The following is a 115343-nucleotide window of genomic DNA, read 5'->3' on the forward strand; positions in this document are numbered from 1 at the left end:
CCGCGAAAGCACCAGCCCGACACCGTCTTCCGATGCCCTTGGCCGTCCTTGTCGCCTTCGAAGCCTTCCAGCAGGTCATACGCCTTCGTGAAACCGGCCTGCGTGGCGGCGATCGCGGCGAGCTTCGAGCGCGCGGCGCTGCGGCACAGGAACAGCACGGGCGTATCCGGCGTGGCGACCTGCTTCAACTGCGCGAGAAATTCCTGATTCGGCACCGCGCCCGGATAGCGCGTCCATTCCACGTGCGCGTATTGTCCGTCGCCGATCACCGGCCGGCCGACCCAATCGAGTTCGGCGCGGGTGCGCACATCCACGAGACGCGTGCGCGGATCGAGCTGCAGCAGTTCGAACGCTTCGGCGGGCGATATCGCGCCCGCGTACGGCAACTGATTCTCGGTGCGGCGTTTGTCCGCGCTGGCGTACAACTGTTCGAGCGTGCTCATGAGCGCAAATCTCCTTCGGACCAAATGATCATTCTAGCGCGCGGCGCGAGGCGTGCACGTGTGGCGCGAGCGGCCGCGAACGGGCGTGCGCCGCGATCCGGCGAATGCGCAAACATGGTGCAAGTTTCGTGAAATGCACCAAAATAGAAATGTTGGCCGTTGCCGATTTGGCGAATGCACGTATTTGGTGCGACGTATCGTCCAAAGATTTCGGGGCTGCATGCCGTTCGGTGCGCCCATTCCCCGCAAACGCGCGCGCACTGTGGTTCTGCTCCGGGTTGGCGCATACGTGGCACAGAAGCTGCTTTATTGGTGCCGATCGATTTGTCCAGGCAGACTTTTATGTTCCTCCTCAACGATTGAGGGTGGACGCGCCGGGACGGGTCAGCTAGATTGGGCGGCGGCTGAATCCGCCGAATTCGTTAATCAGGAGAAAAGGTTATGAGTAAATCCGTGGCCGACGTCGTGCAACTCGTCAAAGACGAAGACGTCAAGTTTGTCGACTTTCGTTTCACCGACACGCGCGGCAAAGAGCAACACGTTTCGGTGCCGGTGTCGGCATTCGATGAAGACAAGTTCGAAAGCGGCCATGCGTTTGACGGTTCTTCGATTGCCGGCTGGAAGGGCATCGAAGCCTCGGACATGTTGCTGGTCCCGGATGCGAACACGGCCTTCATCGACCCGTTCTACGAAGAATCCACCCTCGTGCTGACCTGCGACGTCGTCGAACCGGCGGACGGCAAGGGCTACGAGCGCGACCCGCGCTCGCTGGCAAAGCGCGCTGAAGCCTACCTGAAGAGCACGGGCCTCGGCGACACGGCATTCTTCGGTCCGGAACCGGAATTCTTCATTTTCGATTCGGTCCAGTGGAACACGGATCAATCGGGCTGCTTCATCAAGATCGGTTCGGAAGAAGCACCGTGGTCGTCGGCGAAGGAATTCGAAGGCGGCAACACCGGCCACCGTCCGGGCACGAAGGGCGGCTATTTCCCGGTCGCACCGGTCGACACGTTCCAGGACATCCGTTCGGAAATGTGTCTGTTGCTCGAACAGATCGGCATTCCGGTCGAAGTGCACCACCACGAAGTCGCGGGCCAAGGCCAGAACGAGATCGGCACCAAGTTCTCGACGCTGGTGCAACGCGCCGACTGGCTGCAGCAAATGAAGTACATCATCCACAACGTCGCGCACACGTACGGCAAGACGGCAACGTTCATGCCGAAGCCGGTGGTCGGCGATAACGGTTCGGGCATGCACGTTCACCAGTCGATCTGGAAAGACGGCACGAACCTGTTCGCAGGCAACGGTTACGCAGGTCTGTCGGAATTCGCGCTGTTCTACATCGGCGGCATCATCAAGCATGCTCGCGCGCTGAACGCGATCACGAACCCGTCGACGAACTCGTACAAGCGCCTCGTGCCGCACTTCGAAGCACCGGTCAAGCTGGCTTACTCGGCTCGCAACCGTTCGGCATCGATCCGTATTCCGCACGTGTCGAACCCGAAGGGCCGCCGTATCGAAACGCGCTTCCCGGATCCGATGGCGAATCCGTACCTGTGCTTCTCCGCGCTGATGATGGCGGGTCTGGACGGCGTGCAGAACAAGATTCACCCGGGCGAAGCTGCCGACAAGAACCTGTACGACCTGCCGCCGGAAGAGGATGCAAAGATCCCGACCGTGTGCGCCGGCCTCGACCAGGCGCTGGACGCGCTGGACGCTGACCGCGAATTCCTGACGCGCGGTGGCGTGTTCACGGATTCGATGCTCGACGCGTACATCGAACTGAAGACGGGCGAGCTGCAACGCTATCGTCAGTCGGTGCACCCGATCGAATTCGAAATGTACTACTCGCTGTAAGCGGCAATGGCGCTTCGCCCTTCACACGGCGAAGTGCTTTGCCCGACGCTCGCGATCGGTCACGAAGGGACGGCGGCGCCGTCCCTTTTTCGTTAGACCGCGCACAACGTTTGCGGCTCGCGGGCAATGGGCAAAGAGCAACACAAAAAAGCGCATCACCGGTTTATCACCATCTCCTATCGGCCAGACTGCAAGATGGTTCTCAAGAATCTGATCAAGGCAAGGAAAGGGCACGAGCAGGCGCTCTCGGACGACGCTCAGCTCGTCAGTTCCGGTTTACTGCCGGGCTTCGAGGCGTTGCCGACGGTCGTGCTGGTGCTCGAAAAGCGCACGCTGCGCGTCGCCTTTGCGAACCCGTCGGCGGAGTCGATGCTGGACCTCTCGCGCCGGCAACTGACGCAGATGGCATGGCCGGACATCTTCTCGAATGCCGACGAACTGGTCGCGACCATTTCCGCGATCGCCGCCCACCGTTTTCACGCGACTCATCTGGACGCCGTGCTCGAACGTCCGGGCCACGAGCCGCTGCATGTGCATGCGATCGTCGGTTTCCTGGAAGGCGCGCAAGACTACGTGCTGCTCGAACTGTTCGAAAACGAGCGGCATTTACGCACCGACCGCGAGGAGCGCATCAACGACCTCACGGCGGTCAACAAGCAACTGATCCGCAATCTCGCGCACGAGATCAAGAATCCGCTCGGCGGGATTCGCGGCGCGGCGCAACTGCTCGAGTTCGAACTCGGCGAGCGTCAGCGCGACGAGTTGCGCGAGTACACGCAGGTCATCATCAAGGAATCGGACCGGCTGCAAACGCTGGTCGACCGGCTGCTCGAGCCGCACCGCCATCCGCATATCGTCGGCGACGTGAATATCCACGAAGTGTGCGAGCGCGTGCGCCAGGTGATTCTCGCGGAGTTTCCGCGCGGCCTCACCATCGAACGCGATTACGACGTGAGCGTGCCGGACCTGCGCGGCGACAAGGAGCAGTTGATTCAGGCGCTCCTGAACATCGTGCGCAACGCGGCTGAAGCGTTGCGCGAACGTATTTCTCAAGGCGATGCGCGGATCGAATTGCGCACTCGCATCGCGCGCAAGATTACGGTGTCGAAACGCTTATGTAAGCTGGCACTGGACTTGCATATCACTGACAACGGCCCAGGCATTCCCGAAGAAATCCGTGACCGCATTTTCTATCCGCTCGTGTCGGGGCGCGAGGACGGTAGTGGTCTCGGACTGACGCTCGCGCAGACTTTCGTGCAACAGCACGACGGTTTGATCGAAGTGGATAGCCGCCCGGGCCACACCGAGTTTCAGATTCTGCTGCCGCTCGACTGCTAACACCAATGCCTCGTGAGAAAACGCCGGGCCGCCCACGTTTTCTCACTCCCCTTCGGGGGGCCTGCCGCGAAGCGACAGGTTTGGGGGCACTCTTGAGACTTCTGACCGACCCATATGAAGCCGATCTGGATAGTAGACGACGATCAATCGATTCGCTGGGTGCTCGAAAAAGCACTGGCCCGCGAAAACTTCGCGACCCGCAGCTTCGCGAACGTGCGCGAGGCGTCGGCCGCGCTCGACCACGACAGCCCGCAGGTGCTGGTGTCCGACATCAGGATGCCCGGCGGCTCCGGCCTCGAACTGCTGCAAACCGTACGTGACAAGGTGCCGGGCTTGCCCGTCATCATCATGACGGCGTTCTCGGATCTGGATAGCGCGGTCGCCGCATTCCAGGGCGGCGCGTTCGAATACCTCGCCAAGCCGTTCGACGTCGACAAGGCGGTCGAACTGATTCGCCGTGCCGTGGACGAAAGCATGCGCGGCGAACAGACGTGGGACGAACGCGTTACCGAAGCACCGGAAATGCTCGGCCAGGCGCCGGCGATGCAGGACATGTTCCGCGCGATCGGCCGCTTGTCCCATTCCGCGGCAACCGTGCTCATTACCGGCGAATCAGGCACCGGGAAGGAACTGGTCGCGCGTGCGTTGCACCGACATAGCCCACGCGCGAACGGTCCCTTCATCGCGCTGAACACCGCGGCGATTCCGAAGGATCTGTTGGAATCCGAATTGTTCGGCCACGAGCGGGGTGCGTTTACCGGCGCGCAGGCCATGCGCCAGGGCCGCTTCGAACAGGCCGAGAACGGCACGCTGTTTCTCGACGAAATCGGCGACATGCCGTTCGATTTGCAGACGCGTCTGTTGCGCGTGCTGTCGGACGGGCAGTTCTATCGCGTCGGTGGCCACAATCCGTTGCGCGCCAATGTGCGCGTGATCGCGGCGACGCACCAGAATCTCGAATCGCGCGTGCGTCAGGGTCTGTTCCGCGAGGACTTGTATCACCGGCTCAATGTGATCCGCCTGCGCTTGCCGGCCTTGCGCGAGCGCAGTGAGGACATTCCGCTGCTCACGCGGCACTTCCTGCAAAAGAGTGCGCGCGACCTCGGTGTCGAGCCGAAGCGCGTGTCTGAAGAAGCGCTGGCTTATCTCGCGTCGTTGCCGTTTCCGGGCAATGTGCGTCAGTTGGAGAACCTCGCCAACTGGCTCACGGTGATGGCGCCGGCGCAGACCATCGAGATCAAGGACTTGCCGCCTGATCTCGGCCCCGCGCAAGCCGGCGTGACCGATCTGGCCGGCGGTGGCGGTGCGATCGGAACGGGAGATGCGGGCCTCGCAGGTGGCGCGCCGGTCAACGGCACGAGCGCCGCGGCGCATCCGGCCGCGGCGGGCGGCATGCCGGTCGCGAACACCGTCAGCGCCTGGGAAGGCGGCTTGCGCACCGAAGTCGCGCGGATGTTGCGCGAGAATGCGGCGGACGTCATGGACGAACTCGCGCGCCGGTTCGAAGCCGCCGTGATTCGCGAAGCGCTCGACTTCACGCGTGGACGCAAGGTCGAAGCAGCGGAGCGTCTCGGCATTGGCCGTAATACGATTACGCGCAAGATTCAGGAACTCAACCTCGAGCCTTGAGTATCGCGTTGTAGAGCGGGGCGGCGCGCGCGTCGCTCCGCTCATTCGCCTGTAAAACGAGTCACGGGCTCCCACAAGGCATAATCGACGCTGTTTTCATTCGACAGCTGACGATGCCCGCTTCTCCCGCTCCTTTCTCCTGGCCGCTTTCTCCCGATCCCTTCCTGTCGCTCGAAGCGCTCCACGACCCTGACGCGCTCGCGTGGGTCGAACAGCAGAACGCCCGCACGCGCGCCGCGTGGTGCAACAGCGCGGAATTCGAGTCGCTCAGGCAACGGCTTGCCGACGCCTATCTGCCGCGCGAGCGTCCGGTGATTCCCGATCGCTGGAAGGAGTGGGCTTACGACCTGTGGCAGGACGAGCGCAATCCCAAGGGCATCTGGCGGCGCACGACGTGGGCGGCATGGCGCGGCGGCAAACCGGAGTGGCAGAACCTGCTCGACTTCGACGCGCTCGGTGCTGCCGAGGGCACGCCTTGGGTCTGCGTCGAACTCGACATTCTCTATCCCGATGGCGACCGCGCGCTGATCACACTGTCGCCCGGTGGTTCGGATGCGCTCGTGGTGCGCGAATTCGACATCGACGCGCGACGTTTTGTCGACGACGGCTTCGTGATTGCGAAGGCCGGCAAGCACACGGCGTCTTGGATCGATCGGGACACGCTTTACGTCGGCTGGGATAACGGCCGCAAGACGTTGACGCGCTCCGGTTATCCCCGCGAAGTGCGGCGCTGGACGCGCGGCATCGCGCTCGCCGACGCGCCGGTGGTGTTCAAGGGCGCGTTCGGCGACATCGGCGTGGAAGGGCACTACGATCCGGTCGAGCAACGGCACACGGTGGTGAGCAGCGTCGATTTTTTTGATTCGCAGACGTATTACCTCGATGATGCCGATGGTGCCGTCGACGCATGGCGCCGCTACGAGGTGCCGTCGCATGTCGCGGTGAGCGGCTGGCAAGACTGGCTGTTGCTCGAACCGCGGCTCGATTGGGACTGCAATGGCGTGCACTTTCCGGGCGGCGCATTGCTGGCGATCCGCGAAGACGCGTTCCTGCGCGGCGAGCGCGACGTGCAGCCGCTATTCACTCCGACGCCGCAAACCTCGGCCTGCGAGTGGACGCATACGCGCAACCACCTGATCGTGTCGTACCTCGAAGACGTGCAGAACAAGACCTTGCTGTTGACGCCGTCGCAAGGCGACGATCAGGCGTGGCATTGGCAGCAACGCGTCTTTCCAACGCGCGAGGATGCGCAAGCCGACGTCTCGCCGGTGGAGCCGACGCTCGACGACGAAGTGTTCGTCGATACCGACGACTATCTGCAGCCGCCTGCGTACTGGCTCGCCGACCTCGCCCGTGACGATCTGAGCGAATGGGAGTTGCTTGACCGCTGGCCGACGCAATTCGACGCAACGCAGTTCGCCGTCACGCGTGGCTACGCAGTTTCCGCGGACGGCACGCGCGTGCCGTACACGGTGATCGGCCCGCGCGCCGAGCAACAACACGCGCGTCCATGCCTGCTCAACGGTTACGGCGGCTTTGCCATTCCGTTGCTGCCGAGCTATCTGACGGGGCAGGGCATCGGCTGGCTGGCGCGCGGCGGCGTGTACGTGGTCGCGCATATTCGCGGCGGCGGCGAGTTCGGCACGCGCTGGCATATGGCGGCACAGGGCGAGCATCGCCAGCGCGCGTTCGACGATTTCATCGCGGTGGCCGAGGCGCTCACCGAGACGGGCGTGACGAGCGCCGCGCAACTCGGTATTCAGGGTGGCAGCAATGGCGGTTTGCTGGTGGCGGCGTGCATGGTGCAGCGCCCCGAGCTGTTCGGCGCCGTGGTGTGCGAGGTGCCCTTGCTCGACATGAGCCGCTATCACTTGCTGCACGCGGGCGCGTCATGGATCGACGAATACGGCGATCCTGACGAACCCGATGAAGCGGGCATGCTGGCCGCTTACTCGCCGTATCACCGCGTGTCGGCGAACGTTGCGTATCCGCCTGTGCTGTTCACCACATCGACGGCCGACGACCGTGTGCATCCCGGCCACGCGCGCAAGATGGCCGCGCGCATGCAGGCGCTGGGTGCCGACCACGTCTGGTATCGGGAGAACACCGAAGGCGGGCACGGCGGCTCCGATGAGCTGGAGCAGGCCGAGCATGATGCGATGGTGTTCGAGTTCCTGTGGCGTACGCTGAACCGGTCGACGCAGGCCTGACGTCGTGAGGAAGGATCAGCCGAGCTGCGCGACGACCGGCGCGTGGTCCGACGGCTGGTCCCACTTGCGCGGCGCCTTGTCGACGTCGCACGACGAACATACGTCAGCCAGCGCCTTCGACAGCAGGATATGGTCGATGCGCAGCCCCGCGTTGCGACGGAACGCCATCATCCGGTAGTCCCACCACGAGTAGATCTTTTCCGGCTGCTCGAACTGGCGGAATGCATCGACGAGACCGAGTTCGACCAGCCGCACGAACTCCGCGCGTTCTTCGGGCGACACCAGATTCTGGCCTTCCCACGCTTTCGGATCGTGCACGTCGCGGTCTTCTGGCGCGATGTTGTAGTCGCCGAGCAGTGCAAGCTTCGGATGTACAGCCATCTCGCTCGCGATCCAGTCGTGCAGCGCAGCAAGCCAGCGCAGTTTGTACGCGAACTTGTCGGTGCCCGGCGCCTGGCCGTTGGGGAAATACGCGGAGATGATGCGCACGCCTTCGATGGTCGCGGCAATCACGCGTTGCTGCGGATCTTCAAAGCCCGGAATATTCCGCACGATGCTGCCTTCGTCGACCGTCAGGCCGCCGCGCACCAGAATGCCGACGCCGTTATAAGTCTTCTGGCCGGCGAACCAGCTGCGGTAGCCTTTCTCTTCGAGTTCGGCGCGCGGGAATTTTTCGTCCGGCAGCTTCAGTTCCTGGAGGCACAGTACATCGGTGCCGCTGGTTTCGAGCCAGTCGACCACATGCTGTTGGCGGACTTTGAGGGAGTTGACGTTCCAGGTGGCGATTTTCATGACATTCTCACAAGCTTGCGTGATTCCGATAGTCCCGCATCTTATCGCGCGGGCGAGCGGACGGTGAAAATGGCCCCGCCGCGGCACCGAAAATAAAAGCGCGAGCCGGTCATGTCGCGGCGTATAGTGAGATCACTCACACTCGCGCTTTTGCGCATCGGGGAGGCATCATGGCCGAACTTTACCCAGCCCTTTATAAGGACTTCGAAGTGCATCCGCTGGTATTTTCGCGGGCGTTCGACAAGTTCGACGGTCACAAGCGCCACTCCGAAGGCTACGACGTCGCGGTGCGCGTCTGCCGGCCGGGAGCAATCAGCGGCTCGAAGGCGAGCCGCGTATTTCGTCTCGTGCTGCCGCTCACGTTCTCCGATTTCGGCGTGGCCAAACGCAGTGCGAGCCAGTACGGCGCGGACATCATCGACGGTAAGGTGGAAGGCGCGACGGTCCAGGATCTGTGAGTCGCGTGTGCGTCATTTCACGAGCGTGAAATAATTCGCGCGATTGTTTGACGTCTTGCGAACATCTCTATACAATCCGTTTTCTCTGACGCGGGGTGGAGCAGTCTGGCAGCTCGTCGGGCTCATAACCCGAAGGTCGTAGGTTCAAATCCTACCCCCGCAACCAAGCATTGTTGAAAGCCCGCTGGCGCAAGCCACGCGGGCTTTTTAACTTCTGCGGCATCCGTGCGCATACGGGTTGAAGCGCGTGCGCGCACCCACCTTCACTCCGAATCAATCGCCCATTCCACCGCCGCTTGCGCATGCAATGCGGTCGTGTCGAACACGGGTAACGCGGAATCTTCTGGCTTGATCAGCAACGTGATCTCGGTGCAGCCGAGAATCACTGCCTGCGCGCCACGAGCGGCCAGCGCTTCGATCACACGCTGATACACCGCGCGCGAAGCGTCGTTCACTTTGCCGTGGCACAACTCATCGTAAATGATGCGGTGCACGTCCGCGCGTTCGGCTTCATCGGGAATCACTGTGTCGAGGCCGTAGCGCTCACGCAGGCGTCCCGTGTAGAAAGTTTGCTCCATCGTATAGCGCGTGCCCAGCAAGCCCACTCGCTCGATGCCTGCCGCGCGCAGTGCGCTGCCGGTCGGATCGGCGATATGCAGGAAGGGCACGTCGATCGCCGCTTCGATCGATTCATACACGCGATGCATCGTATTGGTCGCGAGCATCACCAGATCGGCGCCGCCCCGTTCGAGTTGGCGCGCGGCGTCGGCCATCTGCTGGCCGAGCGCGTTCCAGTCGCCCGCGCGCTGGTTCGCTTCGATCGGCGCGAAGTCGACGGTGAGCATCAGGCTGCGGGCGTTGTGGTGGCCGCCCAGGCGCGCTTTGGCGTGGCGGTTGAGCAGCTTGTAATACTCGGTGGACGATTCCCAGCTCATTCCGCCGATCACGCCGATGGTCTTCATGTGCTTGCTCCGTGAGTGGATGACGGCGCGGCATCGCATCGACCGTCTGTCTGGCGAGTATAGGCGGGCGGCGCGATGCACTGCCGGTACGGATCGCGCGCCGCTCGCCGGTACGGCCAGATGAAAAAAGCGTCGAACAAAAACGCCGCCACGCGCTTTCTGACGCCGATAGAATCGTAGTCAATCAGGACGGGGTCAAAGGGAGCGATAGATGGATCTGATCATCCGCCGCGCGATGCTGCCACCGGGCGCCGCGCCGCAATACAAAGAGCCGGTCGACATCGGCATCGAAGCGGGCCGCATCGTCGCCGTCGAGCCGAAGCTGGCCGCCAGCGCGCGCGAAGAAATCGATGCCGCGGGTTCACTCGTCACACCGCCGTTCGTCGATCCGCATTTCCATATGGACGCGACGCTCTCGTACGGTTTGCCGCGCGTGAACGCGTCGGGCACGCTGCTCGAAGGCATCGCGTTATGGGGCGAACTGAAGCCGGACCTGACGCAGGAGGCGCTGATCGAGCGGGCGCTGCAATATTGCGATTGGGCCGTCGCGCGCGGACTGCTTGCTATCCGCAGCCACGTGGATGTGTGCGATCCGCGTCTGCTCGCGGTCGAGGCGCTGGTCGAAGTGAAGCGCCGCGTCGCACCGTATCTCGATCTGCAACTGGTGGCCTTTCCGCAAGACGGCGTGTTGCGCAGCCCGGGCGCGTTCGAGAATCTCAAGCGCTCGATCGCGATGGGTGTGGACGTGGTCGGCGGCATTCCGCATTTCGAGCGCACCAAGGCCGACGGCGCGCAGTCGGTGCGCCTCTTGTGCGAGTACGCGGCGGAGCAGGGCTTGCGCGTCGACATGCATTGCGATGAATCGGACGATCCGATGTCGCGGCACATCGAGACGCTCGCGGCCGAAACGCACCGGCTCGGTTTGCACGGGCGTGTCACCGGCTCGCATCTGACCTCGATGCATTCCATGGACAACTACTACGTCAGCAAGCTCCTGCCGCTGATGCGCGAGTCGGGCGTCGCGGCGATCGCGAATCCGCTGATCAACATCACGCTGCAGGGGCGCAGCGACACGTATCCGAAACGCCGCGGCATGACGCGCGTGCCGGAGATGATGGCGGCCGGCATCAACGTCGCGTTCGGCCACGATTGCGTGATGGACCCGTGGTACAGCCTCGGCTCGGGCGACATGCTCGAAGTCGCGCACATGGGCTTGCATGTGGCGCAGATGACGGGCGTCGACGGCATGCGCGCCTGTTTCGACGCGGTGACGGTGAACGCCGCGCGCATTCTCGGTCTGGAAGGCTACGGCATCGCGCCGGGATGCACGGCCAATCTGGTGCTGCTCGACGCGCGCGATCCGGTGGAAGCGATCCGCTTGCGCGCCGCGCGCCTCGCGGTAGTGAGCCGCGGCAAGGTGGTGAGCCGCGCGCCGGCTGCGCGCGCGGCGCTGTCGCTCGTAGGCCGTCCAGCGCAAGTGGACTTCAAATTGCATCGCGATTGATTGCGGCTTGATGCTTCGCGCGAAACAAAAAAACCGGTGCCTGCTTACGCAGGTCACCGGTTTTCTATCGGCGCGAAGCAAAGCGCCGACGCTTGCCTCAACCCATCAATGCGCCGCGCCCGGCGACATGCCATTGTGGCGCAGCAATGCGTCGATATTCGGCTCGCGGCCGCGGAACGCCTTGAACGACTCCATTGCCGGACGGCTGCCGCCCACTTCCAGAATCTCCTTGCGATAGCGCATGCCGGTCGCCTGATCGAGCACGCTGCCGCTCGCCGCTTGCGCCGCTTCTTCGAATGCCGCGTAGGCATCCGCGGAGAGCACTTCAGCCCACTTGTAGCTGTAGTAGCCCGCCGCGTAACCGCCCGCGAAAATATGGCTGAACGTATTCGGCCAACGCGAGAACGGTGCCTGCGGCACGACATGGAAGCGCTCGTTGATTTCGCTCGCGAGTTCGGTGGCGTTCTTCGTGCCCGAAGCATCGAAGCCGGTATGCAGTTGCATGTCGAACATCGAGAACACGATCTGGCGCAGCGTGCCCAATCCGCTCTGGAAGTTCTTCGCGGCGAGCATCTTGTCGAACAGATCGCGCGGCAACGGCTTGGCCGTTTCGACGTGCGAGGTCATGTCGCTCAGCACGTCCCACTCCCAGCAGAAGTTCTCCATGAATTGCGACGGCAGTTCGACCGCGTCCCACTCGACGCCGTTGATGCCCGACACGCCCAGTTCATCGACACGCGTGAGCATGTGATGCAGACCGTGGCCGAACTCGTGGAACAGCGTGATGACTTCGTCGTGCGTGAAGCAGGCGGGCTTGCCGCCGACCGGCGCCGAGAAGTTGCAGGTCAGATACGCGACCGGCGTTTGCACGCTGCCGTGCGTGTGCTTGTGACGGCCGCGTGCATCGTCCATCCAGGCGCCGCCGCGTTTGCCTTCGCGCGCATACAGATCGAGGTAGAACTGCGCGACGAGGCCGCCGTCCTGATTCTCGACGCGGAAAAAGCGCACGTCCGGATGCCACACGGCCGCGTCGTCGCGACGGATACGCACGCCGAAGAGCGTTTCAGTGACCTTGAACAGACCCTTGAACACGGCGTCTTCCGGGAAGTACTGTTTGACTTCGTTCTCAGAGAACGAGTAGCGCTTCTGACGCAGACGCTCCGCGGCAAACGTCATGTCCCATGGTTGCAACTCGCTCATGCCGAGTTCGTTTGCGGCGAATTCGCGCAGTTCCTTCCAGTCCTGCTCGGCATGCGGACGCGCACGCGTGGCGAGGTCTTCGAGGAAGCTCATCACCTGAGCAGGAGACTCGGCCATTTTCGGCGCGAGCGAGACTTCGGCGAAGTTGTTGAAGCCGAGCATGTGCGCTTCTTCGGCGCGTAGTTTCAACTGGTCGGCGAGCACCGCGGTGTTGTCCCACTCGGGCCTGCCGTTGCCGTATTGCGAGCCGAGTTCCGAGGCACGCGTGACATACGCGCGATACATCGCTTCGCGCATCGGACGATTTTCCGAGTACTGCATCACCGGGAAATACGACGGGAAGTGCAGCGTGAACTTGTAGCCGGTTTTGCCTTCGCGTTCGGCCGCTTCCTTCGCGGCTTCGACAACATCTTCCGGCAGGCCGACCAATTGCGCTTCATCGCCGGCTTCGACGACATAGGCATAGGCGTTGGTCGCATCGAGCACGTGATCGGAAAACGCTTTCGAGAGCGCCGCCTGGCGTTCCTGCAATTCGGCGAAATGCGGCTTCTGGTCCTCCGGCAATTCCGCGCCGGACAGGCGGAAATCGCGCAGCGCGTTGCCGAGGATCTTCTTGCGCTCGTCGGTCAGCGAGGCGAAATCGCTGCTCGCGTTCAACGCCTTGTACTTCTCGTACAGCGCGAGATTCTGTCCGACGCTCGACCAGAATTCGGTGACGCGCGGCAGATTTTCGCCATACACGGCGCGCAACTCGGGCGTATCGGCGACGGCGTTCAGATGGCCGACCACGCTCCAGGCGCGCGACAGCGGTTCGGTGGCGCGCTCGACTGGTTCGACCACGTCGGCCCACGAAGCGGGGGTGATCGGCTGGGCAGCGCGTTCGACGGCGGCGGCCGCATCGGCGAGCAGCACATCGAGGGCTGGCGTGACGTGTTCGGGGCGGATTTCGCCAAAGCGCGGCAGGTCGGAGAAATCGAGGAGCGGATTGTCGTGATTCGAGGCGGTAGTGGACATGAGGCTTCCTGTCTGACGCGGGTGAACGGGTAATCGGTGCATCGACGGGCGTCCCACAAGGGGACTTCCTTCGGAGCGCGTGCAATGACGCCCCATAACGGCCGATACAGACATTATTGGGGCAGGGCGCGCCGATTCCAATCCGTCGGCAGACAAATTATCAGATGTCGCGGCCTTGTGCGCGTGCCGGATAGGCCGGGCGGCGCCGCGCGCGGCAATAACGCGCCGCTGTGCTTTGTGCGAAAGCGCACGGTCCCGATTGCTGCTATGCGGCAAGGTGGAGCGTCGCTACCGGTCAGCGGCGTTTTTTGCAAAGAGGTATCAATGAATCCGCTTTCGGACGCTCTATCGCACAAGGGCAACAATTTTGATCTCGTGCGACTGCTGGCCGCCATTGCCGTCGTGTATGGCCATTCGTACGTGCTCCAGGCTCCCGACGGCAGCACCGATTGGGTCCAGAACGCGCTGGGTTTCGACGGTTTCGGCGCGCTGGGCGTCTACGCCTTCTTCCTGCTGAGCGGCATGCTGGTGACCGCCAGTTTCGACCGGCAACGCTCGGTGCCGCGCTTCGCCGTGTTGCGCATCGCGCGCCTGTGGCCGGCGGTGGCGGCCGGGTCGCTGGTGACGGTGTTCATCGTCGGTCCGCTCTTTACGACGCTGACGCTGCGCGAGTATTTTGCCTCCGGCATGACTTGGGCCAACCTCGACAACTTCTCGACCATCGTGCGGTCGGCCGGCTGGGCGCTGCCCGGCGTGTTCGAGCACAACCGCTATCCCGTCGACATCTGTGGACCGCTCTGGACGCTGCCGGTCGAAGTGCGCTGCTATCTGCTCGTGCTCGTGACCGGCATGGTGGGTTTGCTGTCCAACTCGCGTGGCGTGGTGCTCGCGGCCGCGCTCGGCTGCGCCACATTCATGCTGAACGTGGATCACGCGCATTGGCAGATCGGCTTGCGCGATTTCAGCGAAACGCCCGACGGCTATTCGTTCTGGCCGCAGCCGTTTTTCATGCTGGGCATGCTGCTGTATGGCTGGCGTGAGCGGATCGACATCAACGGCTTGGCGGCGCTGGCGTTCGCGATGGTGTTCCTGGTGTTCCGCGACACCGCCGGCGCGCAGCCGCTGTTCTATCTGGCCTTCGTGTACGGCGTGCTGTGGGTGGGGACGACACCGCTTCTGCGGCGCTTCGTGCCGCGTCATGATTACTCGTACGGCATCTATCTGTACGGCTTCATGGTGCAGCAATGCGTCGCGAACATCGCGCCGCAGTTGAGCCATGTGGCGGCGGTGTCGATTGCCGCGCCGTTTATTCTTTTGTGCGCGGCGCTGTCGTGGCACTTCGTGGAACGGCCGGTGCTGAAGTGGTGCCGCGGGCGTCTCGCGCGGCCGTCGACGCAGGTAGCCGCGGGCATGCCGGCTGGCGATCAGGCGGTGCGCTGAGATGTGCTGAGTATGAGGTCCGCGGGCGGTGCCGATTGACTTGGAGAGTTTGGCAAGACGCCGCCAGGGCCGCTAGGTCCTGAAGCCGGCGAAGGTGCTTCGCCCGCGTTCAGGCGATCGAGCTGAGCGCTGAGAAGTGTGGCACGCGTTCGGCGCCGATGGATGTCGATGCCCCGGCGCGACGCCAGGGCCGTCAAGTCCCGAAGCCGGCGAAGATGCTCCGCTGGCTTTCTCCCGCCGTTTACGCGTTCGCTGCCGCTTCGCGCTCGGCGGCTTCGATCGTGTTGACGAGCAGCATGGTGATGGTCATCGGGCCGACGCCGCCCGGCACCGGCGTGATGTAGCCCGCCACTTCCTTGACGCCCGCAAAATCCACGTCGCCGCACAGCTTGCCGGCTTCGTCGCGATTCATGCCGACGTCGATCACCGCCGCGCCCGGTTTCACCATCTGCGCCGTGAGGATGTTGCGCAAGCCGGTGGCGGCGACCACCACGTCGGCGTTGCGCGTATGAGCGGCCAGGTCGCGCGTCTTGCTGTGGCAGATCGTGACGGTCGCGCCCGCTTCGAGCAGCAGCAGCGCCATCGGCTTGCCGACGATGTTCGAGCGGCCGATCACCACCGCGTTCGCGCCTTGCAGCGGAATCTCGTAGGCGGCGAGCATTTTCATGACGCCGTACGGCGTGCACGGGCGGAACAGCGGCCGGCCAGTCATCAGCGCGCCGGCGTTGGCAACGTGAAAGCCGTCGACGTCCTTTTCCGGCGCAATCGCTTCGATCACCTTGTGGCTGTCGATATGCGGCGGCAGCGGCAGTTGCACCAGAATGCCGTGAATGCGCGGGTCGCGGTTCAGTTCGTCGATGCGTGCGAGCAGCTCGGCTTCCGGCAGGTCGGCCGGATAACGGTCGAACGACGAGCCGAGGCCGTTGTCGTTACACGCCTTCACTTTGTTGCGCACGTAGACTTCGCTGGCCGGATTGTCGCCGACCAGCACCACCGCGAGGCCCGGCTGATGGCCGCGAGCGGTGAGGGCGGCGGCGCGCGCGGCGACGTCGGCGCGCAGGGTCTTGGAAAGGGCTAGGCCGTCGATCAGTTTGGCAGTCATGGTCGGGTCGAGATGGGCAGTTTGGAAAGCGGGGCAGGGCGCAGACGCTTGTGCGTGCCGCGCGCGATGGCGCTTTTCAACGGGAATGGGTCGGCACGTGAAAAGCGCGCGGCGCGAATCGGGGTTAAGCAGCGCTGCAAAGTGCGACATTATACCGGCCCTGCCAGGTGCGCCGCGTACGGATTCCAGGCTGTGCGGCAGCGCTACGGATGTCGGCCGCGCTTGCCTCACGTGGTGGGACGGATGCCCGGTTCGAACGGTGGCGGCAGCGGGTGCGCCGCCAGGCGCGTGTTCGGGGTCGCGCCTGCCACCTGGTGCGGCGGGCGGAGGCAAAGCTGTCAAACGCGACTTGCTATGGCTGGACCGCCTGCCAACCCGCGCCTGGCTCGAACGATGTGATCGCCGCCGCCGCGCGTGCGGTTCGCGGCCCGAGGTTCTTCTGATACACCTGTCCGTCCTGATTAACGATGAAACTCATCACGCCGGTCTTGCCATAGTCGGCCGGCGATGCGATCAGTCCGAACCCCTTGCTCAGCACGCCATTGTCGACGTAGTTCCGCGCGCCACCCTTCGCGTGAGCCCCTTGTGCCGTGAGAATGCGGAAGTGATAGCCGTGATACGCCTCTTCAGGCTGCGTGCCGTCGGGCATCGTGGCAGCGAGCGGCCCAAGCGGACTTTCCGCTTCGCCGGGCGCCGTCGTCCAGTACAGGCCGTCGTGCTGTCCCGGCGTACTGACGAAGCGCTGTGCATAGTGCTGGGTCAGGTTGCGATAGTCGTACTGCGCATCGAGGTAGGCGAGCGAGGTCAGGATCGCGGCGTGTTCATTGCGGCCGATGCGCCGTGTCAGCATCTCGTCGCGTCCCGCCGGCGGATCGAAACGCCAGCCGGTGCCCGACTGCACGAGCGGAATCGGCAGGGTCCAGCCACTGTAGCCGACCGTCAGATGCGCGGTGGCGCGCCCCTTGTCCATGACGGGGTCCTCGACGATCTGATGGTTTTTCGACCATTCGCCGAGGAACTGATAGATGTCATCCTCGCCGATGCCTTCGGTTGGAATGAAGCGATGAAAATCGCCGCCGAGCACGCGCTTGAGGGCATCGTCGTCGTTGCGGGCGAGGGCTTCGACGAAGGCATTGGCGGCGTCGTCCGCGCTGGGATAGATCGCCTGGGCATGAGCGGGGATCGCGCTGATTAGCAGCGCCGGCGCCAGCAGCAGTGCGCCGGTGCTGCCGAGCGCGATAGCAAGTATCAGGACCTGGGCACGCAGCCTGCCCCGAGAGAATGGACGCATCATCAGACTTCTCCTTTTTCTGTTCAACGGTTGCGGCCGAAGTGATGTTCACCTGCTCCGCCGCTGCCTAGGCCGCCACCGCCACCGCCCAAGCCGCCGCCCACACCGGCGGTACCGCCGTTACGCTGGACACCGCCGCTGTTCGCGCCGGGACTTCCGCTCATGTGTTGCTGGCCGCCGCCATTGGCGACGAGACCTTCGCTTGTGCGCTGCAGGCCGCTGGCATTTGCGCCGGTCGTGCCGCCCGCATGCTGCTGACCACCGCGTCCGGCGAGCGCATCACGGCTTGCCTGGCCGCGTTGCGTGTCCTGCCGCGCGGCTTTGCCGTCGCCGGCACCGCGCAGCGCGTTGTCGCGATTGACGTTCTGCGCGCGGTTCTGCAACTTGGGGTTCGCCGTGCCGCCGTGATGAATGCCTTGCACACGCTGGCTCGCGCTGCCACCCAGATTCTGGCCAGTGCGGTTTTGCAGCGTCTGCTGCGCCCGGGCGCGGGCGTCGTCGCGGCCGCGATACACATCGCGCTGCGCGCCGCCGCCGCCGTTATTGTTCAAGCCGCGATTGACATTCGTGTTGCCGACGTTGCGATTGACGTTGGTGTTGCGGTTCCAGTTCGTCGTGCTGCCATTCACGTTGATCCGGTTGTTCACATTGATAGTGTTGTACCGGTTCACGTTGATGTTGACGTCATGCGAATTCCAGTCGAAGCCGCCCCACAGCGCGTTCGCCACCGCGACGCCGGTGCCGAACGCGAGGCCCGCGACGAAACTGGTGCCGATCACATAACCAGGCGGCGGCGGTACATACACCGGCGGATACGCGGGATAAGGCCACACGCCGTAGACCACGGTCGGGTTGTAGGTCGGCACGTACACCACTTGCGGATTGGCGGGCACGATCTGAATCGTGCTCTGTTCGACCACGACCGTTTGCTGCGACGTCGTCTTCAGATTGCCCGCCGCCTGTGCCTGCCTGCGCAGACGCTGCACGGAGTCCATCACGTCGTTGGGCTGGGCGAGAAACGCGCTACCGAGTTGCGTCACCCAATCCGCTTTCGAGGCCATGGTGGCGAGCACCTGCGGGAAGGCAACGAGCGACTGCACGCTCGGATCCCACGGCTCGGACGCGACAGCCTTGACGGCGCTGTCGCCTTGCAGCGTCGAGTTGACTCTGGACCATATGGCCGCCGCCTGCACGTCTTGCGGAAACGTCGAGGCCATCAGCACCTGGGCGAGCAGGGCGTCCGGATAAAGGGCAATCGGCGCGGCCAGCGAATCGAGTTGCTGATTCGACATTTTCGCGGTGCCTTGCGCATGGACGAAGTCCGGCGCGGCAAGTCCGACGAATAGCGGCGCTCCCGCAAGAACGGCGCAAACAAGCATCACACGCGAGCGGTGTGCTCCGGATCGTTTCACGATGAATTCCTCCCGGTGGGGTTTATACGACGAGATGTCGGTGCGCAGCACGGGCTGCGTCGCTTCGCCGCGATGGAATACGGCGAGGAAATGGCGAGTCGGGCCGGTGTCCGGTGGGTGGTCGGACGGCTCGATCGGCACGGCACGATGCCGCGTAAAGGCGCTCGAACCGCTCCAATTGTTTCGCATCACCAGGCGATGCCGCATGCGGCGTTTCGCAGCAAGTCACTCCCGCGTCGATCGTCGCATCGGCGCTGTCTGCTAAGGAGTTCTGCGTAAATTAAGGGGCGCGTCCGAATCCGTCAATCTTGTCTGAGGAAAGAACCTGTTGCGGATTAGCGTAAGTAATTGCTGAGCAATGCATATTATTTTGCACGCGCGGGGTGCGTCGAAATCACGCGCTTCGTCGTGATTGCCGTGCGATAGAGGGGAGGGAAATGAGGAGGGAAAAAGAGGACGAAACAGGCCGGACTCTTCTATAGTCCGGCCGTTGGCACGCAGTCACTTCTGGTGTGGCGGCGCTTACCCCAAAGGGCCCTCCTTCGGGGTAAGCGCCGCCGTGCGAGGCTTATTGCGCCGGTTGCGGCTTGTTCGACAGCGCCAGTCGCAGCAGATCGGCGACCGTGTTGACGTTGAGCTTTTCCATGATGTTCGCGCGGTGCGCTTCGACCGTCTTGATGCTGATGCCGAGGTCGTCGGCGATCTGCTTGTTCAGGCGGCCGGCGATGATGCGCTCGAGCACCTGATGCTCACGCGCGGTCAGCTTGCCGAGACGTTCTGCCGCGGCGCGCTGCTGCTGCACGCTGGTGCTTTCGCTGCGCGCCTTGTCGAGCATGCGCTCGACCAGCTTGCGCAACTCGGCTTCGTCGAACGGCTTTTCGATGAAGTCCATCGCGCCTTTTTTCATCGTGGACACGGCCATCGGCACATCGCCGTGGCCCGTCACGAAAATGATCGGCAGCGATGCGTTGTCGGCGATCAGGCGTTCCTGCAACTCGAGCCCGCTCATGCCGGACATCCGCACATCGAGAATCAGGCACGCGATCTGGCCCGGATGCTGATGCGGCTGCCATGCGTCGATGAACTGCTCGGCGCTGGAGAAGCATTGCACGCGGTAGCCGTTCGCCTCCAGCAGCCAGCGCAGCGAATCTCGCACGGCCTCGTCGTCATCGACGACAAAGACAGTTTCCTGTGTGGTGACTGGGCTGTTCATAGCTCTCCCGTAACGGTTTGTGGTGTCGGCGCCTGTGTCCCGCCGTTGCTCGGGCCATCAGGCTCTCCAATAGGCAGACTGCAATGGAACGTGGCGCCTGTGATGTGGCCGTCAGATTCGACGTTGTTGACCACCCACAGACGGCCGCGGTGCGATTCGATAATCGAACGGCAAATGTTCAGCCCCATGCCCATACCATCGGACTTGGTGCTGTAAAACGGTTCGAACAGCCGCTCGGCTGTCGCTTCGTCGACGCCGGGTCCCTGGTCGACGACGCTGATGCAGACAAACCCGCTCTCCAGCCGCACGACCACGCGGATCACCGGATCGACCGCATTCGGACGGGCTTCGGCCATCGCTTCGGCGGCGTTCTTCAGCAGGTTGACCAGCACCTGCTCGATCAGCACCGGGTCGACGTAGATCACCGGCAGGCGCGAGCGCAGATCCGTGACGATGCGAATGCGGCGCTTGCGCGCCTCGATTTCGGCCAGACCCACGGCGTCGGCGACGATATCGGCCACGCGCGTGGCTTGCCGCTTCGGCTCGCTGCGCTTCACGAACTCGCGGATGCGCTTGATGATCATGCCCGCGCGCACCGCCTGCTGGGCGGTCTTTTCGAGCACTGGCAGCAGATTGTCAGGTGTCGTCCGACCGGATTTAACCAGTGCCACGGTTCCGGAGCAATAGTTATTGATCGCGGCGAGCGGTTGGTTCAGTTCGTGCGCGAGCGACGAGGCCATTTCGCCCATCGTCATCAGACGGCTGGTGAACTGCAGCTTCTCGTCTTGCTGGCGCGATAGTTCCTGGGCCTGCTTGCGAGTCGTGATGTCGGTTGCGATCTGCATCTGCGCGAGGTGGCCGTCCACCCACTGAATGTACTGGCGGCGCACTTCGAACCACTTCTGGATACTTTGCACGTAGATTTCCTGCGCATCGGCGGTGCTTTCGGTCAACGCGGCGGCGGGTAGGCCGGCGTAGGTATCCACCATATCGATCGAATCGGACGACGCCTGTGCGCTATCGAACCCGCCGCCCGCCAATTCCAGATGACCGTCCGGGCGAATGCCGAACAGATGCCGGTAATAGCGGTTGGCGAACAGGAGTTCGGCTTCGTCCGCGGCCAGCACGGAGACGGCGGCGTCGAGACTTTCGAGCACCGTGGTGAAGCGTTCGTGCGCGGCGGCGAGTTCTTCGCGCGCGCGCTTCGGCTCGGTGATGTCGGTCATCGACGACATCCAGCCGGTCTGGCGGCCCGAACTGTCGATCAGCGGCGACACGTACAGACGCGCATGGAACAGCGAGCCATCCTTGCGGCGTACCCGTAATTCGAAGCCGGAAGAGGGCGCCTTGCCGCGCAGCGTCATGTCGAGCTGGCGCTGCATTTCGGGGTAAGCGTCGCGCGGCCAGTAGGCGAACGGCGCGTTCTTGCCGACCAGATCGCTTTCGTCCCAGCCGGTCATGCGGCAAAACGCCGGATTGACGTGGGTGATGCGCCCATGCATGTCGAGCACGCGCATGCCGATCAGCACGGAGTTTTCCATCGCGCGACGGAAGAACGCTTCGGCGTACAGCGCCTGCTGCGCCTCGAAGCGTTGGCGCGTGTGTTTCCACAGGCTCCACAGGCTCCACAACACGAAACAGGAGAGACCCGCCACCAGCCATACCAGCGTGTTGTTGGTGAAGTTGGTCATCTGCGGGAACGCGTAGACGCGCACCGAGACACCTTGGCCCGGCGGGTCGAGCGGCAGATCGTAGAACATGTCGCGCGGCAGGCGCGGGCGGGTCGACGTGGTGGTCAACTCGCGGTTGTTCACGTCGATGATCGAGATTTTGTACTTGGCGGACAGCTCAGGCGGAATGTCGTGCTTGAGGATGCCTTCCACCGAGAAGACGGCGGCGATCGTGCCGAGGAAGTCGCGGTCGCGGAACACCGGCGTTTGCAGCGTGATGTAGCCGTTGCCGAGGTCGTCGTAGATGAGCGGCGAATACACCTGGCGGCGCGTGTTGCGCGCCTCGGCGAAGGCCGCTTTGACGGCTTCGTCCATCTGCGTGTCGTTCGGCTTGGCCAGACGCTGGCCGAACACCGGCAGCGCGGTATTGGGCCAGCGCGGCTGCTGCTGGCTCGTGTACCAGTTCATGTAGAGGATCTCGGGATGCCCCTGCATGATGTCCGTGGTGGACACCTGGAACGAATGCGGATCGGCGTGGCCGGCGACCAGATCGCGCGCGAGCGCCTGGATCTGCTCCTGCGCGCCGGTCATGGACAGGCGGATCTGCTGCTGCGCCCACGCGACATTACGGTAAAGCGTGTCTTCCTGCTGTTGCTGTTCGCGCCGGTTCAGGCTCCACAAAATCAGACTCATGACGACCAGGAAGACCAGGATCGACAGGAGCGGCGTGAGCAAATAGGAATTGGACCACCACGGTCCGTGGTGCCAGCGGGAGGACGGCGTCGAATCCGCGGGCGAACCGGCGGTGCGCGCCGAGCGTGCGAAAAGCCGTTCGGTCAACATGCGTGGCATTGTAGCGCAGCGTGAAGCTAGCAAATGGCGCAAAAAAGCGCGGAAAGGACCATTAATCGGCGCAAACTAGCCAACGTATCCGTCGATCGGCAGTCAAATCAGGTTGCGCCGCAACAATTTTTCGCATTATGAGATTCGATCTCGTAATTCGAAAATTTTGTTGCGTGGACGTCGGGACCCTTATTACAATCGGCCGAAGCTGCCGCGGCCGTGCTTCGTCCGCGTCGTCTGTTCAAAGAGCGTTCCTCTACATCCAGGAGACGAGCATGTCCGCTGTACCCGACGAAGTCATGAAATATGTCGCTGCTGAAAAAGACGACGATCCCCAGGAAACCGGCGAATGGCTTGAAGCGCTGGATGGCGTGATTTCTGCTGTGGGCCCAGATCGCGCTCACTACCTGATCGAGAAACAGATTGAATTCGCCCGCGTGCATGGCGAACATTTGCCGTTCTCGGCCAACACGCCTTACATCAATACGATCCCGGTTTCGCGTCAGGCGAAGATCCCCGGCGATCAGGACATCGAACACCGTATCCGCTCGTACACGCGCTGGAACGCCATCGCGATGGTGCTGCGCGCCGGCAAGGACACCAACGTCGGCGGCCACATCGCCTCGTTCGCTTCCGCCGCCACGTTGTACGACGTCGGCTACAACCACTTCTGGCATGCGCCGTCGGCCGAACATGGCGGCGATCTCGTGTTCGTGCAGGGCCACTCGTCGCCGGGCGTCTACTCGCGCGCGTTCCTGCTGGGCCGTCTGACCGAGAACCAGCTCGACAACTTCCGTCAGGAAGTGGGCGGCGAGGGCATCTCGTCGTACCCGCACCCGTGGCTGATGCCGGACTTCTGGCAATTCCCGACCGTCTCGATGGGCCTCGGCCCGATCATGGCGATCTATCAGGCGCGCTTCATGAAGTACATGCAGGCGCGCGGCATTGCGAAGACCGACGGCCGCAAGGTCTGGGCCTTCCTCGGCGACGGCGAAACGGATGAGCCGGAATCGCTCGGTGCGATCGGCATGGCCGGCCGCGAACGGCTCGACAACCTCGTGTTCGTGATCAACTGCAACCTGCAGCGCCTCGACGGTCCGGTGCGCGGTAACGGCAAGATCATCCAGGAACTGGAAAGCGAATTCCGCGGCGCCGGCTGGAACGTCATCAAGGTCATCTGGGGTAGCCGCTGGGACGCGCTGTTCCAACGCGACAAGTCGGGCGCGCTGATGCGCCGCATGATGGATGTGGTCGACGGCGAGTACCAGACGTACAAGTCGGAGTCGGGCGCGTATGTGCGCGAACACTTCTTCAACACGCCGGAACTGAAGGCGCTGGTCGCCGAATGGTCCGACGAGGAAATCTGGAATCTGAACCGCGGCGGCCACGATCCGCACAAGATCTACGCAGCGTTCCAGGAAGCGTCGAATTCGCAGGGCCAGCCGACCGTCATTCTCGCGAAGACGATCAAGGGCTACGGCATGGGCGAAGCCGGCCAGGCGATGAACATCACCCACCAGCAGAAGAAGCTGCACGTGGATCAGCTGAAGAAATTCCGCGACCAGTTCCGCCTGCCGATCGCCGACGAAGACCTCGTCAACGTGCCGTACCTCAAGTTCGAAGAAGGTTCGAAGGAACTGGAGTACATGCGTGCTCGCCGTCAGGACCTCGGCGGCTATCTGCCGGCGCGTCGCCAGAAGGCCGAGTCGCTGCCGGTGCCGGAACTGTCGGCATTCGAGCCGCTGTTGAAGGGCACGGGCGAAGGCCGCGAGATCTCCACGACCATGGCGTTCGTGCGGATCCTGAACATCCTGCTGAAAGACAAGGCGCTGGGCAAGCGCATCGTGCCGATCGTGCCGGACGAGTCGCGTACCTTCGGTATGGAAGGTTTGTTCCGCCAGATCGGTATCTGGAATCAGGAAGGCCAGAAGTACGTGCCGGAAGATTCCGACCAGTTGATGTTCTACCGTGAGTCGGAAACCGGTCAGATTCTGCAGGAGGGCATCAACGAAGCCGGTGGTATGGCCGACTGGATCGCAGCCGCGACGTCTTACTCGACGCACGGCGAGATCATGATTCCGTTCTACATCTTCTACTCGATGTTCGGCTTCCAGCGCATCGGCGATCTGGCATGGGCGGCGGGCGACATGCGTTCGCGCGGCTTCCTGCTGGGTGGCACGGCCGGCCGCACGACGCTGAACGGCGAAGGCCTGCAACACGAAGACGGCCACTCGCTGCTGTGGGCGGCTTCGGTGCCGAACTGCATCAGCTACGATCCGACGTTCGGTTACGAACTCGCGGTCATCATGCAGGACGGCCTGCGCCGCATGGTCGCGGATCAGGAAGACGTGTACTACTACGTCACGGTGATGAACGAGAACTACGAGCACCCGGCGATTCCGCAGGGCGAATCTGTAGCGGCCGACATCATCAAGGGCATGTACTCGTTCCGTAAGGCCGAAGCCGACAAGAAGGCGCCGCGCGTGCAACTGATGGGCGCGGGCACGATCTTCAACGAAGTGATCGCCGCCGCCGATCTGCTGAAGAACGACTGGGGTGTCGCCGCCGATCTGTGGAGCGTGCCGAGCTTCACCGAACTGGCTCGCGAAGGCCACGAAGTGCAGCGCTGGAACCTGCTGCACCCTACCGAAGAAAAGAAGCTCTCGCACGTCGAGAAGCTGCTCAAGGACGCACAAGGTCCGGTCATCGCCTCGACCGACTATGTGCGCGCGCTGACCGAACAGATCCGCGCGTTCGTGCCGCAGAAGTTCGTCGTGCTGGGCACGGATGGCTACGGCCGTTCGGACACGCGCGAAAAGCTGCGCCACTTCTTCGAAGTCGACCGCTACTGGGTCACGGTTGCCGCGTTGAATGCACTCGCAGATGAAGGCACGATCGAACGCAAGGTAGTCGCCGAGGCGCTCAAGAAGTACAACCTTGATCCCGCCAAACCCAACCCGATGACCGTCTAAGGCATCATTCCCCGTGTGCCATGGCGTGCGCGCCCGCCCCTGATCGCCAGGGGCAGGCCGCGTGCGCGGCCCAGGAGACACTAACAATGAGTCAAGCGATCGAAGTCAAGGTGCCGGACATCGGCGATTACAAGGACATTCCTGTGATCGAGGTGCTGGTGAAGGCGGGTGACACCGTCGAAAAAGAGCAATCGCTCGTTACGCTGGAATCCGACAAGGCGACCATGGACGTGCCGAGCTCGGCCGCCGGCGTCGTCAAGGAAGTGAAGGTCAAGGTCGGCGACAACGTGTCGGAAGGTTCGCTGATCGTCGTGCTGGAAGGTGCGGAAGGCGGCGCGGCCGCACCGGCTCCGGCGCCTGCCGCCGCACCGGCTCCGGCACCTTCGGCCGCACCCGCGGCCGCGCCGGCGCCTGCCGCCAGCGGTGGCGGTGGTCTGCAGGAAGTCAAAGTGCCGGATATCGGCGACTACAAAGACATTCCCGTGATCGAAGTCGCGGTGAAGGTCGGCGATCGCGTCGAGAAAGAGCAGTCGCTGGTGACGCTCGAATCCGATAAGGCGACCATGGACGTGCCGAGCTCGGCTGCCGGCATCGTCAAGGAACTGAAGGTCAAGGTCGGCGATACCGTGTCGGAAGGCTCGGTGATCGTGGTCGTGGAAGCGGAAGGCGGCGCGGCTGCGCCGGCTCCGGCTCCCAGGCAGGAGGTCGAGAAGCCGTCCGATGCGCCGGCTGCACCGTCGCCGGCTCCGGCGGCTCCGTCGGCGCTCGCTCAGGCACCGGTGATTCCGGCCGGCGAAGGCGGCGCGCGCCATGCGAGCCATGCATCGCCGTCCGTGCGCAAGTTCGCGCGCGAACTCGGCGTCGACGTGACGCAGGTGCAGGGCACGGGTCCGAAGGGCCGCATTACGCAAGCCGACGTGACTGCCTTCATCAAGGGCGTCATGACCGGCCAGCGTGCCGCGCCGGCTGGCGCTGCTGCACCGGCTGCCGCGGGTGGCGGCGAGTTGAATCTGCTGCCGTGGCCAAAGGTCGACTTCACGAAGTTCGGTCCGATCGATCCGAAACCGCTGTCGCGTATCAAGAAAATTTCGGGCGCGAATCTGCATCGCAACTGGGTCATGATTCCGCACGTCACGAACAACGACGAAGCGGATATCACCGATCTCGAAGCGCTGCGCGTGCAGTTGAACAAGGAAAACGAAAAGGCCGGTGTGAAGATCACCATGCTGGCTTTCGTGATCAAGGCCGTGGTTTCCGCCCTGAAGCAGTTCCCGACGTTCAACGCCAGCCTCGACGGCGATAACCTGGTGTTCAAGCAGTACTTCCATATCGGCTTTGCGGCTGATACGCCGAACGGTCTGGTCGTTCCTGTCATTCGCGATGCGGATAAGAAAGGTTTGATCGAGATCGCCAAGGAAATGGCGGATCTGTCGAAGGCAGCGCGCGATGGCAAGCTCAAGCCGGATCAGATGCAAGGTGGGTGCTTCTCGATTTCTTCTTTGGGTGGCATTGGTGGCACGAACTTCACGCCGATTATCAATGCGCCTGAAGTCGCCATTCTCGGGTTGTCGCGTGGTGCGATGAAGCCGGTTTGGGACGGCAAGCAGTTTGTGCCGCGTCTGATCTTGCCGCTTTCTTTGTCGTATGACCATCGTGTGATTGATGGTGCTGCAGCGGCGCGGTTCAATGCGTATCTTGGGGCGCTTCTTGCCGATTTCCGGCGTGTGATTCTTTGATGTGGTGGTTGCGCGGGGCGCGGGTTTCTTTTTGTTTGTGATCCGCGTCTCTCTGTAGAACCTGATTTCTTGTCGGTCTATTAGCGTCGCCCCTGTGCGGGGCGGCACCTACTTTTCTTTGTCTTCCAAAGAAAAGTAGGCAAAAGAAAGGCGCGTCCTTGGGCGGACTGCAAAGGATGATTCTGTTCGCCGCGCTGCCAGCTTTTGGGCTGCTTTTTTGAGGTTCTTCCTTCATCACGATCAATAAGAGAAGGGGACACTAATGAGTCTCGTCGAAGTAAAAGTGCCGGATATCGGTGACTTCAAGGATGTCGATGTCATCGAAGTCAATATCAAAGCGGGCGACGTCATCGAGAACGAACAGGCGCTGATGACGCTCGAGTCCGATAAGGCCTCCATCGAAGTGCCGAGCGATACCGCCGGCACGGTCAAGGAAGTCCGCGTCAAAGCCGGCGACAAAGTCTCGCAAGGCACGGTGATCGCGCTCGTCGAAACATCGGCGGACGCGGCTCCCGCGAAAGATGCACCGAAGGCTCCGGCCAAGGAACCTGAGAAAGCGCCCGCTCAAGCGGAAGCAAAACCGCAGGCGGCGGCTCCGGCCAAGGCGGCTGCGCCCGCTCCGCAAGCGGGCAGCTTCTCCGGCAACGCGGATATCGAGTGCGACATGCTCGTGCTCGGTTCGGGCCCCGGCGGCTATTCGGCGGCGTTCCGTTCTGCTGACCTGGGTATGAAGACGGTGTTGGTCGAACGTTACTCGACGCTCGGCGGCGTATGTCTGAACGTCGGCTGTATTCCGTCGAAGGCGCTGTTGCACACAGCGCTGGTGATGGACGAAGCCGAAGCGCTCGGCTCGCACGGCATCACGTTCGGCAAGCCGCAAATCGATCTCGACAAGCTGCGCGACTTCAAGTCGGGCGTCGTCAAGAAGCTCACCGGCGGTCTCGCCGGCATGGCGAAGATGCGCAAGGTCGAAGTCGTGACGGGCACGGGTTCGTTCGTCGATCCGCATCATATGGAAGTGCAGGTCGAGGGCGGCAAGAAGGTCGTCAAGTTCAAGCAGGCGATCATCGCCGCGGGCTCGGAAGCGGTGAAGCTGCCGTTCATTCCCGAAGATCCGCGTGTGGTCGATTCGACCGGTGCGCTCGAACTGCGGCAGATTCCGCAACGCATGCTGGTGGTCGGCGGTGGCATCATCGGGCTGGAAATGGCCACGGTGTACGCCACGCTCGGCGCGCAGATCGACGTGGTCGAAATGCTCGACGGCCTGATGGCCGGCGCGGACCGCGATCTGGTCAAGGTCTGGGAGAAGTACAACAGCAAGCGTTTCGCCAACGTCATGCTGAAGACCAAGACCACGGCGGCCGAAGCGAAAGACGACGGCATCTATGTGTCGTTCGAAGGCGAGAAGGCCCCGGCCGAAGCGCAACGTTACGACCTCGTACTGGTTGCCGTCGGTCGTTCGCCGAACGGCAAGAAGATCGGCGCGGACAAGGCCGGCGTTGCGGTGACGGATCGCGGCTTCATCGACGTGGACAAGCAGATGCGCACCAACGTGCAGCACATCTTCGCGATCGGCGATATCGTCGGTCAGCCGATGCTGGCGCACAAAGCCGTGCATGAAGCTCACGTCGCCGCCGAAGTCGCACACGGCGAAAAGGCATACTTCGACGCGCTGCAGATTCCGTCGGTGGCTTACACCGATCCGGAAGTGGCCTGGGCCGGCAAGACGGAAGACCAGTTGAAGGCCGAGGGCATCAAGTATGGCAAGGCGGTGTTCCCGTGGGCCGCTTCGGGCCGCGCAATCGCCAACGGCCGCGACGAAGGCTTCACCAAGCTGCTGTTCGACGAGGAAACGCATCGCGTGATCGGCGGAGGGATTGTCGGTCTGAACGCGGGCGACCTGATCAGCGAAGTCTGTCTCGCGGTCGAAATGGGTGCGGACGCAACGGATATCGGCAAGACGATTCACCCGCATCCGACGCTCGGCGAATCGATCGGCATGGCCGCCGAGTTGTACGAAGGCGTCTGTACCGACCTGCCGCCGCAGAAAAAGAAGTAAGGCGATTCGGTCCGTCTGCATTCGTGCAGGCGGATTCGATGATGCAAATAAAAACGGCGCGCCCCGCAAAGGGCGCGCCGTTTTTTTCTTTGGGCAGCAGAGTAGGGCGGTTGCCGCGCGACGACGGCGTCATCAATACATGCTGAACGACTCGGGCGACGGCGAAAAAGCGTCGGGTAAAAAAATCCCGGCCTTTCGCCGGGCAAACGATACGCCGTTCAACGTATCGGAGCGTTCGGCCAATTAACACCGTGTGAGCGGCAACGACACGACGCTGTTGCTTGCGGTAACGCCGGCACAGCGTTTGAGCTGTGCCGGCGTTGGGTGATGCCTGCAGAGTGATGCTTGAGACTGAAGCTTAGACTGCCTTCTTGGCCGAGCGCGATGCTTGTGCGGCGGCTTGCGAAGCTGCCTTCGATGCGGCCGTTGCAGCTGCATTGAAGTTGCTTTCAGCGATTTCGACAGCTTGCTTCGTTGCCTTGTGAACCGTTTCGTACGTGGTGTTAGCGGCGGTGATAGCCGACTTCATCACGGCGACAGCGGTTTCCGAACCAGCCGGTGCATTCTTGGCGACGTTTTCGACGAGCGATTGGACCTTGCGGTTTTGCTCTTCGAATTGCGCTTCCGCGACGCGGGTGAATTCACCTTGCGTTGCCGAAACGATCTCATACACGTGGCGACCGTACGACAACGCCTTTTCAGCCACCGGCTGTGCAAGGCTTGCTTGCAGAGCCAGCAATTCTTGCGCGTCCTTGACCGACAGGGCGCGTTGAGCATTTTCCTGACTTTCCGCGAGCGTCGATTTCACGACTTGCAGGTTCAGCTCAACCAGCTTTTCGACGCCTTCGAATGCTTTGGTCGTCAGGCCGAACAACGTTTCAAAGTTGGCTTTCTGGGCTGCGGCGAATTGCTCAGGGGTCAGCAGAGTCATGGTTTACGCTCCTGGATCGCGGTCTGTCTGTGCGGACCGCATTGGGTGAATGGTGAGACACATGGTGCGTCCCGCCGGACCGCGATGTATTGTGCATCGCAGCAATGGTTCCCATTTTAGGATGGTTACAAAGAATGTCAAGCGCTTTTTGTGCGTCGCACAATATTAAGAAACTACTGATAAAACATAGTGTTATGCGATCGGCATGACATCCTTATGACGCAGGTCGATTTAACCGCCGCACCGCGCCGGTGCCTAATCATGCTGTATTTATTACTGAATTGTAAGGTCAATTTGACCGACAAACGCGGGCTAAGTGGGGACGCTAACATCCGGCAATTGTTAAAAAAGTCTTCGGCGGTCGATTTGGTGTAAACCGGAAAGTGTCACGGAACGTTAATGTTTCATGCTGGTCGAATGCGCGTTGCAGTCTGCAGCAGGCGTTTAACAACCTCGCTGCAGCGACTGCTGCCGCGTGCTGTTGCACTGGCAGTTTGACCGCCCGTGCTCTGACCGTATTTCCCCTGATCAAGGTTGTCTCGAAATTGCCGTTATGCTGGAAGAATCACCTCGATTCCGGCGTATGGCGGCAGCGGCGAGGCGTAACGTGCCGGCGATCGTTTTTTTCGATCGATGCACGGCACTTATTCGTGTTTTTGCGATCGGAGCTTACAAGCCGGTTTAAGGAGCGCGTATAAGTGCTTCAAATTGCTAATTTTTCGTTGTTTTACTACACTTGCGGAAACCTCTCGCCGCTCCCTACCGAACACCCATGAAAACCGACATGTTTTCGTCGCTAAAAGTGATCCACGGCGCGGCCCGCAGCACCGCTCTGTCGGTGGCCGCCTCCATGGTCATCGCGGCGGCGTTCGCCACGCCCGTGAGCGCTTTTGCCGCCACGCCCGATGCACCTGCAAAAACCTCCAAACACGCCAAAGCGGCCAAGAAGCCGGCTGCCGCTCCTGAAAAGGTGTCGGGCAAGGCCTCGAAAGCGACCAAAGGCGCGGCCGCAAAAACCGTAGCCGCTGACGACGACGCGCCGCGCGCGGGCGTCAAGCGCAAGCGCGTGACGTACACGTCGAACGGCCGTCACCACTCGGTGGTGCGCCGCATCGCGTACGAACCGCGTCAGCCGAGCGTCGGCCAGGCTTTCGGTCTGCACGAAACGCCGGACGCGCTCATGCTGCGCTCGAGCGTCGCCTACGTGATCGATCAGAACTCGGGCGAGTCGCTGTTCGACAAGAACTCGCGCGCCGTGGTGCCGATCGCGTCGATCACCAAGCTGATGACCGCGATGGTGGTGCTCGACTCGAAAGAGCCGATGACCGACCAGATCGAAGTCACGGACGAAGACCGAGACTACGAAAAGAACACCGGCTCGCGTCTGTCGGTGGGCTCGGTGCTCTCGCGTGAAGACATGCTGCATATCGCGCTGATGGCATCGGAAAATCGCGCGGCCGCGGCGCTGTCGCGTTATTTCCCGGGCGGCCGTCCGGCGTTCCTCGCGGCCATGAACGCGAAGGCCAAGCAACTCGGCATGACCGACACGCACTTTGAAAACCCCACGGGTTTGACGAGCCAGAACGTGTCGAGCGCGCGCGACCTCGTGAAGATGGTCAACGCGGCGTATCAGTATCCGGTGATCCGCAGGTTCTCGACCGATCACAGCTACGAGGTGTACACCGGCAAGCGCTCGCTGGCGTACAACAGCACCAATGCGCTGGTGCGTAACCCGACGTGGGATATCGGTCTGCAAAAGACCGGCTTTATCAACGAAGCGGGTGAGTGCCTCGTGATGCAGGCGACCATTCACGGCCGTCCGATGATCATGGTGTTGCTCGACTCGTCGGGTAAGTACTCGCGGTTCGCGGACGCTACGCGTCTGCGCACGTGGCTGGATAACGGCGGCGGCGAGGCGCGGATTACTAGTGCGGACGCCAGCGGTCCGGGTACCTGAAGCGTTTGCTCGGTGGCCGGTTTCCGGACCGGCCGCATGAAAACAAAAAGCCTCGCAGTTGCGAGGCTTTTTTGTTTCTTGAGCGTAAGCCCAGCGCCGGGCTTACGCGTGATGGCTATGCGAATGGTCCTGCGCGGGTTGCGGCCGGTAGCCGAGCGACGCGGAGATCATCAGCGCCGTCTGGCTAAGCTGGCCGAGCCAGGAATCCTGCAACCGATCCGCCGGCGCCGACAGCGACAGACCGGCAACCAGTTTGCCGGTGTCGTCGTAAATGCCGGCGGCGATGCAGCGCACGCCGAGTTCCAGCTCTTCGTTATCGCGCGCGCAGGCTTGCTGGCGCACGTGCGAGAGTTCGCGCTCCAGTTTGGTCAGGTCGGTGATGCTGTTCTGCGTGTGGCCCGACAAGCCGGTGCGCGTGGCGTAGGCCCTCACGCGAGTGGATTCGTCGGCGGCGAGGAACAGCTTGCCTACCGAGGTCAGATGCAACGGCGCCCGTCCGCCGATCGCCCGCACCACCTGCATGCCGGAACGCTCGGAATAAGCACGTTCGATATAGACGATCTCGTCGCCCTGACGTACCGACAGATTCACCGTCTGGCCCGTCTGACGATGCAGTTCGCGCATCGGCGTGAGTGCCGCGTCGCGCACCGACAGGCGCGCCTTCACCAGATTGCCCAGTTCGAGCAGGCGCATGCCGAGACGGTAAGTGCCGGGATCCGACCGGTCGACCAGACGGCACATCACCATGTCGTTGAGGATGCGGTGCGCGGTGGACGGATGCAGCTCCGTGCGGATGGCGAGTTCTTTCAGGCTGACCGGGTCGCTATGCGCAGCGAGTGCGTCGAGCAAGCGCATCATGCGTTCGATCACCTGGATCGAAGTTTTGGGATCCGGGTTCGTATCGCTCATGGGAGGAATCGGTTGACGCGTCAAACAGCGGAAATTGATTGTATCCCGTATTGTGAAAAGAAGGAAAGCGATTGGAACGCCAATTCCAATTTCAGCGGCTTTCGTCCTATGCCTTCCGGCCGTTGGTATTGTGCGGCAAACAGCGGATAATCAGGGACGTTTTCCCGAAGGAGGGCTCATGCGAGTCGGATTGTTCGTTACCTGCCTGATCGACCTGATGCGTCCCGAGATCGGTTTTTCGGTCATCAAGCTGATCGAAGGCGCCGGATTCGAGGTGGTGGTGCCACCCGCCCAAACCTGTTGCGGTCAACCCGCGTACAACTCCGGGGAACGGCGCATCGCGCGCGATCTGGCCGAGAAAACCCTGCGCGAGTTCGAACAGTTCGATTACGTCGTGGTCCCGTCCGGTTCGTGCGGCGGCATGATCCGCGTGCATTACGGCGATCTTTTCGCCGATGATCCGGAACTGATGAACCGCTTCGGCCGGCTGCGCGCCAAGGTGTTCGAACTGACCGATTTCCTCGTGAACGTGGCCAAGGTGCAATTGCAGCCGGGCGAGTTCGCGGGTCAGGTCACGTACCACGATTCCTGCTCCGGGCTGCGTGAGCTCGGCGTGAAGGCGCAGCCGCGCGCTTTGCTGGCGCAGGTCGGCGTCACAGTGAACGAGATGAAGGACTGCGAGCATTGCTGCGGCTTCGGCGGCACGTTCGCGGTCAAGTACGGCGACATCTCCACGGCGATCGTCGACGAAAAGTGCGCGAATATCAGCGCAAGCGGCACCGGCACGGTGGTGCTCGGCGACCTCGGCTGCATGCTCAATATTGAAGGCCGTTTGCGACGTACCGGCGACGCCACCACGCGCGTGCTGCACATCGCGCAGGTGCTGGCCGGCGACGTGTAACGCTGATTTTCAGATACGCGCGCTTGACTCGTACTTCAGTCGCGCTTCGCCTGTTTTGCCCGCTTCGCTCGAATACGCATAAGGCCGCCATGCAAGTCCAATCGATGCAATTCAAGGCACGCGCCGGTCAGAAACTCGCCGACCAGCGTCTGCAGCAGAACCTCACCAAGCTGTCGACCAAGTTCGTGTCGGCCCGCGCCACGGCCATGACAGCGATTGATTTTCCCGCCACGCGCGCCGCGCTGAAGGAGCGCCGCAATCGCGCGCTGGAGAATCTCGACGTGTGGCTGGAAACCTTCGAGCGCGAAGCGGCCCGGCGCGGCGTGACGGTGCTGTTTGCCGAGACGACCCAGGAGGCCGCGCGGCTCGTCGGCGACATTGCGCGCCGGCACGAGGTGAAGAAGGTCATCAAAACCAAGTCGATGGTCACTGAAGAAATGCGCCTGAACGAAGTGCTCGGGCAAATGGGCGTCCAATCCATTGAAACCGATCTGGGCGAGTACATCCTGCAGATCAACGACAACGAGCCGCCGAGCCACATCATCGCCCCAGTCGTCCACAAGGATAAGGACGAGATCGCCGACCTGTTCGCGAAGACTCACAACCGGCCGCGCCTGACCGAAATTACCGACATGACGCGCGAAGCGCGCGAGATGCTGCGCCCGCATTTCATGACCGCGGACATGGGCGTGACCGGCGGCAATTTCGTGGTGGCGGAAACGGGCTCGGTCGTGCTGGTCACGAACGAGGGCAACGAAGGCATGTGCACCGTGATGCCGCGCGTGCATGTGGCGGTGACGGGCATCGAGAAGGTGCTGCCTACGCTCGAAGATCTGGCCACGGCGATGCGTCTTTTGCCGCGCTCAGCGACCGGGCAGACCACCTCGAACTATTTTTCCGTGTTGACGGGGCCGCGCGGCGAGGGCGACCAGGACGGTCCTGCGCATATGTATGTGGTGCTCGTCGACGGCGGGCGCACGGGGCTGATCGGCGGCGACTTCCAGGAAATGCTGAGGTGCATCCGCTGCGGCGCGTGCATGAACCATTGCCCGGTGTATCAGAAGGTGGGCGGCCACGCGTACGGCTGGGTCTATCCCGGCCCGATGGGTTCGGTGTTGACGCCGAGCTACGTCGGCATCGACAAGGCGCTGGATTTGCCGCAGGCCGCGACTTTGTGCGGCGAGTGCAACAGCGTGTGCCCGGTGGGCATTCCGCTATCCGATCTGTTGCGCAAGCTGCGCGAGAAGCAGGTGGAGCGCCATCTGCGGCCCTGGAAAGAGCGCGCCGGACTTGCCGTGTGGGGTTTTCTCGCGCTGCATCCGGATGCTTACGCGCTTTTCACGAAGCTGGCCGTGCGCGTGCTGGAACGCATGGGCGGAAGGAATCGGTCGATTGCCAAATTGCCGTTGGGCGGCGCGGGCTGGACCAATACGCGGGATATGCCCGCTCCGGTCGGTCGAACGTTCAGGGAGTTGTACGCGGCGCAGCGCAGTCATATCGGCTGAGCGGGCGTTCTGGGCGAAGCGCGCCGTCGTATTTTTAGAGGTTGGTGGCGTTGCGCGCGAGCCGGTGATTCCGGCGCCGCGCTATCTAAGTCATGGCCGTGCCGTTTGGCGGCTGTCTCCGTCTGCCGTTCAGGACGTTGCCGCAGAAAACGGAGCGCGGTATGCGTGCGTTGACAGATACGCATGCGAACCGCGCAACTATGCGACCAGCGGCGCTCAGTGGTCCGTCATCTGGCCAGGCTGTCGGCCCGGTGCCCCTCGCACGGGGGCGCCCCCATTATTGCCATTACCACGACCGCCGCCATTGCCCGCCTGCTGCGACGGCGGCGGCGGAGGCGGCGGGCTGGCAGCGCCCGGCCGGGGCGCATTCGATCCGCTCGGGCCACGCGGCCCGCCCACGCCGCCTTGAGGCGGCGGCCCGCCGTGCGAGCCGCCATTCGGCTGACCGTGCCAACCGCCGTTATCGCCGTGGTTGCCGTTGTTTCCATAGTTGCCGTTGTTCGGCCGGCCCCGGTTCGGATAGCCGCCGTAGCCCGGTCCGTAATAGCGGCCGGGTCCGTCGTAATAGCCGGGGCCAGAGTAGTTGCTGTAGCCCATGTAGACGTTGGTTTGTGGCACGACCGGCACGCCGGTGGCGTAGCCGTCGTAATCGTCATAGCCGCTGTAACCGCCGCCGTAGCCATTGCTGTACATCGGCGTGCCGTCCGGATAGACCGCGCAGCCGCCGAGCAGGGTGGCGACAGCGAGGCAGGCGATGGGTGCGAAGCGTTTCATGGTGATGGACCAGTGCGAGATTTTGTTTCTGTAAGACCGCTATTATCGTCATCCGTCACAAGAGCTTTGTATGTGTTTGTAAGGATTTCTTTCTTGTGCCATGACGAGCGTCGACGTCGTGCGCCGCAAAACGTGAATTCACTGTTCCATTCGGAGCAACGCTCTATCTCGCGCCAGTGGGTTTTTCCCGATTGCGAATTCCTATAGCATTTGCACTGGGCATAGTGGGTTGCAAACTCATCTGCCCCTAATCGGAAGAAACGACATCATGAAAAAGACAATATCGGTGTACTGGCCCCTCGCCATCGTTGTACCGCTCGCTGCGGCTGCTTATCTGCATATTTGCGGCGACGCTGCGTCGCGCGCCCCGCAGGCTCCGCTCGCGGCCGCTCAACTCACGGCTGAACTTGCACGTGCCGTCTCGTACGGCATGATCGACGACACCGCGACGCTGCCGGCCAAACCTATGCGCGCCGCTACGGCGGTGCCGATCGCGGAAGCGTCGTAAGCACACGGTTAAGCGCGAGCGGATCGGTTACCTCATCATTGCGGTGCCTCGGTGCCTCGGTGCCTCGGTGCCTCGGTGCCTCGGTGCCTCGGTGCCTCGGTGCCTCGGTGCCGCGAGCGCGCCGGCTTCCGGCGAGATTCCGGCCAGCTTTGTATAATCGCGGCACCGTTTGTTAACAGTCGTCCTACGCGCGTCGCGTGTCTGAAAAAGCCCCTTGATGAAAACCGTATCCATCTGCTTTGTCTGCCTCGGGAACATCTGCCGTTCTCCGACCGCGGAAGGTGTGATGCGCCATCTGGTCGGCGAGGCGAAGCTCACGGAGCGCATTCTGATCGACTCCGCCGGAACGGGTGACTGGCACATCGGCGAGCCGCCGGACGAGCGCGCGCAGCAGGCGGCCGGCCGGCGCGGATATCAACTCGCCGCCTTGCGCGGCCGCCAGGTCGCCGCGGTGGATTTCGAACGCTTCGACCTGCTCATTGCGATGGACGACAAAAACGTCGCCGCGCTGCGCCAGGTGTGCCCGCCGCAGCAACGCGACAAGATCCGTCTGCTGATGGAGTTTGTCCCCGAAGCGGACGCCCGCTGGAGCGGCGCCCGCGAAGTCGCCGACCCGTATTTCGGCGGCGCGGAAGGTTTCGAGCAGGTACTGGATCAGTGTGAAGCGGCCTGCCGTGGCCTGATTACGGCGTTACGTCCCCAATTGCTTGTGTAGAGTTTGGCGAGAGAGCGCGCCGGGCTTATCCAACAATTAAGCAAATGACCCAAATCGCGGTAGGGATACTTGACTAAATCGCTCATGTATTTATACTTGACAAAACTTGTCGAGAATTGCGGTTCCCACACCATATGAGACTCACCACGAAAGGCCGTTTCGCCGTCACGGCGATGATTGACCTGGCACTGCGCCAGGAGCAGGGCCCGGTGACGCTTGCGGGTATCAGCCAGCGCCAACACATCTCCCTGTCGTACCTCGAGCAGCTGTTTGGCAAGCTGCGTCGTCATGAAATCGTCGAGTCCGTGCGCGGACCGGGCGGCGGCTACAATCTGGCCCGCCGCGCCGAAGACGTGACCGTGGCCGACATCATCATCGCCGTCGACGAGCCGCTCGATGCCACCCAATGCGGCGGCAAGGGCTCCTGCGAGGGTACCAAACAGCACGACGGCCACTGCATGACGCATGAACTGTGGTCCACGCTGAACCAGAAAATGGTCGAGTACCTCGATTCGGTCTCCCTGAAAGATCTGGTGGATCAGCAGCGTTCGCGCGAAGGCGCGCCGGCCGTACTGCGCGACAGGCGCAACGAAGCGCCGGCGGTCGAACCCGTCCGCGTGGCGCCGAAAGGGCCCAATTCCGTTTTCAACATGGCCGGTTCCTAGGCGCGGTATCGAGCAGTCACCGCAGCCTGATAAGAAACCCAGAAGCCAGAGCATATGACGTCCCCGGAGCAATTGATGAACAACGACACTCTCCATCTGCCCATCTACATGGACTACAGCGCGACGACGCCGATCGATCCGCGCGTGGTGGACAAGATGATTCCGTATCTGCGCGAGCAGTTCGGCAACCCCGCATCGCGCAGCCACTCGTATGGCTGGGCGGCGGAGCGCGCAGTCGAAGAAGCGCGTGAGAATGTCGCCGCGCTGGTGAACGCCGATCCGCGCGAAATCATCTGGACCTCGGGTGCCACGGAGTCGGACAACTTGGCCATCAAGGGCGCCGCGCACTTCTACAAGAGCAAGGGCAAGCACATCATCACGGTGAAGACCGAGCACAAGGCCGTGCTCGACACCTGCCGCGAACTCGAGCGCGAAGGCTTCGAAGTCACGTATCTGGACGTCAAGGACGACGGCTTGATCGACCTGGAAAAGCTCAAGGCCGCGCTGCGTCCGGACACGATTCTGGTGTCGGTCATGTCGGTGAACAACGAGATCGGCGTGATCCAGGACATCGAGGCGATCGGCGAGATCACTCGTGAAAAGGGCATCATTTTCCACGTCGACGCAGCGCAAGCCACCGGCAAGATCGCGATCGACCTGCAAAAGCTGAAGGTCGACCTGATGTCGTTCTCGGCGCACAAGACGTATGGCCCGAAGGGCATCGGCGCGCTGTACGTGCGCCGCAAGCCGCGTATCCGTATCGAAGCGCAGATGCACGGCGGCGGTCACGAGCGCGGCATGCGTTCGGGCACGCTGGCCACGCACCAGATCGTCGGCATGGGCGAAGCGTTCCGTCTCGCACGTGAAGAAATGGCGACGGAAAACGAACGCATCCGCATGCTGCGCGACCGTCTGCTGCGCGGCCTGTCGGAAATGGAAGAAGTGTATGTGAACGGCGACATGGAAAAGCGTGTGCCGCACAACCTGAACATCAGCTTCAATTTCGTCGAAGGCGAGTCGCTGATCATGGCGGTGAAGGACGTGGCGGTGTCGTCGGGCTCGGCCTGTACGTCGGCTTCGCTGGAACCGTCGTATGTGTTGCGCGCGTTGGGCCGTAACGACGAGCTGGCGCACAGCTCGATCCGCTTCACGGTAGGCCGCTTCACGACCGAGCAGGACGTCGATTACGTGATCAACCTGCTGAAGACCAAGATTTCGAAGCTGCGCGATTTGTCGCCGCTGTGGGAAATGCACAAGGACGGGATCGATATTTCGACCATCCAGTGGGCAGCGCACTGACGCGCCGGGTTTGGGACGATATCGAATTCATCGAATTGCAATTGCAGGTTGAAACGGATCAAGGAGTGTAATCATGGCTTATAGCGACAAGGTTCTGGACCATTACGAAAACCCGCGCAACGTCGGTTCCTTCGCGAAGGACGACGATGCGGTCGGTACCGGTATGGTCGGCGCGCCGGCATGCGGCGACGTGATGAAGCTGCAGATCCGCGTGGGCGCGGACGGCATCATCGAAGACGCGAAGTTCAAGACGTATGGCTGCGGTTCGGCGATTGCGTCGAGCTCGCTCGTCACCGAATGGGTGAAAGGCAAGACGCTCGATCAAGCCATGTCGATCAAGAACACGCAGATCGCCGAAGAACTGGCGCTGCCGCCGGTGAAGATCCACTGCTCGATCCTCGCGGAAGACGCGATTAAGGCAGCGGTCGCCGACTACAAGCAACGCCACGGTGAAGCAGTCGTCGAAGGCGACAAGCAACACGCTTAAGCGGTGATTGCGGCGCGGTTTCAGCGCGGTTTTCAGGTGAATCGAAACGGGCGGCGGCGCGAATTTGCAGCGGGCCGTCCGGTCCGAGCGATATTTGATGCAGGCAGGGTAGCAGCGCGTGAACAGGCAGAAGAATGACTGGCACGCACTGCGCAATGAGAAACGCTATGGCAATTACGTTGACCGAAAAGGCAGCACAGCACGTCCAGAAGTATCTGAACCGTCGCGGTAAGGGCGTCGGCTTGCGCGTCGGCGTGCGCACCACCGGTTGCTCCGGCTTGGCTTACAAGCTCGAGTACGTGGACGAACTCGCGCCCGAAGACGAAGTCTTCGAATGCAACGGCGTGAAGCTCATTGTCGACCCGAAGAGCCTCGCCTATATCGACGGCACCGAACTCGACTTCGCACGTGAAGGGCTGAACGAAGGCTTCAAGTTCAACAACCCGAACGTGAAGGACGAATGCGGTTGCGGCGAATCGTTCCGCGTGTAAATCCGGACATTCCGCGTGCAGCGGATCAAAGGCGGCGCGGGCCGCCTTTTTAGTTTCATCCGCGAATTCGCCTGTGCCGCTAGGCTCTGCCGAGCCGCGTTTTTAGACTGCACTCCGGTGCGCTTTCCTGAACGGACTCCTTTTATCCGATGGCCTCGCTGAACGACAGCCACTTCGACCTGTTCGATCTGCCGGCGCAATTCGCGCTCGACGCATCAGCGCTCGATCACGCCTACCGCACGGTGCAGGCGCAAGTGCATCCAGACCGCTTCGCGGCGGCCGGCGACGCGCAAAAGCGCATCGCGATGCAATGGGCGACGCGCACCAACGAGGCGTATCAGACGCTGCGCGATCCGTTGAAGCGCGCCACCTATCTGCTGCATCTGCGCGGCATCGACGTCGGCGCGGAGAACAATACGGCGATGGAGCCGGCGTTCCTGATGCAGCAGATGGAATGGCGTGAAGGCATCGAGGACGCGGCCGCGGCGAAGAACGTCGATGCGCTTGACGCCTTGCTGACCGAACTGCGCGACGAAGAGCGCGTGCGTTTCGACAAGCTCGGCGCCTTGCTCGACAGCGGCGCGAATCAGGCCGCGGGCGAGGCGGTGCGGCAGTTGATGTTCATCGAGCGGGTGGCGTCGGAAATCGGCACGCAGATCGAGCGGCTCGAGAACTAGCGAGCCCGAACGCGCCGTGCGTGTTGCGCCGCGCGCGAGCGCAGCGGCAACCGCGAGAATAGCCGTAGCATTACAACCAGCAACGCGAAAATTCAGGACGGGGCCGAGCGGCTCCGAGAAGATCCAGATGGCCCTACTGCAAATCTCCGAACCCGGCATGGCGCCGGCGCCCCACCAGCGGCGTCTGGCGGTCGGTATCGATCTCGGCACCACCAACTCCCTCGTTGCCGCCGTGCGCAGCGGCGTGCCCGATGTGCTCCCCGACGAAGACGGCCACGTGCTGCTGCCGTCGGTGGTGCGCTACCTGGAAAAGGGCGGCCGCCGTATCGGCCGCACGGCCAAGGCCGAGGCCGCAAGCGATCCGCGCAACACGATCGTCTCGGTCAAGCGCTTCATGGGCCGAGGCAAGGCGGAAGTGGAGGGCGCCGAAAACGCGCCGTACGATTTCATCGATGCACCCGGCATGGTGCAGATCCGCACCATCGACGGCGTGAAGAGCCCGGTCGAAGTGTCGGCCGAAATTCTCGCGACGCTGCGTCAGCGCGCCGAAGACTCGCTCGGCGACGAACTGGTCGGCGCGGTGATCACCGTGCCCGCTTACTTCGACGAAGCCCAGCGTCAGGCGACCAAGGACGCCGCGCGTCTGGCCGGCCTGAATGTGCTGCGCCTCCTGAACGAACCGACCGCGGCCGCGATTGCCTACGGCCTCGACAACGGTTCCGAGGGGCTGTACGCCGTGTACGACCTCGGCGGCGGCACCTTCGATCTGTCGATTCTCAAGCTCACCAAGGGCGTGTTCGAAGTGCTCGCGGCGGGCGGCGACTCCGCGCTCGGCGGCGACGATTTCGACCACGCGCTGTATCGCCATGTGCTGGAGCAAGCCGGCATCGCGCCGCAAACCCTCGCACCGGAAGACGTGCGCTTGCTGCTGGACAGCGTGCGCGTGGCCAAGGAGGCGTTGTCGGACGCGCCGAGTGCGAAGCTACAGGCCACGCTCTCGAACGGCGCTCAGATCGATCTGACGATCGACGAAGCCACTTTCGAGGCCATCACGCAGGCGCTGGTTCAGCGCACGCTCGGACCGACCAAGAAGGCGCTGCGCGACGCCAAAGTCACGACGAAGGAAATCAAGGGCGTGGTGCTGGTCGGCGGCGCGACGCGCATGCCGGTGATCCGCCGCGCGGTCGAATCGCTCTTCGGCCAACCGCCGCTGATCAATCTCGACCCGGATCAGGTGGTCGCGCTCGGCGCGGCGATCCAGGCCGATCTGCTCGCGGGCAATCGCGGTGCGGACGGCGAAGAGTGGCTTCTGCTCGACGTGATTCCGCTGTCGCTCGGCGTGGAGACGATGGGCGGTCTGACCGAGAAAATCATCCCGCGCAATTCGACGATTCCGGTCGCGCGCGCACAGGATTTCACGACTTTCAAGGATGGCCAGACGGCCATGGCGATCCATGTCGTGCAAGGCGAGCGCGAGCTCGTCAGCGACTGCCGCTCGCTCGCGCGCTTCGAGTTGCGCGGCATTCCGCCGATGGCTGCCGGCGCGGCGCGCATTCGCGTGACGTACCAGGTGGACGCCGACGGCCTGCTGTCCGTGTTCGCGCGCGAGCAGGGCTCGGGCGTGGAGGCGTCGGTGGTGGTCAAGCCGTCCTACGGTCTCGCCGACGACGACATCGCCCGAATGCTCGAAGACAGCTTCTCGACCGCTGAAGTCGACATGCGCGCTCGCGCGCTGCGCGAAGCGCAAGTCGAAGCGCGGCGACTCGTGGAGGCCACCGACGCCGCGCTTGCCGCCGACGCCGAACTGCTCGACGACAGCGAGCGCGCCGAGCTCGACACGCTGCTCGATGCATTACGCAACGTCGCGCAAAGCGAGGATGTCGACACGATCGAAGCCGCCACCAAAACCCTCGCCGAAGGCACTGACGAATTCGCCGCCCGCCGCATGAACAAGGGCATTCGCCGCGCGCTCGCCGGCCGCAAGCTCGACGAGATCTGAGCGCTGCGGTTGCGGCAGGGCGGGCCGCCCGGTCGGTCCGCCGCAAAGAATCGAATCGCGCCGCGTGGACTTAAAAAGTCCGCGCGGCGCCAGTAAAATCGTACGGAGCCTGTTTGCGGCGGCCGTGCCTCAGACCCAAACGGAAAATGTATGCCTCAAATCGTTGTGCTGCCTCACGTCGAACTGTGCCCGGAAGGCGCGGTGATCGATGCCGTGCCCGGCAAGAGCATCTGCGACAGTTTGCTCGAACACGGCATTGAAATCGAGCACGCGTGCGAGAAGTCGTGCGCGTGCACGACCTGCCACGTGATCGTGCGTGAGGGTTTCGCCGCCTTGACGCCATCGGAGGAAGACGAGGACGATCTGTTGGACAAGGCGTGGGGGCTCGAACCGGCCTCGCGTCTGTCGTGCCAGGCCATGGTGCCGGCGGAGCAGGATCTGGTTGTCGAAATCCCTCGCTACTCGATCAATCACGCGAAGGAAAACCACTAACAGGAGGATGCAGCCATGAAGTGGACCGATACGCAAGACATCGCGATGGCCCTGACTGACAAGCACCAGGACATCGATCCGCAACAGGTGCGCTTCACCGACTTGCACCGTTGGGTCACCGAGCTGGAAGGATTCGACGACGATCCTAACCGGTCGAACGAAAAGATCCTCGAGGCGATTCAGGCTGCATGGATTGAAGACGCGGATTATTGAGCGTCACTGAGTTTCCCGAAGCCAGTCAGCGATGTGCTCCACGCCGCTGCCGGCTGCGGCAAAGAAAAAGGCGACTCCAATGGAGTCGCCTTTTTTGCGTCTGGCGCAAATTCCGCCTGTTTCGCCCTAGCTTGCTACAAGCGTGCCGTTCTGAACCCGAACGCGCTGACCTTGCTGGAACGGCGGCGCTTCATGGTAGGTGAAGTAACGCGTCTTGCCGCTTTCCATCCGTACGCGCACCGAATACGACGTGGTGCTGCGGATATGTTTCTCGACCGAGTTGCCGGCAAGGCCGCCGCCGAGCGCGCCGAGAACGGTCATCGCGGTACGGCCGCCGCCGCTACCGAACTGGTTGCCGACCACGCCACCGGCCACCGCGCCGCCGACCGCGCCGATACCGGTGCCATGACCTTCCTGACGCACCGCCGAGATGGCCTCGACTACGCCGCATGTCGAGCAGTAGGCTGGTTGCGCCGGCTGCTGCTGGGCATAGTTGGGTGCCGGCTGGGCCTGTTGCTGCTGCGCGTATTGCTGCTGCTGTGTGGGCGCCGGTGCCGGCGCGGGCTGCGGCTGTTGCGCGGCTTGCTGCTGGGCAGCCTGTTGCTGCGCGGCCTGTTGCGCCGTCGGGTTGGCAGGCGCCGCCGAATCGACCACGCCCTGCTGGTTAGCTTGCGTGGCGACTTGCGCCGATTGCGTCTGATCGTTTTGCGCGCCGTTGCTGGATGCCTTCGGGAACAGGCCCGTGACCGCCGCGGTGGCGACGAGGCTTGCGATGATCACCGCGCCGGCAGCGGTCGCCACGAGCGGGTGAATCCGGCGTTGTTGCGCAGGCTGCGCGGATTGCGTGGTGGGTTGCGTGTTCGGATTGTCCATTTTGGCCTCCGTCTTCAACAGGAGTCGACTTTTGGTAAGACAAAGTGTCTGGTAAATCGATTCCATTAGGGTTTCAATTTGTAACGATTTCCGGGTAATCGCCGCGACGGCGTCGCGTTAGAGCCCGCGCGGCGCGGCGGGGCGCCGCTTCCGGCAAGCGCTCGCACGATGAACGCGGACGGCCGAATCCTCGCATAGCGCGCAGCTTTTACCGATGGTTACAAACCGTCCGACGTCCGCCAGGTGTGCTTTCAAAGGAATCAGCAAGAAAAACGCCCGGCATCGAGCCGGGCGTTCTCCAGGATGCGAACCACGCAACGCTCAGTCTTCGCGGCGCAGATGCGGGAACAGAATCACGTCGCGGATGCTCGGGCTGTCGGTCAGCATCATCACCAGACGGTCGATGCCGATGCCGCAACCGCCGGCCGGCGGCATACCGTATTCGAGCGCGCGAATGTAGTCCGCGTCGTAGAACATCGCTTCCTCGTCGCCGGCGTCTTTCTGGTCGACCTGCTTCTTGAAGCGGGCCGCCTGGTCTTCCGGATCGTTCAGCTCCGAGAAGCCGTTGGCGATTTCACGGCCGGTGATGAACAGCTCGAAGCGCTCGGTGATGCCGTCGACCTTGTCCGACGCGCGCGCCAGCGGCGACACCTCGATCGGGTAGTCGATGATGTAGGTCGGCTCCCACAGTTGCGACTCGGCGGTCTCTTCGAACAGCGCCAGTTGCAGCGAACCGACGCCCGCGTTCAGGAACTGCGGCTGCGACGCGTCCACGCCGAACTTCTTCAATTCCGTGCGCAGGAAAGCGCTGTCGGCGAGTTGCTCGTTCGTGTATTGCGGCGCGTACTTCTGGATTGCCTGCGTGATCGTCAGGCGATGGAACGGCTTCGCCAGATCGAGTTCACGGCCCTGATACGTGATTGTCGCGGTGCCAAGCGAGTCGATTGCGGCCTGGCGGATCAACTGCTCGGTGAAGTCCATCAACCACTTGTAATCGGTGTACGCGGCGTAGAACTCGATCATCGTGAATTCCGGATTGTGGCGCACGGACACGCCCTCATTGCGGAAGTTACGGTTGATCTCGAACACACGCTCGAAGCCGCCGACCACGAGGCGCTTCAGATACAGCTCCGGCGCGATACGCAGGAACATCTGCATGTCGAGCGCGTTGTGGTGCGTGGTGAACGGCTTGGCCGCCGCGCCGCCCGGAATCGGGTGCAGCATGGGCGTTTCGACTTCCATGAAGTCGGCGTCGGCCATGAACTTGCGGATCGACGAAATCGCCTTCGTGCGCGCAACGAAAGTCTTACGCGTTTCCGGCGTGACGATCAGATCGACATAGCGTTGGCGATACTTCATTTCCTGGTCGGAGAGACCGTGGAACTTGTCCGGCAGCGGACGCAGCGATTTCGACAGCAGGCGCAGTTCCGTGCAACGTACCGAGAGCTCGCCCTTGTTGGTGCGGAACAGCACGCCACGCGCCGCGACGATGTCGCCCATGTCCCACCTCTTGAAGGCGTCGTACGTTTCCTGGCCGACGTCGGCGGGCGTAATGAAGAACTGGATCTGACCCGAACCGTCGCGCACGGTCGCAAAGCTCGCCTTGCCCATCACGCGCTTGAGCATCATGCGGCCGGCGATCGCGACTTCGAGCGGATTCGCTTCGAGCGCTTCCTTGTCGGCGTGCTCGTACTGCGACTGCAGATCTTCGGCGTGATGCGTGGGACGGAAATCGTTCGGATAGGCGACACCTTGCTCACGCAGCTCGCGCAGCTTTTCGCGGCGCTCGGCCATGATTTTGTTGTCGTCCACCTCGGGCGCCACATTTGGCTGGGCCACATTCGGCTGGGCCGCATTCGGCTGGGTCGGTTCGGTCATGATGATTTGGTATTCGGTGGCCCGCACGGAAATGGCTCGCTTGCGGGTGGCCAGTCAGTAAAAACCTCAGGCGGTAAAAAGATACGGCGCGGCGTTGCAAGGGCAGGCCGCGCCGGTTGCGCTTAGACGCCTTGTTTCAGGCTGGCGCTGATGAACGGATCGAGGTCGCCGTCGAGCACGCTCTTGGTATTGCTGATTTCGACGTTGGTGCGCAGATCCTTGATACGGCTGTTGTCCAGCACGTACGAGCGGATCTGATGACCCCAGCCCACATCGGTCTTGCCGGCTTCGAGCTTGTCCTGCTCGGCCTGACGCTTGCGGATTTCCGCCTCGTACAGGCGCGATTTCAGCATGGCCATCGCTTCGGCGCGGTTACGGTGCTGCGAACGGTCGTTCTGGCACTGCACGACGATGCCCGACGGCATGTGCGTGATACGCACCGCGGAGTCGGTCTTGTTGATGTGCTGACCGCCCGCGCCGGACGCGCGGTACGTGTCGATACGCAGATCGGCCGGGTTGATGTCGACTTCGATCGAGTCGTCGATTTCCGGGTACACGAACACCGACGAAAACGACGTATGACGACCGCCCGACGAGTCGAACGGCGACTTGCGCACGAGGCGATGCACGCCGGTTTCGGTGCGCAAAAAGCCGTACGCGTATTCGCCTTCGATCTTGATCGTGGCGTTCTTGATGCCCGCGACGTCGCCGTCGGTCTGTTCCAGCACTTCGGTCTTGAAGCCTTTGCGTTCGCAGTAGCGCAGATACTGGCGCAGCAGCATGGAGGCCCAGTCGCACGCCTCGGTGCCGCCGGCGCCGGCCTGAATGTCCAGGAAGGCGTTGTTCGGATCGGCCGGGTTCGCGAACATGCGGCGGAATTCCATGTCGGCGACACGCTGTTCGATGCCTTGCGCGTCGGATTCGCAGGCGAGGAGTGTTTCCTCGTCGTCTTCTTCGCGGGCCATGTCGAACAGGTCCTGCGCGTCGCGCAGGTCGTTATCGAGCGACGTGAGTTTGCCGACGGTGTCGTCGAGCAGCTTCTTCTCCCGGCCGAGGGCCTGGGCGTGCTTCGAGTCGTTCCAGACGTCCGGGTCTTCGAGTTCCCGGTTGACTTCGATTAGACGCAGTGCTTTGTCGTCGTAGTCAAAGATACCCCCGTAGCGCGCCCGCGCGAGTGCGCAGGTCCGCCAGTGAGGCTTCGATCGCGTTGAGACGTTCCGCTTCCATGTCGATCTTTTATAGCTTCGTAAAAAGGGGAAATTATAGCCGATCGGCGTGCCGCGCCGGAGGCTGTTCAGCGATCCGGCGCGTGTTTGCGGTTGATTTTGCGGAGATTTTTCGAGGTTTTCGGTGCCCCGGAGCCTGGCGCACCGGGCGGCTTCGACTCACCGCTTCAGTGCATCGCCTCAGTTCGCGGCGTGCTCGACGATCAGCTGCACGCGCGATACACCGTTCCATGTGTCGCTCGCGAGACGATAGGCGACGGTGGTGCGAGCGGGCAGCGTGTCGGTGTGATTGAACCAGATCGCGTTGAAGCGCTGGCGCCCGCGCACGAGTTGCAGCTTCAGGTGCTTGTCCTTCACGAGCGCCTGCGAGGCGATGTCGAATTCACCCGAAAACACCGGCGCCGGGAAGCCCTGGCCCCACACGGCGGCGTCGAGCATTTCGACGAATTGCGGCGTGAAATACGCGTCCTCCAACTCGCCGTCGGTTTCCACCGTGCGCGAGAGCGCGTCCTCGGACAGCCATTCGCGGCCGACCGCTTCGAACGCGGCGGTGAAGCGCGCTACGTCGGCGGCGGCGAGCGTGAGGCCGGCGGCCATCGCGTGGCCGCCGAATTTGACGATCAGGCCGGGCTCGCGCTTCGAGATCAGATCGAGCGCGTCGCGCAGATGGAAGCCCGCGATCGAGCGGCCCGAGCCTTTGACGGTCTGGCCGCTGTCGTCGGCGAGCGCGAAAGTGAACGAGGGCCGGTGGAACTTCTCCTTCAGCCGCCCCGCGACAATGCCGATCACGCCCTGGTGCCAGCTGGGATTGAACAGCGTGATGGTAGTCGCGCCGTCAGGGTCGATCGCCGAGAGGTCTTCGAGCGCCTGCTGCTGCATGCCGGCTTCGATTTCGCGGCGTTCGCGGTTCATTGTGTCGAGTTGCTGCGCGAGATCCCACGCGCGGCCGATGTCGTCGGTCGTCAGGCATTCGATTCCGAGCGACATGTCCGACAGGCGGCCCGCCGCGTTCAGGCGCGGCCCGAGCGCGAAGCCGAGGTCGAAACCCGACGCGCTGCGAGCGTCGCGCGCGGCGGCGCGAAAGAGCGCGGCGATGCCCGGCTGCATCTTGCCTTTGCGGATGCGCTGCAAGCCTTGCGCGACCAGCACGCGGTTATTGCCGTCGAGCTTGACGACGTCCGCGACCGTGCCGAGCGCGACCAGATCGAGCAGGCCGTCGAGGCGCGGTTCGGGAAACGCGTCGTTGAAGGCGCCGCGGCGGCGCAATTCCGCGCGCAATGCCAGCAGCACATAAAACATCACGCCGACGCCCGCGATGCACTTGCTCGGGAACGTGCAGCCCGGCTGGTTCGGATTGACGATCGCGCGGGCGGCCGGCAGTTCGTCGCCGGGCAGGTGGTGATCGGTGACCAGCACGTCGATGCCGAGCGCATTGGCCGCTTCCACACCGTCGACGCTGGCGATGCCGTTATCCACCGTGATCAGCAGATCCGGTTTGCCCGACGCGCTGCGCGCAGCCAGCGCGACGATCTCGGGCGTCAGGCCGTAGCCGTACTCGAAGCGGTTCGGCACCAGATATTCGATCCGGCCGCCGAACATGCGCAGGCCGCGCACCGCGACCGCGCAGGCAGTGGCGCCGTCGCAATCGTAGTCGGCGACCACCAGCATGCGGCGTTGGTTCTGGATCGCGTCGGCGAGCAAGGCGGCGGCGTCTTCGCAGCCCTTGAGCGCGACCGGCGGCACGAGCCGCGCGAGGCCGGTTTCGATTTCGTCGGGCATGCACACGCCGCGCGATGCGTAGAGGCGCGCGAGCACCGGATGCAGGCCGTGGCGGGTGAGGACTTCGGCGTCGACAGGAGAGCAGGCGCGCGTAACGATTCGAGTCATTCGGAAAGGCCGTGAGTCATTCAATCAATTATTCGATGAAGAGCGAGGCGAGCACGCGCCGCCGCCAGAATTTGCGCAGGTCGCCGCGCGTAACCGAGAGCGTCACCGAGCCGGTGTCGCCGCACAAGGTCAGGCCGAGTTCAGCGAGATCGCCGGATTGCAGCGCGGCGAGCGCGGGTTCGAACCAGGCTGTTTGCATGGCGGCGAAGGCGTCGTTCCAGCGCGCCCAGTCCTGCTGGATGTAGGGCGCGGAGAACGGATCGAGTTCGACCAGCGTGATGCTCGCGCCCGCGTGCGTGGCGCCGTTCGCCTTGTCCGCAAGCGACGCCAGCGCGCCGAACGAGGCCGGCGGCGCACCGTTCGCGACCCCGGCGGTCATCGCAAGGCCGCGCGTGGCGGCCGCGTCGGACAGCACCCGCGCGAACGGACTGCGCACCGGTTGCGCCGCGCCCTGCGCGTGAAACCAGATCGAGTTGACGGCCGGCAGGCCGCGCGCCTCGCGCGCTTCGTTGACCGGATGCTCGAACCACGCCATCTGCACTTCGTTCTGCAGCTTCATCCACGCGCGCGAACGCTCGCCGGAATGGGCCTCGTGCGGCAGCCAGATTTCGATGTTGCGCCCGCTCGCGCGCAACGGCGACGCGCCGGCCAGCGTGCCGAAGCCGTCGCCCGACAGATACCAGCGCGCGGGCCGCGGCGCTTCGATACGCACGCCGAGTTCCTCGATCAGCGGTCGCGCGACCGCGAGCAGCGCGCCGGCTTCCTCGTCGGACAGATCGAGGGAGGCCGGATCGATCAACACCAGATGATCGTGCGCGATGCGCACGTGCACCGGCTGCACGCAGGCCCATGTGGCGTTGCCGGGTTCGCCGCCGTCGGCGCGCAGCATGTACGGCGCGAGCGGCGCTTCGTCGGCGGCCGCCGCGCCGCTCGGCAGCGCGCCAAATTGGCGTGCCACCCAGCGCTCGTGCGGCAGCGTGCGCTGAAAGTCTTCGCCGATCACGCGTTCCACCAGCGTCGCGCGCGCGATCAGCCGGTCGAGGGCCGGACTGCGGATGGCGTGAAGGGCGGTGGAGGCGTCCGCTGCGGCGGGCAGCGCGAAGGGCAGGAGAAGATGGAGACGGTTGGCGAGCATGATGCTGCGCATTGTAGGGCAAAGAGTGCGAGTATTCCGACCATCAGCATCCGCTCGACGAAGCGTGGCGGCAGCGGACCTCCGGGTTCGCCGCCGGCCGGCCGCCGGAGCAACAGCCGCGCGCGGCGGCACCGCGCACATGACGAGGGAGACCGGCATGTCGCGTGAACTCAAAACCGAGCAGGAATTGCTAGCGCTGGTCGTCAAGGCGCTCGATGCGAACCCGGCCACGGCCGGCTGGATTCCGACCGGCTTCCACGAGACCGTGGACGACGAGAGCGGCTGCAACTGGGACATCAGCCATCTGCACCGCGACCGCAAGGACGCCGACGTGCGCGACGCCGCCAACAGCGCCGCCGCGGGCATCATCAACGAGCTGCGCGGCCGTTACAACCTGCGTTAGGCGGAACCGGGGCCGTGCCCGAACGCGGCGCACGGCGACGCGGCGCCGGTTCAGGACGGCCGCCGCCGAGCCGAGCTGACCGCAGGCGGCCGGCGTTTCTGTTCGAGGTCCCGTCCACACTGCGTTTGCGCGAGCGGGCGGCATTGTATGGCAAACTTCGCGCTTGATTAGTGGTGGCAGCGATGTTGGCGACAGCAACGGCCGCCTCCCGGACAGCCGCGGACCGCGGTGGCGCGCGCATTGCTACGCTACGGCACGCCGTACCGGAACCATCCGCGTCGCAACGACACCAATGATCACGACGCTCGGGCCGCACGGCAGGCGCTTCACGCCATCGTGCGCGGCACAAAGCCGAAGAACGCAGACAAGGATTCGCTTGAAATTTCCCTACGAATGGCAGATTGGCTGGCGCTACACCCGCGCCGGCAAACGCACGACCGGTAACGGCTTCATTTCCTTCATTGCGCTCGTGTCGATGTCGGGCATCGCGCTCGGCGTCGCGGCGCTGATCGTCGTGTTGTCCGTGATGAACGGTTTTCAGAAAGAGGTGCGCGACCGCATGCTGTCGGTGCTCGCGCACGTCGAAATTTTTTCGCCGACCGGGTCGATGCCCAACTGGGAGCTGACCGCCAAGGAAGCGCGCCAGAACAAGGAAGTGATCGGTGCGGCGCCGTATGTCGAAGCGCAGGCGCTGCTCACGCGCCAGGACGCGGTGAGCGGGGTGGCGCTGCGCGGCGTCGAGCCGTCGCTGGAGCCGGAGGTGTCCGATATCGGTAAGGAGATGAAAGGCGGCAGTCTGAACGCGCTGAAGCCGGGCGACTTCGGCATCGTGCTGGGCGCCGACCTCGCCACCAATCTCGGCGTGCAGGTCGACGACAAGATCACGCTGGTCGCGCCCGAAGGCACCATCACGCCAGCCGGCATGCTGCCTCGGCTAAAACAGTTCACGGTGGTGGGCATCTTCGAGTCGGGACACTACGAATACGACAGCACGCTCGCACTGATCAACATCAAGGACGCGCAGGCGCTATTCCGGCTGCCCGCGCCGACCGGCGTGCGGCTGCGCCTGACCGACATGCAGCGCGCGCCGGAAGTCGCGCATCAGCTTGCGCGCACACTGTCCGGCGATTTATACATTCGCGACTGGACGCAGCAGAACAAGACCTGGTTCTCCGCGGTGCAGATCGAAAAACGCATGATGTTCATCATCCTCACGCTGATCATCGCGGTGGCGGCGTTCAATCTGGTGTCGTCGCTCGTCATGACGGTGACCAACAAGCAGGCCGACATCGCGATTCTGCGCACGCTCGGCGCGCAGCCCGGCTCGATCATGAAGATTTTCGTCGTGCAGGGCGTGACGATCGGCTTTATCGGCACGGCGACCGGCGTCGCGCTCGGCTGCCTGATCGCGTGGAGCATTCCATGGCTCGTGCCGATGATCGAACATCTGATCGGTGTGCAGTTCCTGCCGCCGTCGGTGTATTTCATCAGCGAACTGCCGTCCGAACTGGTTCCGGCCGACGTCGCGCGAATCGGCATCATCGCCTTCGCGATGTCGGCGCTGGCCACGTTGTACCCGAGCTGGCGTGGTGCGAAAGTCCGTCCGGCGGAGGCACTGCGCTATGAATGACCGTTCCGCAAACCTATCCATGGCTTCTTCCGACACCGTGCCGCATCCCTACGTGCTGGAAGCAACCGGCATTTCCAAGTCGTTCGTGCAGGGCGGTCTGAACGTGACGGTGCTCAACAACACGGAACTGAGCGTGCGGCGCGGCGAGAAGCTGGCGATCGTCGGCGCGTCGGGTTCCGGCAAGAGCACGCTGCTGCACGTGCTTGGCGGCCTCGACGATCCGAGCGCCGGCCATGTTTCGGTGATGGGCAAGCCCTTTACCAAGCTCTCGGAGCGCGAACGCAACGACCTGCGCAATCGCGCGCTGGGTTTCGTGTATCAGTTCCACCATTTGCTGCCGGAGTTCACCGCGCTCGACAACGTTGCGATGCCGCTGCGGATTCGCCGCATGACGACCGAAGCATCGCGCCGCGAAGCGCTCGCGGTGCTGGAGCGCGTCGGCATGGGCCATCGCGCGAAGCATCGTCCGGGCGAGTTGTCGGGCGGCGAACGCCAGCGCGTCGCGATTGCGCGCGCACTGGTGACGAAGCCCGCCTGCGTGCTGGCCGACGAACCGACCGGCAATCTCGACGGCGGCACCGCCGACACCGTGTTCAACCTGATGCTCGAACTGTCGCAAACGCTCGATACGAGCTTCGTGATCGTCACGCACGATCCGGAACTCGCGGGGCGTTGCGACCGCATCATGCGGCTGCGCGACGGCGTGCTGCACGAAGAGCCGCCGGTGCCGGTTTAAATGGCCGGACGTCGCGAGCCGGTGCTGCGCCGCTTGCGCCGATAACGAGGCACGTCATGTGGATCGATACGCACTGTCATCTCGACGCTTCGGAATTTGACGCCGACCGCGCGGAAGTCGCGGCGGCGGCGCGCCGCGCGGGCGTGGGACGGATCGTGATTCCGGCGATCGGCCGGCAGAATTTCGCGGCGGTGCGTGAACTGGCGCACCGGGTCGACGGTGGCGCGTATGCGCTCGGTATTCATCCGTTGTTCACGCCGGGCGCGCAGGAGAGTGACCTCGATCTGTTGCGCATGGAAATCGAGGCGAGTCTCGACGACCCGCTGTTTGTCGGTATGGGCGAGATCGGCCTCGATTATTTTGTCGAGGGTCTCGACGACGCACGTCAGCAATTCTTCTACAACGGCCAGTTGCAGCTCGCGCGTGAGTTCGATCTGCCGGTGATCTGCCATGTGCGCAAATCACAGGATCAGGTGATCAAGGGACTGCGGCGGCATCAGATTCATCGCGGCATCGCGCATGCATTCAACGGCAGTTTTCAGCAGGCTCAGGCGTATATCGACCAGGGCATGCATCTCGGCTTCGGCGGCAATCTGACTTTCGAGCGGGCGCGGCAAATCCGCCGTCTCGCCGAGCAGTTGCCGTTCGACGCGCTGGTTGTGGAAACGGACGCGCCGGACATCGCGCCTTCGTGGATTTACAAACAGCGCAATACGCCGGAGCAGATTCCGGCGATCGGCGCGAGCCTCGCGCAACTGCGCGGCATGGCCGCCGACGAGGCCGCCCTAGGCACAACGGCTAACGCGCTCGCCGCGCTGCCGCGGCTCGCACTTTCCTCTGCATAATTGAACTCGATGGTTTGAGTGGTTCGCGCCGGGCGATACCCACGCCTGGCGGGCTCGCTGACGCCCGCGCGGCGAGCGTTGCGTCGTCCGGCGATTGCTGGCGGAGGTCGGATGCGGGCATGGTGGTGTGGATTTGCGTTGGGCGTGATCGGGCTGCAACGGCAGGCGGTGCTGCCGGATTGGATGGCGTTGTGCGGGTTGGTGGTGGTTGCTTGTGCCGCGGTCGTGGTGGCGGTGTGGGGTTTGGGCGAGTGCGGAAGTGCTCGCGTTGGTCGGGATGACGCGGTCGCTGGAGCGATGCTTGCGACTGCGGCCGCTGCTGGCGCTACGGCTGCCGCGAAGTCGACGGCTGCGGCCACGAGCATCACGTATGCACGCGCGGCAATTCTCACTGCACTAACCGACCGGATCCGCGTCAGCCAGCGTGTGCGTTCATTCGCCGGCTGGAGCGCGGTGTCGTGCGCGGCGTTATGTGTGGGCTTCGGCTATGCAGCCGTTCGCGCGGAAATGCGTCTCGCGGTGAGCTTGCCGAACGCGTGGGAAGGGCGCGATATCGAGGTGGTCGGCAGTATCAAAGGCCTGCCGTCACGCGATGAAAACGGCGCGCGTTTTCTATTCCACGTTGAATCGGCCGAAGCACCCATCGACGCTTTCCCACATGTGATCCAACTCTCGTGGATCGCTGAAGATGCGCCGCCGCCTTTGCTCGAACTCGGCTCACGCTGGCGGCTGACGGTGCGCCTCAAACGTCCGCATGGCAATGCCAACTTCGGCGTGCGCGATGCCGAGGCGAGTCTGCTCGCGCGCAACGTGCGGGCCACCGGCTATGTCAGCGCGCCGGCTCATGCCGTGCGATTGCGCGGCTATGCGCGCGGCGTTGGCGTGACGGTGGACCGCTGGCGCGCCGCACTGCGCGAACGGATCGATGCGGTGCTAGCCAACGCGCCGCACCGCGGGATCGTCGTGGCGCTCGCCATCGGCGCGCAGGACGAAGTCAGCACTGCGGACTGGTTGCTGATGCGAGGCACGGGCACGAGTCATCTGGTTGCGATTTCGGGGCTGCACATCGGTTTCGTCGCGGGCCTCGCGGGCTGGCTGGCGGGCGCGTTCTGGCGGCGCTCCGGATTTGTCGGCCGCAACTGGCCGTTGCGGCTGCCCGCGCAAGTCGTCGCGGTCACGGGCGGCGCGGTGTTCGCCGCGCTGCATGCTGCGTTGGCCGGCTTCAATGTGCCGGCGCAGCGCGCGCTGTGGATGGCGGGGGTCGTCGCGCTCGCTTTTATCAGCGGGCGCAATGTGGCGCGCTCGGCGGTGCTCGCGTGGGCCTTGGGGCTCGTGCTGCTGATCGATCCTTGGGCGGTCGCGTCGGCGGGATTCTGGTTGTCGTTCTGCGCGGTGGCGGCGATTCTGTTCGCCATGTCGGGGCGGCCCCGTGTGCAGGATCATCGACAGCATCGCGACGAAACGGGCGCGGGCGGCGAGGCATCGAGCCGATGGTCGAGGTTGCGTGATCGCGTGCGCCGCCGCATGCGAAGTACCGGCGAGCGGCTGCGCAGCGCCGCGCACGTGCAATTCGCCGTAACGGTCGCGCTCGCGCCGTTGACTGTCTACTGGTTCGCGCAGATTCCGCTGATCGGCCCGCTCGCGAATGCCTTCGCGATTCCGTGGGTAAGCATGCTGGTGACGCCGGCCGTGCTGGCCGGCGTCGCATTGCCCGCGCCGCTTGACGCCTACGCATGGCATGTCGCGCACGCTTTGCTCGAGCTACTGGCAGCGGGCTTGCAGAGGCTGTCCGGTCCCGCCTGGGCGCTCTGGCGTCTGCCGCAACCGGATGCGTGGACGCTGGCCGCGGCGGCAGTGGGCGTGCTCTGGTGTCTGGCGCCGCGTGGCTGGCCGCTGCGCTGGGCCGCGCCGCTGACATGGCTGCCGCTTCTGATACCGGCGCCGTCCGGGCCGCCGCACGGCAGTTTCCGTCTGACGGCGCTGGACGTCGGTCAGGGCACCTCGGTGCTGGTCGAAACGGCGCATCACACCTTGCTGTTCGATACCGGGCCGGGTCCGGAGTCGACTCACGCCGGCGAGCGGGTGGTCGTGCCGTTTCTACAGGCGCATGGCGTGACGGCGCTCGACACGCTGATCATCAGTCACGCCGACTCCGATCATTCGGGCGGCGCGCCCGCCGTGCTGGACGCGATCGAGGTGCATCAAATGGTGGCGGCTTTGGCGCCGTCGAATGCGCTGTGGTCGAACGCGAGGCGGCACCGCGCCGACACGCTGCCGTGCGCGGCGGGCCAGCGTTGGCAGTGGGACGGCGTGGAGTTCGCGATGCTCTGGCCGGACGCCGGTCCGCTGCAAGGCAAGCCGAACTCGCATTGCTGCGTGTTGCGGGTCAGCACGTTGCCCGCCGCCGCGAGCCCGTCGCTTAGCCGCATTCAAGCAGAATCGTCACGCATGACGGCCTTGCTGACGGCGGATATCGAAGCGCCCGTCGAACGCGTTCTGCTCGCGCGTGATCGCAGGGCGTTGCGCGCGCAGGTGCTGGTCGTGCCGCATCACGGCAGCAAGACTTCGTCGACCGAGCCGTTCCTCGACTCTATCGACCCGCTTATCGCGCTATTTCAGGTAGGCTATCGCAACCGTTTTCGTCATCCGAATGCGGGTGTGTTCGAGCGCTACAAGGCGCGGCAGATCGAACTCGGGCGCAGCGATGCGGACGGTGCGGTACGCGTCGAGGTGAGCCCACAGACTGAGGCGAATGCCGACGTCGCCGGCAAGAGCGCCATGCTCACGCTCGAGCGCTATCGCGACACGCGGCGACGCTACTGGATGGATCGCTGACGGGCGTCGATGAGTCGCCGGCCGCACAGATAGAAGAAACGCGCCGCCGGGGGTGGTGACTGCACGCAGGTGTGCACGACAACTCGCACGCAAAAAAACAGAACGGAGATAGCGCAGTTGAAAAACATCATTCACTTTTCGCACGCGAATGGCTTTCCGGCGTCGACCTACCGGACGATCTTCGCCGAACTCTCCGACGACTATGAACTGCGTTACATCGAGCGGATCGGCCACGACGCGCGCTTTCCGGTGACGCAGGACTGGCCGCATCTGGTCGAACAGTTGCTCGACGACATTCGCAGGACGTACGAGCATCCGGTGTGGCTGGTGGGGCATTCGCTCGGCGGCTATCTGTCGTTGATGGCCGCGCTCAAGAAGCCGCAGTGGGTGAGGGGCGTGGTGATGCTCGATTCGCCGGTGATCGCCGGCTGGCGCAGCAGCATGCTGCGCGTGTCGCAATGGACCGGCCTCGACGAGCGGCTCTCGCCCGCGGCGGCCACTCGCACGCGGCGGACTCAATGGGCGAGCCGCGACGAAGCGTGGCGCCATTTCCATTCGAAGCCGGCGTTCGCGCGCTGGGATGAGCGCATGCTCTCCGACTACATCGACTTCGGCATTCCGCAGACTTCGCCCGACGGCTCGCGCTCGCTGGCCTTCGACCGCCGCACCGAATATCAGATCTATAAGACCTTGCCGCACACGCTCGGCTCGCGGCTCGCGCGGGGCGCGCCGGTGCCGGTGGGCTTCATCGCCGGCACGCGTTCGAAGGAAATCCGCCAGGCTGGTCTCGACGCTACCCGCCGCGCGACCGGCGGCCATGTGGAATGGATCGAGGGCAGTCATCTTTACCCGATGGAAAAACCGGTCGAAACCGCACGCGCCGTGCAAAGCATGCTGCATGAACTGGAGCAGCGCGGCTGACGGCCGCAGAAAACGGTGCATGATCGAAGCACGGCAACGGCCGCCGCCGCGGCATACGCACGTGCCGACCTCGCTCGGATTTTGCTGGGGTTGGGGCCCTGCTTTACGGTATAATCCGTTTTTCCCGCGAGCATCCAGCGATGACCAAATATGTTTTCGTCACCGGCGGCGTAGTATCTTCCCTCGGCAAGGGTATTGCCGCCGCTTCCCTCGCCGCGATCCTCGAATCGCGCGGTCTTAAAGTCACCCTCCTCAAGCTCGATCCCTACATCAATGTCGACCCCGGCACGATGAGCCCGTTTCAACACGGCGAAGTGTTCGTGACGGAAGACGGAGCGGAGACGGACCTCGACCTCGGCCACTACGAGCGCTTCATCAGTACAAAGATGCGCAAGGCCAATAACTTCACCACGGGCCAGATTTACGAATCGGTGATCCGCAAGGAACGCCGCGGCGATTATCTCGGCAAGACGGTGCAGGTCATCCCGCACATCACGAATGAAATCCAGGCGTTCATCGAACGCGGCGCGGCTTCCGCGACGTGTGGTGAACCGGACGTCGCGATTGTCGAAGTGGGCGGCACCGTGGGCGACATCGAATCGCTGCCGTTCCTCGAGGCCGCGCGTCAGATGAGCCTGCGCATGGGCCGCAACAGCGCGTGCTTCGTGCATCTCACGCTGGTGCCCTGGGTCGCCACGGCCGGCGAACTGAAGACCAAGCCCACGCAGCACAGCGTGCAGAAGCTGCGCGAAATCGGTATTTCGCCGCACGTGCTGCTGTGCCGCGCCGACCGCCGCATTCCGGACGACGAGCGCGCCAAGATCTCCATGTTCTCGAACGTGCCGGAAGACGCCGTGATCTCCGTGTGGGACGCGGACAGCATCTACAAGATTCCGCAGATGCTGCACGATCAGGGTCTGGACGCGATCATCTGCGAAGAGCTCAAGCTCGCGCCGAAGGCCGCCGATCTGTCCATGTGGTCCGATCTCGTCGAGAAGCTGGAGCATCCGAAGCACGAAGTCACGATCGGCATGGTCGGCAAGTATGTCGATCTGACCGAGTCGTACAAGTCGCTGATCGAAGCGCTGCGCCATGCGTCGATGCATACGTCGACCAAGGTCAACATCGAATACATCGATTCGGAAGAAGTCGAGACGCAAGGCGTCGAGAGCCTCAAGCATCTGGACGCCGTGCTCGTGCCGGGCGGCTTCGGCCGTCGCGGCACCGAAGGCAAGATTGCGGCGATCCGCTATGCACGCGAAGCGAAGGTGCCGTATCTCGGCATCTGCCTCGGCATGCAGTTGGCCGTGATCGAATTCGCGCGCGACGTGGTCGGTCTGAAAGACGCGAACAGCACCGAGTTCGATCAGGAAACGCCGAACCGTGTGGTCGCGCTGATCACCGAATGGTACGACCGCGAAGGCCGCGTCGAGAAGCGCACGGAAGAGTCGGATCTGGGCGGCACGATGCGCCTCGGTTCGCAACGTTGCCCGATCAAGCCCGGTACCATGGCCGAAGAGATTTATGGCAAGGACGTGAACGAACGCCATCGCCACCGTTATGAAGTCAATAACCGCTTCGTGCCCCAGCTCGAAGCCGGCGGCCTTATCATCAGCGCCCGTACCCCGAGTGAAGATCTGCCGGAAATGATGGAATTGCCGCGCAGCATGCACCCGTGGTTCGTCGGCGTGCAGTTCCACCCGGAATTCACGTCCACGCCGCGTGACGGCCATCCGCTGTTCAAGTCGTTCGTCGAAGCGGCGCTCGCGCATCACGAGGCGCGCACGCCGGTCGCAGTCGGGGAGAAAGCATGAAACTGGGCGATTTCGAAATCGGGCTCGACAAGCCGTTTTTCCTGATCGCAGGCACCTGTGTCGTCGAATCCGAACAGATGACGATCGACACAGCCGGCCGGCTGAAGGAAATCTGCGCGAAGCTGAACATTCCGTTCATCTACAAATCGTCGTACGACAAAGCCAATCGAAGCAGCGGCAAGTCGTTCCGCGGTCTGGGTATGGACGAAGGCTTGCGCATCCTGTCGGAAGTGAAGCGTCAGCTCGGTCTGCCGGTGCTGACCGACGTTCACGCCGAGCATGAGATCGAGCAGGTCGCCTCGGTGGTCGACGTGTTGCAAACGCCGGCTTTCCTGTGCCGTCAAACGGACTTCATTCACGCGTGCGCGCGTTCGGGCAAACCGGTCAACATCAAGAAAGGCCAGTTTCTCGCACCGCACGACATGAAGAACGTGATCGACAAGGCGCGCGATGCCGCGCGTGAAGCGGGTCTGTCGGAAGACCGCTTCATGGCGTGCGAACGTGGCGTGTCGTTCGGTTATAACAACCTCGTGTCGGACATGCGTTCGCTCGCGATCATGCGCGAAACCAACGCGCCGGTCGTGTTCGACGCCACTCACTCGGTGCAGTTGCCGGGCGGGCAGGGCACGAGCTCGGGCGGTCAGCGTGAATTCGTGCCGGTGCTGGCGCGTGCGGCGGTGGCGGTGGGCGTGTCGGGGCTCTTCATGGAGACGCACCCGAATCCGGCCGAAGCCAAGTCGGACGGTCCGAACGCCGTGCCGCTGCATCGCATGGCCGATCTGCTCGAGACGCTGGTTACGCTCGATCAGGCCGTCAAGCGCGCGCCGTTCCTCGAAAGCGATTTCAACTGATTCAGGCGTTCACCGCGTGTCACGAGAGCTTTGCATAATGGACCTGGTCGTGAGCACGCGGCGAATGCACGCAATGGTCGTCGAACGTATCGGCGCGCAGGTAGTTTGCCGGGGAGACCGGCTGTGCCAGGTACAGTGTCACAGTAAAGAATTCAACGTCATTTCTTGAGGAAACCATGAGTGCTATCGTAGATATCATCGGTCGAGAGATTCTCGATTCGCGAGGCAACCCCACCGTCGAATGCGACGTGCTGCTCGAGTCTGGCACGATGGGCCGCGCAGCGGTGCCGTCGGGCGCGTCGACGGGTTCGCGTGAAGCGATCGAACTGCGCGATGGCGAAGCCGGCCGTTACGGCGGCAAGGGCGTACTGAAGGCCGTCGAGCACATCAACACCGAAATCTCCGAAGCGATCATGGGCCTCGACGCTTCCGAACAGGCTTTCCTCGACAAGACCCTGCTGGAACTCGACGGCACCGACAACAAGTCGCGCCTCGGCGCGAACGCGATGCTGGCTGTGTCGATGGCCGTCGCGAAGGCTGCCGCTGAAGAAGCCGGCCTGCCGCTGTACCGCTACTTCGGCGGCTCGGGCGCGATGCAACTGCCGGTGCCGATGATGAACATCGTCAACGGCGGCGCGCACGCCAACAACAGCCTGGACATCCAGGAATTCATGATCGTGCCGGTCAGCCAGCCGACCTTCCGCGAAGCACTGCGCTGCGGCGCCGAAGTGTTCCACGCGCTGAAGAAGATTCTGTCGGACCGCGGCATGAGCACGGCCGTCGGCGACGAAGGCGGCTTCGCGCCGAACTTCGGCAGCAACGACGAATGCCTGTCGACCATCCTGCAAGCCATCGAGAAAGCCGGCTACCGCGCCGGTGAAGACGTGCTGCTCGCGCTCGACTGCGCAGCGAGCGAGTTCTACCACGACGGCAAGTACCAACTGGCCGGCGAAGGCCTGCAACTGTCGTCGACGGAATTCGCGGACTACCTCGCGAACCTGGCCGACAAGTTCCCGATCGTGTCGATTGAAGACGGCATGCACGAAAGTGACTGGGCCGGCTGGAAGATTCTGACCGACAAGCTCGGCAAGAAGGTGCAACTGGTGGGCGACGACCTGTTCGTCACCAACACGCGCATCCTGAAGGAAGGCATCGAGAAGGGCATCGCCAACTCGATCCTGATCAAGATCAACCAGATCGGCACGCTGACGGAAACCTTCGCGGCGATCGAAATGGCCAAGCGCGCCGGCTACACGGCCGTGATCTCGCACCGTTCGGGCGAAACCGAAGATTCGACGATCGCGGATATCGCGGTCGGCCTGAATGCCGGTCAGATCAAGACGGGCTCGCTGTCGCGTTCGGACCGCATCTCGAAGTACAACCAGTTGCTGCGCATCGAAGAAGACCTCGGTGATATCGCCAGCTACCCGGGCAAGTCGGCGTTCTACAATCTGCGCTAATGGCTGGTTTGCAAGCGCTGACCGATGAGCCGGTTATCCTTCGTTTTTGATTGACCCCGCCGCCCTGCGTATAGCGCAGGGCGGCGTGTATTTATTGTGCTTACTTCATGCGGCTTGTCACTGCTGTCCTGATCGTTCTACTGGCGCTGATCCAGTACCCGCTCTGGTGGGGGCACGGCGGTTGGTTGCGCGTGCACGAGTTGCAGCAGCAACTGGCGCAGCAAGTGCAAAAAAATGCTGATTCGAAACTGCGCAACGAACGCATTCAGGGCGAAGTGCAGGATTTGCAGAACGGCACGGCCGCGGTCGAAGAGCGGGCGCGTTATGAAATGGGCATGGTGAAGGACAGCGAAGTGTTCGTGCAGTTCGTTTCGCCAAACGCGCCGTTGCCGGCGGCGAACACGCCTTCGGTTACGACGTCCACGCGTGGTGAGATGTCGACCGCGCCGCTGCATGTGGTACCGAATCCGGAGTCGCGCGCGAAGCCGGATCGCAAGCACGGTGGTAAAGCGGCTGCTGAGAAAGACAAGAAGCCTGCGCATTGAGCTTCGCCGTAGCGCAACAACGGTTCAGTACGAAGGATGCAAAAAAGGCACGGTGAGAACCGCGCCTTTTTCTTTGGGCTCGCCGCCGCCCGTCGAACCTGGATTCTCGCCGCGTGCGTGAGCTAGCCGCCGCTTACCAGCCCCAGTACGGCCCGTAACCGATGCCGACACCTGTACCCCAGCCGTGTCCCCATCCACCGCCGTAATAGCTGCCGTACACGCTGACAGGCGGCGCGTAGTAACGCGACCACGCCTGTGCCGCATTTTCAGCGGCCATCGCCTGATTCTGCTCGGCCATCACTTGATGGTCGATCGCGTCATAGCGCTGGCGTTCTTCAGGCGTCAGCGGTTGGGCGGTGGCGGCCATGCCCGACTGATCGGCGGGCAGCCGGCTATAAATCGGCGACGGGCCCGGCGGGTCCATCACGCAGCCCGCAAGCGCGCCACTACCGACGAGGACAGCCAGCACAGCGACCGTGCGCGCACGGCGCAGCAGCGGTATCGGCGAAGTAGGGTAGTTCATGTCCGATCTCCATCGGTCGGATGCCTAAGCAATGATCCAACCCAATGATCAAAGATACTGCGCCGCCCGGGCCCTGAAAAGGCAGCGGGCGGCGCGGTATTTTTACTGCCGTAATACAGGCGTGACAAACCGCCGCTCGGCGCGCATGGAATCCGCGCGCCAACGAGCCGTTCAGTGCCGCTGGTCAGCCGCGGGCGTCACACCTTGTGAGAGCGCCTCGGCGACAAAAAGTTGCGCGACGTCGACCGGATCGAACTCATAACGCTGGTTGCAGAACTCGCAATGAATCTCGACATGGCCGCGCTCTTCGAGCACGCCGTCGACTTCCTCGCGGCCCAGCATCTTCAGCATGCCGCCGACTTTTTCGCGCGAACACGTGCACTCGAAACGCGCCGTGGCCGGTTCGAAATGCTGGACGTTTTCCTGCCAGAACAGACGGCGGAACACCGTTTCCGGTTCTTCCTTCAGCAGCTCGTCTTGCGACAGCGTGCCGCCCAACGTGCAGACGCGCTCCCACGTGTCCGCGTCCAGATCGCCCGGATGGGGGACGATGCCGCCGTCGCCCGGCAATTTTTGCAACAGCATGCCGACTGCGCGCTCGGTGTTCGCCGCGAGCCACAGGCGCGTGTCGAGCTGCTCCGAGTGATGCATGTAGTGCTCGAGCACTTCGGCCATCGAGTTGAGCGGGCCGTCCACGCCCGACAGCGGCACGATACTTTGATAGGGCTGCTGTCCGGGCTGCTTGTTGGCAGGATCGAGCGTGATCACGCAACGGCCGTGGCCGCTCGCGTTCAGCAGCTCGACCATGCTGGTCGTCTCGCCGATCACGTTGGCCGCTTCGCCGGACAGCTTGGCGGTCGCGCGCATCGACAGATCGGAGCTGCACTGCACCACCAGCATCTTGACCGGGCCATCGCCGAAAATCTGCATGATGAGCGTGCCGTCGAACTTGAGATTCGCCGACAGCAGCGCGCACGCGGCCATCATTTCGCCCAGAACCGTCCGCACCGGCGCCGGATAATCGCGGCGCGTCAGCACTTCCTGCCAGGTATTGCGCAGGGAAACGATCTCGCCGCGCACTGGCGCCGCGCTGAACATGAATTTTTGCAACTGGTCGCTCACAACTTTTCCTCGGTCGAATGACGCAGCGTGATGCCGCGCCGTGCGCGCCGCGCGCTCCGGCTGGTTAGCCGATGCGCACGAGCTGCGCCTTGTAATAGTCGCGGCGCTCGGCATAGGTTGCCGCGCCGCGCTGCATGTTGGCGATATCCGTCTCGGTCAGTTCGCGCACCACCTTGGCGGGCGCGCCGAGAATCAGCGAATTGTCGGGAAATGCCTTGCCCTCGGTGACGACGGCGCCCGCTCCGACCAGACAGTTGCGGCCGATTACCGCTCCATTCAAGACCACCGCCTGAATTCCGATCAACGAGCCTTCCTTGATCGTGCAGCCGTGCAGCATGACCTGGTGGCCGACCGTCACGTTGGGCTCGATCGTCAGCGGAAAACCGGGGTCGGTGTGCAGCACGGCGTTTTCCTGCACGTTGCTGCCGGCGCCGATGGTGATCGGCTCGTTGTCGCCGCGAATCGTCGCGCCGAACCAGACGCTGGCGTTCTCCCCGAGCGTCACGTTGCCGATGATGCTCGCCGAATCGGCGACGAAGACGCTTTCATGGATGGTCGGGGCGGCTTCGCCAAGCTTGTAAATGGTCACGGTGTCTCCTCTTGATCGGTCACTGCGCGCGCCGGACATTGCGCCGAACCGCCCGAAACGTCTTGCCACGCCGGGTTGTCGCGCCTCGCCGACGCATCGGGCGCGTTGGATGGTCGAATCGAGTATTGTAAACGGTTGTGTGGTTGGGCCGCTTGGTCTGGCCGCAGGAGCGTTCGCCGCTTCGTTGGTCAGGCTGCCGGCCGCGCGGTTGCGGCGCGTGCTTTGACGGCAGTATGCCAAAGCGTCGGTTGCCGCCGGCTTTGCCATTTCCTTAGCCATGCCGTTGTTGGCTTCCTTCATAGCTTCCCTTGCCGATCCGCTTGCCATGATGTCCGCTGTTTCGTCCGTTTCGCCTCATTCGCCGGCCACTGAAACCGGGCGCGAGGCCCCTTGCGCGCGCACCGCAGCGCTCGCCGCGTTGCGCGAAGCCGATCCGGCCGCCAAGGCCGCCGCGGCCCGCGCGCTCTATGCCGCGGTGCTCGACGGCAGCATGGCATGCGCAGTGGACCTCGAACTCGACGAACCGGCTGGACTGCCGGGCCGTCCCGCGCGCCCCGAACTGGTCGATCCGCGCGGTTTGAAGCGGCGCAGCATGCAAGCGCCGCAAGGGCGCGCAATCCTGCTGCACGCACTCGCGCACATCGAATTCAACGCCATCAATCTCGCGCTCGACGCGGTCTGGCGCTTCGGCGGCATGCCCGCCGCGTTCTATACCGACTGGCTCAAAGTTGCCTCCGAAGAGGCCTATCACTTCTCGCTGCTGACCGCGCGCCTCGCCGAATACGGCCACGTCTACGGCGATTTTCCGGCCCACGACGGTCTGTGGGACATGTGCGAGCGCACGCGTGGCGACGTGCTGGCGCGCATGGCGCTAGTGCCGCGCACGCTCGAAGCCCGCGGCCTCGACGCCTCACCGCCGATCCGCGCGCGCCTGCTGCAGGCTGGCGATCAGGCGTCGGCGGCGATTCTCGACGTGATCCTGCGCGACGAAATCGGCCACGTGCTGATCGGCAATCGCTGGTTCCGCCATCTGTGCGACGGCAGCGGCCTCGATCCTCACGAGACTTACGCGCGCCTCGCCGACCAGTATCACGCACCGAAATTACGTGGGCCGTTCAATTTCGAGGCGCGCCGCGACGCCGGTTTCGACGAAGCCGAACTGGCCGCTCTGGCAGCCCTGGCGGGCCTCGACGCGCCGGAAGCGGCTTCGCCGTCCGCCGGCGACTGAGACTTCCTTCGCCTCCGACCCCGCGCATCGGCGGGCCATCTCGTTATAATCGAACGATCATTCTTTTTTTGGCGTGCCGTTCATGAACACTTCGCAGTCTGAATTCGTCGCGGTGCGCGGCATCCGCTTGCATGTGCGGCGCTGGGGCAACCCCGACGCCCCGATGCTCTTCATGCTGCACGGCTGGATGGACGTGGCCGCCTCGTTCCAGTTCGTCGTCGGCGCGCTGGGCGGCGACTGGCAGGTGCTGGCGCCCGACATGCGCGGCTTCGGCCTGTCGGACTGGCCGGTGGCGGAACGCGGCGGCGGCAACTACTGGATTCAGGACTACGTGGCCGACCTCGACGCCTTGCTCGACCACTACGCGCCGACCGGCGAAGTGAATCTGGTTGGCCACAGCATGGGCGCGAACATCGCGTGCGTGTATGCGGGCGTGCGGCCGGAGCGGGTGCGGCGGGTGGTCGACCTGGAAGGCTTCGGACTCGCGCCGTCGCACTCGGCACAAGCGCCCAAGCGCCTGCGCACCTGGCTCGATGAATTGCGTGATCCGCCGCAATTGAAGCGCTACGCGTCGCTCGACGACGTCGCCGCGCGCCTGATCAAGACCAATCCGCGGCTCGACCCGAAGCGCGCGCAATTTCTCGCGCAGCACTGGTCGAAGCCGGACGGCGAAGGGCGCTACATGCTGCTCGCCGATCCCGCGCACAAGCTGCGCGGCCCGGCGCTGTACCGTCTCGACGAAGTGATGGCGACGTGGCGCAAGGTGAGCGCGAAGGTCCTGCACGTGGAGGCCGCCAATTCGCCGACGCTCGCGCGGATCGCCGGCGAGATTCCTCTCGACGAATTCAAGGCGCGCTTTCAGGCGTTCCCCGACTGGCGCGAGAAGATCATCGACGAAGCGGGGCACATGGTGCATCACGACCAGCCGGAGCAGGTGGCCGCGCTGATCGAGGGATTCTGCGCGTAGGGCTTAAAAAAGTTTGAGGGTTCCCGAGGGGCTACCTTCGGGACGTCCGTTGTGAGATAGCTCTGCGTCCGCTTACTGCGTTGCAGTAAAATGAGTGCAGAACCTTTTCAAGACAACGATGAACGCCGACCTCCACTGTCACTCCACCGTTTCCGACGGCCAGTTCGCGCCGGCCGACGTCGCGCGCCGCGCGCACGCGGGCGGCGTGACGCTGTGGGCGCTCACCGATCACGATGAACTGGGCGGCCAGCACGAAGCCAGAAGCACCGCCGAGGCGCTCGGCATGGACTATCTGAGCGGCGTCGAGATCTCGGTGACGTGGGCGTCGCGCACGGTGCACATCGTTGGGTTGGGCATCGATCCGACCAGTTCGATCCTGATCGACGGTCTCGCGCGCACCCGCAACGGCCGCGCCGCGCGGGCGGAGGCGATCGGCGAACAACTGGCTACGCTCGGCATTCCCGACGCCTATCAGGGCGCGCTCAAATACGTGTCGAACCCGGACATGATTTCGCGCACGCATTTCGCGCGTTTCATGGTGGACAGCGGCTACGCCAGTTCCACCCAGGACGTGTTCACCCGCTATCTCGGCGACGGCAAACCGGGCTACGTGCCGCACCGCTGGGCCAAACTGGCCGACGCGGTCGGCTGGATCCAGGCGGCCGGCGGCGAAGCGATCATTGCGCATCCGGGTCGCTATGCTTACTCGCCGGTTGAATTCGACGCGTTTTTCGCCGAATTCATCGATCTCGGCGGCAAGGCGATCGAGGTAGTGACGGGCAGCCACACGCCCGATCAATACCGCGAATACGCCGATGTCGCGCGCCGGTTCGGTTTCGAGGCTTCGCGCGGGTCAGACTTCCACGCACCCGGCGAAGGCCGCGTCGATCTCGGCACGCTGCCGCCGCTGCCCTCCGATCTGAAGCCCGTCTGGGAACGCTGGCTGTGATCGCGCCGTGCCGTCGCGGCACGTCATGCGCGAAAGCGGGCCGTGCGCCGCGCGTGCTTTTCGTCCGATCTTCCGACCGGTGTTCAGCCGCAGTTCAATTTGCCGTCTGTCCGCTTTCATCCGTGAGCCAACGTTAGTCGCCATGTCTCAATACTTTCGGCTTCATCCTGATAACCCGCAGCCGCGCCTCGTCAAACAGGCCGTACAGATCATCAACGATGGCGGCGTGGTCGCGTTGCCGACGGATTCGAGCTACGCGCTCGCCTGCCATCTGGACGACAAGGACGCGGTCGAGCGTCTGCGACGTATTCGCGGACTCGACGAGAAGCAGCTGCTGTCGCTGCTGGTGCGCGACCTGTCGGAACTCGCGAACTTCGCGATGGTGGACAACCGGCAATACCGGCTGATCAAATCGGTGACGCCGGGCCCCTACGTGTTCGTCCTGCAGGCCACCAAGGAAGTGCCGCGGCGCCTGTCGCATCCGTCGCGCAAGACCATCGGCCTGCGCGTGCCGGATCACGCGATCACGCTGGCGATTCTCGAAGAACTCGGCCAGCCGTTGCTCGGCTCGACGCTGATCATGCCGGGCGAAACCCAGCCGCTGAACGACCCGGAAGAAATCCGCGAGCGTTTGGAGAAGCAACTGGATCTGGTGATCGACAGCGGTCCGTGTGTGTGCGAGCCGTCCACGGTGATCGATCTGACCGGCGCGGAGCCGGTGCTGGTGCGGCCGGGGCGCGGTTCTCTCGCGCCGTTCGGCCTCGAAGAGACGGCATGAGTGAAAGCGGACAGACGCACGCAATCGCGTTGTTACAATAACGAGTTATGGATTCTTCCCTGATACAGACCATTGCGGTTTACGCGCTGCCGGTGATTTTCGCCATCACGCTGCACGAAGCCGCCCATGGCTACGTCGCGCGCTGGCTCGGCGACAATACCGCCTACGTGCTCGGCCGCGTCTCCGTCAATCCGATGCGGCACATCGACCCGCTCGGCACGATTGCGATTCCCTTGCTGCTGTACTTCGCCACCAGCGGTGCGTTCATGTTCGGCTACGCCAAGCCGGTGCCAGTCGCCTTCGGTAATCTGCGCAATCCGCGCTGGGGCAGTTTGTGGGTCGCAGCGGCGGGTCCGGGCTGCAACTTCGTGCAGGCGGTGATCTGGGGTCTGTTTGGTGTCGCACTCGCGGTGTCGAACGTGGACGAGCCGTTCTTCACGCGCATGGCGGGAGCGGGCGTCGGCGTGAATCTCGTGCTCGGCGTGCTCAACCTGTTTCCGCTGCCGCCGCTCGACGGCGGCCGTGTGCTGATGGCGCTGTTGCCGCCGCGGCAGTCCATCACGCTGTCGCGCCTCGAACCGTACGGGTTTTTCATCGTGATGGCGCTGGTCATGACGGGTACGCTGACGCGATACTGGTTGAACCCGCTGGTCACGATCGGCTACAGCGCGATCACCGCCATTCTGACTCCCCTTGTTTCGCTTTTCTAGATAACCATGTTCCCAGACCGTATCTTCTCCGGCATGCGGCCCACCGGGTCGTTGCACCTCGGCCACTATCACGGCGTGCTGAAAAACTGGGTGCGGCTGCAGTCCGAGTACCCGTGTTTCTTTTGTGTGGTCGACTGGCACGCGCTGACGACGCACTACGAAACGCCCGAAGTGATCGAAAAGAACGTCTGGGACGTGCTGATCGACTGGCTGGCCTCCGGGATCGATCCGGCGCAGGCCACGCTGTTCATCCAGAGCAAAGTGCCCGAGCATGCCGAACTGGCGCTGCTGCTCGGCATGAGCACGCCGCTCGGCTGGCTCGAACGCGTGCCGACCTACAAGGAGCAGCAGGAGAAGCTGAAGGACAAGGATCTGTCCACTTACGGCTTTCTCGGCTATCCGGTGCTGATGGCGGCGGACATTCTGCTGTATCGCGGCTCGCTCGTGCCGGTTGGCGAAGATCAGGTGCCGCACGTCGAAATGACGCGTGAAATCGCGCGCCGTTTCAACTACCTGTACGGCCGCGAACCGGGCTTCGAAGAAAAGGCCAACGACGCCGCGAAAAAGCTCGGCGGCAAGCGCGCCAAGCTCTATCACGAACTTCGCAACGCCTACCAGCAGGAAGGCGACGACGAAGCGCTCGAACAGGCGCGCGCCATGTTGCAGGAATCGCAAAGCCTGTCGATGAACGACCGCGAGCGCCTGTTCGGCTACCTCGAAGGTTCGCGCAAGATCATTCTGGTCGAGCCGCAAGCCATGTTGACGGAGGCGTCGCGCATGCCGGGCCTCGACGGCCAGAAAATGTCGAAGTCGTACGGCAACACGATCGGCCTGCGTGAAGACGCGGAGACCATCACGAAGAAAGTGCGCACCATGCCGACCGATCCGGCCCGCGTGCGCCGCACCGATCCGGGCGATCCTGACAAGTGCCCGGTGTGGCAGCTTCACCAGGTCTACACGGACGAAGCCACCCACGAGTGGGTGCAGAAGGGCTGCCGGACGGCCGGCATTGGTTGCCTCGAGTGCAAGCAGCCGGTGATCGAAGGCATTCTGCGTGAGCAGCAGCCCATGCTCGAGCGCGCGCAGAAGTACATGGACGATCCGTCGCTGTTGCGCGCGATCGTCGCCGACGGCTGCGACAAGGCCCGCAGGTTCGCCACGGAAACCATGCGCGAAGTACGCGAAGCCATGGGGCTGTCGTACAACTGAGCCGCGCCGAAGTGATGAGCACTCCCGCTACCGCCATGCATGGATTGGGCGAGCCGTCGCCTTGGGTGCGCGATTGGGCGCATCTGGTCGCGGCGGGCGGCGCGGTGCTCGATGTCGCGTCCGGGGCGGGGCGGCATGCGCGGTTCTTTGCGTCGCTGGGGCATCCGGTGACCGCCATCGACCGCGACGCGGCGGCGCTCGACGCGCTGCGCGACGAGCCGCTCGTCACCCCGCTCGAAGCCGATCTGGAAGGCGCCGCGTGGCCGTTGCCCGTTGACGCGAAATTCGCCGCCGTCGTGGTGACCAACTACCTGCACCGGCCGCTCTTTCCGCAGCTGTTGCGCGCGCTCGCGCCCGGCGGCGTACTGGTTTACGAGACCTTCGCGCAAGGAAACGAAAGCGTCGGCAAACCCTCTAATCCGGCGTTTCTGCTGGCGCCCGGCGAGCTTCTCGAGTGCGTGCGCGGCCAGCTCCGGGTGGTCGCTTTTCAGGACGGTTTTCTCGCGCGGCCGCGCCCGGCCTACGTCCAGCGGATCTGCGCAATTCTGGAGGCGGAGCGCTCAGACGACCCCGCACAGGCGGCATCTCCGCCTTCTTACGAGTTGGCTGGCTAATCCGCTACAATCGCGGTTTACCTGATCAAATTCATGGCGTTTCATGACTAACGGCAACCACAGCAGCAACGACAGCGTTCAGATTCGCGGCAGCATTCCTGCCATCATTACCCCGATGCTCGAAGACGGCAGCCTCGATCTGCCGGCGTTTCGCAAACTGATCGACTGGCACGTCGCGGAGGGCACGAACGCTCTCGTCGTGGTCGGCACGAGCGGCGAGTCGGCCACGCTGTCGGTCGAAGAACACGTGCTGATGGTCAAGACCGCGGTCGAGCACACGGCGGGCCGGATTCCGGTGATCGCGGGCTCGGGCGGCAATTCCACGACCGAAGCCATCGAACTCACCCAGCAGGCCAAGGAAGTCGGCGCCGACGCCACGCTCCAGGTCGTGCCGTACTACAACAAGCCGACGCAGGAAGGCATCTACCGCCACTTCGCGAAGATCGCCGAAACCGTCGATCTGCCGGTGATTCTGTATAACGTGCCGGGCCGCACCGTTGCGGACATGAGCAACGAAACCATTCTGCGCTGCGCGCAGGTGCCGGGCATCATTGGTGTAAAGGAAGCGACCGGCAATATCGATCGCGCCGCGCATCTGATCAAATCCGCGCCGGCGCACTTCGGCATCTACAGCGGTGACGATCCCACCGCGATCGCGCTGATGCTGCTCGGCGGCCACGGCAACATTTCGGTCACCGCCAACGTCGCGCCGCGCGCGATGAGCGAGCTCTGCAAGGCCGCCCTGGCCGCGGACGCGAAGACCGCGCGTGAGATTCATCTGAAACTCCTGTCGTTGCATAAGAACCTGTTCATCGAATCGAATCCGATTCCGGCCAAATGGGCACTGCAGCAACTGGGTCGTGTGCAGGGCGGAATCCGCCTGCCGCTCACGCCGCTCGACGCGCAATACCACGAAGTGGTGCGCGGCGCGCTGCGCGAAGCGGGCCTGCTGGGCTAGGCGGATATCGTCCGCGGCACCCACCAGCGCCAACGAAAGCCTGCCACCGGCACTCCCTTAACCGACGTCGATCCAGCCCACGTTCCCGGCACACAGAACCAAGGCACCGCGTTCCAGCATCACGAAGGACCTCATGAAACGTTCCGCACTTTCCCTCCACGCAACCCGCATGGCGGCGCTGGCGCTTGCCCTCACGACGCTCGCCGGCTGTGACACGCTGAACGACTGGTTTGCTTCCGACCGCGTCAACTACAAGGGCGCGGCCAGCGCACCGCCGCTTGCCGTTCCGAACGATTTGAGCACCACCAAGACCGACGAGCGCTACGTCGCTCCGCCGGCCAATCTGGCGCTGGGCGGCGCGCAGACGCGCGCGGTCACGGCCGCCGGCAATTCGACCGAAGGCCAGCCGAACGCGCAGGATCCGCTCGGCATGCATATCGAACGCGACGGCGATCGCCGCTGGCTGGTCGTCGACGGCCGCTCGCCGGACCAACTCTGGCCGCAGTTGCAGGAGTTCTGGCAGGAGAACGGCTTCGTGCTGAAGACCGACGCGCCGGCCACCGGCATCATGACGACCGACTGGGCGGAAAACCGCGCCAACATTCCGGACGACTGGTTCCGCCGCACGGTTGGCAAGGTCATCGACTTCGCGTATTCGTCTGGCACGCGTGACAGCTTCCGCACGCTCGTGTCGCGTGCGCCGGGCGACACGACCGACATCTCCATTACGCACAGCGCCATGGAGGAAGTGTTGACCGGGCAGGACAAAACGTCGTCGCGTTGGGAAGAGCGCCCGCGCGATCCGGCGCTCGAGGCGCTGTTCCTCACCAAGCTGATGCAGAAGTTCGGCCTGACCGAAGCGCAATCGAAGCAGTTGTTGACTGACGCGCGTACGGCCGTCGCGCCGACCACGATCGATCAGAGCGCGGGCGCATCCACGCTCGACCTGCAGGAGTCGTTCGACCGCGCGTGGCTGCGCGTGGGCCTGGCGCTCGACCGCACGAACTTCACCGTCGACAACCGCGACCGCGCGAAGGGCATCTACTACGTGCGCTACGCGGACTCGATGCAGGAACTGAAGAAGGAAGGGCTGCTCGGCAAGCTGTTCTACAGCGGCAATTCGTCGAAGAAGCCGGGTCAGGAATTCCTCGTCAACGTGCGCTCGAAGGGCGACACGGTGACCCAGGTGGCGGTGCTGACTGCGAACGGGCAGGTCGACAATTCGTCCGACGCGCAGCGCATCGTGACGCTGCTGCACGCGCAACTGAACTAAACGGACCGTGAGGTTCGCGAGTCTCGGTAGCGGCAGTGAAGGCAATGCCTTGCTGGTGGAAGCGCAAAGCGGCGCGACCACCACGCGTGTGCTGCTCGACTGCGGTTTTTCGGCCAAGGAAGTCGAGCGGCGTCTGACGCGGCTCGGCGCGAGCGTCGAAGGTCTCGACGCGATTCTGATCACGCATGAACATAGCGACCACATTGGCAGCGCGCTGACGCTGGCGCGCAAGTGGTCGATTCCGTTGTACATGAGCTGGGGTACCGCCCGCGCGGTGGGCGCCGACGAAGCCGATGTCGACCTGCAGGTGCTGTGGGGCGACGAAGCGGTGGCGATCGGCGACCTCAGCATTCTCCCTTACACCGTTCCGCACGACGCCCGCGAGCCGCTGCAATACGTGCTCTCGAACGGCGCGAGCCGGCTCGGCGTGCTGACGGATGTCGGCACGTCCACGCCGCATATCAGCTCGGTGCTGAGCGGCTGCGACGCGCTGGTGCTCGAATGCAATCACGACGTGCGGATGCTGGCGGGCAGCCGCTATCCGCAGTCGCTGAAGGCACGCATCGGCGGCAATCATGGGCATCTGAACAACGACGCGGCGGCTGACATTCTGGCCTCGCTTGATCGATCGCGGTTGCGCCATCTGGTTGCGGCGCATTTGAGCCAGCAGAACAATCTGCCGGAACTGGCGCAGGCCGCCATGGCCGGTGTGCTGGGCGCGGCGCCGACGGAAGTGGTGGTGGCGTCGCAGGATGAGGGGTTTGCGTGGCTGAGCGTGTGATTCGCGTCTGATGCTCGATTTACGGCGCTTCTGACGCCGCGGCGCATGAAAAAAGCCCATAACGATCGCTCGTTATGGGCTTTTTCTTTCAGGGCGAGACGTTTCGAACGCCGCGCCCCCGAAGCAAGCTTAGTTGCGGTTGCCGCCGAAGATACCGAGCAGCGCCAGCAGGTTGACGAACACGTTGTACAGGTCCAGGTAGATCGCGAGCGTGGCGGTGATGTAATTCGTTTCACCGCCGTTCACGACGCGCTGAACGTCGAACAGCATGTAGGCCGAGAAAATCACGATGGCCATGACCGACACCGTCAACATGAGCGCCGGCAGATGCAGGAACACGTTCGCCACCGATGCGAGCAGCAGCACGATCACGCCCATGAACAGCCACTTGCCGAGGCCCGAGAAATCACGCTTGCTGACCGTGGCGATGGTTGCCATCGACGCGAAGATCACACCAGTGCCACCGAAGGCGAGCATGATCAGCGACGGGCCGTTCGAAAAACCGAGCACGAAGCTCAGGATGCGCGACAGCATCAGGCCCATGAAGAACGTGAAGCCGAGCAGCACGAACACGCCGGCTGCGCTGTCTTTGGTCTTCTGGATGGCGAACATGAAGCCGAAGGCGATCGCGAAGAACGCCAGCATGCTCATGGCCGGACTCGTGGCGGCGAACAGCGAGAAACCGGTGGTGAGGCCCACCCACGCGCCAAGCACTGTCGGAATCATGGACAGCGCGAGCAGCCAGTAGGTGTTCCGTAGCACGCGGTTACGCGTTTCGACCGTGCTGACCGCGCCATTGCGGCCAAAGCTATACGGATGTTCGTTCATGGTCTCTCCTTACCTCAGAAGCGTGATGCGTATGGTTGTGAAGCGGGTTGTGGCGAGTCGGGCTGCGCCGGTGGGAATGTCTGTCGCCGGCCGCGGCGCTCTCATCCCTAAGATTGGCGCGCGGGCAGGGAGTTTCAATGCCCGGAAAATACCGACACCGCCTACGCTACCAGTATTCGGAAACTCCTGCTTGGAGTCTTTCAATGTTGTAAGGGTTCAATCGCAATCATACACGGGAACATGCTACAATAGCGGATTCATCTGAATCTGTAACCTCTTAATTTTTTGGAGTTTTTATGGCGATCGAACGCACCCTGTCGATTATCAAGCCGGACGCAGTGGCCAAGAACGTGATCGGCCAGATCTACAGCCGTTTCGAAAACGCTGGTCTGAAGATTGTGGCTTCGCGCATGGTTCACCTGTCGCGCGCCGACGCGGAGAAGTTCTACGCTGTGCACGCCGCACGTCCGTTCTTCAAGGACCTGGTCGATTTCATGATCTCGGGCCCGGTCGTCGTGCAAGCGCTCGAAGGCGAAAACGCCATCCTGAAGCACCGTGATCTGATGGGTGCAACGGACCCGAAGAAGGCGGAAAAGGGCACGATCCGCGCCGACTTCGCCGACAGCATCGACGCGAACGCAGTGCACGGTTCCGACGCGGCTGAAACGGCTGCCGTCGAAATCGCGTTCTTCTTCCCGCAAGTGAACGTCTACTCGCGTTAAGCAGGGCTTGCCTCACGCGATTCGTGCAGCCGACTGGATTTGTCGCACGAATCGCCCGGCAAAGTAGTAAGGTAAAAGCAGCAGGAATGGGCGCGAACGGCATTGCGTTCATGCAGCTTGTTGCATGAACGTAGTCTCGCACTGAAATGGCAGGATTCGATATGACGAGCAGTCCCACCGTCAACCTTCTCGACCTCGACGCCCAAGGGCTGGTCGCCTACTGCGACAGCCTGGGCGAGAAGCCGTTTCGCGCTAAGCAATTGCAGCGCTGGATTCACCAATACAACGCTGCCGACTTCGACGGCATGACCGATCTCGCGAAGTCCTTGCGCGAAAAGCTAAAGGGGCGCGCCGCGATCTCGATGCCGGGCATCGTCAGCGACCATATTTCGACCGACGGCACACGCAAGTGGCTGATCGACGTCGGCAACAGCAACGCGGTTGAAACCGTCTACATTCCCGAAGAAACGCGCGGCACGCTGTGCGTGTCGTCGCAGGCCGGGTGCGCGGTCAACTGCCGTTTCTGTTCGACCGGCAAACAGGGTTTCTCCCGCAATCTCACCACCGGCGAAATCATCGGCCAGCTGCGCATGGCTGAGTTCGCGCTGCGCGCATCGCGCGGCGTGGACGGCGGCCGCGCCACGGGTGGCGACGGCAAGGGTGAGCGGGTCGTCACGAACGTCGTGATGATGGGCATGGGCGAGCCGCTGCTCAATTACGACGCGGTCGTGCCGGCCATGCGCCTGATGCTCGACGACAACGCCTATGGCCTGTCGCGCCGCCGTGTCACGCTGTCCACCTCGGGCGTCGTGCCCATGATGGACCGGCTCGGCGCCGATCTGCCGGTGGCGCTCGCGGTCTCCTTGCATGCGCCCAGCGATCCGCTGCGCGACATGCTGGTGCCGCTGAACAAGAAGTACCCGCTGCGCGAACTGATGGCGGCTTGCCAGCGCTATCTGAAGGTCGCGCCGCGCGACTTCATTACGTTTGAATATTGCATGCTCGACGGCGTGAACGACAGCGAAGCGCAAGCGCGCGAATTGCTCGCTGTCACGCGCGACGTGCCGTGCAAGTTCAACCTGATTCCGTTCAATCCGTTCCCCGAATCGGGCCTCATCCGCTCGAAGCCGGAACAGATCAAACGGTTTGCACAAGTGTTGATGGACGCGGGCGTCGTCACCACGGTGCGTAAGACACGCGGCGATGATATCGACGCTGCCTGCGGTCAGTTGGCCGGCGCGGTGAAAGACCGCACACGGCTCGCTGAGCGCACCGGGAAGGCAGCGAAGATCATCGAGGTTCGCGCCGTGTAATCGTGCGGGGATGGCAGGGTGCCGGCGTTCGGAGAAAGCTCCGCGAACGTGCGACAACCTGCTGTGCCGGTGTCGATTGAAAAGAAAGTTTGCAGAAGCGATCGGAAGCGGCGCACAAGGCCGCACATTTTGTTATAAACGGTCTGCGATTCGGACGTGAGGCTTGAGCCCGTCCGGGTTGCACAAGTGAAAAAGAATCGACGCGAAAGGATTTGGGATGAGTGAGCCGCAGCACCCGCAGCCGCAGGACACAGACACGAACGAAGGCCATCCGGCGCCAGTCGCACGGGGGGCGGTGCAGCCTGTTGTGCAGCCGGGCATGGACTCGTTGGCGGCGGCTGGCGCGCGCTTGACCCAATTGCGTGAATCGAAAGGTTGGACGATCGACGACGTGTCAGCGCGTCTGAAGGTGTCCGCCATCAAGCTGCGCGCGCTCGAATCGGGCGACATCAGCCACTTGCCGGACACGACCTTCGCGTTGGGCGTGGTGCGCAGCTACGCGAAGATGCTCGGCGCCGATCCCACGCCGTTCACGGCGGCATTGCGCCGCGAAAAGGGTGTGCCGGCGCCGGATCTGTCGATGCCGGCATCGTCGGGTAGAGATTTGCCGCGCGGCAAGGTATCGCTCTCGCTGGGCGGCAGTGGGCAGAAGAGCCGCTCATGGTTGTGGGGCGTGGCGGCGGTGATCGTCGCCGTGATTGCGCTCGGCATGTGGCACACCAATGGCGGCGATTCGTCGGCGTGGCTTGCACGATTGAAAGCGAGCGCGAGCAGCGCCGCTGGCGGCGCGACCGGCGCATCGGGCGCGGTGGCGCAGGGTCAATCGGCAGGTTCGGAAGCCACCGCGGAAGAGGCTGCTTCGGCGCCGGACACGCAGGCAGCAGCAGACAACGCAGCGTCGGCTACGCCGATGCCCGCACCGCTCGCCACCGGCGCGGCGCCTTCGTCGGCGGCGGCAGTCACGGCAATGGCGGCCGCGCCTAAGGCTGCCGCCACGCTGGGAGCGAGTACGCCGACGGTGGTCGCGGGGGCGTCGGCGGCAACGGTGGCGCCGGCTGCAGGTCAGTCGATCGTTGCGTTGAGGGTAAAACAGGACAGCTGGTTCAGCGTGCGTGGCAAAGATGGCAAGGAAGTGTTCTCCGGCCTCGTGCACGCGGGCGACACCAAGGAAGTAACGGGCGAAGCGCCGTTCAAGGTCACGGTCGGCAACAGGGCCGGTCTCGACTCGCTGACGCTCGATGGCCAGCCGGTCGATCCCGCAAAATATGCGGCGGCCAAAGGCAACGTGGCGCGCTTCGCGCTGCCTTGACAGATACGGTATGCGCCGCGGCCAACCGGTCCGCGGCGCTTTTTCAATTCAGGCGCTACGTCTTTTGTGTAGCGCATGCGGCGTAAATGGGTTTTTCGATGCAATCCGAAGCTCAATCCCAATCCAGTAGCAAAGTCGTTTCCAACGAGCCGGTGTTCGGCGGGCAGGCCGCGCGGCGCAAGTCGCACGCGGTCGACGTCCGTTGGGGCGGCCAGCTCGTCACCATCGGTGGCGACGCACCCGTGCGCATCCAGTCGATGACCAACACGGATACCGCGGACGCCATCGGCACCGCGATCCAGATCAAGGAACTGGCGCAAGCCGGCTCGGAACTGGTGCGTATCACGGTGAACACGCCGGAAGCGGCTGCGGCCGTGCCGGCCGTGCGCGAGCAGCTCGATCGCATGGGTGTGTCGGTGCCGCTGGTCGGCGACTTCCATTACAACGGCCATCTGCTGTTGCGCGATTACCCCGCGTGCGCGGAGTCGCTGTCCAAGTACCGGATCAATCCGGGCAACGTGGGCCACGGCGCGAAGCGCGACACGCAGTTCGCGCAGATGATCGAAGCCGCGGTGAAGTACGACAAGCCAGTGCGTATCGGCGTCAACTGGGGCAGTCTCGATCAGGACCTGCTCGCGAAGATGATGGACGAGAACGCCGCGCGTTCCACGCCGTGGGAAGCGCAAAGCGTGATGTACGAAGCGCTCATTCAGTCGGCGATCGGCTCGGCGGAGCGGGCGGTCGAACTCGGTCTGTCGCGCAATCAGATCATCCTGTCGTGCAAGGTCAGCGGCGTCCAGGATCTGATCGCCGTGTACCGTGAACTCGCGCGCCGTTGCGACTTCGCGCTGCATCTCGGCTTGACCGAGGCGGGCATGGGCTCGAAGGGCATCGTGGCATCGACGGCGGCGTTGTCCGTGTTGCTGCAGCAAGGCATCGGCGACACGATCCGCATCTCGCTCACGCCGGAACCGGGCGCGTCGCGCACCGGCGAAGTGATCGTCGGTCAGGAAATCCTGCAGACCATGGGTCTGCGCTCGTTCACGCCGATGGTGATCGCGTGTCCGGGTTGCGGCCGTACCACCAGCACGTTGTTCCAGGAACTGGCGTCGCAAATCCAGACCTATCTGCGCACGCAGATGCCGGTGTGGCGCGATCAATATCCTGGTGTCGAGAAGATGCACGTCGCGGTGATGGGTTGCATCGTCAACGGTCCGGGCGAATCGAAGCAGGCGAATATCGGTATCAGCCTGCCGGGTTCGGGCGAGAACCCGGCCGCGCCGGTGTTCATCGACGGCGAGAAAGTGAAGACGCTGCGTGGCGAAAACATCGCGCAAGAATTCCAGCAAATCGTGAGTGACTACGTCGAGCGCCGCTATGGCCGCGCCGAAGCGCTCAACTAAACATCGGCTATCGAAGACAGATGAACGAACAGAAGAAAAAGCTCGAAAAGCTCTCCGGCGTGAAGGGCATGAACGACATCCTTCCGCAGGAAGCCGGGCTGTGGGAATTTTTCGAAACGACCGTCAAGTCAATGCTGCGTTCGTACGGATACCAGAATATTCGTACGCCGATCATCGAGCATACGCAGCTGTTCAAGCGCGGTATCGGTGAAGTGACTGACATCGTCGAGAAAGAGATGTACAGCTTTACCGACGCGCTGAACGGTGAAAATCTGACCATGCGCCCGGAAAATACGGCAGCGGTGGTGCGCGCGGCGATCGAACACAACATGCTGTACGACGGCCCGAAGCGCCTGTGGTACATCGGCCCGATGTTCCGCCATGAGCGTCCGCAGCGCGGCCGCTATCGCCAGTTTCATCAGGTCGGCGTGGAAGCGCTCGGCTTTGCCGGTCCGGACGCCGACGCTGAAATCATCATGATGTGCCAGCGTCTGTGGGACGACCTCGGCCTGATGGGCATCAAGCTCGAAATCAACTCGCTGGGCCTCGCGGAAGAACGCGCGGCGCACCGCGTGGAATTGATCGCGCACCTCGAAAAGCACATGGACGTGCTCGACGAAGAAGCGAAGCGTCGTCTCTACACGAACCCGCTGCGTGTGCTCGATACGAAGAATCCGGCCATGCAGGAAGTCGCGCAGAACGCGCCTAAGCTGATCGATTTTCTCGGCGAAGAATCGCGCGCGCACTTCGAAGGTTTGCAGCGCATTCTGAAGGCGAACAACATTCCGTTCACGATCAATCCGCGTCTCGTGCGCGGTCTCGATTATTACAATCTGACCGTGTTCGAATGGGTGACCGACAAGCTCGGCGCGCAGGGCACCGTCGCGGCCGGCGGCCGTTACGATCCGCTGATCGAGCAACTCGGCGGCAAGCCCACTGCGGCATGCGGTTGGGCCATGGGCGTCGAGCGGATTCTCGAATTGCTGAAGGAAGAGCAGCTCGTGCCGGAAGACGAAGGTTGCGACGTGTACGTGGTCCATCAGGGCGACGCGGCGCGCGAGCAGGCCTTCATCATCGCCGAGCGTCTGCGCGACACCGGCCTCGACGTGATCCTGCATTGCAGTGCCGACGGTCAATCGGCCAGCTTCAAATCGCAGATGAAACGTGCCGACGCAAGCGGCGCGGCCTTCGCCGTGGTGCTCGGCGAAGACGAGATCGCCAACGGCACGGTCGGCGTGAAACCGCTGCGCGATACAAATGCTAACGGCGGTAAAAACGAGCAACAAAACGTGCCGGCCGAAGACTTGACCGAATTTCTAATCAATGCGATGGTTGCAACCGCCGAAGACGGCGACGACTGATCGCGATGTCGTCGAGCCGGTTGGTTCCCAATCGGGTTCGACACGCACACGTAGCAAGAAAGAGGAAATCGCCGGGCAATGAGTTACCACGACGAACAAGAATCGATTGAAGGTCTGAAGGCATGGTGGGCGCAGTGGGGCAATGCAACCACATGGATCGTGCTGGTGGCGCTGGTGGCCGCGGCCGGCTGGAACGGCTGGAATTTCTGGCAGCGGCGCGAGGCGGCGGAAGCCGCCGTGCTGTATGACCAGGTGCAGCAAGCCGTGGCATCGGGCGACAAGGCGAAGATTACGCGCGTCGCCACCGACATGGAAGACAAGTTCAGCCGCACCGCGTATGCGCAGATGACCGCGCTGGGCGCCGCCAAGGCGCTGTACGCCGCCGGCGACGAAGCTGCCGCGAAGGCGCAACTGCAATGGACCATCGATCACGCGAAAGATGACGAGTTCAAGCAGATCGCCAAGCTGCGCCTCGCTTCGCTGCTGCTCGACGACAAGGCTTACGACCAGGGCCTCGCGCTGCTCGCCGAACCGCAGTCCGACGCGTTCAAAGGCATCGTGGCGAACGGCCGCGGCGATCTGCTCGCCGCTCAAGGCAAGCGCGACGATGCGCGCGCGGCCTACAAGCTGGCCCTCGACTCGTTGTCGAAAAACGATAGTTCGGCACGCCAGTTGATTCAGTTCAAGCTGGACGCGCTGGGCGGCTGATCGCCGCATATGAGCGCCACAATCAGCGCCGCATGCGACGACCAACCGGTCTCCTTTAATTAATTTCCTGAATGCTTCGTCCACCGATGAATCTGCTGAAACGTTACGCTGTGCCCGTTGCCTGTGCGATGACCGTGCTCACCATGGCGGCTTGCTCATCCACGAAAGACGAGCGCCGCGTGCCGACGCCGCTCACCGAGTTCAAACCCGTGCTCGACGTGCAGCAGGCGTGGAAGGCGAGCGTCGGTAAGGCAGGGCGTTACCTGTTCTCGCCGGTTGCGGTCGGCAATGCGGTGTACGCGGCTGGCGCAAACGGTTCGGTTGCGAAGATCGACGCGCAGACCGGTCAGGACGTTTGGCGCGTCAAGCTGCACGACGACCTCTCGGCAGGTGTCGGCAGCGACGGCACGCTCACGGCGGTCGGCGGCCTGAAGGGCGACGTCTACGTGCTCGGCGCGGACGGCAAGCAACTGTGGACCGCCAAGGCGCCGGGCGAGATCATCTCGCCGCCGCTCGTCGGCAACGGCCTCGTGGTGGTGCGTACGGTCGACGGTCAGATCGTCGCCTTCAACGCGCAAACCGGCGAGCAGAAGTGGAACTACCGCAATCGCGCGGTGCCGCTCAATCTGCGCGTGTCGTCGGGCATGACGTTCGCGGGCGACGCAGCGGTGCTGGCCGGTTTTCCGGGTGGCGCGTTCGCGGCGATCAACCTGCAAACAGGCGACAACTACTGGCAAACGCCGGTGTCCTATCCGAAGGGCGTGACGGAAGTGGAGCGTATCAACGACGTGACCGGTCCGCCCACGCTGGTCGGCTCGGAAACTTGCGCTGTGACGTTCCAGGGCCAGATTGGCTGTTTCGACGCGAACTCGGGCCGCGCCGTGTGGGAAAAGGCGTTCTCCAGCACGAGCGGTCTGGCGCAGGATGACAGCGCCGTGGTCGCGGCGGACGACTGGTCGGTGGTATCGGCGTTCGACGTTAGCAGCGGCGCGCCGCTGTGGAAGAACGACAAGCTGAAGAACCGCGACCTGAGCGTGCCGTTCATTCTGGGTCACGCCGCGGTACTGGGCGACTATCAGGGTTACGTGCACTTCCTGTCCCGCGACGACGGTACGCTCGTCGCGCGCGTGAAGACCGACGGCAGCCCGATTACCGCGGCGCCGGTGCTCGCCGGCGAAACGCTGGTGGTACTGACGCACGACGGCGATCTGTACGGCTACCGCCCGCGCTGATCGCGCGAGGCAATCGCCGTCTGGCGTGCAGGCCGGCTTCGCCGGCCGCGCGCGTTTTTGCTGGGTTCTCCGTTTGAGTTGTAGTTCCAGGGCAGAGTGAGCAGAAGAATTCGCCGGACTGGCTGGTCCGGCAAGTCGGATCAGACACGGCGCACGGGCCCACGTGGCCATCGGTGGTTGCTTGCGGCACCACCTTCGGCGGCATCCCCGCACGTACCGCAAAGAATCGTATTCGAACTGGCGTGCGAGCCGTCGAGCAGTAAAGACTGAACCTGGCGGCCCCATGGCGCCGCCCATACAGCCAAACCCCCGTCCGCCCGGGTGCGCATATTGACAGCACATCCGGGGCTGGCCGAATTCGTGATAATTTTCGTCAAACGCTGCCGTGTAGCGGCCGCATGGCGTCGCTACGCGGGCGGTCGATTTCGATCCCGCGTTTCACCGTGAACAACATCTGATGAAACCCGTTATTGCCCTTGTTGGGCGCCCCAATGTGGGGAAATCCACGCTGTTCAACCGGCTCACGCGCTCGCGTGACGCGCTGGTTGCCGACCTGCCCGGTCTCACGCGAGATCGCCACTATGGCGAAGGGCGCACCGGCGAGCGGCCGTATCTGGTCGTCGACACCGGTGGTTTCGAACCGGTCGCGAAAGACGGCATCCTGCACGAAATGGCGCGTCAAACCCGCCAGGCGGTCGAGGAATCGGACATCGTCGTGTTCATCGTCGACGGCCGCAATGGACTCGCGCCACAGGACAAATCGATCGCCGACTATCTGCGCAAGGTCGGCCGGCCGATTTTCCTCGTCGTCAACAAGGCGGAGGGCATGAAGTACACCACCGTCGCCGCCGACTTCTACGAACTCGGCTTGGGCGACCCGCGCGCGATTTCCGCGGCGCACGGCGACGGTGTCACCGAAATGATCAACGAGGCGCTCGAAGTCGCCTACGCCGGTCAGCCTGAAGAAAACGACGACGAGAAAGCGGCGCGCGGCGTGAAGATCGCGATCGTCGGCCGTCCGAATGTGGGCAAGTCGACTTTGATCAACGCGCTGGTGGGCGAAGAGCGCGTGATCGCGTTCGACATGCCGGGCACCACGCGCGATTCGATCTATGTCGATTTCGAACGCGGTGGCAAGCCGTACACGCTGATCGACACCGCCGGTCTGCGCCGCCGCGGCAAAGTGTTCGAAGCGATCGAGAAATTCTCGGTGGTGAAGACGCTGCAGTCGATCTCCGACGCCAACGTCGTGATCCTGCTGCTCGACGCGCGCCAGGACATTTCGGAGCAGGACGCGCACATTGCCGGCTTCGTGGTGGAACAGGGCCGCGCGCTGGTGGTGGGCGTGAACAAATGGGACGGTCTCGATCCGCATGTGCGCGAGCGCACCAAGGCGGACCTCGAGCGCAAACTGAAATTTCTCGACTTCGCCAAATTCCATTTCATTTCCGCCGCGGAAAAAACAGGGATCGGCCCGTTGATGCGCTCCGTCGACGACGCCTACGCAGCCGCCATGGCCAAGCTGCCGACGCCGAAGCTCACGCGCGCATTGATCGATGCCGTGGAATTCCAGCAGCCGCGCCGCCGTGGTCCGGTGCGCCCGAAACTGCGTTACGCGCACCAGGGCGGTCAGAACCCGCCGATCATCGTGATTCACGGCAACGCGCTCGACGCGATCACCGAAACATACAAACGCTACCTGGAAAACCGCTTCCGGGAAACTTTCAAGCTGACTGGGACTCCATTGCGCATAGAGTTCAGATCGTCGACGAACCCTTACGCGGACAAAGGCTAGATCCAGGCTGAAACCCGCGTGTGTGCTGGCTTTGGCCGCCTGGCCAGGTCTCTCGCGCAAAAATGAAAATCGGCTATAGTGTAGCGGTTGACGGTGGATCTCTTTTTCTTCCTCGTCAATTAAGTCAACCTGCAAAAAAATACGGAGTTTGCTATGAGCAACAAAGGGCAATTGTTACAAGACCCGTTTTTGAACGCACTGCGTAAAGAGCATGTGCCGGTGTCGATCTACCTGGTCAACGGCATCAAGCTTCAAGGGAACATTGAATCGTTCGACCAGTACGTCGTGTTGCTCCGGAATACGGTCACCCAGATGGTCTACAAGCACGCAATCTCGACAGTCGTGCCAGCCCGTCCGGTGAATTTCCACCCGGATTCTGAACAGTCCTAACCCCCGTCGCGGCCGGCGTAACGTCGCCCGTTGGCGATTACTCCCGGCCGCCTCATTTTGATACCCTCCAATTTGATCAATGCAGCGCTTGTCGGCATCGACTTCGGTAAGATCGATTTCGAAGCCAGCCTAGAAGAACTCAGCCTGCTCGCGCAAAGCGCGGGCGCGAATCCCTTAGTCACCCTCACCGGGCGCCGGTCCAGTCCCGATGCCAAGATGTTCGTCGGCAGCGGCAAGGCCGAAGAACTGCGCCTTGCGTGTGAGGCGAACGACATCGAACTCGTCATTTTCAATCACGCTCTGGCGCCTGCGCAGCAGCGCAATCTGGAGCAGGCGCTTAATCGGCGCGTGATCGATCGCACGAGTCTGATTCTCGACATCTTTGCGCAACGCGCCCGCAGCCATGAAGGCAAGCTGCAGGTGGAACTCGCGCAGCTGCAGTATCTGTCGACGCGGCTGATCCGCGCATGGACCCACCTGGAACGGCAAAAAGGCGGTATCGGTTTGCGCGGCCCTGGCGAAACGCAGCTCGAAACCGACCGCCGTTTGATCGGCGAGCGCATCAAGGCGCTCAAGACGCGGCTCGAGAAATTGCGCCGTCAGCACGGCACGCAGCGCCGCGCGCGCAGCCGCAATCAGACCATGTCCGTGTCGCTCGTCGGCTATACGAACGCGGGCAAATCCACGCTCTTCAACGCGCTCACCAAGGCCCAGGCGTACGCCGCCGACCAGTTGTTCGCGACGCTGGACACCACCTCGCGGCGCGTCTATCTCGGCGACGAAGCGGGGCAGGTGGTGGTGTCGGATACGGTCGGTTTCATCCGCGAACTGCCTCACCAACTGGTGGCGGCGTTTCGCGCCACGCTCGAGGAAACCATTCGCGCCGACCTGCTGCTGCACGTGGTCGATGCATCGAGCGCGGTGCGGCTCGACCAGATCGATCAGGTGAACGAGGTGTTGCACGCAATCGGTGCAGACACGATCCGGCAGGTGCTGGTATTCAACAAGATCGACGCGGTGCCGGAGTTGGCGGCCCGTGGAGACGCGGTTGAGAGGGACGAGTATGGTAATATTTCGCGCGTCTTTTTGAGCGCGCGCACGGGGCAAGGGCTGGACACACTGCGCGCTGCCATCGCTGAAATCGCAACTGCCGAACCTCTTTCCGAAACGCTGGTCGATCTCTCGGAAGAAGACCGGTCGGCAGCACCACGCGACGACCATAAGGTCTCAGAATTCGGGCACTGACCCGTTCCAATTGCACTGACCCGCTGTCTACTCTGGTGAACGAACACAGGTGAACGATTACAACGAGCGGAGTATCTGGCTGCGCATGCGCGCCATGCTGTCACTGAACGATCCGCGCTGGGGCCGGGGAGAAGGCAATGGCGACCGGCAACGTCCAAACGAGCCCAAGCGTCCGCCGACCAAAGACGGTGAAGGCCCGCCCGATCTCGATGAGATGTGGCGCGATTTCAACCGCCGGTTGAGCCGCGTGTTCGGCCGTAAGGGCGGCGGTGCGGGCGGTGGCCGTCCGGACAACGGTCGCGGCGCGCGCATTGGCGTGGGCATCGTGATCGGCGTGCTGCTGGCCATTTATCTCGGCAGCGGGGTGTTCGTCGTGCAGGACGGTCAGGCCGGCGTCGTGATGCAGTTCGGCAAGTATCGCTACACGGCGGGGCAGGGCGTGCATTGGCGTCTGCCGTATCCGTTCGAAGCGCATGAGCTCGTCAATATCGGCCAGATTCGCCAGGTCGAGATCGGCCGCAACAACGTGGTGCGTCTCGCGAATGTGAAAGACGCGTCGATGCTTACGCACGACGCGGATATCGTCGACGTGCGCTTCGCCGTGCAATACCAGGTGCGCAAGCCGACCGACTACCTGTTTCGCAGCGTCGATCCCGATCAGGGCGTGATGCAGGCTGGCCAGGCGGCGGTGCGCAGCATCGTCGGCGCGCGCAGCACCAATGACATCCTCTATCAGGATCGCGAAACAATTCGCCAGCAGCTGATGGCGGCGATCCAGCAATCCCTGGATGAATACCAGTCCGGACTCGCCGTGACCGGCGTGACGATCCAGGGCGTGCAGGTGCCCGACCGGGTGCAAGCCGCCTTCGACGACGCCGCCAAAGTCCGTCAGGAAAACGAGCGCGCCAAGCGCGATGCCGAAGCCTACGCCGCGGATCTTCTGCCGCGCGCGCAGGCCGACGTGGCGCGTCAGATCGACGAAGCGAAAACCTACAGCGACAAGACAGTGGCCCAGGCACAAGGCGACGCCGAGCGCTTCAAGCAGGTCTACGCGCAGTACTCGAAAGCGCCGGCTGTGATTCGCGAGCGCTTGTACCTGGAAACCATGCAGCAGATCTATTCGAATACGACCAAGGTGTATGTGGACAGCAAGAGCAGCAACAACGTGCTGTATCTGCCGCTCGACAAACTGGTCGAGCAGACTCGCCAGCGGGTCGCCGACGCTGCTGCCGCATCGGGCGCCACTGCCGGCGCCACGGCCGCGGCCGCTGCCGCGCCGCAAGCGGCGAGCAGTGCCGCATCGCCGTTGGCTACGCCGTCTGCCTCTGCAACCGGCTCCGCGGCCTCGGCACCTGCCGCGGCTGCCGCACCGGCCAGCCAGGCCGCAGCCAGCAGCGACGCGCTGCGTTCACGCGACTCCTTCCGCAGCCGTATGCGCGAAGACGACGTTCAATAAGGAGCGCACATCATGAACAAGATCATTGCGCTCGTCGTGGCTGTCGTCATCGTGCTGTTCGCTGCTTCGTCGATGGTGTTCGTCGTCGATCAGCGTCACATGGCGGTGCTGTCCTCGCATGGCGACGAGGCGCCGAGCCTGCTCGGCCCCGGCCTGCATGTGAAATTGCCGCCGCCGTTGCAAACCGTCACGCTGGTCGATAACCGCATCCAGTCGCTCGACGCACCGGACGAAGACCGTTACGTGACGTCCGACAAGATCGATCTGCTGGCCAACCCGGTCCTCAAATACCGCGTGACCGATCCGCTCAAGCTGCTCGCCGAAACCCGCGGCGATGCGCAGAGCCTGCCGGACCGGCTCGCGTTGCTGTCGCGCAGCGCGCTCGGCGATGCATTCGCGAAAGTCACGCTGTCCGACGCGCTCGCGAGGCAGCAGGCCGTCGCCGACGAAGCGCGCGCCGCAATGGACAAGGCCGCGGCATCGCTCGGCGTGTCGGTGGTCGATGTGCAGTTGACGCGCGTCGATTTCCCCGCGTCGATGGCCGACTCCGTCTACAAGCGCATGATCGCCGCGCGCCAGCAGGTCGCAGCGGATGAACGCGCGAAGGGCACCGCCGAAGCCGACAAGATCAAGGAAGACGCGGTCGGCCGGCAACAGGCGATTCTCGCGGACGGTTATCGCCAGGCGCAGACCATCAAGGGCGAGGGCGATGCGAAGGCAGCGCAAATCGCCGCCGACGCTTACGGCAGCGACCCGCAGTTCTACCAGTTCTATCAAAGCATGCAGGCATACAAGAACACCTTCAAGCCGGGCGACGTGATCGTGGTCGACCCGAGCAACGAGTTCTTTCGCTTCATGCGTAGCCCGACCGGCGGCGCCGCCCCGGACGCTCCCGCGGTCCCGCGCAAACCCTGATAACCGGAACGCCGCGGCACCCGCATCGCGGCCCTTTAATTCGCATGGATATAGCCGGCTCGTTACTGCTCGCGATCGCGTTGATGCTGATTATCGAGGGAATGTTTCCCTTCGTTTTTCCGAGCGCCTGGCGCGACACGTTCCGTAAGATAGCGGAACGGCCGCCGCATCAGATTCGCGTGGGCGGCCTGATCGTGATGGTGCTCGGGCTGGTCCTGCTGTTTATCGTGACTTGATGGGGCCTGTTTTGTCGATGGCGTCGCGGCCTGGCGGCGGCGCGGGTCATTGCCCCGCGGCCGCAAGCAACCAGCCGCCTTCGTCTGCCGCGGCCTGAACGCCGCGTAGTGCATCGCCCTGCGCCCGAAAGCCGGATGCGGTCGTTGCAGGCAATCCGGACGCCCGCGATGGCCGCCAAAATCGAGCCGCCGCCCGCCATTCACACTCACTTACCGGCGCACCCAGCCGCCGTGTTCAACGTCGTAGGACTGTATCGATGTCGACCTGGTTACTTCCCGAGAATATCGCCGACGTGCTGCCGTCGGAAGCCCGCAAGATCGAAGAATTGCGGCGGCATTTGCTGGACCGTTTCCGCTCGTACGGCTACGAGATGGTCATGCCGCCGCTGCTCGAGTACATCGAGTCGCTTCTGACGGGCGGTGGACACGATCTGAATCTGCGGACCTTCAAACTGGTCGATCAATTGTCCGGGCGCACGCTCGGTCTGCGCGCGGACATCACGCCGCAGGTCGCGCGCATCGACGCGCATCTGCTGAATCGCCAAGGGGTGACGCGTCTTTGCTATGCGGGCAACGTGGCGCATACGCGTCCGCGCGGCCTGCACGCCACGCGCGAGCAGATCCAGATCGGCGCGGAAATTTACGGACACGCCGGCCTCGAAGCGGACCTGGAAATCCAGCAACTGATGCTCGACGCGCTGCGTCTGGCCGGTCTCGCGAAAGTGCGCCTCGATCTGTGCCACGCGGGCGTGCTCGCCGCCTTGATCGAAGCCGAGCCGGCCGCGGCCGAACTCGGGCAGTCGCTCTACGACGCGCTGGCGGGCAAGGACGTGCCGCGCCTCGTCGAACTGACGGCCAACCTCACGCCGGTGATCCGCGACGCCTTGCGCGCACTGCCCACGCTGTACGGCGACGCCTCGGTGCTCGAGGAAGCGCGTGCGCGCTTGCCGAACGCGCCGGCCATCGCCCGCGCGCTCGACGACCTCGCGTTCCTCGCGAGCCAGGTCGACGGCGCCGAAGTGATGATCGATCTCGCCGATCTGCGCGGCTATGCTTACCACAGCGGCGTGATGTTCTCGGCGTATGTGGACGGCGTGCCGAACGCGGTGGCGCGCGGCGGCCGGTACGACCACGTGGGCCAAGCGTATGGCCGTGCGCGGGCGGCCACCGGCTTTTCGCTCGATCTGCGCGAAGTGGCGCGGATTTCGCCGGTCGAAGCGCGCAGCAGCGCGATTCTCGCGCCTTGGCAGCACGACGAAGCACTGCGCGTGAGCGTCGCCGCGTTGCGCGATGCCGGCGAAGTGGTGATTCAGGCGCTGCCTGGCCACGAACACGATCTGGACGAATTCGCGTTCGACCGCGTGTTGGTCGAGCGCAACGGAAATTGGGCCGTCGAACCGCGCGCCTGAGCGCGTTCCGCGGACCCGCCCGAGGGCGATCGCCAGGGCACGTCGGACGGCGTCGAACGTGCGGTTAAAACGCTGCGCGGCCACCGGCCGCGCTACTTTCGCAATACCCAACATAACGTGCATACCGTTGAGCGGAAACGGAAAAATTCGGAAGGTTCCGCGAACATAGGTAGAATACGTTTTTAACCAGCTTACGAAACAACATGTCTGCCAGCGCAGTGAATGTGAACCCCGGGCGTAACGTCGTCGTCGTGGGAACCCAGTGGGGTGATGAGGGCAAGGGCAAGATCGTCGACTGGCTGACGGACCACGCTCAAGGCGTCGTTCGCTTCCAGGGCGGTCACAATGCCGGTCACACGCTCATCATCGGCGGCAAGAAAACCATCTTGCGTCTGATTCCGTCGGGCATCATGCATCCCGGCGTCGCGTGCTACATCGGCAATGGCGTCGTGTTGTCGCCGGAAGCGCTGTTCAAGGAAATCGGCGAGCTCGAAGCCGCCGGGGTCGATGTCCAGAATCGCCTCTTCATTTCCGAAGCCACCACCCTGATCCTGCCGTATCACATCGCCATCGACCAGGGCCGCGAAGCGCGCCGTGGCGCGGGCAAGATCGGCACCACCGGCCGCGGCATCGGCCCGGCTTACGAAGACAAGGTGGCGCGCCGCGGTTTGCGCGTGCAGGACCTGTTCGAGCCGGAGATCTTCGCCGAACGTCTGCGTGAAAACCTCGACTATCACAACTTCGTGTTGACGCAATACCTGGGCGTCGCCGCTGTCGACTTCCAGCAAACGCTCGACACGATGCTCAGCTATGCCGACCGTCTGAAGCCAATGGTCACCGACGTGTCGCGCCGTCTGTACGACGCGAACGCGGCCGGCAGCAACCTGCTGTTCGAAGGCGCGCAAGGCACGCTGCTCGACATCGACCACGGCACGTATCCGTACGTCACGTCGAGCAACTGCGTGGCGGGTGCGGCCACGGCGGGCGCGGGCGTCGGTCCGCAAAAGCTGAACTACATTCTCGGCATCACCAAGGCGTACTGCACGCGCGTCGGTTCGGGCCCGTTCCCGAGCGAACTGTACGACGCGGATAACGCCGCCCGTCAGGAAGCGATCGGCCTCGAACTGGCGACCGTCGGCAAAGAATTCGGCTCGGTCACCGGCCGTCCGCGCCGCACCGGCTGGCTCGACGTCGCCGCGCTGCGCCGCTCGATCCAGATCAACGGCGTGTCGGGTCTGTGCATGACCAAGCTCGACGTGCTCGACGGTCTCGACGAAGTGAAGCTGTGCGTCGGCTACACGGTCGACGGCAAACACGTCGACCTGCTGCCGCGCGGCTCGTCGGAAGTCGCGCGCTGCGAGCCGGTGTACGAAACCTTCGCGGGCTGGAAGGAAAGCACCGTCGGCATCAAGGAATGGGACAAGCTGCCCGCGAATGCGCGCGCTTATCTGTCGCGTGTGCAGGAAGTCGCTGGCATTCCGATCGACATGGTGTCGACTGGTCCGGATCGCGACGAAACGATTCTGCTTCGTCATCCGTTCAAGGTTTAAGCCATGGTGCAAGGTGTACCCATGATTGCGATGAAAGATCCGCGCAACGATGACAAGAACCTGTGGGTCGGCTGGGACGAGTATCACCGGCTGATCGAATTGCTGGCGTTGCAGGTGCACGAGTCCGGCTGGAAGTTCGACAAGATCCTGTGCCTCGCGCGCGGCGGTCTGCGCGTCGGCGATCAGCTCTCGCGCATTTACGATCTGCCGTTGGCGATTCTTGCCACGAGTTCGTATCGTGAAGCAGCCGGCACGGAGCAGGGCGAGCTCGACATCGCGCAATACATCACCATGACGCGTGGCGAGCTGCACGGCAACGTGTTGCTGGTCGACGACCTGGTCGATTCGGGCGTGACGCTCGCGCGTGTTCAGCAGCATCTGAAAGAGCGTTATCCGGCGATCACCGCGGTGCGTTCGGCGGTGCTCTGGTACAAGGGCTGCTCGAAGGTGAAGCCCGATTACCACGTGCAGTATCTGCCCACCAATCCGTGGATCCATCAACCGTTCGAGGAATGGGACACGGTGCGTCCGCATAACCTCGGTGCGTGGATCAAGCGTGGCATGCAGCAAGCGCAGGAGTCGTCGGGGGAGTGATGCGCAAGACGGCGCTGAACGTGTTGCGTCGCGCCCTGCGCCGTACCCCGCGTAGTCTCGCAAAACGGAGCCCATCGGGCTCCGTTTTTTTATGTGTGGGCCGTGCGCGCCCGCATCGCAAACCGCGCATTGACGATGCCGGCAATGCGGCTCGTGCAGCAGACGCGCTCATATCGCAGTGCTACACTGCGCGGACGATCACGTGGTGTATCCACAACAAGCCGGGCGGCGCCATGCTGGCAGTTTAGAATGGCGGTCGTTTTTCCGCTCAGGGAACGGATTTCCTCGCGTTTATGACAGATAACAATCACGTGCACAAACAGCCTCTGCCTTCCCTCGCTCTCGCTGCGATCGGAGTGGTGTTCGGCGATATCGGCACGAGCCCGTTGTACTCGCTGAAAGAAGCCTTTAGCCCGTCTCACGGCATTCCGCTGACCGATCAATCAATCCTGGGTGTGATCTCGCTGCTGTTCTGGGCGATCGTGATCGTGGTCGGTATCAAATATGTGTTGTTCGTGATGCGCGCGGACAACAACGGCGAGGGCGGTGTGCTCGCGTTGATGGCGCTGGCGCTGCGCTCGCTCGACGAGAAGTCGAAAATGGCCGGCTTGCTGGTGATGCTCGGCATCTTCGGCGCCTGTATGTTCTACGGCGACGCGGTGATCACGCCGGCCATTTCGGTGATCTCGGCGGTCGAGGGTCTGGAGATCGCAGCGCCCCATCTGTCGCATCTGGTGCTGCCGCTCACGATGGTGATCCTCGTGCTGCTGTTCTGGATTCAACGGCACGGCACGGCGATGGTCGGCCGTCTGTTCGGTCCGATCATGGTGCTGTGGTTCGCGGTGCTCGCGGTGCTCGGCCTGTGGCATATCCTGCAGTCGCCGAATGTGATCCGTGCGCTGAACCCGTATTACGCTTACACCTTCATGGCCGCGCACGTGCTGCAGGCCTACGTGGTGCTAGGCTCGGTCGTACTGGTGCTGACCGGCGCGGAAGCGCTGTACGCCGACATGGGCCACTTCGGTGCCAAGCCGATCCGCATGGCGTGGTATTTCCTCGTGATGCCTTCGCTGGTGCTGAACTACTTCGGCCAGGGCGCGCTGCTGATGCACGATCCGAAGGCCATCGAAAATCCGTTCTTCCTGCTCGCACCGGACTGGGCCTTGTTGCCGCTGGTCGTGCTCTCGACCGTCGCGACCGTGATCGCCTCGCAGGCCGTGATTTCCGGCGCCTATTCGCTGACGAGCCAGGCAATCCAGCTCGGCTATGTGCCACGCATGAAGATCCTGCACACATCGGAGCTGGCGATCGGCCAGATCTATGTGCCGGTGGTGAACTGGATGCTGCTGTTCATCATTCTATGCATCGTGATTGCCTTCAAGAGTTCGGACAATCTCGCGGCCGCATACGGTATCGCGGTGACCGCTACCATGGTGATCACCACGATTCTCGCCTGCGTCGTGATGGTGAACGTGTGGAACTGGAACAAGCTGCTGGTGGCGCTGATCATCGGCGTGTTCATGACGGTCGATCTAGGATTTTTCGGCGCCAACCTGCTGAAGGTCGAAGAAGGCGGGTGGTTGCCGCTCGGCATCGGCGCGTTGCTGTTCTTCCTGCTGATGACCTGGTTCAAGGGCCGCATGATCGTGAAGGAGCGCACGGCCGCCGACGGTATCCCGCTCATGCCGTTCCTGCAGGGATTGCTCGCGCATCCGCCACATCGCGTGTCGGGCACGGCGATCTATCTGACCGGCAGCGATTCGCTCGTGCCGGTGAGCCTGCTGCACAACCTGAAGCACAACAAGGTGCTGCACGAGCGCACCATCTTCCTGACCTTCGTGACGCGCGATATTCCGTACGTGAACGACTCGGAGCGTGTGACGGTCAAGGATATCGACGGCGGCCTGTATCTCGTCAAGGCGGCCTACGGTTTCAACGAAACGCCGGACGTGAAGGCGGTCCTGCTCGAAGTCGGCCGCACACGCGACATGACCTTCGAGATGATGGACACGTCGTTCTTCCTCGCGCGCGAAACGGTGGTGCCGACGCAACTGCCGGGCATGTCGGTGTGGCGCGAACGTGTGTTCGCATGGATGCATCAGAATGCCGCGAAGCCGACGGACTTCTTTAGTATTCCGGCTAATCGGGTGGTGGAGTTGGGGACGAAGATCGAGATCTGACGGCTGCCGCTGATTTTCAAGCGCCCCCATGCAGGGCGCAAACAAAAAAGCCCACGCGAATGCGTGGGCTTTTTGTTTGGAGCTTGATCGATCGAGCAATGCGCGCGCTCAACAAGCTCAACCAGCGCGTGAGCGAATCACGCGCCCTAAAAGCAGCAAACTTACTTCTGCTTGAGCTTGGCGAACGCAGCCGCCATTGCGCCGCCCGCTTCCGGCTCGCGCGAGCGCTGTTGCTGCGCGCCGCGTCCACCGCCGCCTGAGCGGCCCGCGCCGCCGCGATCCTGCTGGGCGCCGCCACCGCTGCGCGCCGTTGCCGCGCCGACCTCGTCATCCATCCGCATCGTCAAGGCAATACGCTGACGCTTCACGTCGACTTCCAGCACCTTCACCTTGACGATCTGGCCGGCCTTGACGACTTCATGCGGGTCCTTGATGAACTTCGTCGACATGGCCGACACGTGCACCAGACCGTCCTGATGTACGCCGATATCGATGAACGCGCCGAACGCCGCCACGTTCGTCACGACGCCTTCGAGCACCATGCCCGGCGTCAGATCGCTGACCTTCTCGACGCCTTCGCGGAAGGTCGCGGTCTTGAACTCGGGACGCGGATCGCGGCCCGGCTTTTCGAGTTCGAGCAGAATGTCGCGCACGGTCGGCAGGCCGAAACGATCGTCGACGAATTCCACGGGCGACAGACCGCGCAATGCCTCGCGATTGCCCAGTACTTCACCGACATGCTTGCTGATCTTCGCCAGCATGCGTTCGACGACCGGATACGCTTCCGGGTGAACCGACGAGCGGTCGAGCGGATTCTCGCCGTTATTGATGCGCAGGAACCCGGCTGCCTGTTCGAAGGTCTTGTCGCCCAGACGCGGCACCTTGCGCAGATGCTCGCGCGACGGGAACGGACCGTTCGCATCGCGATAGTCGACGATGTTGCGCGCCAGCGTGGCGTTCAAACCCGAGACGCGGGCGAGCAGGGCGACGGAGGCCGTATTCGCGTCCACGCCGACCGCGTTCACGCAGTCTTCGACCACCGCATCGAGCGAACGGGCCAGTTCGCGCTGATTCACGTCGTGCTGATACTGGCCGACGCCGATCGCCTTCGGCTCGATCTTCACCAACTCGGCGAGCGGGTCCTGCAGACGGCGCGCAATCGACACCGCGCCGCGCAGCGACACGTCCATGTCGGGGAATTCCTTCGCCGCGAGTTCGGAGGCCGAGTACACCGACGCGCCGGCTTCGGACACGACAATTTTCTGCAGCTTGAATTCCGGATGACGCGCGATCAGTTCGCTCGCGAGCTTGTCCGTTTCGCGCGACGCCGTGCCGTTGCCGATGCTGATCAGTTCAGCCTGCGTCTGCGCGCAGATGCGCGCGAGTTTCGCGATCGAGCCGTCCCAGTCGCGGCGCGGCTCGTGCGGATAGATCACGTCGGTGGCGAGCACCTTGCCGGTCCGATCGACCACCGCGACTTTCACACCGGTGCGCATGCCCGGATCGAGGCCGATCACGGCCTTCGGCCCGGCCGGCGCGGCGAGCAGCAAGTCTTTCAGATTGCGCGCGAACACACGGATCGCTTCATGCTCGGCTTCGTCGCGCAGATTGGTCAGCAGCTCGTTTTCGATGTGCGGCTGCACCTTCACGCGCCAGCACCAGCGGCACACGTCGGAAAGCCATTTGTCGGCCGGACGATTCTGGTTGGCGATGCCGAAGTGGCGCGCAATCAGCGCTTCGCCCGGATGCGGCACCTGCGCGTCGAGTTCTTCGCCGAGGCCCAGCTTGACCATCAGCACGCCCGCGTTGCGGCCGCGGAACAGCGCCAGCGCGCGATGCGACGGCACGGTGCGGATGGTTTCCGCGTAGTCGTAGTAATCGCGGAATTTTTCTTCCTCGGCGTTTTCCTTGCCTTCCACCACTTTCGACGACACCACGCCCTGGTTGAACAGGTAATCGCGCAGCTTGCCCAGCAACTCGGCCGTTTCGCCGAACTGTTCCGAGAGAATGTCGCGCGCGCCGTCGAGCGCGGCCTTCACGTCGGCGACGCCTTTCTCGGCGTCCACGTAGGCGGCGGCTTCGGTTTGCGGGTCGAGCAGGGGATTGGCCAGCAGCGCGTCTGCAAGCGGCTGCAGGCCGGCTTCGCGGGCGATCTGCGCGCGCGTGCGGCGCTTCGGCTTGTACGGGAGATACAGGTCTTCCAGCACCTGTTTGCTGTCGGCGCCTTCGATCGCGGCGCGCAGCTCGTCGGTGAGCTTGCCCTGTTCGTCGATGCTGGCGATGATCGCGGCGCGCCGGTCTTCCAGCTCGCGCAGATACAGCAGGCGTTCCTCGAGGTTGCGCAGTTGCGTGTCGTCGAGATTGTCGGTCACTTCCTTACGGTAGCGGGCGATGAACGGAACAGTCGCTCCTTCGTCGAGAAGTTGCACCGCGGCCGCGACCTGGCGCGGCTGGACGGACAGTTCGGCGGCGATGCGCTGTACGATCTTGAGTGCTACGGTTTCCGTCATAAGGTCTTGGTGTTCCTGCGGACTCAGTTCGGGGGCCGCGCGCTGACGCTACGTGAGGGCACGTGGGGCACGTCGGGACAGGCCGGGCGTACGCGCTGCGACCAGGTTGCTGGAGCGGGGCATTTTGCCATAAATGCAAAAGGGCTCAACCGCAGGGTGATAGAATTTCGGGCATGTTCCGTTGACCCTCTACGACGTTGCCGATCTCCTTGTCCCTCAACCGCCTGGGCTCCCGCTTGGTCTCTCGCCTGTCACAATTGCCGCCGTTTTTGTCGCCGGGTTTGTCTCGTTCGCCGCGCACCTCGCTCGTGTCGGCGCCGCGCTCCGTGTTCAGGTCCACGTTCCTCTCCAATGGGATGTTTTTCGCGTCGTGCGCGTCGTGTGTGCTGGCCGCCGCGCTGGCCATGTCCGCGCCGGCCGTGGCGCAATCCGTGACGCCGGCGAGCAGCAGCGCCGCGCGGCCCGCAGGCGCCTTGGCGCCGGCCGCCGCATCGGGCGAACAGGCCATGAGCGCGACGAAGGCGCAGGGCGCCACGAACGCCGAGGGCACGGACAACGCCGGCAACGCGGCAGCGCCGGAAAGCGATTTCGACGCACGGCAAAAAGTTCTGGATCAGCGCACCGAGGAGAACAACTACCGCTACGGCATTGCGGAACACGACTGCTATAGCAAGTTCTTCGTCAACTATTGCCTGAACAAGGCGCGCGACAGCATGCGCTCGGTGCAGGCCGACATTCGCAAGGAACAGCTCGCGCTCGACGGCGAACAGCGCACGCAGCGCGCCCGTGTGCGTGACGAGCAGGCCGCGATCAAGCGCGCGCAGGACGAAGCGAGCGCGCCGCAGCGTGCCGCCGACGACGCGCGCAACGCCCAGGCTTACGAAGACAAGCAGCGTCAGCATCAGCTCGATCAGGCGCAGCGCGCCGCCGAAGCGCCGCAGCGCAGCGCGAATGCGCAGGCCTATCAGGAGAAGCAGCGTCAGCATGCGCTGGATCAGGCGCAGCGCGGCATCAGCCCGTCGCAGGCTGCCGCCAACCAGCAGGCGTACGATCAGAAGCAGGGCGACTTCCAGCGCAAGCTCGACGAGGCGCGTGCGCAAGGCGCGCAGAAGGCGCAGGAGCGCGTGCAGAAGCAGCAGAGCTTCGAGAAGAAGCAGGCGGACGCGGCGCAGCACAAGGCGGACGTGGAGGCGCGTCAGAAACAGGCGGCCGAGAAAGCCGAGCAGAAGCGTCAGGACGCGTTGAAACAGCAGCAACAGGAAGAGCAGCAAAAGCAGCAGCAACAACAGCAGTAAGCGTGCTGAAGGGGCCCTGAGCGTGCGTGACAGGGCCGTAGCCGCCGTAATGCGTTTTAAGCCGGACAGCAACCTCAGGTAGCGGGCTGCACACGTAGCCCGCACCATCGACGAGAGGAGGCGAGCATGCGGGATCAACATCACGTCATCAACGCGGACACACTGCGCGACCGCATTCTGCAACTGGAATCGGAGCATAGTGGGCTCGATCGGTTGATCGACCGAATGTCGGATGAGCCCGGCATCGACGACTTCGAGTTGCAGCGCCTGAAAAAGCGCAAACTCAAAGTCAAGGACACCATCATCTTGCTGCAGTTGCAGCTCGAACCGGACGCACGCGCCTGAGTTCGCGGCCTGGCAGGCGCCGGGCGCGCGCCGCGCGAGCCGGACTTTGCAGGAAACGCTTGCCTTGAATTCACCGCTTGAAACTTCATCCCGTGCCACGCCGGGCGATGACGCATCAGGAGCCGCTACACCGGCGCCGCGTCCCGCCGCGTCCGCACTGAGCGCGTCGCTGAATCCGCGCCGCGTCGTCGAACTGGACGAGATCTTCGCTGAGAACGGTTTGCTGGCCCGTCAGATCGACGGGTATCGCTCGCGCGCGTCGCAGATCGAAATGTCGCGCGCCGTCGCCGCCGCCATGGAAGCGTCGGGCCGCGCAATGCCCGAGCCGGCCATGTTCGAGGCGCAGAAGCGTCCGGCGCGGCGTCTGCAGGGGGTAGGCACCGGCGCCACCGCCGAAGCCGCTGAGGGCGCGGAATCGGGCGGCCTCGACGGCAGCGAAAACACGCTGATCGTCGAAGCCGGTACGGGCACTGGCAAGACCTATGCGTATCTGGTGCCGGCCATGCTGTGGGGTGGCAAGGTGATCGTCTCCACCGGCACGAAGCATCTGCAGGATCAGCTCTTTCAGCGCGACATTCCGACCGTGCGCGATGCGCTCGCAGTGCCGGTGTCGGTCGCCATGCTCAAGGGGCGTGCGAATTACCTGTGCCACTACTATTTGCAGCGCACCGCGGATAACGGCCGTCTGCCGTCGCGCCAGGAAACCTCGTATCTGCAGGATATCGTGCGCTTCGCGAAGATCACGCGCACCGGCGACAAGGCCGAACTGGCGAGCGTGCCTGAAACGGCCGCGGTGTGGTCGATGGTCACGTCCACACGTGAAAACTGTCTCGGCCAGGAGTGTCCGCATTACAAGGACTGCTTTGTAATGCAGGCGCGCCGCGAGGCGCAGCAGGCGGATATCGTGGTGGTGAATCACCACCTGTTTTTCGCCGATATCATGCTGCGCGATACGGGCATGGCTGAGTTGCTGCCCACCGCCAACACCATCATCTTCGACGAAGCGCATCAGCTGCCCGAGACAGCCACGCTGTTCTTCGGCGAGACGCTTTCGACCACGCAGTTTCTCGAGCTCGCTCGCGATTCGGTGGCCGAAGGTTTAGGGCATGCGCGTGAAACGGTCGACTGGGTCAAGCTCGGCGCGACGCTCGAGCGCGCCGCGCGCGATGTGCGGCTTGCCTTCAAGGAAGACACGGTGCGCTTGTCGATCGGCCAGTTGCCTGACGATCACCCGTTATTCCCCGCGCTCGAAACGCTCGAAACCGAACTCGATGCATTGGCGTCCGCGCTGGCGGGTCAGGCCGAGCGAGCGGAATCGATCGGCGCATGTTTGCGCCGCGCACGCGAACTGCAAGGCGTGCTTGCCGGCTGGACCACGCCGCCCACGCAGACCGAGCGCGAAGCCGCTGACGCCGCCTCTGCGGACGGCAAAACCGAGCGCGCCGACCCGAACGAAAAGGTGCGCTGGATCGAAGTCTTCTCGCATACCGTGCAGTTGCACGAAACGCCGTTGTCGGTCGCGCCGATCTTCGCGAAGCAGCGCGCCGGCGTGCCGCGCGCATGGATCTTCACGTCGGCCACGCTGTCGGTGCGCGGCGATTTCACGCACTACGCCGCGCAGATGGGCCTGAACGCGAAACGTTCGATGACGCTGCCCAGTCCCTTCGACTATCCGACGCAGGGGCTGCTGTACGTGCCGCGCAATTTGCCGCAGCCGTCCTCGCCGATGTTCACCGACGCAGTGTTCGACGCCGCGTTGCCGGCGATCGAAGCATCGGGTGGCGGCGTCTTCATGTTGTGCACGACACTGCGCGCGGTGGACCGCATCTCGGCCAAGCTGCGCGATACGATCGAAGCGCGCGGCTGGGACTATCCGCTGCTCGTGCAAGGCGATGCGAGCCGCACCGAGTTGCTGGAGCGCTTCCGTTCCTATGGCAATGCGATTCTGGTGGGCAGCCAGAGCTTCTGGGAAGGCGTGGACGTGCGCGGCGACGCATTGTCGCTGGTGGTGATCGACAAGCTGCCGTTTGCGCCGCCCGACGATCCGGTGCTGTCGGCGCGACTCGATGCGCTGACCAAGAAAGGCTTGAGCCCATTCGCCGTGCATCAGTTGCCGCAGGCCGTGATCACGCTGAAGCAGGGCGCAGGCCGTCTGATTCGCGCTGAGACCGATCGCGGCGTGCTGATGATCTGCGATACACGTCTCGTCGACAAACCGTATGGGCGCCGTATCTGGCAGAGCCTGCCGCCATTCAAACGCACCCGTGAGATCGAGGTCGTGCGCGAGTTCTTCGAAGAGAACGCCGCGCCGGTGCAACAGGCTGATTAGAAGCAATCAACGCCGCTGTAAAAAGCGGCGCCTAAATGACAAAACGCCACGAATGTGAATCCGTGGCGTTTTGCTTTACTGCACGGGAAATCGCGATGATTTCCCGATGCAGTTTTCGCCCAGAGGCGAAACCCTATGCGACAGCTTACTGGCTTGCGCCCGAAGCCGGAGCAGCAGCCGAAGCGGCAGCGTCCGAAGCAGCAGCGCCTGCGTCCGAAGCAGCGGTCGTAGCCGAAGCAGCAGCGTCGCTCGCAGCAGCAGCAGCACCCGAAGCAGCAGCAGCCGAATCCGAAGCTGCGGCAGCCGGTGCCGAAGCAGCAGCTGCGTCGCTAGCCGGGGCAGCGGCTTGGTCGTTGCTCTTGTTGCATGCAGCCAGTGCCACAGCTGCCAACAGGGATGCTACGAGGAGGGATTTCTTCATGATCACGTCCTTTTATGGTTTAAAGGTAAGCAACAGCGCAAAATAAAACCGGTAATGTGCTCCAACACCGACCTGGGCCGCTGGTGGAGAAGCTCTTTTGACGAGCTCGAATCTTCCCTACGGCTTGGGCGGAAATTATATGCACTTTCGTACTGACAATCCATAAATCCGGGGTCAATACGTTGTCTTTCTCATACAAAATTTCACTGTACGGTATAGCAGGCAGGCAGAGTTACGCAAGCTCGCCCACTTGTATCCAGCCCGCACAATACCACTCGTGTAGCCGTGCTGTCACCGACGAATCGTCTGAGAGTGTTACAAAGCGTTTCGCACTCATGCACCGGTGATTTGCGAGGTCAAACAACCACTTTTTTGCGCCATTAAATGACGTTTCCTCTCCATTTACGAAGAAAAAACGGCGGTTGTACAACAAATTAGTCTTGCGGTCCAGCCGAATACCTGACTTCGATGCCTGACTGATGAAACGGGCTTCATTAAGCGGCCTTTGCGGCGGATCAAAGACGACACTCGGCTTGGGTTCGCTGAGATACGTGCCAAGGAACGACGCAATATCCTGCTCATTCCATTTGACGCCAGCAAGGATTGCGCCAACCCTATCGACCAACGCCGCGGGCAGCTCGGCCGGATGCTCGACAGCAGGTTGCTGCGGATCTCGATAAAGCGCGTCTGGCTGGCCCGCCGACTCGCCGCGCTCCGCCAGATGATAGAGGAACTGCGCGGTCAATTCGCCCGCGGAAGGCGCGCGAAAACCGATCGAGCAAGTCATGCATTCGCCTTCGGCGATACCGTCGTGCGCGATGTGCGGCGGCAGGTACAGCATGTCGCCCGGTTCGAGCAGCCATTCCTCTTCGGGCTGGAAATTCTGTAAAACTTTCAAAGGCAAATCGGCTTGCAGTGTCAGATCTTTCTGCGCACTGATACGCCAACGGCGCTTGCCTTTTACTTGCAAAAGAAACACATCGTAGGAATCGAAGTGCGGCCCTACGCCGCCGCCGTCGCTTGCATACGAGATCATGAGATCGTCGAGACGCGCGTCCGGCACGAAGCGGAAACGGTCCAGCAAAGCCCGCGCGCGATCGTCGTAGAGATCCACGCCTTGCACGAGGAGCGTCCATGCGCGTTGCTTCACCGACGGCAGTTCGTCAGATGCGAATGGCCCGTGCTCCATCTGCCATTTATTGCGGAAATGCGTGATCAGGCGTGCTTCGACTTCGTCCTGATCGGCCAGTTCGAAAAATTCGTCGCGCGACAATGGCGACTCAACGTTCGGGATCGCCTGGCGAATCAGCAGCGGTTTTTTTTGCCAGTAGCGGCGCATGAATTGCGACGGCGTCAGATTGCCGAGCAGTGGTGTCGGCGTGTCTGGCGAAGGCGGGAGAACCGGAACAGCCGGCTTTGAAGCCGGCGACAAATTCCGTGCCGAAGCTACGTCGGCCGGGTGGTCAGTGGGCCGCTTGGGCATCGTATAATGTGAGTTGTATTCTGGAGAATCGAATGAAAATCGCAAAGAACACCGTCGTGTCGGTCGCTTACAAGCTGTCGGATGCGCAGGGCAATCTGATTGAAGAAAGCGACGAGCCGATGGTCTATCTGCACGGCGGCTATGATGGCACGTTCCCCAAGATCGAGGAAGAGCTCGACGGCCACGAGGCCGGCTTCGAGACTCAGATCCAGCTCGAGCCGCAAGACGCGTTCGGTGAGTACGACCCTGATCTGGTGAAGATCGAGCCGCGCAATCGCTTCCCGGAACCGCTCGAAGTCGGCATGCAATTCGAAGGCACGCCGGAAGAAGGCGACGAGGATCTCGATTCGCTCGTCTACGTGGTGACCGATGTCGCGGAAGACAAAGTCGTGCTCGACGGCAACCATCCGCTCGCCGGCATGGCACTGCGTTTCGCGCTGACGGTGAAAGACGTGCGCCCGGCTACCGAAGACGAAATCCAGCACGAACACGCGCATGGCGCCGACGGCCTCGAAGTTCTCGACGAAGACGAGGACGACGAAGAAGACAAGTCAGGGCCCACGCTGCACTGAGCTTGCAGGCATGCCGGGCAGGCTTGAAGAAGCGCCCGGCGTGTGCGGCTGTGAGGCCGGCGCGGGCGGCGTCGAGGTAGCCGGCCCGTAGCCGCCGCCGCCCTGATCCGCCGGTATGCGCGGCTGCTGATCCAGTTGCGACTCCCCGGGCGTCTGCAACAGTGGCGGCAATTCCGACGCGGGTCCGAGCGCCGGTACAGCCGGCATCGAGGCGGGCGGTTCATCGTGCGGCAGCACGGGCTGCGCGGTGGGCATCGGCATTTGCTTCGGCACATCGCGCACGCTTACCCGGAACGGCGGTTTTCTGCCGAGATCCGCATCCACCTGAATCCACTGATTAAGACGATCATGCGGCGCGAGCGCGACACGCGTGAGATTCGTCACCAGCATCCCTTTGTCATTGCGTAGCGGCTGATCGATCACGAAGCCGGCGCTCGCACGCTCGTCGTCGCAATGGATCACCAGCACGGGTCCGCGGAAAATCTGCGCGAGCTTCACAAGGCTGCGTTTGAATTCCAGAAAACCATCGCGGCGCGTGTTACGCGCAAAACGTAGCCATGCAAAACGGTCAGGCCGTTCGTAGCGCTCAGGGTCCGGGTCGCCTTGAATGAACACGACAATCGCGCGCGCGTCGCGGCGTTTCGCATATTCTCCCGCGTGTTCCAGCCAGAACGCATTGGCGATCACGCGGTCTTCGAATTCGCCGTTGCGTCCGCCCGCGGTCAGGTAATGATTGTTCGGACTCGGTGCGTTCAGGCCGACGAACACGGTATCGCCCAGTTGCCAGCGCACGTTCTCGCGATATGGACGAAAGCGCGAGACTTCGCTTTCACGCGTCAACGCGATCGGGTTCTGACCCATCGAGGTGGCGTCGGCGAAGAGCGTCTGACGCAACTGATCGAGCCGCTCGATCGGATCGAAGCCGCCGGCTTCGGCCGTGCCGCAATCGGCCCAGTCATGCTGGCCGGGAATGAAGAAGAGGGCGGGTCGTGACGTTTCGAGGAGCGCGTGGCGACGCTCGTAAAGCGCATCGCGGCAGGCTTCTTTCGCGCCCTTCAGATTGCCGTCGTAGACGATGAACGACATGTCGCGCTCGCGGCTGATCGCTTCGATCAGCCGTTGCGTGGGCGCTTCGTCGGCGGCGCTTTGCATCGTGTTGGCGATGACCGCGAAGGTGTAGCGCGGCGTATCGGCGTAGGCCGCCGGCGCGAAACCTGACAGGCCCGCGAACAGTCCTGCGAGCGGCACGCCGCCGCCCGAGAGCGTGAGGGCGAGGGTCAGCGCCGCGCGAAGTTTGCGCGGACGCTGCGAGGGCCTGTGTGCGTCAATGATCCGCATCTGGCGCGGCGGCCAGCTCGTGCAGTTCGTACAGCAGATCGAGTGCTTCGCGCGGCCGCAAATCGTTCGGATCGATGCCGCGCAGACGCTCGACGAGCGCCTGCATAGCTGGCGATGCCGCCGGCTCCGCCTTGGCATCGTCGCGTTCGTCGTCGGCGTCTTCGAGCAGCATCGGCATGGGTGCGGCGAACAGATCGAGTTGCGGCGCGGGTTGCGCGGCTGACTGCTGTTCGAGATGCGCCAGATGCTTGCGCGCCGCGCGAATCACCGCGTTCGGCACGCCGGCGAGTTGCGCGACCTGCAGGCCGTAGCTCTGATTCGCCGGACCTTCGTTGACCGCGTGCAGGAACACGATGCCGTGCCCGTGTTCCACCGCCGACAAATGCACGTTGGCCGCCTGCGGAAATTCCGCCGGCAACTGCGTCAGTTCAAAGTAGTGCGTGGCAAACAGCGTATGGCAGCCGTTGTGCGCGAGCAGATGCCGCGCGATAGCCCACGCCAGCGCGAGCCCGTCGAACGTGGACGTGCCGCGGCCGATCTCGTCCATCAGCACGAGACTTTGCGGCGTGGCGTCGTTCAGGATCGCGGCGGCTTCGGTCATCTCGACCATGAAGGTCGAGCGGCCGCCAGCGAGGTCGTCTGCAGCGCCGATGCGCGTGAAGATGCGATCGATTGGCCCGAATGCGGCGCGCCGCGCGGGCACGTAGCTGCCCACATACGCGAGCAGCGCGATCAGTGCGGTCTGCCGCATGAAGGTCGATTTACCGCCCATGTTCGGGCCGGTGATCAGCAGCAGTTTGCGCTCGGGCGTGAGCGCGCAGTCGTTGGCGATGAACTGCTCGACCTGCGCCTCGACAACCGGATGCCGTCCTTGTTCGATTTCGATGCCGGCGTCCGCCGAGAACGTGGGCGCGACCCAATCGAGCGCGCGTGCGCGCTCGCCGAAGGCGGCCAGCAGATCGAGTTCGGCGAGCGCCGAGGCGACCCGCTGGCAATCCGGGATGAACGGCAGCAGCGCCTGAAGCAGCGCGTCGTACAGCGAGCGTTCGCGGGCGAGCGCGCGTTCCTGCGCGGACAGCGCTTTGTCCTCGAACGTTTTCAGTTCCGGCGTGATGTAGCGTTCGGCGTTCTTCAGCGTCTGACGGCGGCGATAGTCGTCGGGCACTTTGTCGGTCTGACCGCGCGTGACTTCGATATAGAAGCCGTGCACCTTGTTGTACTCGACGCGCAGATTGCCGATGCCCGTGCGCGCGCGCTCGCGCGTTTCGAGGTCGATCAGGAACTGCCCGCAGTTCTCCGAAATATCCCGCAGCTCGTCCAGTTCCGTGTCGTAGCCGCGCGCGATCACGCCGCCGTCGCGCACCATCGCCGACGGTTCCTGCGCAACCGCGCGCTTGAGCAGTTCGACACAGGCTTGCGGCGGTTCCAGCGAAGCGTCGATGCGCGCCAGCGAATCCGCATTCGACGCAACGGCCGCGAGTTGCGTGCGCAACTCGGGCAACGCAATGAAGGTATCGCGTAGGCTCGACAGATCGCGAGGCCGTGCCGACAGCAGCGCGAGACGCCCGGTAATCCGCTCGATGTCTGAGATCTGCCGCAACGCGCCGCGCAATGAGTCGACGCTCGTGCCCGGCGGCGCGTCGAGCAATGCGCCGATCGCCTGCTGACGCGCCTGCGCCACCGCCGATTCGCGCGGCGGATGATGCAGCCAGTGACGCAGCAGACGGCTGCCCATGGTCGTGCAGCAAGTGTCGAGCAGCGAACACAGCGTGGGCGATTCGGTGCCGCGCAGTGTTTCCGTGAGTTCGAGGTTGCGGCGCGTGGCGGGGTCGAGGCCGATATATTCGGATTCGTATTCGACCTTCAGGCTGCGCACGTGACGCAATTGCTGGCCTTGCGTGGCGGCGGCATACAGCAGCAGCGCGCCGGCCGCGCCACATGCGCAAGTCAGCGAATGCGCGCCGAAGCCGTCGAGGCCCGCCACTTCCAGTTGATCGCACAAGCGCTGCGTGCCCGAGGTGACGTCGAAGTGCCAGACCGGCACGCGGGTGAGGGCGCCCGCATTGACCGGCGGCGTCCAGCTTGCCGAGTCGCTGGGCGTGTCGGACACCAGAATTTCCGCGGGACGAATGCGCTCGAGCGCGGCCGCCACCTGGTCGGGCGCGACTTCGGCGAGGCGCAGCGCGCCGCTCGCCAGATTCAGCCATGCAAGACCGACGCTGGTCGCGACGCCGCGGCGGTTATGCGCCACGCACATGGCCATCAGGTAGACATCGCTCTTGTCGGACAGCAGCGCGGCGTCCGTGAGCGTGCCCGGCGTGACCACGCGCACCACTTTGCGCTCGACCGGGCCCTTCGACGTAGCCGGGTCGCCGATCTGTTCGCAAATCGCGACGGATTCGCCGAGCTTCACCAGCTTCGCCAGATATTGTTCGACCGCATGATGCGGCACGCCCGCCATCTTGATCGGATTGCCCGCCGACGCGCCACGCTGCGTGAGTGTCAGATCGAGCAGACGTGCGGCTTTTTCCGCGTCTTCGAAAAAGAGTTCGTAGAAGTCGCCCATCCGGTAGAACACCAGCGTGCCCGGATGATCCGCTTTAATGCGCAGGTATTGCTGCATCATCGGCGTGTGTTGTGCGACGTCGTTGGCCGCTGCGGTTTGAATGCCCATCCTCGGTATCTTCTTGCGTTAGCTGTTCAGGGCGTGAGTTTAACCTGCCGGCGCGGCGAGCGGACCCTGGCCGGACGGCCAATCTGAACCGCCAATCCACATTGCAGCCCTACGCCGCGGCGACACATCTCGCACGAGCCGCGCCGCGCCCGCTTCACCTGCATGAAGGCGTCATTCTTCCGCCATCGCCCGCATATCCACCGTGCGTTCATTCACCGCGCTACGCCGCTTGGCCAGCCACATCATGAAAGTGATGAAGGTGCCGAACACGACGATGATCCACTGCGCCGGCATCTTCGCCGTGAGCAGCAGCGCGTAGGCGCCGAGCATCAGCAGCACGGCGAGATTCTGGTTGAAATTCTGCACCGCGATCGAATGTCCCGCGGACAGCAGCGTCGCGCCGCGATGCTGAAGAATCGCGTTCATCGGCACGATGAAAAACCCCGAGAGCGCGCCGAGCAGGATCATCAGCGGATAGGCGAGCAGAATGTAGAACGGCAGCACGTACGTGCCGATGCGAATACCCGCGCCCGGCGGGAACAGATCCTTGTTGTAGAACGCCATGGCGATCGCCACCGCGCCGGTCAGAATGCCGACCGGCAACACGCGCAGCGATTTGCGCAACGGAATCAGCGCGGCCGCGGCCGCGGCGCCCACCGCGATGCCGAGACCCGTGACGCCTTGCATGACCGCCGCCTTCGAGAGCGACAGCCCGAGGTTCACGTTGGCCCATTTGAGCACCAGCAATTGCAGCGTGACCGCGCCGCCCCACATCAGCGTGGTTACCCACAGCGCGATCTGCGCGAGTTTGTCGGCCCACAGCACGTTGAAGCAATGATAGAAATCGCCGATCAGTTTCTTCGGTTCGCTCAGGCGATTCTCATAACGCGCGCCGGTGTCGGGAATGAAGATGTTGATCGCGGCGGCGATCGCATACGTCACCATCGTCGCGAACATGGCGAGATCGGCGGAGGAGCGGATCAGCGGCAGATGCGCATGCGCGACGAATTTATCCGCGAAGGTGCTGATCAGCGCGCCGCCCACCATCGTGCCGACGATGGTCGACAGCACGGTGGCCGATTCGAGCCACGCGTTCGCCTTGACGAGTTTTTCCGCCGGCAGCAGTTCAGTGAGGATGCCGTACTTGGCCGGCGAATACGCGGCCGCGCCGAAGCCGACCACGCCGTAGGCAATCATCGGATGAACGCCCGCGATCATCATCAGGCAGCCGCTCGCCTTCAACGCGTTGGAGATGAACATGACGTGACGCTTTTGCATCGAGTCGGCAAATGCGCCGACGAACGGCGCGAGCAGCACATACGAAACGGTAAAGAAAATCTGCAGTAGCGGTGTGACCCAGGCGGCCGAGCGAATCACGGAGAGCAGCGCGATGGCCGCGATCAACAGTGCATTGTCCGCAAGCGACGAAATAAACTGCGCCGCGATGATTGTGTAGAAGCCTTTTTTCATGAAGCGGGTCGGAAGCTGCGCGCAAGTCAGGCGCAAAGCAGGGCGCAGCAAAAACGCGCAAAACGCAGCCAGCAATGGAGTGCGCCGGCGCGGCCTTCCGCTTTGTAGCACGAACGCCCGCTGCATGCAGGCGCGCCAACGAAAAAGCGGCCGAAGCCGCTCGTTCATATTCCGTTTGCCGGTGCTGACCCGGCGTCACGCGGGCAAGGCTTACGCCGGTTGCTGACGCGTGCGGCTGTAGCGCGACAGGATCGGGATCATCTGAGCGTAGACCTTCGGGTTGCCCGCGACGATTTCGCCGACGTGCAGGAAATCCGAATCGCCCGTGTAGTTGCCGACGAGGCCACCGGCTTCGGTGATGAGCAGGCTGCCCGCGGCGACGTCCCACGCATTCAGGCCTTGCTCGAAGAAGCCGTCCATGCGGCCGGCGGCGACGTTCGCCAGATCGAGCGCGGCGGCGCCCGGACGGCGCAGGCCGGCGCAGGCTTCGGTCATTTCAGCGAACTGGCGGCCGTACGCTTCGAGGCCGTCCTTTTCGCGGAACGGGAAGCCGGTGCCGATCAGGCCGTCGGCCAGACGGTCGCGCTTGGCCACGCGGATGCGGCGGTCGTTGAGGAATGCGCCACGGCCGCGCGAGGCGGTGAACAGGTCGTTGCGGGTCGGATCGTAGACCACGGCTTGCGTCACGATGCCCTTATGAGCCAGCGCGATCGACACGCAGTAGTACGGAAAACCGTGGATGAAATTGGTGGTGCCGTCGAGCGGATCGATGATCCACTGATATTCGGATTCGTCATCCGACTTGCCGGATTCTTCGGCGAGGATCGCGTGATCGGGGTAGGCGGTCTTGAGCGTGTCGATGATCGCCGCTTCAGACGCTTTGTCGACCTCCGTGACGAAATCGTTGTGCTGTTTCTTGCTGACCTGGACGAGATCGAGGTCGAGCGACGCGCGGGTGATGATCTGTGAAGCGCGGCGCGCGGCCTTCACGGCGATATTGAGCATGGGATGCATGAGACTGGATCCTTGTGCCGGGGCAGCACGGCTGCTGGCCGGTAAATGAGCGCTAACCTGCGCTAATTGGGCGCCCTCGAGAAAGGCGCGGAAACAGCACGGAACGCTCGCCCGGTACAGGACCGGTGCGCATTCCGCCGACGGAGACGAATTGGATAAGAACGAGGCGCTCATGCCAAGCCGGACGGCGAAGCTGGACGCGAATCTAGGTATTTTACCTGAGTCCGGGCGCCGCGGCAGCGTTCTCGGGACGGGCGGGTCATCTCCCCGGGTTTTACGCGGCATTGGCAAGCGCGTTCGCATGCAAATCGGACTGGCTGTGGCGTTGGCGCTACCATACGCGTCTTTAGCATGCAGAATTCCATCGTGGACCACACCCACCATTCTTCCGATCCTGACGTGGCCGAACTGCGTGGGGGCTTCACCTCGACGCGCTTCGTGCTCGTCGAGCCGAGCCATCCGGGCAACGTCGGCGCCGCGGCGCGCGCGCTGAAAACCATGGGGTTCTCGCGGCTCGTGCTGGTGTCGCCACGCGTGCCGCACGTGCAGAGCGATCCGGAAGCCATTGCCATGGCAAGCGGCGCCGACGACGTGCTGGCCTCCGCGCACGTCGTGCCGACGCTCGCCGACGCCCTGAACGGCGTGCACTGGTCGATCGCGCTGACCGCCCGGCTGCGCGAATACGGGCCGCCGCAATGGACGCCGCGCGCCGCGGCCGGCGTCGCGCGCGAGCAGGCGGTGCATGGCGAGATCGCGCTGGTGTTCGGCAACGAGCGCACGGGTTTGTCGAACGATGACGTCGAGCGATGCAGCGCGCTGGCGCATATTCCTGCCAATCCCGCTTATAGCTCGCTCAATCTCGCGCAGGCCGTGCAGGTGTTGGCGTATGAGTTGCGCACGATGTATCTGTCGGCCGATAGCGCGCCCACGGCGGCTCAAGTGGCTGCGGCTCGGGCGGCTGCGGGGCAGGGCGAGCCGGCAGGCGCACGCGCCGCGAGCGACGAAATCGAAAGCATGTTCACGCATCTGGAAAGCGCGCTTGTCGCGCTCGAATTTCTCGATCCCGCCAATCCGAAGAAGCTGATGTCGCGTCTGCGGCGTCTCTTTGCACGCTCGGGTCTCGAGCGCGAGGAAGTGAATATCGTGCGCGGCATCGCCAAGCACATTCTGTTGAAGACCAAGTCCAAGGACGGCGACGCGTCCTGAGCGCCGCATGCCGTTCCTGAATGCTTTTCCGATAGCCGGCGACGACCCCGCCGGCAGCGTGGACTTCCGGCAGGTTTTCCGCAATCCCCCTACAATCCTCAAAACGTTCTAAGCAAAGCTGCCGCCGTGCTATCCGGCAAGCCGTGCCGTGGCGCGCGCCAGGTCGCGCGAGCGGCCCTTTCTCCCACAACACAGTCCCTGCCATGTTCACGAGACTTCGCGAAGACATCGCCACGATCCGCGAGCGCGACCCCGCCGCCCGCAGCGCCTGGGAAGTCCTCACGTGTTATCCGGGCCTGCACGCGCTCGTACTGCACCGGCTCGCGCATGCATGCTGGCGGGCTAAACGCCGCTGGTTCGCGCGATTCATCTCGCAGATGGCGCGGTTCATGACGGGCATCGAAATCCATCCGGGCGCGACGCTCGGGCGGCGCGTGTTCATCGATCACGGCATGGGCGTGGTGATCGGCGAGACCGCGCAGATCGGCGACGACTGCACGATCTATCAGGGCGTCACGCTCGGCGGCACGTCGCTCACGCGTGGCGCGAAACGGCATCCGACGCTCGAGCGCGGCGTGATCGTGGGCGCGGGTGCGAAGGTGCTCGGCGGTTTTACGATCGGCGCGGACGCGAAGATCGGATCGAACGCGGTGGTGACGAAGCCCGTGCCCGCGCGTGGCACGGCGGTGGGTAATCCGGCGCGGATCATCGTGCCGGCGGCGGCCGCAGTGGTTTCAGAGGCGGCGAATGCGGGTTCCAACGGCGCGGCGCGCGACGTCAAACGCTCCGCCGGAAGCAGCGGCTTCTGCGCATACGGCATTACGCCGAACGCGGACGATCCGGTGTCGCTGGCGATCCATGGCCTGATCGATCACGCCGCCACCCAGGCGAAACGCATCGACGAAATCGTCGACGCACTGGAGCGGCTGGGTACGAGTCTCGAAGGACTGCAAGGCGCGGATGCGGCGTTGCTCGATCTACGGCGGTTGTCGGCCGCGATTGCAGGGAAGGTGGAAGGGGCGGCGGCGGAGCGTTGACGTCTGCTTGCAGACGACGATGCCGCCGTTCACGCTGGCGGCCGGCGCTAACGGCAATGCGGCATGCGACGCGGAGACACGGCCGTATCGACGCTGGCATGCGCTGCGACAGTCGCTCTGCGATCAATCATTACGATCGCATTCAACCAACGAAAGCGCTGACATGCGGGGAGCCAGCGGCGCTGCAATCACCCGCACCACCACCTTCAACCTAATGGCAACGCCCGAATCCCTTCAGCATCGATACGCAAATACCCGCCACGGCGCTCGCCGTGGTCGAGATCCCAATCCGGCAAAACCCAGCGCGTGCCGCCCGGCTCGCGATGCCGCGCCGGCCGGTGCGTGTGCCCATGAATGATGGTCGCCGTTTTCGACGACTTGAATAACGCGGCCACGGCCGCCGCCGTCACGTCGTACTTCGGCGAAACCGGCCGCGAGCGGCCTTGGTCGCTTTTCGCGCGCATGTTCTCGGCGAGTTTCTGACGCCAGCGTAACGGCCACGCGAGAAACAGCATCTGCGCGAAACGGTTGCGCGCAAAATGCCGGAACAATTGATAGCCGCGATCCGCGGTGCACAAGCCATCGCCATGCGCGAGCGCGATACGCGTGCCGAACGCGGTGATCACGAACGGATCGGGCAGCCAGATCGCGCCGGCCGCTTTCATGAAGCGCTTGCCCAGCAGAAAATCGCGGTTGCCGTGCATGATGTAGAGCGCGATGCCGCGCTCGGACAGCGTATGCAACAGCGCCGCCATGCGCGCGACGAACGGCTCGACGAGCATGTCGTCGCCGATCCAGTACTCGAACAGGTCGCCGAGTATGAAAACCGAATCGGCCTGCTCGGCCGTGAAGCGGATGAAATGCTCGAACGCGGCGACCGTATGCGGAATCGCCTCGCTCAGATGAATATCGGAGAGGAGAAAAAACGGGCGTGCGGCGTGCGGGCGTTTGCCCTCGCCAGGCACGCCCGCGGCGACGCTTCGCAGCGGCGTTTCTTGCAGCATTGAAGGTGCCTGATGTCAGTTCGAACGAGTCGACGCTTCGTTCACGTTCAGTCGACGATCACAGCCTTTTCGATCACCACGTCGTCCGCCGGCACGTCCTGATGGAAGCCCTTCGAACCCGTCTTGACCTTCTTGATCTTCTCGACGATGTCCAAGCCTTCGACGACCTTGCCGAACACGGCGTAGCCCCAGCCCTGCGGCGTCGGCGACGAATGGTTCAGGAAGTCGTTGTCGTTCACGTTGATGAAGAATTGTGCCGTGGCCGAATGCGGGTCGTTCGTGCGAGCCATGGCGACCGAGCCGTTCACGTTCTTCAGACCGTTGTTCGCTTCGTTGGTGATCGGCTCGGCCGTCGGCTTCTGCTTCATGCCGGGTTCGAAGCCGCCGCCCTGGATCATGAAGCCGTCGATCACGCGGTGGAACACCGTGTTGTCGTAGTGGCCGGCCTTCACGTAGTTGAGGAAGTTCTCAACCGACTTCGGCGCCTTTTCAGCGTCCAGTTCGAGTTTGATGACGCCGTGGTTCGTATGCAGTTCAACCATGATGGAATCCTTTGATGAACAGGGTGGGTAAAAGGCGCGGCGAGTCGTCATGAACTGACGCCGGGCCGCGCCGGGGCGTGGATTGAGCGCTGATGCTTTTCTCGTGGGCGCGGTGTCTTGCGCGCGCTTTCAGTGCTCGCCTTTGCTTCAATTACTTGCCGACGACCGTGGCCGACTCGATCACGACCGGCTTTTGCGGCACGTCGCTCATCGGGCCGCGCGAGGTAGTGGGCGTGCCTTCGATCTTCTTCACGACGTCCATGCCGCTCGTGACCTTGCCGAACACCGCATAGCCGTTGCCGTCCGGATTCGGATAGTCGAGGCCGGCATTGTCCACCGTATTGATGAAGAACTGCGCGGTGGCCGAATTCGGATCGCTGGTGCGCGCCATGGCGAGCGTGCCCGTCATGTTCTTCAGACCGTTACGGCTTTCGAGCGCAATCGGCGCGCGCGTCGGCTTCTCCGCGAAGCTCTGCGTATAGCCGCCGCCCTGAATCATGAAGCCGCGAATCACGCGATGGAAAATCGTGCCGCTGTACTGGCCGGACTTCACGTAGTCGAGGAAGTTGGCGACCGTCTTCGGCGCTTTCTCAGGATACAACTCGACGCGGATGTCGCCTTCCGATGTCTTGAAGAGGACGGACGGATGCGCGGCTTGCGAACCGGACTGGGCAAATGCGGGAGCGTTTGCGATCAGGGCGGCGCTGCCGAGCGCCAACATCAACCATTTCATGAAGATCCTCAGGGTTGGAAAAAACGTATTGCGCGAGAGCGTAATGGGCTTTACTTCGACGGCGCCATGTACGGCGGCATGGCGAGCGAGCCGTTCGCGCCGCCGTACTGGAAGCTCGGCGTCTGCGTCATGTTCGAGGTGGCGCGAGCGGTGTAGTCGTCTTCCGGGACGGCGGACTGCTTCGGCTGGGCCGGGGTCTTGACCGGCGAGATGACTTTCTGAATGTCCGCGAGGCGCTGCGTGGTGGTGGGGCTCACCTTGCCGAGGCTCTGTGCGCGGCGATAGGCCTCGTTGGCCATGCGCAGATACAGGTCGC

At 63.4% G+C, this 115343-nt stretch carries 99 protein-coding genes and 1 tRNA gene (2 of these 100 only partly in view); 67 read left to right on the forward strand and 33 right to left on the reverse strand.

Features of this window, described 5'->3' with window-relative positions:
• On the reverse strand, positions 1-443 hold the 5' portion of the coding sequence (locus tag P0D96_RS10795) for a rhodanese-like domain-containing protein (RefSeq protein ID WP_012433603.1). The gene continues 22 nt to the left of window position 1, outside the view; the window shows 443 of its 465 coding nt (coding positions 1-443); its start codon is at positions 441-443; the stop codon falls past the left edge of the window.
• A 441-nt stretch (positions 444-884) separates the two neighbouring features.
• On the opposite strand from P0D96_RS10795, the gene glnA reads away from it, so the two are divergent.
• The 4 genes from glnA (at position 885) to P0D96_RS10815 (ending at position 7477) form a co-directional block, all read left to right on the forward strand.
• Positions 885-2300 (forward strand): type I glutamate--ammonia ligase, encoded by a 1416-nt coding sequence (glnA, locus tag P0D96_RS10800; RefSeq protein WP_073427532.1) that lies wholly within the window; start codon positions 885-887, stop codon positions 2298-2300.
• A gap of 195 nt (positions 2301-2495) precedes the next feature.
• On the forward strand, positions 2496-3638 hold the full coding sequence (glnL, locus tag P0D96_RS10805; protein ID WP_342960366.1) for a nitrogen regulation protein NR(II): 1143 nt from the start codon (positions 2496-2498) through the stop codon (positions 3636-3638).
• A gap of 114 nt (positions 3639-3752) precedes the next feature.
• Positions 3753-5267, forward strand: a complete 1515-nt coding sequence (gene ntrC / locus P0D96_RS10810) for a nitrogen regulation protein NR(I) (RefSeq protein ID WP_408313366.1) — start codon at positions 3753-3755, stop codon at positions 5265-5267.
• 113 nt (positions 5268-5380) lie between these two features.
• A complete protein-coding gene (locus P0D96_RS10815) occupies positions 5381-7477 on the forward strand; it encodes a prolyl oligopeptidase family serine peptidase (protein ID WP_408313368.1) in 2097 nt (698 codons plus the stop codon).
• 15 nt (positions 7478-7492) lie between these two features.
• Here the strand turns inward: P0D96_RS10815 and xth are convergent, their stop codons facing one another.
• On the reverse strand, positions 7493-8269 hold the full coding sequence (gene xth / locus P0D96_RS10820; RefSeq protein ID WP_408175836.1) for an exodeoxyribonuclease III: 777 nt from the start codon (positions 8267-8269) through the stop codon (positions 7493-7495).
• Between the two features lie 170 nt (positions 8270-8439).
• Between xth and P0D96_RS10825 the strand changes: the two genes are divergently transcribed.
• Positions 8440-8727 (forward strand): hypothetical protein, encoded by a 288-nt coding sequence (locus tag P0D96_RS10825; protein WP_106279408.1) that lies wholly within the window; start codon positions 8440-8442, stop codon positions 8725-8727.
• An 89-nt stretch (positions 8728-8816) separates the two neighbouring features.
• A tRNA-Met gene (locus tag P0D96_RS10830) sits at positions 8817-8893 on the forward strand.
• A 97-nt stretch (positions 8894-8990) separates the two neighbouring features.
• Here P0D96_RS10830 and P0D96_RS10835 read toward each other — a convergent pair.
• Positions 8991-9689: an aspartate/glutamate racemase family protein gene (locus tag P0D96_RS10835; protein WP_408313370.1), complete on the reverse strand. Its 699-nt coding sequence runs from the start codon at positions 9687-9689 to the stop codon at positions 8991-8993.
• Positions 9690-9900: 211 nt separating this feature from the next.
• Between P0D96_RS10835 and P0D96_RS10840 the strand changes: the two genes are divergently transcribed.
• Positions 9901-11193: an amidohydrolase family protein gene (locus P0D96_RS10840; RefSeq protein ID WP_408313372.1), complete on the forward strand. Its 1293-nt coding sequence runs from the start codon at positions 9901-9903 to the stop codon at positions 11191-11193.
• Between the two features lie 105 nt (positions 11194-11298).
• Here the strand turns inward: P0D96_RS10840 and P0D96_RS10845 are convergent, their stop codons facing one another.
• The gene (locus P0D96_RS10845) at positions 11299-13407 is read right to left on the reverse strand and encodes a M3 family metallopeptidase (RefSeq protein ID WP_408175840.1); all 2109 of its coding nucleotides are present in this window, start codon (positions 13405-13407) and stop codon (positions 11299-11301) included.
• A 324-nt stretch (positions 13408-13731) separates the two neighbouring features.
• On the opposite strand from P0D96_RS10845, the gene P0D96_RS10850 reads away from it, so the two are divergent.
• Entirely contained in the window at positions 13732-14847 is a 1116-nt protein-coding gene (locus tag P0D96_RS10850; RefSeq protein ID WP_408175841.1) for an acyltransferase family protein, read from the forward strand.
• 241 nt (positions 14848-15088) lie between these two features.
• Here the strand turns inward: P0D96_RS10850 and folD are convergent, their stop codons facing one another.
• The 5 genes from folD to fixL all read right to left on the reverse strand — a co-directional run bounded on the left by folD (position 15089) and on the right by fixL (position 22378).
• Positions 15089-15949 (reverse strand): bifunctional methylenetetrahydrofolate dehydrogenase/methenyltetrahydrofolate cyclohydrolase FolD, encoded by an 861-nt coding sequence (gene folD / locus P0D96_RS10855; RefSeq protein WP_408313374.1) that lies wholly within the window; start codon positions 15947-15949, stop codon positions 15089-15091.
• Positions 15950-16301: 352 nt separating this feature from the next.
• Entirely contained in the window at positions 16302-17243 is a 942-nt protein-coding gene (locus P0D96_RS10860) for a DUF2950 domain-containing protein (protein ID WP_408313375.1), read from the reverse strand.
• 20 nt (positions 17244-17263) lie between these two features.
• The gene (locus P0D96_RS10865; RefSeq protein ID WP_408313468.1) at positions 17264-18652 is read right to left on the reverse strand and encodes a DUF3300 domain-containing protein; all 1389 of its coding nucleotides are present in this window, start codon (positions 18650-18652) and stop codon (positions 17264-17266) included.
• A 568-nt stretch (positions 18653-19220) separates the two neighbouring features.
• Positions 19221-19865: an oxygen response regulator transcription factor FixJ gene (gene fixJ, locus P0D96_RS10870; RefSeq protein ID WP_006051254.1), complete on the reverse strand. Its 645-nt coding sequence runs from the start codon at positions 19863-19865 to the stop codon at positions 19221-19223.
• The gene (gene fixL, locus P0D96_RS10875; RefSeq protein WP_132376838.1) at positions 19862-22378 is read right to left on the reverse strand and encodes an oxygen sensor histidine kinase FixL; all 2517 of its coding nucleotides are present in this window, start codon (positions 22376-22378) and stop codon (positions 19862-19864) included. The genes fixJ and fixL overlap by 4 nt, the downstream gene beginning before the upstream one ends.
• 275 nt (positions 22379-22653) lie before the next feature.
• Here fixL and aceE point away from each other — a divergent pair, with 275 nt between their 5' ends.
• From aceE to lpdA, 3 genes are all read left to right on the forward strand, one after another.
• The gene (aceE, locus tag P0D96_RS10880) at positions 22654-25350 is read left to right on the forward strand and encodes a pyruvate dehydrogenase (acetyl-transferring), homodimeric type (protein ID WP_132373818.1); all 2697 of its coding nucleotides are present in this window, start codon (positions 22654-22656) and stop codon (positions 25348-25350) included.
• An 86-nt stretch (positions 25351-25436) separates the two neighbouring features.
• Positions 25437-27086, forward strand: coding sequence for a dihydrolipoyllysine-residue acetyltransferase (gene aceF / locus P0D96_RS10885; protein ID WP_408175845.1), 1650 nt, complete (start codon positions 25437-25439; stop codon positions 27084-27086).
• 262 nt (positions 27087-27348) lie between these two features.
• The gene (gene lpdA, locus P0D96_RS10890) at positions 27349-29145 is read left to right on the forward strand and encodes a dihydrolipoyl dehydrogenase (RefSeq protein ID WP_408313377.1); all 1797 of its coding nucleotides are present in this window, start codon (positions 27349-27351) and stop codon (positions 29143-29145) included.
• Between the two features lie 358 nt (positions 29146-29503).
• Here lpdA and P0D96_RS10895 read toward each other — a convergent pair whose 3' ends face one another.
• A complete protein-coding gene (locus P0D96_RS10895) occupies positions 29504-30076 on the reverse strand; it encodes a phasin family protein (protein ID WP_095418901.1) in 573 nt (190 codons plus the stop codon).
• A 772-nt stretch (positions 30077-30848) separates the two neighbouring features.
• On the opposite strand from P0D96_RS10895, the gene pbpG reads away from it, so the two are divergent.
• The gene (gene pbpG / locus P0D96_RS10900; protein WP_408175847.1) at positions 30849-32033 is read left to right on the forward strand and encodes a D-alanyl-D-alanine endopeptidase; all 1185 of its coding nucleotides are present in this window, start codon (positions 30849-30851) and stop codon (positions 32031-32033) included.
• A gap of 102 nt (positions 32034-32135) precedes the next feature.
• Here the strand turns inward: pbpG and P0D96_RS10905 are convergent, their stop codons facing one another.
• On the reverse strand, positions 32136-32942 hold the full coding sequence (locus tag P0D96_RS10905) for an IclR family transcriptional regulator (protein WP_132373822.1): 807 nt from the start codon (positions 32940-32942) through the stop codon (positions 32136-32138).
• 178 nt (positions 32943-33120) lie between these two features.
• Between P0D96_RS10905 and P0D96_RS10910 the strand changes: the two genes are divergently transcribed.
• Entirely contained in the window at positions 33121-33843 is a 723-nt protein-coding gene (locus P0D96_RS10910) for a (Fe-S)-binding protein (protein ID WP_408175848.1), read from the forward strand.
• Positions 33844-33932: 89 nt separating this feature from the next.
• Positions 33933-35348: a lactate utilization protein B gene (locus P0D96_RS10915; protein WP_408282749.1), complete on the forward strand. Its 1416-nt coding sequence runs from the start codon at positions 33933-33935 to the stop codon at positions 35346-35348.
• A 216-nt stretch (positions 35349-35564) separates the two neighbouring features.
• Here the strand turns inward: P0D96_RS10915 and P0D96_RS10920 are convergent, their stop codons facing one another.
• The gene (locus tag P0D96_RS10920) at positions 35565-36122 is read right to left on the reverse strand and encodes a hypothetical protein (RefSeq protein ID WP_408313379.1); all 558 of its coding nucleotides are present in this window, start codon (positions 36120-36122) and stop codon (positions 35565-35567) included.
• Between the two features lie 268 nt (positions 36123-36390).
• Here P0D96_RS10920 and P0D96_RS10925 point away from each other — a divergent pair, with 268 nt between their 5' ends.
• From P0D96_RS10925 to iscX, 10 genes are all read left to right on the forward strand, one after another.
• The gene (locus P0D96_RS10925) at positions 36391-36630 is read left to right on the forward strand and encodes a hypothetical protein (RefSeq protein WP_408175851.1); all 240 of its coding nucleotides are present in this window, start codon (positions 36391-36393) and stop codon (positions 36628-36630) included.
• A 217-nt stretch (positions 36631-36847) separates the two neighbouring features.
• Entirely contained in the window at positions 36848-37345 is a 498-nt protein-coding gene (locus tag P0D96_RS10930; protein WP_408175852.1) for a low molecular weight protein-tyrosine-phosphatase, read from the forward strand.
• A gap of 134 nt (positions 37346-37479) precedes the next feature.
• A complete protein-coding gene (gene iscR, locus P0D96_RS10935) occupies positions 37480-38010 on the forward strand; it encodes a Fe-S cluster assembly transcriptional regulator IscR (RefSeq protein WP_094783140.1) in 531 nt (176 codons plus the stop codon).
• Positions 38011-38085: 75 nt separating this feature from the next.
• Complete coding sequence (locus P0D96_RS10940; RefSeq protein WP_132373828.1) at positions 38086-39309, forward strand: IscS subfamily cysteine desulfurase; 1224 nt, start codon at positions 38086-38088, stop codon at positions 39307-39309.
• Between the two features lie 73 nt (positions 39310-39382).
• Entirely contained in the window at positions 39383-39796 is a 414-nt protein-coding gene (gene iscU, locus P0D96_RS10945) for a Fe-S cluster assembly scaffold IscU (RefSeq protein WP_028199493.1), read from the forward strand.
• Between the two features lie 167 nt (positions 39797-39963).
• Positions 39964-40287, forward strand: coding sequence for an iron-sulfur cluster assembly protein IscA (gene iscA / locus P0D96_RS10950; protein ID WP_012433565.1), 324 nt, complete (start codon positions 39964-39966; stop codon positions 40285-40287).
• A gap of 149 nt (positions 40288-40436) precedes the next feature.
• On the forward strand, positions 40437-40964 hold the full coding sequence (gene hscB, locus P0D96_RS10955) for a Fe-S protein assembly co-chaperone HscB (RefSeq protein WP_408282742.1): 528 nt from the start codon (positions 40437-40439) through the stop codon (positions 40962-40964).
• Positions 40965-41091: 127 nt separating this feature from the next.
• Positions 41092-42963, forward strand: a complete 1872-nt coding sequence (gene hscA, locus P0D96_RS10960) for a Fe-S protein assembly chaperone HscA (RefSeq protein WP_408313382.1) — start codon at positions 41092-41094, stop codon at positions 42961-42963.
• Between the two features lie 150 nt (positions 42964-43113).
• Entirely contained in the window at positions 43114-43455 is a 342-nt protein-coding gene (gene fdx / locus P0D96_RS10965) for an ISC system 2Fe-2S type ferredoxin (RefSeq protein WP_097389705.1), read from the forward strand.
• A 15-nt stretch (positions 43456-43470) separates the two neighbouring features.
• Positions 43471-43668 (forward strand): Fe-S cluster assembly protein IscX, encoded by a 198-nt coding sequence (gene iscX, locus P0D96_RS10970; protein WP_007181290.1) that lies wholly within the window; start codon positions 43471-43473, stop codon positions 43666-43668.
• A 126-nt stretch (positions 43669-43794) separates the two neighbouring features.
• On the opposite strand, the gene P0D96_RS10975 is transcribed toward iscX, so the two are convergent.
• From P0D96_RS10975 to P0D96_RS10995, 5 genes are all read right to left on the reverse strand, one after another.
• Entirely contained in the window at positions 43795-44541 is a 747-nt protein-coding gene (locus P0D96_RS10975; protein WP_408175858.1) for a glycine zipper 2TM domain-containing protein, read from the reverse strand.
• A gap of 321 nt (positions 44542-44862) precedes the next feature.
• A complete protein-coding gene (gene lysS, locus P0D96_RS10980; protein WP_408175859.1) occupies positions 44863-46419 on the reverse strand; it encodes a lysine--tRNA ligase in 1557 nt (518 codons plus the stop codon).
• 122 nt (positions 46420-46541) lie between these two features.
• Positions 46542-47646, reverse strand: a protein-coding gene (gene prfB, locus P0D96_RS10985; protein ID WP_132373832.1) for a peptide chain release factor 2 whose coding sequence is annotated in 2 segments (ribosomal slippage) — positions 46542-47564 and positions 47566-47646 — 1104 coding nt in all. Because the reading frame shifts where the segments join, the coding sequence is not laid out codon by codon here.
• Positions 47647-47825: 179 nt separating this feature from the next.
• Complete coding sequence (gene recJ / locus P0D96_RS10990) at positions 47826-49532, reverse strand: single-stranded-DNA-specific exonuclease RecJ (RefSeq protein WP_408282735.1); 1707 nt, start codon at positions 49530-49532, stop codon at positions 47826-47828.
• A gap of 28 nt (positions 49533-49560) precedes the next feature.
• Entirely contained in the window at positions 49561-50679 is a 1119-nt protein-coding gene (locus P0D96_RS10995; protein WP_408313385.1) for a regulator, read from the reverse strand.
• A 145-nt stretch (positions 50680-50824) separates the two neighbouring features.
• Here P0D96_RS10995 and P0D96_RS11000 point away from each other — a divergent pair, with 145 nt between their 5' ends.
• The 10 genes from P0D96_RS11000 to ftsB all read left to right on the forward strand — a co-directional run bounded on the left by P0D96_RS11000 (position 50825) and on the right by ftsB (position 62707).
• On the forward strand, positions 50825-51070 hold the full coding sequence (locus P0D96_RS11000) for a hypothetical protein (RefSeq protein WP_132373835.1): 246 nt from the start codon (positions 50825-50827) through the stop codon (positions 51068-51070).
• A gap of 376 nt (positions 51071-51446) precedes the next feature.
• On the forward strand, positions 51447-52700 hold the full coding sequence (locus tag P0D96_RS11005; RefSeq protein ID WP_132373836.1) for a lipoprotein-releasing ABC transporter permease subunit: 1254 nt from the start codon (positions 51447-51449) through the stop codon (positions 52698-52700).
• Positions 52693-53436 carry a lipoprotein-releasing ABC transporter ATP-binding protein LolD gene (lolD, locus tag P0D96_RS11010; RefSeq protein ID WP_106279458.1) on the forward strand — a complete coding sequence of 248 codons (744 nt, stop codon included), beginning with the start codon at positions 52693-52695 and terminating at the stop codon, positions 53434-53436. The genes P0D96_RS11005 and lolD overlap by 8 nt, the downstream gene beginning before the upstream one ends.
• 56 nt (positions 53437-53492) lie before the next feature.
• The gene (locus P0D96_RS11015; RefSeq protein ID WP_408313386.1) at positions 53493-54281 is read left to right on the forward strand and encodes a TatD family hydrolase; all 789 of its coding nucleotides are present in this window, start codon (positions 53493-53495) and stop codon (positions 54279-54281) included.
• Between the two features lie 111 nt (positions 54282-54392).
• Complete coding sequence (locus P0D96_RS11020; protein ID WP_408313388.1) at positions 54393-57116, forward strand: DNA internalization-related competence protein ComEC/Rec2; 2724 nt, start codon at positions 54393-54395, stop codon at positions 57114-57116.
• Positions 57117-57233: 117 nt separating this feature from the next.
• Entirely contained in the window at positions 57234-58037 is an 804-nt protein-coding gene (locus tag P0D96_RS11025) for an alpha/beta fold hydrolase (RefSeq protein ID WP_132373839.1), read from the forward strand.
• A gap of 140 nt (positions 58038-58177) precedes the next feature.
• Positions 58178-59851: a CTP synthase gene (pyrG, locus tag P0D96_RS11030; protein ID WP_342960367.1), complete on the forward strand. Its 1674-nt coding sequence runs from the start codon at positions 58178-58180 to the stop codon at positions 59849-59851.
• Entirely contained in the window at positions 59848-60702 is an 855-nt protein-coding gene (kdsA, locus tag P0D96_RS11035) for a 3-deoxy-8-phosphooctulonate synthase (protein ID WP_091792904.1), read from the forward strand. The genes pyrG and kdsA overlap by 4 nt, the downstream gene beginning before the upstream one ends.
• A gap of 176 nt (positions 60703-60878) precedes the next feature.
• Positions 60879-62162, forward strand: a complete 1284-nt coding sequence (gene eno, locus P0D96_RS11040) for a phosphopyruvate hydratase (protein WP_054038196.1) — start codon at positions 60879-60881, stop codon at positions 62160-62162.
• 107 nt (positions 62163-62269) lie between these two features.
• Positions 62270-62707, forward strand: coding sequence for a cell division protein FtsB (ftsB, locus tag P0D96_RS11045; RefSeq protein ID WP_132373842.1), 438 nt, complete (start codon positions 62270-62272; stop codon positions 62705-62707).
• 133 nt (positions 62708-62840) lie between these two features.
• On the opposite strand, the gene P0D96_RS11050 is transcribed toward ftsB, so the two are convergent.
• The 3 genes from P0D96_RS11050 to P0D96_RS11060 form a co-directional block, all read right to left on the reverse strand.
• Positions 62841-63230: a hypothetical protein gene (locus P0D96_RS11050; RefSeq protein WP_408175869.1), complete on the reverse strand. Its 390-nt coding sequence runs from the start codon at positions 63228-63230 to the stop codon at positions 62841-62843.
• A 171-nt stretch (positions 63231-63401) separates the two neighbouring features.
• The gene (gene hslO, locus P0D96_RS11055; RefSeq protein WP_132373844.1) at positions 63402-64352 is read right to left on the reverse strand and encodes an Hsp33 family molecular chaperone HslO; all 951 of its coding nucleotides are present in this window, start codon (positions 64350-64352) and stop codon (positions 63402-63404) included.
• Positions 64353-64416: 64 nt separating this feature from the next.
• Entirely contained in the window at positions 64417-64941 is a 525-nt protein-coding gene (locus tag P0D96_RS11060; protein WP_408313391.1) for a gamma carbonic anhydrase family protein, read from the reverse strand.
• A 325-nt stretch (positions 64942-65266) separates the two neighbouring features.
• Between P0D96_RS11060 and P0D96_RS11065 the strand changes: the two genes are divergently transcribed.
• The 10 genes from P0D96_RS11065 (at position 65267) to P0D96_RS11110 (ending at position 74408) form a co-directional block, all read left to right on the forward strand.
• Positions 65267-66169, forward strand: a complete 903-nt coding sequence (locus P0D96_RS11065; protein ID WP_408313393.1) for a ferritin-like domain-containing protein — start codon at positions 65267-65269, stop codon at positions 66167-66169.
• Between the two features lie 82 nt (positions 66170-66251).
• On the forward strand, positions 66252-67136 hold the full coding sequence (locus P0D96_RS11070; RefSeq protein WP_408313395.1) for an alpha/beta fold hydrolase: 885 nt from the start codon (positions 66252-66254) through the stop codon (positions 67134-67136).
• 118 nt (positions 67137-67254) lie between these two features.
• Positions 67255-68085, forward strand: a complete 831-nt coding sequence (locus P0D96_RS11075; protein WP_132373848.1) for a 3',5'-nucleoside bisphosphate phosphatase — start codon at positions 67255-67257, stop codon at positions 68083-68085.
• Between the two features lie 142 nt (positions 68086-68227).
• Entirely contained in the window at positions 68228-68863 is a 636-nt protein-coding gene (locus P0D96_RS11080; protein WP_132373849.1) for an L-threonylcarbamoyladenylate synthase, read from the forward strand.
• 47 nt (positions 68864-68910) lie between these two features.
• Entirely contained in the window at positions 68911-69573 is a 663-nt protein-coding gene (locus P0D96_RS11085; RefSeq protein WP_408282722.1) for a site-2 protease family protein, read from the forward strand.
• 6 nt (positions 69574-69579) lie between these two features.
• On the forward strand, positions 69580-70782 hold the full coding sequence (locus P0D96_RS11090; RefSeq protein ID WP_132373851.1) for a tryptophan--tRNA ligase: 1203 nt from the start codon (positions 69580-69582) through the stop codon (positions 70780-70782).
• A gap of 14 nt (positions 70783-70796) precedes the next feature.
• Entirely contained in the window at positions 70797-71396 is a 600-nt protein-coding gene (locus P0D96_RS11095) for a class I SAM-dependent methyltransferase (RefSeq protein ID WP_408313397.1), read from the forward strand.
• Between the two features lie 43 nt (positions 71397-71439).
• Positions 71440-72354 (forward strand): 4-hydroxy-tetrahydrodipicolinate synthase, encoded by a 915-nt coding sequence (gene dapA, locus P0D96_RS11100; protein WP_408175873.1) that lies wholly within the window; start codon positions 71440-71442, stop codon positions 72352-72354.
• 133 nt (positions 72355-72487) lie between these two features.
• On the forward strand, positions 72488-73627 hold the full coding sequence (gene bamC / locus P0D96_RS11105) for an NlpB/DapX family lipoprotein (RefSeq protein WP_408175874.1): 1140 nt from the start codon (positions 72488-72490) through the stop codon (positions 73625-73627).
• Positions 73628-73634: 7 nt separating this feature from the next.
• Positions 73635-74408 (forward strand): MBL fold metallo-hydrolase, encoded by a 774-nt coding sequence (locus tag P0D96_RS11110; RefSeq protein ID WP_408313399.1) that lies wholly within the window; start codon positions 73635-73637, stop codon positions 74406-74408.
• 129 nt (positions 74409-74537) lie between these two features.
• On the opposite strand, the gene P0D96_RS11115 is transcribed toward P0D96_RS11110, so the two are convergent.
• Complete coding sequence (locus tag P0D96_RS11115; protein ID WP_106279488.1) at positions 74538-75236, reverse strand: Bax inhibitor-1/YccA family protein; 699 nt, start codon at positions 75234-75236, stop codon at positions 74538-74540.
• A 296-nt stretch (positions 75237-75532) separates the two neighbouring features.
• On the opposite strand from P0D96_RS11115, the gene ndk reads away from it, so the two are divergent.
• The 17 genes from ndk (at position 75533) to P0D96_RS11200 (ending at position 95054) form a co-directional block, all read left to right on the forward strand.
• Entirely contained in the window at positions 75533-75958 is a 426-nt protein-coding gene (gene ndk / locus P0D96_RS11120) for a nucleoside-diphosphate kinase (RefSeq protein WP_012433533.1), read from the forward strand.
• Positions 75959-76119: 161 nt separating this feature from the next.
• Positions 76120-77271 carry a dual-specificity RNA methyltransferase RlmN gene (rlmN, locus tag P0D96_RS11125; protein ID WP_408175877.1) on the forward strand — a complete coding sequence of 384 codons (1152 nt, stop codon included), beginning with the start codon at positions 76120-76122 and terminating at the stop codon, positions 77269-77271.
• A gap of 217 nt (positions 77272-77488) precedes the next feature.
• Positions 77489-78580: a RodZ domain-containing protein gene (locus tag P0D96_RS11130; protein ID WP_408313401.1), complete on the forward strand. Its 1092-nt coding sequence runs from the start codon at positions 77489-77491 to the stop codon at positions 78578-78580.
• 86 nt (positions 78581-78666) lie between these two features.
• Complete coding sequence (ispG, locus tag P0D96_RS11135; protein ID WP_408313403.1) at positions 78667-79983, forward strand: flavodoxin-dependent (E)-4-hydroxy-3-methylbut-2-enyl-diphosphate synthase; 1317 nt, start codon at positions 78667-78669, stop codon at positions 79981-79983.
• A gap of 20 nt (positions 79984-80003) precedes the next feature.
• Positions 80004-81344, forward strand: coding sequence for a histidine--tRNA ligase (gene hisS, locus P0D96_RS11140; protein ID WP_408313405.1), 1341 nt, complete (start codon positions 80004-80006; stop codon positions 81342-81344).
• A 78-nt stretch (positions 81345-81422) separates the two neighbouring features.
• Entirely contained in the window at positions 81423-82052 is a 630-nt protein-coding gene (locus tag P0D96_RS11145; RefSeq protein ID WP_408175882.1) for a YfgM family protein, read from the forward strand.
• An 86-nt stretch (positions 82053-82138) separates the two neighbouring features.
• Positions 82139-83284: an outer membrane protein assembly factor BamB gene (bamB, locus tag P0D96_RS11150; protein ID WP_408282704.1), complete on the forward strand. Its 1146-nt coding sequence runs from the start codon at positions 82139-82141 to the stop codon at positions 83282-83284.
• A 457-nt stretch (positions 83285-83741) separates the two neighbouring features.
• The gene (gene der, locus P0D96_RS11155; RefSeq protein WP_408251283.1) at positions 83742-85079 is read left to right on the forward strand and encodes a ribosome biogenesis GTPase Der; all 1338 of its coding nucleotides are present in this window, start codon (positions 83742-83744) and stop codon (positions 85077-85079) included.
• 153 nt (positions 85080-85232) lie between these two features.
• Entirely contained in the window at positions 85233-85469 is a 237-nt protein-coding gene (gene hfq / locus P0D96_RS11160) for an RNA chaperone Hfq (RefSeq protein WP_006051315.1), read from the forward strand.
• A 57-nt stretch (positions 85470-85526) separates the two neighbouring features.
• Complete coding sequence (hflX, locus tag P0D96_RS11165; RefSeq protein WP_408313408.1) at positions 85527-86714, forward strand: GTPase HflX; 1188 nt, start codon at positions 85527-85529, stop codon at positions 86712-86714.
• 49 nt (positions 86715-86763) lie between these two features.
• Positions 86764-88170 (forward strand): FtsH protease activity modulator HflK, encoded by a 1407-nt coding sequence (gene hflK / locus P0D96_RS11170; protein WP_408313412.1) that lies wholly within the window; start codon positions 86764-86766, stop codon positions 88168-88170.
• 12 nt (positions 88171-88182) lie between these two features.
• Positions 88183-89085: a protease modulator HflC gene (gene hflC, locus P0D96_RS11175; protein ID WP_408313414.1), complete on the forward strand. Its 903-nt coding sequence runs from the start codon at positions 88183-88185 to the stop codon at positions 89083-89085.
• A 44-nt stretch (positions 89086-89129) separates the two neighbouring features.
• Positions 89130-89321, forward strand: coding sequence for a DUF2065 domain-containing protein (locus P0D96_RS11180; RefSeq protein WP_408313416.1), 192 nt, complete (start codon positions 89130-89132; stop codon positions 89319-89321).
• A 257-nt stretch (positions 89322-89578) separates the two neighbouring features.
• The gene (locus P0D96_RS11185; protein ID WP_408313417.1) at positions 89579-90730 is read left to right on the forward strand and encodes an ATP phosphoribosyltransferase regulatory subunit; all 1152 of its coding nucleotides are present in this window, start codon (positions 89579-89581) and stop codon (positions 90728-90730) included.
• A 203-nt stretch (positions 90731-90933) separates the two neighbouring features.
• Positions 90934-92280, forward strand: coding sequence for an adenylosuccinate synthase (locus P0D96_RS11190; protein ID WP_132373867.1), 1347 nt, complete (start codon positions 90934-90936; stop codon positions 92278-92280).
• Positions 92281-92283: 3 nt separating this feature from the next.
• Positions 92284-92874: a phosphoribosyltransferase gene (locus P0D96_RS11195; protein ID WP_168794484.1), complete on the forward strand. Its 591-nt coding sequence runs from the start codon at positions 92284-92286 to the stop codon at positions 92872-92874.
• A gap of 293 nt (positions 92875-93167) precedes the next feature.
• Complete coding sequence (locus P0D96_RS11200; RefSeq protein ID WP_408175890.1) at positions 93168-95054, forward strand: potassium transporter Kup; 1887 nt, start codon at positions 93168-93170, stop codon at positions 95052-95054.
• Positions 95055-95215: 161 nt separating this feature from the next.
• On the opposite strand, the gene P0D96_RS11205 is transcribed toward P0D96_RS11200, so the two are convergent.
• Positions 95216-97564, reverse strand: a complete 2349-nt coding sequence (locus P0D96_RS11205) for a Tex family protein (RefSeq protein WP_408282695.1) — start codon at positions 97562-97564, stop codon at positions 95216-95218.
• Positions 97565-97709: 145 nt separating this feature from the next.
• The gene (locus P0D96_RS11210) at positions 97710-98072 is read right to left on the reverse strand and encodes a hypothetical protein (RefSeq protein WP_408313477.1); all 363 of its coding nucleotides are present in this window, start codon (positions 98070-98072) and stop codon (positions 97710-97712) included.
• Between P0D96_RS11210 and P0D96_RS11215 the strand changes: the two genes are divergently transcribed.
• The 3 genes from P0D96_RS11215 (at position 97969) to yoaA (ending at position 101533) form a co-directional block, all read left to right on the forward strand.
• Positions 97969-98859 carry a hypothetical protein gene (locus P0D96_RS11215; protein ID WP_408313470.1) on the forward strand — a complete coding sequence of 297 codons (891 nt, stop codon included), beginning with the start codon at positions 97969-97971 and terminating at the stop codon, positions 98857-98859. The genes P0D96_RS11210 and P0D96_RS11215 overlap by 104 nt on opposite strands.
• Positions 98860-98985: 126 nt before the next feature.
• Positions 98986-99204: a DUF465 domain-containing protein gene (locus P0D96_RS11220; protein ID WP_007181361.1), complete on the forward strand. Its 219-nt coding sequence runs from the start codon at positions 98986-98988 to the stop codon at positions 99202-99204.
• Positions 99205-99268: 64 nt separating this feature from the next.
• Positions 99269-101533: a DNA repair helicase YoaA gene (yoaA, locus tag P0D96_RS11225; protein WP_408313419.1), complete on the forward strand. Its 2265-nt coding sequence runs from the start codon at positions 99269-99271 to the stop codon at positions 101531-101533.
• A gap of 145 nt (positions 101534-101678) precedes the next feature.
• Here the strand turns inward: yoaA and P0D96_RS11230 are convergent, their stop codons facing one another.
• Positions 101679-101954: a hypothetical protein gene (locus P0D96_RS11230; protein WP_083772052.1), complete on the reverse strand. Its 276-nt coding sequence runs from the start codon at positions 101952-101954 to the stop codon at positions 101679-101681.
• A gap of 232 nt (positions 101955-102186) precedes the next feature.
• Entirely contained in the window at positions 102187-103437 is a 1251-nt protein-coding gene (locus P0D96_RS11235) for a JmjC domain-containing protein (protein WP_408313421.1), read from the reverse strand.
• A gap of 32 nt (positions 103438-103469) precedes the next feature.
• On the opposite strand from P0D96_RS11235, the gene P0D96_RS11240 reads away from it, so the two are divergent.
• Entirely contained in the window at positions 103470-104009 is a 540-nt protein-coding gene (locus tag P0D96_RS11240) for an FKBP-type peptidyl-prolyl cis-trans isomerase (protein WP_132373872.1), read from the forward strand.
• Here the strand turns inward: P0D96_RS11240 and P0D96_RS11245 are convergent.
• From P0D96_RS11245 to P0D96_RS11260, 4 genes are all read right to left on the reverse strand, one after another.
• Positions 103989-105347, reverse strand: a complete 1359-nt coding sequence (locus P0D96_RS11245; RefSeq protein WP_408282685.1) for a hypothetical protein — start codon at positions 105345-105347, stop codon at positions 103989-103991. The two genes, P0D96_RS11240 and P0D96_RS11245, sit on opposite strands and share 21 nt — an antisense overlap.
• Positions 105334-108021, reverse strand: coding sequence for a DNA mismatch repair protein MutS (mutS, locus tag P0D96_RS11250; RefSeq protein ID WP_408313423.1), 2688 nt, complete (start codon positions 108019-108021; stop codon positions 105334-105336). Before mutS ends, P0D96_RS11245 begins: the two co-directional genes overlap by 14 nt.
• A gap of 171 nt (positions 108022-108192) precedes the next feature.
• A complete protein-coding gene (lplT, locus tag P0D96_RS11255; RefSeq protein ID WP_408175898.1) occupies positions 108193-109491 on the reverse strand; it encodes a lysophospholipid transporter LplT in 1299 nt (432 codons plus the stop codon).
• 210 nt (positions 109492-109701) lie between these two features.
• Positions 109702-110505, reverse strand: coding sequence for an inositol monophosphatase family protein (locus P0D96_RS11260; RefSeq protein ID WP_408175900.1), 804 nt, complete (start codon positions 110503-110505; stop codon positions 109702-109704).
• Positions 110506-110871: 366 nt separating this feature from the next.
• Here P0D96_RS11260 and P0D96_RS11265 point away from each other — a divergent pair, with 366 nt between their 5' ends.
• Entirely contained in the window at positions 110872-111711 is an 840-nt protein-coding gene (locus P0D96_RS11265) for an RNA methyltransferase (protein WP_408313472.1), read from the forward strand.
• Between the two features lie 203 nt (positions 111712-111914).
• Positions 111915-112748, forward strand: coding sequence for a serine O-acetyltransferase (gene cysE / locus P0D96_RS11270; protein WP_408175901.1), 834 nt, complete (start codon positions 111915-111917; stop codon positions 112746-112748).
• 206 nt (positions 112749-112954) lie between these two features.
• On the opposite strand, the gene P0D96_RS11275 is transcribed toward cysE, so the two are convergent.
• The 4 genes from P0D96_RS11275 to P0D96_RS11290 all read right to left on the reverse strand — a co-directional run.
• Entirely contained in the window at positions 112955-113752 is a 798-nt protein-coding gene (locus tag P0D96_RS11275; RefSeq protein WP_408313425.1) for a UDP-2,3-diacylglucosamine diphosphatase, read from the reverse strand.
• 47 nt (positions 113753-113799) lie between these two features.
• Entirely contained in the window at positions 113800-114294 is a 495-nt protein-coding gene (locus tag P0D96_RS11280) for a peptidylprolyl isomerase (protein WP_074764298.1), read from the reverse strand.
• Between the two features lie 151 nt (positions 114295-114445).
• Entirely contained in the window at positions 114446-115027 is a 582-nt protein-coding gene (locus P0D96_RS11285) for a peptidylprolyl isomerase (protein ID WP_408282677.1), read from the reverse strand.
• Positions 115028-115077: 50 nt separating this feature from the next.
• A protein-coding gene (locus tag P0D96_RS11290) for a tetratricopeptide repeat protein (RefSeq protein WP_408313426.1) crosses the window boundary here: on the reverse strand, positions 115078-115343 show its 3' end. 535 nt of this gene lie beyond the right edge of the window; only the last 266 of its 801 coding nucleotides appear in the window; its start codon lies beyond the right edge, outside the window — the gene reads right to left on this strand; its stop codon occupies positions 115078-115080.

The organism is Paraburkholderia sp. RL17-347-BIC-D (genome assembly GCF_046027915.1).
GTDB lineage: Bacteria > Pseudomonadota > Gammaproteobacteria > Burkholderiales > Burkholderiaceae > Paraburkholderia.

Excerpts from the sequence above, each read along its gene's own strand:
- P0D96_RS11145 (WP_408175882.1), top strand. The coding sequence starts at position 81,423 with ATGAGTTACCACGACGAACAAGAATCGATTGAAGGTCTGAAGGCATGG.
- iscR (WP_094783140.1), top strand. The coding sequence starts at position 37,480 with ATGAGACTCACCACGAAAGGCCGTTTCGCCGTCACGGCGATGATTGAC.
- P0D96_RS10995 (WP_408313385.1), bottom strand. The coding sequence starts at position 50,679 with ATGCGCAGCATCATGCTCGCCAACCGTCTCCATCTTCTCCTGCCCTTC.
- fixJ (WP_006051254.1), bottom strand. The coding sequence starts at position 19,865 with ATGAACAGCCCAGTCACCACACAGGAAACTGTCTTTGTCGTCGATGAC.
- lolD (WP_106279458.1), top strand. The coding sequence starts at position 52,693 with ATGAATGACCGTTCCGCAAACCTATCCATGGCTTCTTCCGACACCGTG.
- P0D96_RS10860 (WP_408313375.1), bottom strand. The coding sequence starts at position 17,243 with ATGATGCGTCCATTCTCTCGGGGCAGGCTGCGTGCCCAGGTCCTGATA.
- P0D96_RS10910 (WP_408175848.1), top strand. The coding sequence starts at position 33,121 with ATGCGAGTCGGATTGTTCGTTACCTGCCTGATCGACCTGATGCGTCCC.
- ndk (WP_012433533.1), top strand. The coding sequence starts at position 75,533 with ATGGCGATCGAACGCACCCTGTCGATTATCAAGCCGGACGCAGTGGCC.
- hscB (WP_408282742.1), top strand. The coding sequence starts at position 40,437 with ATGGCCTCGCTGAACGACAGCCACTTCGACCTGTTCGATCTGCCGGCG.
- ispG (WP_408313403.1), top strand. The coding sequence starts at position 78,667 with ATGGGTTTTTCGATGCAATCCGAAGCTCAATCCCAATCCAGTAGCAAA.
- der (WP_408251283.1), top strand. The coding sequence starts at position 83,742 with ATGAAACCCGTTATTGCCCTTGTTGGGCGCCCCAATGTGGGGAAATCC.
- iscA (WP_012433565.1), top strand. The coding sequence starts at position 39,964 with ATGGCAATTACGTTGACCGAAAAGGCAGCACAGCACGTCCAGAAGTAT.
- P0D96_RS11065 (WP_408313393.1), top strand. The coding sequence starts at position 65,267 with ATGATGTCCGCTGTTTCGTCCGTTTCGCCTCATTCGCCGGCCACTGAA.
- dapA (WP_408175873.1), top strand. The coding sequence starts at position 71,440 with ATGACTAACGGCAACCACAGCAGCAACGACAGCGTTCAGATTCGCGGC.
- eno (WP_054038196.1), top strand. The coding sequence starts at position 60,879 with ATGAGTGCTATCGTAGATATCATCGGTCGAGAGATTCTCGATTCGCGA.
- P0D96_RS11285 (WP_408282677.1), bottom strand. The coding sequence starts at position 115,027 with ATGAAATGGTTGATGTTGGCGCTCGGCAGCGCCGCCCTGATCGCAAAC.
- P0D96_RS11215 (WP_408313470.1), top strand. The coding sequence starts at position 97,969 with ATGTCCGCGCCGGCCGTGGCGCAATCCGTGACGCCGGCGAGCAGCAGC.
- P0D96_RS10825 (WP_106279408.1), top strand. The coding sequence starts at position 8,440 with ATGGCCGAACTTTACCCAGCCCTTTATAAGGACTTCGAAGTGCATCCG.
- fdx (WP_097389705.1), top strand. The coding sequence starts at position 43,114 with ATGCCTCAAATCGTTGTGCTGCCTCACGTCGAACTGTGCCCGGAAGGC.
- P0D96_RS11080 (WP_132373849.1), top strand. The coding sequence starts at position 68,228 with ATGTCTCAATACTTTCGGCTTCATCCTGATAACCCGCAGCCGCGCCTC.
- P0D96_RS11090 (WP_132373851.1), top strand. The coding sequence starts at position 69,580 with ATGTTCCCAGACCGTATCTTCTCCGGCATGCGGCCCACCGGGTCGTTG.
- P0D96_RS10930 (WP_408175852.1), top strand. The coding sequence starts at position 36,848 with ATGAAAACCGTATCCATCTGCTTTGTCTGCCTCGGGAACATCTGCCGT.
- P0D96_RS11195 (WP_168794484.1), top strand. The coding sequence starts at position 92,284 with ATGGTGCAAGGTGTACCCATGATTGCGATGAAAGATCCGCGCAACGAT.
- P0D96_RS10925 (WP_408175851.1), top strand. The coding sequence starts at position 36,391 with ATGAAAAAGACAATATCGGTGTACTGGCCCCTCGCCATCGTTGTACCG.
- P0D96_RS10975 (WP_408175858.1), bottom strand. The coding sequence starts at position 44,541 with ATGGACAATCCGAACACGCAACCCACCACGCAATCCGCGCAGCCTGCG.
- P0D96_RS10840 (WP_408313372.1), top strand. The coding sequence starts at position 9,901 with ATGGATCTGATCATCCGCCGCGCGATGCTGCCACCGGGCGCCGCGCCG.
- folD (WP_408313374.1), bottom strand. The coding sequence starts at position 15,949 with ATGACTGCCAAACTGATCGACGGCCTAGCCCTTTCCAAGACCCTGCGC.
- recJ (WP_408282735.1), bottom strand. The coding sequence starts at position 49,532 with ATGACTCGAATCGTTACGCGCGCCTGCTCTCCTGTCGACGCCGAAGTC.
- bamB (WP_408282704.1), top strand. The coding sequence starts at position 82,139 with ATGAATCTGCTGAAACGTTACGCTGTGCCCGTTGCCTGTGCGATGACC.
- P0D96_RS11235 (WP_408313421.1), bottom strand. The coding sequence starts at position 103,437 with ATGCCCAAGCGGCCCACTGACCACCCGGCCGACGTAGCTTCGGCACGG.
- P0D96_RS11180 (WP_408313416.1), top strand. The coding sequence starts at position 89,130 with ATGGATATAGCCGGCTCGTTACTGCTCGCGATCGCGTTGATGCTGATT.
- P0D96_RS11130 (WP_408313401.1), top strand. The coding sequence starts at position 77,489 with ATGAGTGAGCCGCAGCACCCGCAGCCGCAGGACACAGACACGAACGAA.
- P0D96_RS11260 (WP_408175900.1), bottom strand. The coding sequence starts at position 110,505 with ATGCATCCCATGCTCAATATCGCCGTGAAGGCCGCGCGCCGCGCTTCA.
- bamC (WP_408175874.1), top strand. The coding sequence starts at position 72,488 with ATGAAACGTTCCGCACTTTCCCTCCACGCAACCCGCATGGCGGCGCTG.
- P0D96_RS11205 (WP_408282695.1), bottom strand. The coding sequence starts at position 97,564 with ATGACGGAAACCGTAGCACTCAAGATCGTACAGCGCATCGCCGCCGAA.
- iscU (WP_028199493.1), top strand. The coding sequence starts at position 39,383 with ATGGCTTATAGCGACAAGGTTCTGGACCATTACGAAAACCCGCGCAAC.
- glnA (WP_073427532.1), top strand. The coding sequence starts at position 885 with ATGAGTAAATCCGTGGCCGACGTCGTGCAACTCGTCAAAGACGAAGAC.
- fixL (WP_132376838.1), bottom strand. The coding sequence starts at position 22,378 with ATGTTGACCGAACGGCTTTTCGCACGCTCGGCGCGCACCGCCGGTTCG.
- P0D96_RS11050 (WP_408175869.1), bottom strand. The coding sequence starts at position 63,230 with ATGAACTACCCTACTTCGCCGATACCGCTGCTGCGCCGTGCGCGCACG.
- pyrG (WP_342960367.1), top strand. The coding sequence starts at position 58,178 with ATGACCAAATATGTTTTCGTCACCGGCGGCGTAGTATCTTCCCTCGGC.
- P0D96_RS10815 (WP_408313368.1), top strand. The coding sequence starts at position 5,381 with ATGCCCGCTTCTCCCGCTCCTTTCTCCTGGCCGCTTTCTCCCGATCCC.
- P0D96_RS11115 (WP_106279488.1), bottom strand. The coding sequence starts at position 75,236 with ATGAACGAACATCCGTATAGCTTTGGCCGCAATGGCGCGGTCAGCACG.
- P0D96_RS11095 (WP_408313397.1), top strand. The coding sequence starts at position 70,797 with ATGAGCACTCCCGCTACCGCCATGCATGGATTGGGCGAGCCGTCGCCT.
- aceE (WP_132373818.1), top strand. The coding sequence starts at position 22,654 with ATGTCCGCTGTACCCGACGAAGTCATGAAATATGTCGCTGCTGAAAAA.
- aceF (WP_408175845.1), top strand. The coding sequence starts at position 25,437 with ATGAGTCAAGCGATCGAAGTCAAGGTGCCGGACATCGGCGATTACAAG.
- pbpG (WP_408175847.1), top strand. The coding sequence starts at position 30,849 with ATGAAAACCGACATGTTTTCGTCGCTAAAAGTGATCCACGGCGCGGCC.
- lysS (WP_408175859.1), bottom strand. The coding sequence starts at position 46,419 with ATGACCGAACCGACCCAGCCGAATGCGGCCCAGCCGAATGTGGCCCAG.
- iscX (WP_007181290.1), top strand. The coding sequence starts at position 43,471 with ATGAAGTGGACCGATACGCAAGACATCGCGATGGCCCTGACTGACAAG.
- P0D96_RS10920 (WP_408313379.1), bottom strand. The coding sequence starts at position 36,122 with ATGAAACGCTTCGCACCCATCGCCTGCCTCGCTGTCGCCACCCTGCTC.
- P0D96_RS11000 (WP_132373835.1), top strand. The coding sequence starts at position 50,825 with ATGTCGCGTGAACTCAAAACCGAGCAGGAATTGCTAGCGCTGGTCGTC.
- P0D96_RS11280 (WP_074764298.1), bottom strand. The coding sequence starts at position 114,294 with ATGGTTGAACTGCATACGAACCACGGCGTCATCAAACTCGAACTGGAC.
- kdsA (WP_091792904.1), top strand. The coding sequence starts at position 59,848 with ATGAAACTGGGCGATTTCGAAATCGGGCTCGACAAGCCGTTTTTCCTG.
- P0D96_RS11275 (WP_408313425.1), bottom strand. The coding sequence starts at position 113,752 with ATGCTGCAAGAAACGCCGCTGCGAAGCGTCGCCGCGGGCGTGCCTGGC.
- P0D96_RS10845 (WP_408175840.1), bottom strand. The coding sequence starts at position 13,407 with ATGTCCACTACCGCCTCGAATCACGACAATCCGCTCCTCGATTTCTCC.
- lplT (WP_408175898.1), bottom strand. The coding sequence starts at position 109,491 with ATGAAAAAAGGCTTCTACACAATCATCGCGGCGCAGTTTATTTCGTCG.
- cysE (WP_408175901.1), top strand. The coding sequence starts at position 111,915 with ATGTTCACGAGACTTCGCGAAGACATCGCCACGATCCGCGAGCGCGAC.
- P0D96_RS11015 (WP_408313386.1), top strand. The coding sequence starts at position 53,493 with ATGTGGATCGATACGCACTGTCATCTCGACGCTTCGGAATTTGACGCC.
- P0D96_RS10850 (WP_408175841.1), top strand. The coding sequence starts at position 13,732 with ATGAATCCGCTTTCGGACGCTCTATCGCACAAGGGCAACAATTTTGAT.
- lpdA (WP_408313377.1), top strand. The coding sequence starts at position 27,349 with ATGAGTCTCGTCGAAGTAAAAGTGCCGGATATCGGTGACTTCAAGGAT.
- ntrC (WP_408313366.1), top strand. The coding sequence starts at position 3,753 with ATGAAGCCGATCTGGATAGTAGACGACGATCAATCGATTCGCTGGGTG.
- P0D96_RS10835 (WP_408313370.1), bottom strand. The coding sequence starts at position 9,689 with ATGAAGACCATCGGCGTGATCGGCGGAATGAGCTGGGAATCGTCCACC.
- hfq (WP_006051315.1), top strand. The coding sequence starts at position 85,233 with ATGAGCAACAAAGGGCAATTGTTACAAGACCCGTTTTTGAACGCACTG.
- P0D96_RS11210 (WP_408313477.1), bottom strand. The coding sequence starts at position 98,072 with ATGGCCTGTTCGCCCGATGCGGCGGCCGGCGCCAAGGCGCCTGCGGGC.
- P0D96_RS11245 (WP_408282685.1), bottom strand. The coding sequence starts at position 105,347 with ATGCGGATCATTGACGCACACAGGCCCTCGCAGCGTCCGCGCAAACTT.
- P0D96_RS10940 (WP_132373828.1), top strand. The coding sequence starts at position 38,086 with ATGAACAACGACACTCTCCATCTGCCCATCTACATGGACTACAGCGCG.
- P0D96_RS11070 (WP_408313395.1), top strand. The coding sequence starts at position 66,252 with ATGAACACTTCGCAGTCTGAATTCGTCGCGGTGCGCGGCATCCGCTTG.
- P0D96_RS11240 (WP_132373872.1), top strand. The coding sequence starts at position 103,470 with ATGAAAATCGCAAAGAACACCGTCGTGTCGGTCGCTTACAAGCTGTCG.
- P0D96_RS11200 (WP_408175890.1), top strand. The coding sequence starts at position 93,168 with ATGACAGATAACAATCACGTGCACAAACAGCCTCTGCCTTCCCTCGCT.
- P0D96_RS10895 (WP_095418901.1), bottom strand. The coding sequence starts at position 30,076 with ATGACTCTGCTGACCCCTGAGCAATTCGCCGCAGCCCAGAAAGCCAAC.
- P0D96_RS11085 (WP_408282722.1), top strand. The coding sequence starts at position 68,911 with ATGGATTCTTCCCTGATACAGACCATTGCGGTTTACGCGCTGCCGGTG.
- P0D96_RS11185 (WP_408313417.1), top strand. The coding sequence starts at position 89,579 with ATGTCGACCTGGTTACTTCCCGAGAATATCGCCGACGTGCTGCCGTCG.
- P0D96_RS11230 (WP_083772052.1), bottom strand. The coding sequence starts at position 101,954 with ATGAAGAAATCCCTCCTCGTAGCATCCCTGTTGGCAGCTGTGGCACTG.
- mutS (WP_408313423.1), bottom strand. The coding sequence starts at position 108,021 with ATGGGCATTCAAACCGCAGCGGCCAACGACGTCGCACAACACACGCCG.
- hisS (WP_408313405.1), top strand. The coding sequence starts at position 80,004 with ATGAACGAACAGAAGAAAAAGCTCGAAAAGCTCTCCGGCGTGAAGGGC.
- ftsB (WP_132373842.1), top strand. The coding sequence starts at position 62,270 with ATGCGGCTTGTCACTGCTGTCCTGATCGTTCTACTGGCGCTGATCCAG.
- P0D96_RS11190 (WP_132373867.1), top strand. The coding sequence starts at position 90,934 with ATGTCTGCCAGCGCAGTGAATGTGAACCCCGGGCGTAACGTCGTCGTC.
- hflC (WP_408313414.1), top strand. The coding sequence starts at position 88,183 with ATGAACAAGATCATTGCGCTCGTCGTGGCTGTCGTCATCGTGCTGTTC.
- hscA (WP_408313382.1), top strand. The coding sequence starts at position 41,092 with ATGGCCCTACTGCAAATCTCCGAACCCGGCATGGCGCCGGCGCCCCAC.
- P0D96_RS10905 (WP_132373822.1), bottom strand. The coding sequence starts at position 32,942 with ATGAGCGATACGAACCCGGATCCCAAAACTTCGATCCAGGTGATCGAA.
- P0D96_RS11220 (WP_007181361.1), top strand. The coding sequence starts at position 98,986 with ATGCGGGATCAACATCACGTCATCAACGCGGACACACTGCGCGACCGC.
- rlmN (WP_408175877.1), top strand. The coding sequence starts at position 76,120 with ATGACGAGCAGTCCCACCGTCAACCTTCTCGACCTCGACGCCCAAGGG.
- P0D96_RS10915 (WP_408282749.1), top strand. The coding sequence starts at position 33,933 with ATGCAAGTCCAATCGATGCAATTCAAGGCACGCGCCGGTCAGAAACTC.
- xth (WP_408175836.1), bottom strand. The coding sequence starts at position 8,269 with ATGAAAATCGCCACCTGGAACGTCAACTCCCTCAAAGTCCGCCAACAG.
- P0D96_RS11020 (WP_408313388.1), top strand. The coding sequence starts at position 54,393 with ATGCGGGCATGGTGGTGTGGATTTGCGTTGGGCGTGATCGGGCTGCAA.
- P0D96_RS11075 (WP_132373848.1), top strand. The coding sequence starts at position 67,255 with ATGAACGCCGACCTCCACTGTCACTCCACCGTTTCCGACGGCCAGTTC.
- glnL (WP_342960366.1), top strand. The coding sequence starts at position 2,496 with ATGGTTCTCAAGAATCTGATCAAGGCAAGGAAAGGGCACGAGCAGGCG.